Below are 114,116 nucleotides of genomic sequence, written 5' to 3' on the forward strand. Positions count from 1 at the left end.
AGGCTCAAACGGCGGCAACACCAGCGGCTTTTCCGCGCCATGCGCGACGGGCAGCTCCAGATCGGCGGCTTCCAGCAAGCGCAGCGCGTTGCGAGTGGCCGTCTTGGTGGTCACATTGCCAAAGATGGTTGTCAGCCCCAAAAGCTCGATATCCGGAGCGGCGGCGGCGTAGAAGATTGCCATTGCGTCGTCGATGCCGGGGTCTGTGTCGATGATGAGTTTTGTTGTCATTTTTATACCTACGACTGATTAATCGAGCGGGTGTAGCACTTCTGTTAGCGGCAACTCAAGACTGCCAGCCTTTCGAATACACGACAACTGTATCAGAAAAATGCCCGCCTTCTTAGGAAGACGGGCACCAGAGTTTTGATCTGTTTGAGCCAGATCAGGTGTTGAACAAGAAGTGCATCACATCGCCGTCTTTGACGATGTAGCCCTTGCCTTCTGCCCGCATTTTGCCCGCTTCCTTAGCGCCAGCTTCACCGCCACAGGCCACATAATCATCATAGGCGATGGTCTCAGCACGGATGAAACCTTTTTCAAAATCGCCATGGATCACGCCTGCTGCCTGCGGTGCGGCGGTGCCAGAGCGAATGGTCCAGGCACGCGCTTCCTTGGGGCCGACGGTGAAATAGGTCTCAAGATGCAACAGCTCGTAGCCTGCGCGGATCAACCGGTCGAGCCCAGCCTCTGCGAGACCCATCTCATCGAGAAACATCTGCGCCTCTTCCGGCTCCAACTGGCTGATTTCTTCCTCGATTTGCGCCGAAATGATCACATGCGCGTTACCTTGAGCCGCGGCCATCTCGGCCACTTTGGTGGAATGCGCATTGCCTTCAACGCTCTCGCTTTCGCCAACGTTGCAGACGTAAAGCACCGGTTTGGTGGTCAGAAGCTGCAGCATGGTCCATGCCTTCTGATCCTCGGCATCGACCTCGACCAGCCGGGCGGGTTTGCCGTCTTCGAGCATCGCCTGAGCCTCTGCCAGCAGACGGTCCTGCTGCTGGGCTTCTTTGTCATTGCCCTTGAGTTTACGCACGAGGTTGGCGCGGCGTTTTTCGATGCTCTCAAGATCCGCCAGCATCAGCTCAGTTTCGATGGTGTCCGCATCCGCAACCGGGTCCACACGACCGTCCACATGGGTGACGTCACCGTCCTCAAAACACCGCAAAACATGGGCGATTGCGTCCACTTCGCGAATATTGGCGAGGAACTGATTGCCCAGGCCTTCGCCCTTGGATGCGCCTTTAACAAGGCCCGCGATATCCACAAACGTCATGCGCGTGGGGATGATCTGCTTGGACTGTGCAATCTCCGCCAGTTTCTCAAGGCGCGCGTCGGGAACGCCCACCTCGCCCACGTTCGGCTCGATCGTGCAGAACGGAAAGTTGGCCGCCTGCGCCGAGGCGGTTTTGGTCAGCGCGTTGAACAGGGTCGACTTGCCGACATTCGGCAGACCCACGATTCCCATTTTAAAGCCCATACCGGCCTCCTGATGCCATTTGGGAGCCAGCACTTAGGCTCTAATGGCTGTTTTCGCAAGCGCGCAGCACCGATGACAGGCGATGGGCCGACGTTGACCGGCGCCCGACACATTCTATTATTATAATTTAACGCACCCCAAGCGCCGGATGCCCCGGCACAGGTCGCCAACAAACAGTGAGGTTTGCATGCGTAAGACGATCTCTGTTTTGACTTTAGTTTCAGCGCTTTTGCATGGTCCGATGCTATCCGCACAGGAGCTCACTTTTGGCTTGGGATATGCAGATTTCCACGCTGACACTGCCGAGAGTGGTCCCTATTTCTCAGCCGAGTATCTCGGCGTGCGCGATTGGCAATTTCTGGGATTTGATACGGGCTTTGGTCTGGCTGGCCACATCCATGAAACGGGTGACGCCTTTCTGGGCGGCGGATTGCAGGCTCAGCGTCCCTTTGGTCAGGGTTGGTTCATTGAGGCCAGCATCATGCCGGGGCTCTTTTTTGAAAGCTCCTCGCGCAATGATCTGGGCTCCACCTTTGAAATCCGCTCCTTGCTCGGCATCGGGCGTGACTTGCGAGGCGGCAGGCGTCTGTCGTTGGCGCTGACGCATATCTCCAATGCGTCGCTGGGTGACGAAAACCCCGGCCTCAATACCATCTCTTTGCGCCTGCACACGCCCTTGGGCCGAAACCCACCCGGTTAAAGCGGCGCATCTCAGCGGTCATAGCTGTCGTGCGGGATTGATTTTACCGATAAGTTTCGGCACATCAGACGGGCAACAGAGATCTATAAAGGCCTGCCCATGACCCGCCCCACCACACGCATCGATGCCAAGTTTGCTGAACTCTCTGCCGCGGGCAAGAAGGCCTTCGTGACCTATGTGATGGCAGGCGATCCCGATTATGACACCTCGCTCGAAGTGGTCAAAGGCCTGCCCGCAGCGGGCGTTGATGTGATCGAACTGGGCCTGCCCTTCACCGATCCCATGGCGGACGGCCCTACCATTCAGCTTGCCGGGCAGCGCGCCCTGGAAGCCGGCATGACGCTGGAGCGCACACTGCAGCTCGCCCGTGACTTCCGCAAAGAAGACACCACCACCCCCATTGTTTTGATGGGCTACTACAACCCGATCTACTCGCGCGGCGTCGACACATTCCTGAGCGACGCCAAGGAAGCAGGCATCGACGGGCTGATTGTGGTGGACCTGCCACCGGAGGAAGACAGCGAACTCTGCCTGCCTGCACAGGCTGCGGGTCTGAACTTCATTCGTCTTGCGACCCCCACCACCGATGACGCCCGCCTGCCGCGCGTGCTGCAGAACACATCTGGGTTTGTCTATTATGTCTCGATCACCGGCATCACCGGTGCCGCCGAGGCAGAAGCCGCCGATGTTGGCCCCGAGGTTGCCCGCATTAAGGCCGCCACCGATCTGCCGATCATCGTGGGCTTTGGCATCAAGACCCCGGAACGTGCTCAGACCATCGCCTCCATCTCCGATGGCGCTGTTGTCGGCAGCGCGATTGTTGCCGAAATCGGCGCGGGCAAATCCCCGGCAGAGGTGCTGGCGTTTGTGAAATCTCTGGCGGATGGCGCGCACGCCGGTTGACCGCACATCATGTGCCATAGGCGGCGACCATGCGCGCCTATGGCAAAGCTCCCCTAAGGGTAGAGCGTCGGCTTGCGCTTTGGGCCGACTTCCGGTCGGAGTGCCCGCGCCATCACACTCAACAGCTTTTGCTTGCGGATCGGCTTGGCGACATGATCGCTCATCCCACTGGCGAGGTAGCTCTTGATCTGATGCACCAGCGCATTGGCAGAGACTGCAATAATCGGCACCGCCTCGCGGCCGGAGGCCTGTTCCTCTTGGCGGATCAATGCGGTTGCAGAGACCCCGTCCAATAGCGGCATATTGACGTCCATCAGCACCAGATCCGGGCGCTCGCGGCGCCATGCCTTCACCGCTTCTTCGCCATTGTCGACCCAGTGCAGGTCCAAATCGCACTCTCGCAAAATGTGGTGCAGCACCATCCGATTGGTTCGGTTGTCTTCCGCCACCAAGACCTTCCAACGGCGCGCATTCAGGATTTCCAGCGCATTGTCATCCTGCGCATCCGGCAATTTCTGCGCAGGTTCCGCCCTTGCGACCTGAAACGTCGCGCAAAACTCACTGCCATCCCCTTCGGCGCTCCGGCAGGTCAGTGTCCCCCCCATGCGCTCACAAATCTGGCGCGCAATCGCAAGCCCGAGCCCGGTCCCACCATGGCTGCGGTGAATGCTCGCATCCGCCTGCATATAGGGCTCAAACAGGCGGTCCGCCTGCTGCGCGGACAGGCCAACCCCGGTATCGCGCACCGTGACAGACAGCAGGAAGGCCCCGTTTCGGGCAGGCTCCATGCTGGCTGATAGGGCAATTGCACCGGCATCGGTGAACTTGACCGCGTTCGACAAGAGATTGGTCAGCACCTGTTGAAACCGGGTTGGATCAATGTTGACCCATGCCACGCCTGCGGCCAATTCTCCCCCATAGAGCGTGGTAAAGCTGAGCCCCTTTGCCTCGATACGTGGCTTGAACTGGCGACACACCAGTTCCATCAGGGCCACCACATCCGTCGGCAGGCGCTCAAGTTCAAGTTTGCCCTCCTCGATCTTCGACAGATCGAGAATATCGTCGACAATGTTCAACAGCAGCTGCCCACTTTCGCGCAACACGCCTAGAATCTGGGACTGACCCTCAGCCAATGCGGTATCGGCAAGCGCTGACGCCATGCCCAACACACCATTCAGAGGCGTGCGAATCTCGTGGCTCATTGTGGCCAGGAATTGGGTTTTTGCCGCACTTTCCGCTTCGGCCTCGGCGCGATCACGCGCCAGATCCTCGGTGCGTTCTTTCACCATCCGGTCAACTTGCCGCGCCAATGACACCAAAGACGCATTTGCCCGACGCAGCGATTGCGATTTACGCTGCACCGTCTCCTCGAGTTCTTCACGTAGGGCGCGCTCACGCGCCAGTTCGGCGCGCAACTCCGCATGACTGGCGTCATCGTCTCGACGCTGTGGAGGGTGGGGATCTTCTGTCGTTACTGTCATGAGGCGATCAACCACAAGCGCGCGCCCTGCCGTCCGCGGCAGGGCCTATCATCCGGCAGGATCGCTTTGCGGTCGGAAAAGGCGAAAAAGCGCCCGCTGCACCGACCTACATCTGCACACACAACTCTCACGTTGCCTCTACCTCCAACTGACGCTGCTGCCTCTTGGCTGCGGCCCCGGCAAAAATAACCGTTTGGCAGGCATCAGGTCCAAAAATCAAGAAACGACCCCGGTTGCTCTGCAATCGGGGCGGTGCAAATTCAAAGCTGCGCGGTGGTCAGCTGCAGAAACTCCGGCAATTCTCCAGAAGTTTCACCCTGATCGGTTTGCGCAGTATGACATAGCGATTCCGGCAGGTGTTAACCGATAAACTTGCACAAAACCGTAAACGCAAGATTACGATGGGCTGGCTTGTCAGGGTAGCTTCATATTGGTAAAAAAACATTACCAGTTCTGCGCAGGTCGAGGAGACAACCGATGCCAGTGATCACCAACATAGAAGATCTCAAGCGCATTTATGCGCGGCGTGTGCCGAAGATGTTCTATGATTATGCCGAGAGCGGCTCCTGGACCGAGCAGACCTTTCGCGAAAACACCACGGATTTTGACCAGATCCGCCTGCGTCAGCGCGTCGCCGTTGATATGGCGGGGCGCTCCACTGCGGCGCAGATGATCGGTCAGGATGTGGCAATGCCGGTGGCGCTGGCACCGGTCGGCCTGACTGGCATGCAATGCGCCGACGGCGAGATCAAAGCCGCGCGCGCTGCCGAGGCTTTTGGCGTGCCCTTCACCCTCTCGACCATGTCGATCAACTCCATTGAGGAGGTTGCCGAAGCGACCAGCAAACCCTTCTGGTTCCAGCTTTACACCATGAAGGACGACGACTACGTCCGCCGCCTGATCGAACGGGCAAAGGCCGCAAACTGTTCCGCACTGGTGATCACGCTTGATCTGCAAATTCTCGGTCAGCGCCACAAGGATCTGAAAAACGGCCTCTCCGCCCCGCCAAAACTCACGCCCAAAACCATCGCCAACCTGATGACGAAATGGGCTTGGGGGGTTGAAATGCTGGGCGCGAAGCGGCGCAATTTCGGCAATATCGTCGGTCATGTGGAGGGGATCTCGGATGCCTCCTCGCTTGGGGCATGGACGGCAGAGCAATTCGACCCATCGCTCGATTGGGGCAAGATTGAAAAGCTCAAGGAGATGTGGGGCGGCAAAGTCATCCTTAAAGGTATCCTTGACGAAGAAGACGCCATAATGGCCGCCAAAGTGGGCGCGGATGCCATTACGGTCTCGAACCACGGCGGGCGGCAGCTTGATGGCGCTCTGTCGTCAATCCGCATGTTGCCCCGGATCATGGACGCGGTCGGCGATCAGGTTGAGGTCCATCTCGACAGTGGTATTCGCTCCGGTCAGGACGTGCTAAAGGCACTGGCGCTTGGCGCGACCGGCACCATGATCGGGCGTGCCTTTGTCTATGGTCTCGGCGCGATGGGACAACAGGGCGTCACCCGCGCGCTTGAGGTGATCCACAAGGAACTGGATACCTCCATGGCCCTGTGCGGCGAGAAAAACGTCGCCAATCTGGGGCGTCACAATCTTCTGGTTCCCGAAGACTTCACTGGTCGCTGGGCCTGACGCTCGGCGATCTCCCAACCGGAGCCTTCTTCTCATGGCCCCGGCTGGCAGGCAAACCAATCAGATCAGGCAATCAGCCCTGTTTTGCGGGCAGTGGCGCGCAGTGCGGGAACCAGGAATGCTGTGATGCACAGCAGCATGCCCCCCATGAGCGCCAGTGCCAGATGCAGTCCAAAGGCCTCCGCCACAAAACCAATGACCGGCGGGCCGACAAAAAAGCCGCAATACCCGATCATCACCAAACGTGAAATCGCGGCCGCCCGCAGATGCGATGGGATCGTCTTGCCCACCCACGCCAATGCGGTGGGACCCACGGTGGACACCCCAAGACCGAGAATTGCAAACCCCGCATAGGCCAAGGATTGCACGGGCGCGAACGCCGCAAGGATCAAGCCCGTTGCCGCCAGCGCCGACGCAATCTGCATCAGCTTTCCCTCAGCCACGCGGCGCACCAATTCCTGCCCGGACAGACGACCAATCCCCATCGTAAAGCCAAGGATTGCAGGCCCCAACGCCCCCTCTGCCGCATTGGCGTTAAAGCTGCGCTCCAGATGCAGGGCCGACCAATGCTCCGTGGCTTGCTCTGCGGTGAATGCGATCAGCACGATCAGCCCGGCAAGCGCGATCATCAGCCCCGGCAATGGCACAGGTGCAGCATTGGCGCTTTCATCCGAGCTCTCTGCAGGCACCTCGTCGCGCATGCCCAACGCCAGCAGCGCCGTCACACCCAAGATCCCAATGAAACACCAGATCGGCGGCACACCGGCCTCCCGGACGAGGCCCGCGACCAGCGCCGCCAGCGCATAAGCCAGCGAGAACAGCCCGTGATTGAGGTTCATCAGCGACCTCCCCGAACGGGCCTCCAGACCGCTAAGACGTGCGTTCATCACCACATCCAGCAGCCCGCCCGCACCAGAGGCCAAGAACATCGCCCCCGCAAATGTCACCCAACTGCCCGCAAGCCCCGGCAACAGAAACGCCGCCGCCAGCAGCAAGGAACAGATAGCCATCGCCGAAGCGCCGAGCTTGCGATCTACCTTTGGGGCCAGCCACATTGCACCGACGGCTCCCGCCGCCCCGATCAGCAATGCCAGACCAAACTCCGCATCGCTCAGCCCGGCGTGTCCTTTTAGCTGCGGCACATAGGCTGCAAAGGCCCCGACACAGAACCCCATGACCACGAACGCCCGCCCATGCACCACACTGGTGCGCAAATCTGTCAGCATTTCCATGACCGCGACAATGCACAGTGCGCGCGCTGCCACAATCGCCAAATTGTACCGCTACAGCGCTGGCGCGCGCAGGCATCTCGGGCTATGCCCGATCTATGCTGATCTTCACGCCGCAAGCTCTTGCATTTGTTGCCGTTCCCAAAACGGGAACCACCGCCATTGAAAAGGCGTTGCGGCCACATGCGGATATTCTGTTTCGAAAATCGCAAAAACACACCTCGGCGCAGCGGTTCCATCGGCGTATCCGTCCCTTTGTGCGGGCGACGTTTGATACATCCCTCGAAAGCTTTGCCGTCCTGCGCGAACCCGAAGACCAAATCCGGAGCTGGTATAAATACCGCTGCCGCGACGAGATCCGCGACAAACCGGAATATGCGGGCCAGCTGAGCTTTAACGACTATGTGGAGGCGCTCCTGTCCGATAGCCCGCCCCCATGCGCCCAGATCGGTAGCCAATACCGCATGCTGAGTGGACGCGGCGGACGCATTATCGTGGATCACCTCTTTGCTTATGAGCGCTGGGATCAGCTTGAGGCTTTCCTGACTGACAGGTTCGGGCACCGAATCAACTTTGAGCCGCACAATGTCTCGCCCTACGTCAAAGCCGATCTTTCGCCCGAGTTGCGCAGCAGGTTGCGTGCTGCCCGCCCGGCAGAGTTCGATCTGCACGCCCGCCTGATGGCTGCCGAAGGCAAACTGAGGCCCAGACAGGAAACCAAGGCAGTTTAGGGCTTTCCAAACAGGGGTTTTCGGTCTAACAGAGCGGCTTCACGCGGGGTGACAGCCTTGGAGGCACCCCCGATTATATATGGAGAATAAAAATGGCGAATGAGATTCCTGATCTCGAGTGCCAGGAACGCGCGGGGACGGGCAAGGGCGCCGCTCGCGCTGCACGCCGTGCGCACATGGTTCCTGGTGTTGTATTTGGTGGCGACGCAGACCCGCTGGCAATCCAAATCCCTTACAACGTCCTGCTGAAGCGCCTGAAAGCTGGCCGCTTTAAGTCGACCCTGTTCAACCTCAAGGTTGAAGGCCACGACGATGTACGTGTGATCTGCCGCGACGTTCAGCGTGACGTTGTCAAAGACCTGCCCACTCACTTCGACCTGATGCGCCTGCGCCGCACCTCGAAGATCAACCTCTACATCCCCGTTGAGTTCATCAACGAAGAAGAGTGTGTTGGTCTGAAGCGCGGTGGTGTTCTGACCGTTGTGCGCGCCGAAGTCGAGCTGATCGTGACCGCCGGTGACATCCCGGAGAAACTGACCGTCGATCTGACCGGCAAAGCCATCGGCGATGTGATCCACATCTCTGACGTCACCCTGCCCGAAGGCGCAAAGCCGACCATCGACCGTGATTTCGTGATCGCGAACATCTCTGCACCGTCCGGCCTCAAAGCTGCAGACGACGAAGCAGAAGGTGAAGAAGCCGAGGAAGCAGCAGCGGAATAATCTGCTGCAGCCCCTTTGGGTTTTGAATATCAAACGGGTCCCTCACGGGACCCGTTTTTCGTTGTGACGTTATCGTTGTGACAAGGAGACCAAAGCGCAGCCGCGCCGCATAGAGGTGCATCAAGAACCCTGCCAAGCAGGCCAACGCCCAGTCCAGATTTCACACTGGCGAAATCTCAGAATTGCCAAATCACACGATGGCCCGCGCGCATCATGTGATTTGGCGAAGCAGGAGCAGCCTCGAAAGTTTCTCTGATCGGTTTACGGACCCTGGTAATCGGCCAAGGTTCCGCCAGCGACCAAATGGCTCAGAAGCATCTCACGCGCATAGCGATCACGCTGCTTGATGGCAGCGGCCTCCTGCGCGGTCAGTTCGCGACGTTCAAACCCCTGTTTTCCAAGGCAATCATCCACCGCATTCAGCGCGCCTTGGCTGCGGGTGTGATCCTCACCCGAGGCTGCAATAATGGCGCCTGGAAGAATACCGAGAAAGATCATCGAGGCAATATAGCTCGACGTGACCGCCGCTTTTGCGCCTTTGGGGCCTTGTGGCGCACAAAACTCCAGTGATTGCCGCGCCTCAAATACGGTGCTGCCGGTTTTTGTGGGCACAGAGGGCAACGGTTCCACGGCCGCGCACCCCATCAACAGTGACGCGCTGAGCAGCACAGCCCCCTTCAGCCGCCATTTGCGCGCAGGAACTTCAGTGCTCGACACCGAGCCGTGTTTTGAATTGACTGTTTTATTCATAATGCCCCTCTTCAAATCCCATGCGCATCAAATGCCCAGTTCTATCAATTGTCAGCCCTCGCAATGTGGTAAGGCTGATTTGTGGCAAGATCCGCACCATAGGGTGTTTATCACCCCTGCACTGGATTTCCCGCAGAAAAAAAGGCATCACTGCGCCAAAATACCTAGCAGGAAAGCGGCGCATGAAACTCTTCGTAGGTCTCGGCAACCCTGGCGCAAAATACGTGGGCAACCGTCACAACATTGGCTTCATGGCATTGGATCAGATCGCCTCTGATCACGGGTTTTCACCGTGGAAATCCAAATTTCAGGCACAAATGAGCGAGGGCACTCTGACCGGTGAGAAGGTGATCTTGCTGAAACCACAGACCTTCATGAACAATTCCGGCCAATCCGTGGGGGAGGCGCTGCGGTTTTTCAAACTCACCCCTGCAGATGTGGTGGTCTTTCATGACGAGCTTGATCTTGCGCCCGGCAAGTGCCGGGTCAAACAGGGCGGCGGTCATGCGGGCCACAATGGTCTGCGTTCGATACACGCTCATATTGGTGCAGATTACGCACGCGTACGCCTGGGTGTCGGGCATCCGGGGCATAAGGACGCTGTCGCGGGCTATGTGCTGCGTGATTTCCCAAAGGCAGATCAGGGCTGGCTGGACGATCTGCTGCGCGGTCTGTCCGATGGCGCGCAATCGCTCGCGACCGGGGACAGCGGGCGTTTCATGAATGCTGTCGCCCTGCGGGTCGCCCCGCCGCGCAGTTCCACCGGTGAAGGCACAGGCGCGCGCAAGAAAACACAACAGGAGCGACCGGGGGCCTCGCCTGCTCCAGCCAAAGGCGCATCCGGTGATGCCCCCGCATCGGCGCCAGACGATGCCCGCAGCCCAATGCAAAAACTCATCGACAAGTTCAAATAGCACGATCTGCGCTCCCAAAGGGCGCAGACGATTCTGGTGCAGGCATTCTCCAACCCTTGCCCAGAGCGCGACTAGAGCCTCTTGGATCTTTTAAAATCAAGCATATACCTTGGCCCCAACAAGAGACATGAGGCTCTTGCTTGATCCGCGCCGGTATTTGCGTTTAGTGAAACCTGTCGCCAGCAAGGTACGATGTCCGTACACGCTAGCCCCATATCCGCAGATCTGCGCGCCCGGCCTTCGAACTAAGGTTGGGAAACCGTCGGGCACCGCGCATCATATGCCCCCTTCTCGCGCCCGGCCAAAAGCTGTGATTCAGGTTTTGGCAGAGCGCTTTAGCAAGACTGGACATCACGCATGAGCTACATCGCCATGAACCGCTTCAAAATTCGCCCCGGCCGCGAGGCTGATTTTGAAACTATTTGGAAAGACCGCGAAAGCCGCCTGAACGAAATGCAAGGATTTCGCGAATTTCGCCTGCTGAAAGGCCCGCAGAACGAGGAATACACTCTCTATTCCAGTCACGTGATCTGGGATAGCCGCGCCGATTTCGAGGCATGGACCAAATCCGAACAATTCCGCGCGGCTCATCGCAATGCTGGCAAACGAGAAGGCGAAAGCCCGATCCTTGGCGCGCCGCAATTTGAGGGTTTTGAAACCGTATTGCAGCAAAAATAACCACGATCTCCAACCCTCTGTCTCGGCTATTTGATGAGGCGGGGGGCACGCAATTGCCTGCGCCTAAACGCTGCCAGACCTCTTCTCAGTCTTACCCTCGACCGACGCATGCGGTCGTCGTTGCGCCTCTTGCGCCAACCAATCCGCATCCCGGTCCGCCTCACCCTTTTTTAGGGCAAAGCGCTCTACTGATGTGGTCAACTCATCAGAAAGCAGATTAACCGCATTCGCCTCCTCCGCAAGCAGCACAGATTGCGCCGCGCTTTCTCGCGCATCCTCCTGCAGGTCGCTGGCCGTGGCCGCGTTCCGCGACAGGCGTTCCTCATTCTGAGTGGCATTGCTGCGCACGGTTTCTGCCCGTTGCTGAACGTCTTGGATGGACTGTGTCACCGTCTGCGCACTACTGGATGCGCTTGTCATACGTTCAGACACACGCCCTGCCGCACGACGCTGGCTTTCAACCTCGCTGGTGATGCCCTCAACCGACGCATGGATGGCCTGCATCAATTCGGTAATCCCGGAAATCACTGTCGAGGCGTCATCGGACTGGTTGCGTATATGAGAGATCCGCTGCCGGATTTCCTCCGCCGCTTTGTCCGTTTCGGCAGCCAGACTACGCACCTGCCCCGCAACAATGGCAAACCCTTTGCCTGCATCGCCTGCACGCGCGGCCTCAACCGCGGCGTTGATGGCCAGCATGTTGGTTTGCATAGTGATTTTCTGGATAAGCCCAACCACGGCCTCAATCTCTTCGGAGGCTTTGGAGAGCGCGTGCATCGTCTCGACCGCCTCGCCGGACAGGACATTGGCCTCATTGGTGACCCCACTGGTCGCACTGGCATTGCCTGAAATCTGACTGATAGAATTCATCAGTTCAGCAATCGCCTCTGACACGGCTGTGACCTCATCCGACATGCCTTCTGCACTGCTGGCAATCCGCGTCATCTCCGACAGGATCTGCTCGGCAATCTCGCGATTGTTGCGCGCCTGTCCTGCCACTTCGCCAGAACTTTTGCTGACCGCGCCAGTCAGCGCGCCGGACTTCTCAGCACCATCGCGAAACGCGACGGACAGGGACTCCAGCCCCGATGAGGAGCTTTTCATCCGACGCGCGTTTTCGCGAATATCGCAGACCAGATCGTGCACCTCATCGATGAACGGATTGAATAGTGCTGCAAGTTCCGCCGCTTCATCTCCGGTGCTCTCATCCAGCCGACGGGTCAGATCAACGCCATTCTGCGTCATTGCCTCAAGTTGCTTTTGAAGCGCGCCGGTTCCCAGAGTTGCACCATGTTCTGTGCTGTTGAGCCCGATCATCTCGTCCTCACGTGGCACGCGAATGCCGAATGTCAGATCAATAGCCTTAAAGAACAGCCAGCTGAGACCAAAGGCCCAGACAAAGACCAGCGCAACGCCCTCCAGTTGCACCAGTGCCTGCGCGCCCGCGCTCTCCATCGTGAGTTTTCCGGGCATCGCGAAAAAGGAGAGCGCGACTGTGCCAAACGCACCGCAAACCCCATGAACGGAGACCGCGCCGACCACATCGTCCAGCTTCAGGATATTCTCCATCACCCATTCAGAGGCGACGACCAAGACCCCTGCCCCGGCCCCAATGAGAACCGCGCCTTGCACAGTTACTGCGTCACACCCAGCCGTGATGGCCACCAGCCCTGCGAGACTGCCGTTTATTGGGCGATGCGGAACATTTACTGTGTCTATGAGGCGGCCCGAAAATATCCCCGTGACGCCGCCAAAACAGGCCGCGAGCAGCGTATTCAGGACAATATGCGCAAAATCCGGACTGGCTGCAGTCGTAGAGCCACCGTTAAAGCCAATCCAGCCAACCCAGAGAATAATCGCGCCCCCTGTTGCCAGCACATAGCTATGGCCGTGCAGGGTATTGGCGCTGCCATCGGCGTTGAACTTGCCGATACGTGCGCCCAGTACAACCACGCCAGCGAGCGCAACCCACGCCCCAACCGAATGCACCACGGTCGAGCCGGCAAAATCAATGAACCCCTTGTCCGCCAGATAGGCCGCATTCTCGCCATTCAGCAAATTGCCCCACGCCCAGTGGCCGCTCACAGGGTAGATCAGCAGACCGATGAACAAGGCCGCCGCCACATAGACGCCATACCGCATCCGTTCTGCCACCGCACCGGACATGATGGTGGCCGCTGTACCTGCAAAGACCGCCTGAAACACAAAAAACGTGTATTGCCAGTCATCTGCCTGCCGGAACGCAAAATTATCGGTGCCAAACCAGCCAGCGTAAGACACACCAAACATCAACCCGAACCCCAGCACATAAAAGGCGCTGACCGACACAAGGAAATCGGTGATGTTCTTTTGCGCAACGTTGATGCTGTTCTTGGACCGCGCCATACCCGCTTCGACAAGAAGAAAGCCAAGCTGCATCAATAACACCAAAGCAGCGGCGATGATTGTCCACATATGGTCCGCCGCAAGCTGAAGTTGCTGAACGGCCTGCAAGGTGTCTTGCTGCATGAAAAACCTGAGAATGAGCTACACGAAACACTGCTCAGGATGGCGCGGACAGTCATAACAGCAAGTAAAGCGACCGACCCCGTCGCGGGTGACAAGTCCCGATTTTACGGTTTGCACCGTCAAAACCACAAAAAAAAGACGCAGCCCCGCGGCTGCGCCTCTGAATCTGGTCCGATCTTATGCGGCGATGATCACTCTTCGAGATCACGGCCTTCTTCGGTGTCGGACATGTCAAAGCCAAGGTGACGCGCGACGGTGAAGATGTCCTTGTCGCCACGGCCACACATATTCATTACGATGATGTGGTCCTTGGGCAGGGTCGGCGCGATCTTCGTCACATGTGCAAGCGCGTGGCTCGGCTCCAGCGCCGGGATGATGCCTTCCATCGCACAGGAGAGCTGGAACGCCTCCAGCGCTTCTTTGTCGGTGATCGAGACATATTGCGCGCGGCCCGTCTCATGCAGCCACGCGTGCTCGGGCCCGATGCCCGGATAGTCCAGACCGGCCGAGATCGAGAACCCCTCAAGGATCTGCCCATCATCGTCTTGCAGCAAATAGGTGCGGTTTCCGTGCAGCACGCCCGGACGCCCACCAGTGAGGGAAGCGCAATGCTCCATCTTCTCGTCTACGCCTTTGCCACCCGCCTCGACGCCGATGATATTCACGGACTTATCGTCAAGGAACGGATGGAACAGCCCCATCGCGTTTGAGCCGCCACCGATGGCTGCAACCAAAGTATCAGGCAGACGCCCTTCGCCTTCCTGCTCGGCCAGTTGCCAGCGCACTTCCTTGCCGATCACCGACTGGAAATCACGCACCATCGCCGGATAAGGATGCGGGCCAGCCACCGTGCCGATACAATAGAATGTATCGCGCACATTGGTCACCCAGTCACGCAGCGCATCATTCATCGCATCTTTCAGCGTCCCCCGACCAGAGGTCACGGGGATCACTTCGGCGCCCAGCAGGCGCATGCGGAACACGTTGGGGGCCTGACGCCGCACGTCATGCGCGCCCATGTAGACGACGCATTTCAGACCGAACTTGGCACAGACCGTGGCGGTCGCCACCCCGTGCTGGCCCGCACCGGTTTCCGCGATGATCCGGGTCTTGCCCATGCGGCGCGCCAGCAGGATCTGTCCGAGCACATTGTTGACCTTATGCGCGCCGGTGTGGTTCAACTCGTCGCGCTTCAGATAGACCTTGGCGCCACCCAGATGCTCGGTCAGGCGCTCTGCGAAATAAAGTGGGCTTGGACGGCCCACATAGTTTTTCCACAGATCGTCCATCTCGTCCCAGAATTCCGGGTCCACCTTGGCCTTCTCATATTCTTCTTCGAGGCTCAGGATCAGCGGCATCAGCGTTTCGCTGACAAAGCGACCGCCAAAAATGCCGAAACGACCATTTTCGTCCGGCCCGTTCATGAAACTGTTGATGAGATCTTCGGCCATGGGTGGTGTCTCCGTCTTCCGTATGCGCTGGTTCTAAAGCGCATTTAGAACAAGAGAAACAGATTTCTCGGCAATTTCCGCCTCCGACCCGTGGAAAGCAAGGTTTCAGAGTGGTTTCGCTTCGGGCAGAGCCCGAAGCGACTCGCGCCGCGCGCGCCCGAAGGGCGCGCGCGGCGCCAGGCCCAACGGCACGATGGGCTTCCCAAGGGGAAGCACAAAAGCGGGCGGGAGCATCCGCCTCCAGCGTCAAGCTCCTATGGGGCGCAGGGTGGTATCAGTCAGCACAGCGGCGATCCCCTCTAGCGCAGCCCGCACAGGTGGGTCATGCCGACCGTCGTGATGGCAGACCAGCCATTCCTCATGTGAGAGCTCCGCAATTTCTGGACCAACTTGCTGCAACATTGGAAACATGGCGGCTGCAAACCGAGGCAGGACCACCTGCCCCACTCCGGCACATGCCAGATCAGCCAACATGCGCGGGCTACGCGCCGTAGCCGCGATCTCGCCGCCATGGTGCGCCCATACCCATCTTGCGGATGGCGTTTTTGCTTGGCTCTCAGGCAAAGCGACATAGCCTCGAACTTGATCAGTGATCGCGTAAATCGCATAGGTGATCAACCCAGTACAACGCCCAGCCAGCCACGCCTGTTCAGGACGCTGGTTTCGTATGCCAATATCTGCGCCACGCCGCGCGATATCCAGCCGCGTATCAGCCTCCAGAAAGGCCGGGCGCCACTGTGCATCCTCCTGCCAGAACCGTGGCAACTGCTGCGCCAAAAAAGCCGAGGTCCAACTGCCCGCGGTAATGCGAACCTCTGCCTTCAGAGGCGTCGTAACCATCCGCCGTAGACGTTGCGCTTCCGCCTGAAACGCGCGGGTCTCGCCCAGAAATGCCCGCCCCTGCGCAGTCAGGCGATAGCCATGAGAGCCACGCTCAAACAAATGCACCCCGATCTGAAGCTCCAGCGCACGCATGCGACGGCTGAGGGTTGGCACACTCACTCCGCTTTGCCGTGCAACCACTGCCAAACCGCCCGCCTGAGCAATGCGTGCAAAAAGGTCGAGATCATCAAGCGATGGACTCTTTTTCATTTTTGAAACTCTGATTTCAAAGACGCCCACTCAAATATCAAGAAAACATCAGCGATCCTGCCAATGTCTTATCACAAACGAAAGCCATGCGGGATGTTTTTGATCTATACGCAACCGCGATCGCCGCGCTCGACCGAACACAGCACTTGGCAAATCGAACGGCACAGGGTGCGGCGCCGCCTTGCCAGCTATCGCAAACGTAAAAGACGCCTGTTGCGCCTCAGAGCACTCAGATGGGTCAAGAAAGGACTGAAATTGAAACGGTAAGCCCCGTCAGACGGCCTGCGCGGCCTCGACAAATGCGCGCATAAGATCCGCATCTTTCTGCGCCGGCGCAGTTTCGACACCTGACGCCACATCGACCTGACGCGCGCCCGTCTTGCGGATGGCCTCAGCGACATTCTCAGGCGTCAGACCACCGGCCAACATCCAAGGCGCTTGCCAGTATTTCTTGCCTGCCAGCAGCTGCCAATCGAAGGCCACTCCATTGCCACCGGGGAGCTTTGCACCCTTTGGCGCTTTGGCGTCGATCATGATCTGGTCTGCCACCTGCGCATAAAGATCGATGGGCGCCAGATCCGCCGCCTCCGCCACACCGATGACCTTCATCACCGGCAACCCATAGCGGGACTTGATCTCTGCCACGCGCTCCACGCTCTCCTGACCGTGCAACTGTATCATATCAAGCGGAACCGAACCGGTGATCGCGTCCAGATCGGCATCGGTTGGGTTCACTACCAGCCCGACCTTGGCAAGCCCCACCGGCGCTTCCGACGCCAAGGCAGCCGCCTGCGCGATCGAGACCGAGCGCGCTGATTTTGCAAAGAAATTCAGGCCGACATAGGCAGCACCCGCAGAGGCCGCAGCCTCCATATCGGCGCGGGTTTTCATGCCGCAAATCTTGACCCTGATCTCAGCCATATCAGGAAGCGTCATCCAGAAGCGCGAGGACCTCGTCCTTGCCTTCGTGCTTTTGCCGTTTCAGACGCTTCACTTCACGCGAGAGCTTTTTGACTTCGCCATGTTTGACGCGCGCATCACGGCGGTGTTTGTGCTCGCGCAGGTACTCAAGCACGTAACCAAGCGCGACACCAAGGGCCAGCCCGCCCAAGACGACAACAAACAGAGGCAGCGTAATGGAAGGGTTGAACCCCACCAATTCCGCCAGCGCCTCTGGCATAAGTTTCAGACTCACGAGGCCGCGGTTGGCGAGGCTGACGGAGACAAGCACCACCGCCAGAACGCCCCATACGGCATAGCGAATGTAACGCATTTACTCTTCTTTTCCGTTCAATCGATCCCGGAGCAGCTTGCCAGTCTTGAAGAAAGGCACGTGCTTCTCCTCCACATGAACCGTCTCACCGGTGCGCGGGTTGCGCCCGACACGGGCATCGCGCTTCTTCACGGAGAACGCGCCAAAGCCGCGCAATTCAACCCGGTCACCGCGCGACATCGCGTTGGTGACCTCCTCAAAGACCGTGTTGACGATCCGCTCTACATCCCGCTGATACAGGTGTGGGTTTTCGTCTGCAATCTTCTGAATCAGTTCCGAACGGATCATGCGTATGGACCTCCCAAAGCCGCCTATCTGTGCCGCTGTGACATCAAGGATGCCCTCACTATAGGAAGAAAACCCTTCTACGCAAACAGGTTAGAAAGGGGCTCGGCAGGAAAATGATCCAGAGCCCGTGAAAACACACGGCTTACCCCTTTATTATAGCGCCCAGGCGGGACCGGAGCCGCCCCAAAACACGATCATCCGCCGATGCAATCTCATCTGCCGTTGAACGATTCGCACCCGTATCCGCCGAACCGGCGCGATTTGCGGAAACCAGCTACGCGATGGCGCAGATCACAAGACACCCTTGCGGCCCCATCAGACTGCCAATAAGTGTTACGTTATTACATAACGAATCAAAGGACCTCACACAATGACACGTCTTTCACGCGGTGCTTTTGCACTTATGGCCTCTGTGGCGATCAGCATTTCCAGCCCCGTCATTGCCGGGTCGAAGCATGATCATTCTCATGATCACGCGCATTCTCATGACGAGCAGATCTACAAAGGGCACTTTGAAGACAGCCAGATTCAGCCGCGGACGCTGGCAGACTGGGAAGGTAACTGGCAATCGATTTACCCGCTTCTCGTGGATGGTACGCTCGACCCGGTGCTCGAACATAAGGCCGAGCACGGCGAAAAATCGGCCGAAGAATATCGCACCTATTACGAGACCGGTTACGGCACAGATGTGGACGCCATCAAGATTGACGGCCAGACCGTCACCTTCACCGCAAACGGCGAGAGCTATGGCGGCGAATATATCTCCGATGGCTATGAAGTGCTGACCTACAAAAAAGGCAACCGGGGTGTGCGCTTCATCTTTAAGAAAGAGAGCGGCGACGACAAGGCGCCCGCCTTCATTCAGTTCAGCGACCACAACATCGCACCAAAAAACGTCAGCCACTACCACCTCTACTGGGGTGATGATCGCGCTAAGGTGCTGGAAGAACTGACAAACTGGCCGACTTACTACCCGGCGAGCTACAGCGGTGACGATATCGTCCATGAGATGATCGCACACTAATTTGCGCTTTAGGGCACCCCTGTCTGAGGGTGCCCTTCCCAAACTTACCTCACACAACAAAAAGCCCCGCAGGATCGCTCCTGCGGGGCTTTCTAGATCTTTATAAGAACGAATTAGTCGTTCTTCAGCGCTGCGCCAAGGATATCGCCGAGGGACGCGCCGGAGTCGGAAGAACCGTACTGTTCCACGGCTTCTTTCTCTTCTGCGATCTCGCGTGCCTTGATCGACAGACCCAGACGACGGGTCTTGGAGTCGATGTTGGTGACGCGCACGTCGATCTTGTCGCTGACGGAGAAGCGCTCAGGGCGCTGGTCCGCACGATCACGGCTGAGGTCGGAGCGGCGGATGAAGGACTTCATGCCTTCGTATTCCACCTCAATACCACCGTCTTCGATCGCGGTCACTTCCACGGTCACGATGGAGCCACGCTTCACGCCGCCAACGGCGTCTGCGAACTTGTCACCGCCCAGGGCTTTGATCGAGAGGGAGATACGCTCTTTTTCAACGTCCACTTCGGAGACAACGGCCGAAACCATGTCGCCTTTGCGGTAGTTCTGGATCGCATCTTCGCCACGCTCGTCCCAGCTGAGGTCGGAGAGGTGAACCATGCCGTCGATGTCGCCGTCGAGGCCGATGAACAGACCGAATTCGGTGATGTTCTTGACTTCGCCTTCGACCTGAGTGCCCTCGGGGTGTGTTTCTGCAAACACTTCCCATGGGTTGCGCATGGTCTGCTTGAGGCCCAGGGACACGCGACGCTTGGCGCCGTCGATTTCCAGAACCATGACGTCCACTTCCTGCGAGGTGGAAACGATCTTGCCGGGGTGCACGTTTTTCTTGGTCCAGGACATCTCGGAGACGTGGACCAGACCTTCGACACCAGGCTCCAGCTCAACAAATGCACCGTAATCGGTGATGTTGGTGACGCGACCCTTGTGGACGGATTCCAGCGGGTACTTGGCGCCAACCAGATCCCACGGATCTTCCTGCAGCTGCTTCATGCCGAGGGAGATACGGTGAGTCTCTTTGTTGATCTTGATGACCTGAACCTTGACGGTCTCGCCAATGGACAGGATCTCGGAGGGGTGGTTCACACGGCGCCATGCCATGTCGGTGACGTGCAGCAAGCCGTCAACACCGCCGAGGTCAACAAACGCACCGTATTCGGTGATGTTCTTGACCACACCGTCCACGGCCTGACCCTCGGAGAGGTTGCCGATAACTTCGGCACGCTGCTCGGCGCGGGATTCTTCGAGGATGGCACGACGGGACACAACGATGTTGCCACGACGACGGTCCATTTTCAGGATCTGGAACGGCTGCTTCAGACCCATCAAGGGGCCTGCGTCGCGCACGGGGCGCACGTCAACTTGCGAGCCGGGCAGGAAGGCCACGGCGCCGCCGAGATCGACGGTGAAGCCACCTTTGACGCGACCGAAGATTGCACCTTCGACGCGCTGGTCGTCTGCGTATGCTTTTTCCAGGCGGTCCCATGCTTCTTCGCGGCGCGCCATCTCGCGGGAGATAACTGCTTCGCCACGGGCGTTTTCAGCGGCGCGCAGATAGACTTCTACCTCGTCACCAACGGAAACTTCAGGAGCTTCGCCGGGGTTTGCGAATTCTTTGAGTTCGACGCGACCTTCCATCTTGTAGCCGACGTCGATGATGGCCTGACCGGCCTCAATGGCAATAATCTTGCCTTTGACAACGGAACCCTCTTCGGGGGTGTCCATTTCGAAGCTTTCTTGCAGGAGGGCTTCGAATTCCTCCATCGATGTTGTTTGAGCCATGTGGTCTCAGGTTTCCTTTACAGAGTTTTGCTGGCCGAGTGGTTGTCTCCACCGGTCTGAACAGGGTTGGTCGGTTCAAAGCGCGAATCGCGGGCGGGGGCGGAACCACAAACAAACACAAAGGGCCGAGGTATGCCCCGACCCTGCTCCGTCCGTCCTGGTGCGTTTTCGCATCTCTATTGACAAGGCGGCTTATAGGCGGTTTGGGCCTTGCTGGCAAGGGGCATCACATGACGCATCTCGAAAGACCAGCGCCTGACCTTGGCGAGGCGCGCCCTTCTGGGAGAAGGTCAGGTGCTGGCCGGTCTCACCTCCCGCTCGGGCTGAACCTAGAAACGCGTTTGTGGGATCATAACCATCCCACACTTAGTCTCGGCCCGGTGTCCTCGGGATCAACGAGATGCGGCACATGCAGTACTCTCTTGTGATCCGGCAGGTAGTTTGAACTTAGGACTTCCAACTTGCCAAAATGCGCTTCCGAGTAGCGATCATCGAGCTTCTTATAGGCTGCGATATCTTCAACGCCAAAGAACGGAAAACAGGATCTATCTATGAATTTTGCGCTTGGAGTCTTATCCCTGTACGTCGCTGCGCGAAGCTCTTTTTTGTGTTTTTCACACAAATCCAACCCTCGGTTCGGTGTCAGCTCAGAACGCGGTAGCAGCTCTGACATTGCGTCCCGTTTCTGACTTTTCCCTTTGTCATCCTCATCGTCAAAGAACGTCGTCTCCAAAAACGCCAGCAACACTAATAGTGCATAATCCAGCGGTTGCTCAGGGTAGCATCGAAGCGCCAACTCGATCCGCCGATACACCCGATTAATCTGCCGCATGGACAATTCACTCAGCGGAGCCAGCTCCCCCGCCAGCCGGGCGGCGCGTTCAATCGTGAACTCACCGCCCTCGCCAAACGGCAGCGCATGACCGGCTTCGCTCAGCCCTTTGAACAGCTCCGCCGCCGCCCCTGCGATCACTTCCTTGGTGTCCGGCAGCTTCAGGCGAATGTCGATGAATTTGTCCAGATACCGCTCCCCGGCCTTCATTTCACCAAACCGATGCGCAGCGAGCCCTTCGAGATATTCATTGTCCACAAACAGGCAGAACACAAAACCATCGTGCGCAAAGACCAGTTTCATCGCCTCAAGGAACGCAATTGCGTAATCCGGGTGGCAGCGGTCCAACTCATCCACCATGACGATCACGCGACTTTCTTCACTCTCCCCGGTCAGCGCATCCCGTAAGGCGCTCATCTGGGCGGGAAACGCCTCGGTCCGCATCCGCTCCGCTGCAATCTGCGACACAACTAAGTCACCTGCCGCCTCTGACAGCCCGTCGCCAAACTCTTTGGTCGCATCTTTCAAAGCCTTGTTGCTTTCACCGAGCGCATCCACCGCCCTGCCCGTCATCGCGTCGAAGATCTCTTCAGCCCCTTGCCGCAGCCCGACACGCAAAACAGTCCGAAGCGCCAACCCGCCGTATTTCCGCCCCTTCTCAACGAGTTTCTTCCCCGTCGAGGTTTCGCCCTCCGGCAACGCATCCACCAATGCCCCGATAAAGGTCAGCACGGGATCTCCCGAATGATCCGACAGATGCGCGTCGATCTGGATCACGACCTCGTCATAGCTCAGATGCTTTGCCCAGTGCTTGCGAAAGAAAGTCTTGCCCCGCCCGTAGCCAGCCTCGATCGAGATGACCTTGGTATCGTCTTTCACCGATTTGACCAGCGTGGTGAAGGTTTCACCGACCTCCTTATATCCGAGGGTATCCCCCTCCCAAGCCACTTCGGGCTCTTCGTTCGCATTCAATGCCATACCCAATCCGTCTTTTTTCAAATCTCCGTACAGACTATCTCCGCGCGCGACGGTGAACAATCTCCGCCGCCCACCCACTCTCTTCTGCGTGGACGTGCTGAGGTGAATGCGCTAACAGCGTTTGCGACCGACTGATGAGAGGAGCCCACATGTCCGGCCACGGCACGCCCATCCCGATGACCTCCCGCCGCGCAAGCCCCCTCAAAGGCGAGGCGCATGTCCCCGGCGACAAGTCGATTTCGCATCGCTCATTGATCCTTGGCGCAATGGCCGTGGGTGAGACCAAAATCTCCGGCCTCCTAGAGGGCGAAGACGTGCTGGACACCGCAAAGGCGATGCAGGCTTTTGGGGCCGAGGTCGTCAATCACGGCGGTGGTGAATGGTCCGTCTTTGGCGTGGGTGTTGGCGGTTTTGCCGAGCCGGGAAACGTGATCGACTGCGGCAATTCCGGCACCGGTGTGCGGCTCATCATGGGCGCGATGGCGACCTCGCCGATCACCGCGACCTTTACCGGCGATGCATCGCTCAACAAACGCCCGATGGCGCGTGTGACCGATCCGCTTGCGCTCTTTGGCGCGCAATCCGTGGGTCGCGAGGGCGGCCGTCTGCCGATGACCATCATCGGCGCGGCCGAGCCCGTGCCGGTGCGCTATGAGGTGCCGGTGCCCTCAGCGCAGGTGAAATCTGCCGTTCTGCTTGCAGGCCTCAATGCGCCCGGCAAAACCGTGGTGATTGAGCGCGAAGCCACCCGCGACCACTCCGAGCGGATGCTTGCGGGCTTTGGGGCTAAAATCACGGTTGAGGACACCGAGGAGGGCCGCGTGATTACCCTCACCGGTCAGCCTGAGCTGAAACCACAAGTGATTGCGGTACCGCGTGACCCCTCCTCTGCCGCCTTCCCGGTTTGCGCCGCGCTGATCACGCCCGGTTCTGACGTGCTGGTGCCGGGGATCGGCCTGAACCCGACCCGCGCGGGATTGTTCTACACTCTGCAAGACATGGGCGCGGATCTGACGTTTGAGAACCCTCGGACCGAGGGTGGCGAGCCGGTGGCAGACCTTCGCGCCAAATACTCGCCCGAGATGAGAGGGATCGAGGTGCCGCCAGAGCGCGCGGCATCCATGATCGACGAATATCCCGTCCTGTCTGTTGTGGCGTCCTTTGCGTCCGGCACCACCATGATGGCGGGCGTCAAGGAATTGAGGGTCAAGGAAAGCGACCGCATTGACGCAATGGCAAAGGGCCTGCGCGCCAATGGCGTCACCGTCGAGGAAGGCGAAGACTGGTGGAGCGTCGAGGGCTGTGGCCCCGAGGGCGTCAAAGGGGGCGGCACGGCCGAGAGCTTCCTCGATCACCGGATTGCCATGTCCTTTATGGTGATGGGCATGGGGGCGCAGAACCCGGTCTCTGTCGATGATGGCAGCCCGATCGCCACTTCTTTTCCGATTTTTGAGCGGCTCATGGGCGATCTTGGTGCGCATATCACCCGGTCGAATGGCTAAGGCGGACGTCACCCGCCTGTCGCTGCCGCGTGACTTTCGCATCGTGACAGGCACCGCCCTCGACCCGTTAGAGCTGGCGGAGCTGCGCGCCAAGGCCATGCGGCCCAGTCTGGAGGCGGCGGGACGGTTTGATCCTGACCGCGTGCGCCGCCGGTTTCTGGATCACTTTGATGCGGAGGCGACGGCGGCCTTTTATGCTGGGCAGGACCTTGCCGGTTTTATTGTGGTGCGGCAAATGCCGGATCATCTCTACCTCGATCACCTCTATATTGCGCCTGAACAACAGGGCGCGGGGTTGGGCGCGCAGATTATCCGCAGTGTGCAGGAGCAGATGGCAGAGCCAACAGGTCAGGAAATTCGCCTGATTGCTTTGACCGGCAGCCCGGCAGGGCGGTTTTACCAGCGTGCGGGGTTTGAGCGGACCGGCAGCGATGGGATCGACGACTCCTACAGTTGGTACCCTATGTCGCGTGACAGTCGCGGCAACCTTGGGTAGACAAGACCTTTACTGTTTCCGACCCATGAGGACTCACATGGCCTTCACTATCGCAATCGATGGCCCCGCCGCCGCAGGTAAGGGCACCATTTCCAAGGCGGTCGCCGCGCATTTTGGCTTTGGACACCTCGACACCGGCCTGCTCTATCGTGCGGTCGGAGCAAAGATGCTCGATGGTGACGAGCCAGTTACAGCCGCCGAAGCACTGGATGTAAGCGACCTTGACCGTGAGGACCTGCGCACCCCCGAGGTTGCGCAAGCAGCCTCAAAAGTTGCAGTGATTGCCGCAGTGCGCGCCGCGCTGGTGGATTTTCAGCGTGCTTTTGCCCGCAGGTCGGGCGGCGCGGTGATGGACGGGCGCGACATCGGCACCGTGATCTGCCCCGAAGCTGAGGCCAAGCTGTTTGTCACCGCCAGCGCCGAGGTGCGGGCCCGCCGTCGTTTTCTGGAACTCACTGGCAAAGGCAGCGTCATCACACTTGACGAGGTTCTGGCCGACGTCAAAGCCCGTGACGAGCGCGACATGAACCGCGCTGAAGCCCCGTTGCGGCCAGCAGATGACGCGGTGATTGTTGATACCAGCACCCTCACAATTGACGAGGCAGTGGCGCAGGCCATTGCCGCAATTGAAGCCCGTCAGGCGCGTTAATCGACCTGAGCGAGTTCTACCACGCGGCCCAAGTTGGTGCCGCGCGGCGGTTTTATCGGAAAACTCTGCGTCTGGGGCTTGTCCTTTGATATCTCGACGTCTAAATAAATCTCGACGTCGAGATAATAACTTGAACTGATCGGTTTAGTTGCTATGTCTGCGACAACACGCATACAAAAGGACGTTTCCTATGTTTCTGGACAAGCTAAACTGGCGCTACGCCGCCAAGAAAATGGACCCCTCAAAACCGGTTCCCGAGGAAAAGGTCGCACAGATCGTCGAGGCGATCCGCATGGCCCCATCGTCAAGCGGCGTGCAGCCCTTTGAACTTCTGGTGATCCGCAACAAGGACCTGCGCGAGAAAATCCGCCCGGTGTCGTGGGATCAGGCGCAGATCACCGATGGTTCGCACCTCTTGGTTTTTGCCGCATGGGACAATTACACCGCCGAGCGCATTGATGCTGTGGTGGCCCAGATGGTTGAGGAACGTGGTGACTCTGATTTGCTGCAGAGCTATTATGCAAACCTCAAGGACATGCTTTTGCCCCGCCCGGCCGAGATCAACCACGCCCATGCCGCGCATCAAGCCTATATCGCGCTTGGGTTTGCGCTGGCGGCAGCGGCAGAGCTTGGGGTGGACAGCACCCCGATGGAAGGGTTTGACCCTGATCAAGTAGATGAGATCCTTGATCTTCGGTCAAAAGGTTTGCGCGCCAAAGTGTTGTTGCCACTTGGCACCCGTGCAGAGGACGGCGACTGGCTGCTTCCCATGCCGAAGGTGCGAAAATCCAAGGCGGCACTGGTCACAGAAATCGACTGATCGCGCCCGAGCCGCATGCGGTTCGGACCCACCTCCTGCGCGATCGGACCTCCCAATACCCCTGCCCCGAGGGCGGGGGTATTGTTCTTTATCCGCTTGGGCAGATGATCACCCTTGGCGTTGGAACGTCAGGTAATGCGGCGTGCGCCCTTCCCGCAGGGCTTTTTGCTCATAACGGGTGGAAATCCAATCCCCCCACGGCTGGCGCCAATCCTGCGGCCCCTCCGCAAGCCATGTGAAGCCAGCCTTTGGAACTTCTTCCAGCGTCTGGCGCACATAGTCGGGAATATCGGTCGCCACGCGAAAGATCGCACCCGGTTTCAGCGCCCGCGCCAAAGGTTCCAGATGCTCTTGCGTCACAAAACGACGCCGGTGGTGACGCGCCTTCGGCCACGGGTCAGGATAGAGCAGAAACGCCCGCGACAAGCTCTGTGCAGGCAGAACATCCATCAGATCGCGGGCATCACCGGCATGGACACGCACGTTCTCGGCTGGTGATTTGCGCAACTTACCAAGCAGCATCGCAACGCCGTTCACATAAGGCTCAGCGCCAATGATGCCCACATCCGGGTTCGAAGCCGCCTGATGCGCAAGATGTTCGCCGCCGCCAAACCCGACCTCCAGCCAGACGTCACGACCGCCAAACAGCGCCTCAAGATCGAGCGGCGCACGATCGGGATTTTCGTCCCACCCAACAGCGCCGGGGCTGAGTTCGGGCAGCATCTCGTCAAGGTCGCGCACCTGATTGGGCTTCAGGGTTTTACCTTTGAAGCGGCCATAAAAGTTCCGCCATGGCGCACCTGACGCGTGCTTTCCTGCAGCGTCAAGACCATCAGCGGCGATGGCAGAAGGGGTGCTTGCGTCATTGTCGGACATCTGGTGCGGGCTTTCTCTGGTGAACTCATATCGGGCAGACCCACCCGAGAAGGCAGGCAAAATCGCGCCCCCACTTGCAGCACAAGGCCCCAAAGGTCAAGCGGTGAGGCTTGCCCCTAGGCGCATCGCGATACTCAGGGCACGTCATCCCGCAGCACACCCGCCGACATCAGGCGCAGTCGAGAGGGATACCACTCGTCACCAGAGTCGACCTGCAGGGTCTCGATCGCAAATGCCGCGTCCACACCCCGGTCGACCATGTAGCTGAGGTATTCATACATTTCGCGCTGCGTATCGGTGTAGATCCAGGAGCCAAACACAAACGGCGTGTTCCAGCCCCGGCTGTCCCGCAGATCATTGTAATACCCTTCGACCGCCTCGGGGGACCACGAGCGGCGATGAAAACCGATCTTAGATCCAAGCGTCATGTGCCGCTGCGCACCGGCGAGGAAAATATCAACGCAAGCGCTAACGCATTCGCCATCCACCTGCGTGTTGAGGCCGTAATCAGAGACGATCCACGCAATTTCAGAACTGGCGTAGATACTTCCGCCACTCGAATTGAGCCTCAAAGTGCCAATGCCGGGTTGCTCTTGCAACAAGCTCCGAAACAGGTCGATGTCCGAAATCACGATTTCGCCGGGCTCGTCATCCGGCAATGTCTCGGTATCAAATACAAAGGTTTCGCCGTCCACATAAAGACGCCCTTCGCCGCCGCCTTCACGCGCGGTCACCGCCTCTGCCAAAGCTCCGAGACAACCCAAACTCAAGGCAAACGCCCAATTTCTCGCTGCCATCACCGCTCCCCTTTAGATCTGACAGGTTCTGCCTGCCCCCTTTTTCAATAGCGGGACGCGGGGGCATTGAGCAAACCCGTTCTGCGCGCAAATAGGTCAGCACCTCTGCCACAATGTTTCGCATGCGAAACAATGCGGCACCCGTCCTGCCCTGTCGTTGCACAATTTCCGCGAGGGTGCGCACGGTGCCTGCGCAACGGGCACTCAGCTACGTCAGCAGTGCTGCCATAGTGTGTTACCTGTCGGTAAAGAAAAACGGGCGAGGTTGCCCCCGCCCGCACCGGTCACCCCTGAGGTGCCCGCGTTTTGCGCTTAGACCGCGCCTTTCAGAGCCTCGGTCAGATCCGTACGCTCCCACGAGAACCCACCATCGGCTTCTGGCGCGCGGCCAAAGTGACCATAGGCTGCGGTGCGCTGATAGATCGGCTTGTTCAGCTCCAGATGGGTCCGGATACCACGCGGTGTGAGATCCATGCACTGACGGATCGCAGTCTCAATCCGCTCGTCCGGCACATTGCCAGTGTCGTGGGTGTTCACGTAGATCGAGAGCGGTGCCGCAACACCAATCGCATAAGACAACTGCAGGGTGCATTTGTTTGCAAGACCCGCTGCAACCACGTTCTTGGCCAGATAGCGCGCAGCATAAGCGGCAGAACGATCCACTTTGGTCGGATCTTTGCCGGAGAACGCGCCGCCGCCATGAGGGGCTGCACCACCATAGGTGTCCACGATGATCTTGCGCCCGGTGAGACCCGCATCGCCATCAGGGCCACCGATGACGAATTTACCGGTCGGGTTAACGTGCCAGACGGTGTTCTGCGTCAGCCAACCCTCGGGGAGAGTTTCGCGAATATATGGCTCCACCAAAGCGCGGATGTCGGCTGAGGTCAGGCTTTCATCAAGGTGCTGCGTGGACAGAACCAGCGAGGTCACCTCGACCGGCTGGCCATTCTCGTAGCGGACCGAGATCTGGGATTTCGCATCGGGGCCAAGAACCGGCAATGTGCCATCCTTGCGCACTTCGGCAAGGCGACGCAGAATCGCATGCGAAAACTGGATTGGGGCGGGCATGAGGGCATCGGTTTCATCGGTCGCAAAACCGAACATAATGCCCTGATCACCGGCGCCTTCGTCTTTGTCATCCGCGGCATCGACGCCCTGCGCAATATGCGCGGATTGTTCGTGCAGAAGGTTGGTGATCTCGACAGTTTCATGGTGAAACTTGTCCTGCTCGTAGCCGATATCCTTGATACAGGCGCGGGCGATCTCGTCGATCTTTCCCATATAGTCCTTCAGCTTGGCCTGATCAGACAGGCCAACCTCGCCACCGATGACCACACGGTTGGTGGTGGCAAAGGTTTCGGCGGCAACGCGCGCCTCGGGTTCCTCGGCGATCAGCGCATCGAGAACGGCATCTGAAATCCGGTCACAGACCTTATCAGGATGCCCCTCGGACACGGATTCCGAAGTGAAGGTGTAGTTGGTACGGCTCATAAGAGGTGTGCTCCATTGAATGAATATCCGCCACGCCAGGAAGCCGTTGTGGCAGCATTAAAGAACGCAGTATGCGCCCTCGGGTATCTGGTCAATCTATACCTTTGAGAGATTAAGCAAGTGTTCGCCTGCGTTTCACAACCAAACGTGGCAGGCCAGAGACACCGACCAGCAGCAGCGCCAGCAGGGCTGCGGGCCAATCGCCGGTGCGGCTGTAAAGCGTAGGTGGCAATGGTTCGGGAAGACGCGCGTCAAGATAACCTGCGGTATTCAGCAGCAAACTGTCGCGCAGCTGACCATAGGGATCAATCACCGCAGAGACCCCGGTATTGGCGGCGCGCAGCATTGGCAAACCCTGCTCGGCCGCGCGCAACTGAGCCTGCACCAGATGCTGGTATGGGCCGGAATAACTGCCAAACCACGCATCATTGGTGATCAGGACCAGATAGTCCGGTCGCGCAGGTGCTGCATTCACGTCCTGAGCAAAAACACCCTCATAGCAGATCAACGGAAGCGCCCGGCCTGCGATCGTATCAAGAAGCCTGCGTTGCGTGCCGGGCGCATAGCCGCCCTTAGCGCGGGAGGCGAGGCCGAAGACGCCGAACCTCTCCCAAAGTTTCGGGAGCGGCATATATTCCCCAAAGGGTACAAGGTGCATCTTGTCATAGATGTCGAGCGCCTCACCCTCAGCGCTCATCACCACCGCAGAGTTCATATAGCGCCCGTTTTCCTCGCGCTGAATGCCGTATAACAGCTCCGCACCCCGCGCAGCCTCGATCAAAGCGGGTCTGATTTCATCGATGTAGTTCTGTAGCGTCGGGATCGACGTCTCTGGCCAGATCACCAGATCAGGAAGCCGCCCACCCGCGCGATCCGGCTCTGCTGCCGTATACTCCAGCATCCTTTGCACAAAGAGCCAGCGTTTTTCAGGCAGCCATTTCTCCGCTTGCGGTGCATTTGGCTGCACAAGGCGCACCGTTTGCTCCGTCAGGGGCAAGTTCCCGCCAAACGGGCGCGCCTCCGGCAGCCATGCCATCGCAACGGCCACCAGAACGGCCGGCACCAGCGCCCAAAACGGCCGCTGCCGGATTAAAACGACAGGGAGAATAGCGAGCAAAATCGCAAGCATCACGCCGTGCGAGCCAATCCACGGCACCGCCCGCAGCACCACATCGCCGGGCAGCGCGAGCTGGGCAAAGCCTGCCCATGGAAACCCTGTGAGCACATAGGCGCGGGCCAGTTCCACCAGCCCCCAAAACCCAATGAGCGCGAGCAAGCGCCAGTCGCCTCGACCTAGCCGTGCTGCCGCCCAGAATGCCAGCCCCCAAAAGAGCGATAAGCCCCCGGCCATCAACATCAGCGCAAACGGTGCCATCCAGCCATAGGTGGCGGCATCCACCTGAAATGGCTCCATGATCCAACTCAGGCCAAACCCGAAGTATCCGCAGCCAAAGAGCCAGCCAAGTGCTGCAGCACGGCGCGGTGTGGGCATCGACTGAAACAACGCCGCAATCACCAAGAGCGCCAGCGGCATCACCCAGATTGCGGACACAGGCGCAAGGCCTTGCGCCATCAGCGCGCCTGCACCCACGGCCAGCCCAAACGGGCCGACTTTCCTGAGCACAGGCGGCAAGTTCATTCTGCCGCGAGGCCGGGCAGGCGCACGCGAAGCCGTTTGATCCGGCGGGGATCAGCGTCGACGACCTCAAACTCCGGGCCTTCGGGATGCTGGATCACTTCTCCTCGCGCAGGAACGCGCCCGGACAGCATGAACACAAGCCCCCCCAGCGTGTCGATTTCTTCGCCATCCACATCGTCGTGCTGGGTGAGCGGAATACCAATCTCGCTCTCAAACTCGCCCAGTGGAGTACGGGCCTGCGCGACATAGCAGCCGGGCTTTTCCTGAACCCAGGTCTGATCTTCGCCGCTGTCGTGTTCGTCTTCGATCTCACCAACAACCTGCTCAATCAGGTCCTCGATCGTCAAAAGCCCGTCAACACCACCGTATTCATCAATCACCAGCGCCATATGCCGACGCTCCGCCTGCATCTTGGTCAGCAGAACGCCAATCGGCATCGATGGTGGCACAAACAGCAGGGGCCGCAACATATGCGCGAGATCAAAATCATCGCTCTTGCAATCAAAACCATAAGTGAGGGCCAGATCCTTGAGGTGGACAAAGCCCAAGGGCGTATCAAGCGTGCCCTCATAGACCGGAATGCGGGTAAACCCTGTGTCACGAAAGACCTGCACCAGCTCATCACGGGAAATGGTCACCGGCACCGCGTCAATCTCTGCGGTGGGGATCGCAACATCCTCCACCCGCAAACGGCGCAGGTTCATCATGCCCGGTGGCGGGTCCGCCAAAACTTCTTCATTGCCGTTATCTGGCACATCGTCCTCAGCGGTCTGGGAGAAACTCCCGAAAATCTTGCTCAGGAACCCGGGCGTTTCGACCCCGTTCAACTTCGGTTCCATCGCTTCAATATCCTGCAGCGCGCCATGCGCTGCGTTAGAACTGCCTTCTATATCGCCCATCGATCCATTCCAAAAAGGCCACTTACGACCCGTCCTCTATAATATATGGGTCAGGGATACCCAGTTTGCCAAGTATCCCAACCTCCAAAGTTTCCATAACCGTGGCGTCGCCGTCACGAATGTGATCATACCCCAAAAGATGCAATGTTCCGTGAACAAGTAGATGGCGGATATGATCCTCGGGCGGTTTTTGCGCTATTTCTGCTTCTTTCATGCAGGTTTCATAGGAAATCGCGATGTCGCCCAAGGCCGCGTCGCCCATAAAATCCACCTCAGGCGGCGCAGGTTGCCCCCCCTCCTGCGCAGCGGCGAGTTCTTGCGCAGGCCAGCTCAGCACATTCGTCGGCTTTGGTTTTTCGCGAAACTCAGCATTGAGATCCGCAATCCGCGCATCATCACAGCCCAGCACGGTGACTTCCCAGTCCTCATCCAGAAGCTCCAGATAAGCAAGCGTGGCCGCCACAGCGACTTCTGCCTGTTTATTAAGCGCAGCCGCATCCCAGCGGGCATCTTCGATCACAACATCCAATATCATAGTGCCGCCATAGCTTGACCCGACATGGAAAAAAAGAACCTTTCACAGTGTGCACATTCTCAACAAGGACCAGACCGAATGACCGCAGCACTCGACATTCGCCCTGCCGATCCCTCCAGCCCTGACATCCGCCCCCTCCTGGCGGCGCATCTGGCGCATTCCTCGGCCGCCAGCGCCCCCGAGGCCCGCCACGCGCTTGATCTGCGAGGGTTGCAGGCGGCGAATATCCGCTTTTTCGCAACCTATGAGGGTGAGGTTGCTCTGGCATGCGGCGCGCTCAAAGATCTCGGAGACGGGCAAATGGAAGTCAAATCCGTTCATGTTGCATCTCGCGCCCGCGGGCGCGGCATCGCCCGGACCCTCATGCTGACCTTGCATGAGATTGCGGCGCAATCAGGTGCCCGTACCTTGCTGCTGGAAACCGGATCTGACCAATTGCCGCCTTTTGACGCGGCCCGCGCGCTCTATGAAAACCTCGGCTACCAGTACTGCGCGCCCTATGGCGACTACAAAGCCCACCCCGAGAGCGCCTTCATGCGATACGATCTTGCAGACTGAGCCTTTCAACTTCTCATAAATATCCTCGCCGAAGGCATCTGCCCTGCTCGCCGCCACCATTGGCCGCGGCAGGGGCGCAGGGCACAGGCACCCTCAGCCGGAGATTTCGTCCTTGTCGTAGGCCTCGATGATCGCCGCCACCAGCGGGTGACGCACCACATCCTTGGCGGTGAAATAATTGAACGAGATCTTGGGGATGGGCGTCAGCAGGCGTTCGGCATCCTTCAAGCCCGATTGCACCCCGCGCGGCAGATCGACCTGAGAGCGGTCACCGGTGATCACCATGCGTGATCCTTCACCCAGACGGGTCAGGAACATCTTCATCTGCATGGTGGTGGCGTTTTGCGCCTCATCCAGCACCACAAAGGCATTGGAGAGCGTACGCCCGCGCATGAAGGCCAAAGGCGCGATCTCGATGGTTTTTTCTTCCTTGAGCTTGGCCAGCTGCTTGCCCGGCAGGAAGTCATTCAGCGCATCATAAAGCGGCTGCATGTAGGGGTCGACTTTCTCCTCCTGCGTGCCGGGCAAAAATCCCAGACGTTCGCCCGCCTCAACGGCGGGGCGACAGAGGATAATCTTGTCCACATGCCCCTGAATGAACATCGAAACCCCAACCGCCACGGCGAGATAGGTCTTGCCCGTCCCCGCCGGCCCGATGCCAAAGGCCATCTCATGCTCAAAGAGGTTCTTGACATAGGCCTTCTGCGCGTCGGTGCGCGGCTCCACCAGTTTTTTGCGGGTCTTGATCTCGACCTTACCGCCCGAGAACATCTCAAGTTGGCTGTCAGGGCCTGCGTCGCTGTCTTCGTCCGAGCGATCCAGACGGATTTCCCGGTCTATATCTTCACGCTCCACCGGGCGGCCGCTTTCAAGACGCTCATATAGGACCTGCAACAGCTCACCGGCCTGCTGACGCAGTTCCGCATCGCCATGCACAAGCAACTGATTGCCACGTCGCACAATCTGTACGCCAAGGCGCTGCTCGATTTCAGCGAGGTTGCGATCAAATTCGCCGCAAAGCTCTATCAGTAGTCGATTGTCAGGAAATTCCAGCAACACTTCGGGTGGCTGGGCGTGCTCGGAGGACGGGGGCAGAACACTAGTGGCCAAACGGCTCTCCTGTTTTGGTATTGCCCTTTCAGTCTGCCTCTCCGCGCGCGCTCGCGCAAGGGCCAGCCCTCAAACACCGGCAGGATTTCACGGAACTGAAACATTCCGTCGGCGTGCATTCGCCAATAGCCATGTGGGCGCCTCCGCACTGGAGACGCCCACATATCACTACCATCAAAGATAACACCTGAAAATCAGGCCACCCGCGAGATCAGGCAGACAGGATCAAATGGGATCTTCAAAGTTGGACCCGCTCTTGAAGGGCCCGGAGGCGGTGTTGCGCGGCAATTCGCTGTTGCACACAGGCCTGCCGTCGGGCGTGCGGCGCGGGTCCAGATACCCCTCGACGCCATCGTCGACGATCCAATGCTCACAGCCCTGCGGATCCACCCAGATACCTGCGGTCAGCCCGGCAAGATCGCCGTCTCCACCATCAAAGAAGTTGCGGTCACGAGTCTTGTCACCGGTGGTTTCACAGGCCGCGAGCGCGAGGCCAAGCGTCAGAACGGCGATTGCCTTGGTAAATGTCATGATCGGACCCCTCAGCGGCGGATACAGTAGATTTCGACACGGCGGTTTTGCGCCAGATTGGCAGCGCCGCGATTTGGCACACGCGGGCTGCGCTCGCCATAGGCGCGCACGTCCTTGATCCGCGCCCCGACCGAACGGCCAATCTGCGCGACCGCATCCGCGCGACGTTGCGACAACGCCATATTGTATTCGTCAGAGGCCCGGCTATCGGTATGCCCCGCGACCACAAAAGAGCGTGTGCCCGGCATTGCGTTGCGGAACCATTCCTGCAAGCGCTTGCGTCCGGCGGCATTCACCGTGCTGCCGTCAGTTGCAAAGAACTGATCGGTGGGCATCATGCCACAAAGCTGTCCACGGCGGCACACAGGCTTGCCATCCGGGGTCATGTGGGTGGTCATATAACCCTCGGCACCGTCGTCCATGACCCAGTGCTCACACCCGTCAGGGTCGACCCAGATCGTGGGGATGTAACGCTCTGCCCGGATTGGGTTTGCATCCTGAGCAGCGACAGGCGAGACGCCCGAGAGCGAGACAGCGAGCGCCGCGCAAGCGAGGGCCGCGCTGGCTTTGCCTAACATTCGATTAAACACAACAGGCTTCCTTCAGTTGGCCCACATCAGAGAGCACCTTCTGGCCTCTCCGGTCCTAATTACTTCATCAGTTTATACTAATTTTCCCTGAATATCGGGGGGTTAAAGGGGGAAAAACCCAGCCCTAGAGGCGAATTTGAGAAACAGTCACGGGGCCGGCAAAACATTGCCCACGCAGAGCGGTCAATCGATCAGAAATTCGAAAAAATGAATGAAAATCCCCATCAGAACTGAGTCGCGCACCTCCGCCACCTTCACCTGACTGCATCATTTTGAAACCAAAAGGGCGCCGCCAATGACTGGCCGCGCCCTTTAAAATTGCCCTCAGATCGAGTGGGGTGTCGTTAGGCGATCAACTCACCCGCGAGCGAGTTGGCACCCGAAGAGACGATCCGCACCCGGCGCAGATCGCCGATCTCTGCATCGCAGTCGGCCACATGCACCGCGTGGAGGTAATCGGACTTGCCGACCATCTGCCCCGGAAAGCGGCCCTTCTTTTCAAACAGTACACCAAGCTCACGCCCGACCATGCTATCCTGCACTTCGCGTTGCTGACGGGTCAGCAGAGCCTGGAGCCGTTGCAATCGGTCGTCGGCTTCCTTGGGGTCCACCTGCGCGCGTTCTGCCGCTGGTGTGCCGGGACGGGTGGAGTATTTGAAGGAATAGGCGGTGCCGTATTTCACTTCTTCCACCAGATCGAGCGTCGCCTGAAAATCCTCTTCGGTCTCTTCGGGGAAGCCCACGATGAAATCGCCGGAAATCAGGATGTCGGGGCGCGCCGCGCGGATACGCTCGATCAGGCGGATATAGCTCTCGGCGGTGTGGCTGCGGTTCATCCGTTTCAGGATCTTGTCCGATCCCGCCTGCACCGGCAGATGCAGATAGGGCATCAGCTTGGCGCAAGTGCCATGGGCCTCAATGAGGTCATCCATCATGTCATTGGGGTGCGAGGTAGTAAACCGGATGCGCTCCAGCCCCTCCACCTTGTCGAGTTCCCAGATCAACTGCGCCAGCGTCATATCCCCGTTGGGGCCCGCGCCGTGATAAGCGTTGACGTTCTGGCCCAGCAGGGTGATTTCGCGCACGCCGCGCTCCACCAGATCCTCGGCTTCGCGCAGGATACGGTCCGCAGGGCGAGACACTTCGGCCCCGCGTGTATAGGGCACAACACAGAAGGCACAGAATTTATCGCAGCCCTCCTGCACGGTCAAAAACGCGGTGGGGCCGCGTTTGGCCTTGGGGCGACGCTTCAGCTTTTCAAATTTGTCTTCCTCGGGGAAATCCGTGTCGAGCACCTTTTCACCGGCACCCGCCTTGGCTTCCATCTCGGGCAGACGATGATAGCTCTGTGGGCCGACCACCAGATCCACCAACGGCTGACGACGCATGATTTCCTCGCCCTCGGCCTGCGCCACACAACCCGCCACGCCGATCTTCAGATCGGGCTTCTCCGCCTTCAGACCTTTGAACCGCCCCAGTTCGGAATAGACCTTCTCTGCGGCCTTTTCGCGAATGTGGCAGGTGTTCAAAAGGATCATATCCGCATCATCAGGGGTTTTGGTCTCCACATAGCCCTGACCGCCCAGCGTTTCCGCCATGCGTTCACTGTCATAAACGTTCATCTGACAGCCATAGGTCTTGATGTAGAGTTTCTTGGGCGCGGACATGACGTGAGCTACCTTTTTCGGGGTGGGCCAAGGCGGATTGAACAGCGGCTGCGCATAGCGCGAATTGAGGCCGCTTGCAATGGCAGGGCAATTACCCGATTTTATCTGCAAAGACCAGAAGGCGCTCGGTGAAAGACCCAGAGCAGAGCATGAGGACAGCCCCGATGATATACGGCGCGCTGGAGGATTTCCTTCAGACCGGCAAGCCCATTCTGGCCAAAGGGCCGGTGGCACTGATTTTTGCAGAGGATGAGGTGGAGATCGGCACCACCCTGCGCCACCATCTGAATTGCGGCTTCACATCGGTTGTCGCCTTGATGCCCGACGCGTTTGATGTGCCTTCGGATGTGGAGGACCTGATCCACCGCGTGCCCTACGACTGCACCAGCGCGGACGCGGTCATCACAGCCGTGAACCGCATTATTGCCGCAGCCACTCCGGGGTGCTGGCTCTATTATTGCTATAATGGCGAGTATCTTTTCTATCCGTTTTGCGAGACCCGCACCGTGCGCGAGATGCTGGCCTTTCACACCGAAGAACGGCGTGATGCGATGCTGACTTATGTAATTGATATCTATGCAGGAGATCTGGACGCGCACCCAAGTGCGGTTTCGATCGAGGATGCCTGTCTGGACAAATCCGGCTATTACGCTCAAGGGCGCAGTGATCCCGAGACAGGCCATCCAAGGGACCGCCAGTTGGATTTCTTTGGCGGTATCCGCTGGCGGCATGAGGAGCACATCCCCGAAGCCAGCCGCAAAATCGACCGGATTGCGCTGTTTCGTGTCAAAAAGGGGCTGCAGCTCCAGGAGGATCACACGTTCAACGATCAGGAATATAACACCTATGCCTGCCCATGGCATCACAACCTGACCGCTGCGATCTGCTCATTTCGCGCCGCCAAAGCGCTGAAACGAAATCCGGGATCGACCTTTGATATCAAGAGCTTCAAGTGGCACAACTCGGCACCATTCGAATGGCATTCGCGCCAACTTCTGGATCTGGGCCTGATGGAACCGGGGCAATGGTTCTGACACGACGCTAAAGCCTGTTTTCAGCTTTTCAGAAATATCTCGGGGGTGAGGCGCGCGAGCGCCGAGGGGGCAGCGCCCCCAATTCACGCACCGTCCAAATTTCAGCTAAGCTCTGCTTTCTTGCGCAGGCGGATCACCACATCGACCGACGCAATCTCCATCCCTTCGGGGGGTTGCGGCAGGGATTGGATGACCAGCTCCTCGGACGGGGCATCCGAAACCCGGCCCTCGCCCTCCCAATAGTAGTGGGGGTGGTCATGCACATTGGTGTCGAAATAGCTTTTGGAGCCATCGACCGTGATTTCCTGCAAAACACCCGCATCACAAAACGCCCTGAGCGTATTATAGACCGTGGCCAGCGACACGGCGGCCCCGTCATCCTTGGCGGCGTCAAACAGGCTCTCTGCGGTTACGTGGCGGTGCTGTCCATCGCCAACGAGGAGAGCAGCCAGCGTCACACGCTGGCGGGTCGGGCGAAGGCCCGCTTCCATCAGCCACTTGTTGGCATTCTCTTCATGGGTCGGTGTCATGTCACCTTCCTAGCGTTCATTGCGACCTCAGGCTTATATCGCATCATATTGCCCTTTTTCAAACGGATTTGCAAAAATCGCTTTCGTATATTGGGCCGCGTTGCACAGAACCCGCCCTTGGGCCGCCTTTGCACCTGCGGCGACGTGCTCCCCTTGCAGGATATGTAAACGCGGTGCTAATGGGAGCGGTGAACCTATATCAGACCTCACAGGCAGGAGTTGCCCCGCATATGACCCAGTATCCCAGCAGCTTTGACAAGGAAGACCTGCTTAAATGTGCAAGAGGCGAGCTGTTCGGACCCGGCAATGCGCAGCTGCCCGCGCCGCCCATGCTGATGATGGACCGCATCACCGAAGTGAGCGCCGATGGCGGTGAGCATGGCAAGGGCCATATCCTCGCAGAATTCGACATCACCCCGGACCTGTGGTTCTTTGACTGCCACTTCCCCGGCAACCCGATCATGCCCGGCTGCCTTGGTCTTGATGGCTTGTGGCAGCTCACCGGCTTCAACCTCGGCTGGCGTGGCTGGCAAGGGCGCGGCTATGCGCTTGGCGTTGGTGAGGTCAAACTGACCGGCATGGTGCGCCCGGATCGCAAAATGCTGACCTATCGCGTCAATTTCACCAAAGCTGTACAGACCCGCCGCTTGACCATGGGCGTCGCAGACGGGATCGTGGAAGCGGATGGAGAAGTGATTTATCAGGTTAAGGATATGAAGGTGGCCCTCTCCGAGAACTGATCCACGCTCGGGATCAGCTTGGGGCTTCGGGCCCATGATGCGGGGTGCGCCCCCTTCACACCAGTTACAGGAGTACGCAACATGCGTCGCGTCGTCGTCACCGGCTTGGGGATCGTCTCCTCGATCGGGAACAATGCCGAGGAGGTCATCGCCTCCTTGAAGGCCGGGAAATCCGGCATTGTCGCCAGCGAAGAGATGGCCGAACATGGCTTTCGCAGCCAGATCGCGGGCACGCTGAAAATTGATCCGGCCGAGCATGTGGACAAGCGAACCCTGCGGTTCATGGGTCCGGGTGCCGCCTATGCCCATATCGCCATGAGCCAGGCGATTGCGGATGCGGGCCTCTCGGACGATCAGGTCGTCAACGAGCGCACTGGCCTGGTGGCCGGCTCGGGCGGGCCATCGACCTCGTCGATGCTGACCGCACATCAGACCGTGCTGAAAACCGGCGCAACCAAGCGCATCGGCCCCTTTGCGGTGCCGAAATGCATGTCCTCGACGATCTCGGCAAACCTTGCGACCGCGTTCAAGATCAAGGGCATCAACTACTCGATCACCTCCGCCTGCTCCACTTCGCTGCATTGCATCGGCAACGCGGCTGAGCAGATCATGATGGGCAAGCAGGACGTGATGTTTGCCGGTGGTGGCGAGGAGCTGGACTGGACCCTGTCCTGTCTGTTTGACGCCATGGGCGCGATGTCCTCGAAGTTTAACGACACGCCGGAAAAAGCCTCCCGTGCGTTCGATCAGGACCGCGATGGGTTTGTGATCTCCGGTGGTGGCGGCATCGTGGTGCTTGAGGATCTGGAGCATGCGCTGGCGCGTGGGGCCAAGATCTACGCCGAAGTGACCGGCTTTGCCGCGACCTCCGACGGTCACGACATGGTGGCCCCCTCTGGCGAGGGCGGCGAGCGCGCGATGCGTCTGGCGCTGCAAACCCTGCCCGAAGGCCGCAAGGTTTCCTATATCAACGCGCATGGCACCTCGACGCCGGTGGGCGATGTGGGCGAGGTTGAGGCCGCACGCCGTGTATTCGGTGCAGGCAATGTGCCGCCGATCTCCTCGACCAAATCCATGACCGGTCACGCACAGGGTGCCGCCGGCGCGCTGGAGGCGATCTTCTGCCTCTTGATGCTGGACAATGATTTCATCACGCCGTCCATCAACGTCGAGACCCTCGCAGAGGGCATCGAGGAGGGCGAAGTGGCCACGCAATATGTAGAAAACGCAGGGCTCGACAGTGTCATGACCAACAGCTTCGGCTTTGGTGGCACCAACGGGTCCATGGTTCTGAGCAAGTACAAGGATTGACGACCGTGACAGGAGTATTGGCCGGCAAACGGGGCCTGATCATGGGGGTGGCAAACGACCGCTCCATCGCCTGGGGGATCGCCAAGGCGATGCATGAGGCAGGGGCCGAGCTGGCCTTTACCTATCAGGGTGAAGCCTTTGGCAAACGTCTGGAGCCGCTCGCGGCCTCTGTAGGCAGCGATTTCATGGTGGATGTGGATGTCACCGATGATGCCTCGCTCGACACCGCGTTCGAACAGCTGAGCGCGCGCTGGCCGACGATTGATTTCCTCGTTCACGCGATTGCCTATTCGGACAAGACCGAACTCACCGGCCGGTTCATCAACACCAGCCGCGCGAACTTCAAGAACTCCATGGATATCTCCGCCTATTCCTTCATCGAGGTGGCGCGGCGCGCCTATCCGTTGATGCAGGAAAACGGCGGCGGCACCATGATGACGCTGACCTATGGTGGCTCCAACCGGGTGACGCCGAACTACAATGTGATGGGTGTGGCCAAGGCCGCGCTGGAAAGCGCCACGCGCTATCTGGCCAATGACCTCGGCCCCGATGGCATCCGCGTCAATGCGATCTCTCCCGGCCCGATGAAAACGCTCGCCGGGGCTGCGATCGGTGGTGCGCGCAAGACCTACAAGCACACCGAGCAGAACGCCCCCTTGCGGTCCAATGCGACCCTTGAAGCGGTGGGCGGCACAGCGGTCTATCTGGCCTCGGACGCAGGAGCCTACACCACGGGTGAGATCATCCGCGTCGATGGCGGCTTTCACATCCTTGGTATGCCGCAACAAGAACACCTCTGATTTCAATTATAATTCAGACTGTTAAGGCACCCTTCGGGGTGCCTTTTCTTTTTGTCGCAGGTCGTTTTGGATATCGGCTCTTTTATTTTATACCGAATCGCATAATAAAAAGCGAACCTTTCAAGACAGGATACTTTCGATGCTTCTCACTGACCTCGTCACCCCGCCCGACACGGCCCTTTGCACCGCCGCCGAAGAGATGGTGCGCATGGCAAGCGATCCCTTCCTTTATAACCATGTCAGCCGCTCATATGTGTTTGGCGCGCTGGCGGCGCGCGCGACGGGCACGCAATATGACCCGGAGCTGTTTTACATCGCCGCCATGCTGCATGATCTCGGCCTCACAGAAACCTATATGGCGGAGGATCGGTTTGAGGTGGACGCCGCCGATGCCGCCGCCACGTTCCTTGCGGCACAAAACGTCGAGCAATCGCGCATTGACCGGGTCTGGGACGCGATTGCTCTGCACACGACGTTTTCGATCCCGCAGAAGAAATCGCCCGAGGCCGCGCTGGTGCAGATCGGTGCGGGGCTGGACGTGGGCGTTATCCCACATGACCACATCACGCCGGAGGTGATGGAACAGGTGCTTGACGCCTACCCCCGTCTGGGGTTCAAAAAGGCCATGGAACAAGCGCTCACCCGGATCTACAAAGCCAAGCCCATGACAGCGATGCATAATTTTGGCGCCGATGTGGCCCATCGCCATGTGCCGGGCTTTCACCAGCCGCATTTCTGCGATGTGCTGCACGGGGCGGATTTCCCCGAATGAGCAAGGCGGGGCAGACACGCGGTCGGGGCCGTCCGCGCAAGTTCGATGAACGCGCGGTACGGCAGACCATCATGGAGGTCTTCTGGCAGAAGGGCTATGCGGCCACCTCGCTGGATGACCTCTCCAAGGCCACCGGCCTTGTCCGCCCCAGCCTTTATGCCGCCTTTGGCAACAAGGAAGAAATGTTCCTGCGCGCGATGGATGATTTTGTCATCCGCGTGCAGGGCGATCTGAACCGTCAGGTGCCTCGCGATGCCTCGCCCGAGGACGCCCTGCGGATCATCTATACCACCATGCTGGAAATCTACAGCCGGGCACAGGCGCGAGGCTGTCTGGTATTCTCCACTGCCGTGGCAGAAGCCCCCACCCACCCGGAGATTCGCAGCCGCCTGGCCCAGCGCCTCGTGCAAACCGATGCTCAGTTTCGTCGCCTGTTTGACCACACCGCGCCGGACGCACCAGAGGGCGCGAGACAAGCCGCCGCAGAAATGGCCGCCGCTGTACTGCACTCCCTTGGACTGCGGGTGCGGGCGGACGCAGAGGCAGATGACGTGCATGGATTTATCGCAAACGCGGCCCGTTCCATCGCTGCCGGGCTGACACCCTAAGACGCACAAGACATTCCTGCGCGGGCGGTGTATGGGTGTTGACCCTGCCCCCTTCTTTGCCTTGAATATGAGCCATGGTTCAATCCTCCCTGCCCTTCCCCCTCGTTGAAGGTCGCGCCCATGAGGTCTGCGGCGCGGGGGCTTATAGCTTTGCTTTTGCACTGGCCGCCGCGCGCGGTGGGCAGGTGCTCTGGGTGCGCGAAACATGGGAGGTGGCGCGAATCAATCCGGATGGGTTCGCCGCTTTTATGGACCCGGCCGACCTGCTGCTGTGCAACGCCCAGAGCCAGATCGAAGCCCTTGCCGTGACAGAGGAGGCTCTGCGCTCCGGTGCGGTGGCGCTGGTCATCGTGAGCCTCACAAAACCGCTGGGCCTCACCGAAGGGCGGCGGTTGCAACTGGCTGCGAAAGAAGGCAAATCCATCGCTCTCGCCCTGATCCCAGAGGGTATGGGCAGCAATGCCGCCGAAACCCGCTGGCGCTGCATCCCGCATTTTGACGCCGATGATCGCGCCGGGGACTCGACTCTGCAGCGGTGGGAGCTTATAAAGAACAAATCGGGAACATTGGGTGTCTGGTATGTTCGATGGGATAGAGCGTCGCGTCGTCTCGCTATGGTTTCCCCGGCTGGCAAGTGACCGGGCGTTACGACTGAATCCGATTGATGGTCCCTTTGCCCTGACCCTCAAAGAGAACAACGCCAACCGGATTTATTGCCTCAATGCCGCGGCCGAGGCGCAGGGGCTTCATAAGGGTATGACCTATTCTGACGCGCGCGCCTTTTGCCCGGACCTGCGCAGCCACGTGGCGCGCCCGCCAGAGGATCAGCGGTTTCTGCAGGGGCTGCGCCGCTGGGCCACACGCTATTGCCCGTGGGTTGGGCTGGAGGGGGAGGACGGGCTGGTGCTGGACATCACCGGGTCAACCCATCTCTTTGGGGGTGAGGACGCCATGCTGGCACAAATGCGCAATCGACTGGCCCGCGCGGGAATGACGGTGCGGATCGGCTTGGGCGACACCCGCGGGGCCGCATGGGCGCTGGCCCGTCACGGCGAGGGGATCGCCCCCGCAGGTGCGATGTTAGACGCCATCGGTTCCCTGCCGGTTGCTGCGCTGCGCTTGGGTGCGGACACCTCGGTTGCGTTGCAGCGTCTGGGGATACGCAAGATCAGCGAACTGGCCGCAACGCCGCGCGCGCCTCTGACCCGCCGTTTTGGCCCCGCCGCGCTGATGCGGCTGGATCAGGCCCTTGGGGACCAGCCAGAGGAGATCAGCCCACAAGCGGAACCACCTCATTACGGCGTGCGCCTGACCTTGCCCGAACCCATCGGCCTGATCGGGGATGTCATGGCGGGTATCCAGCGACTGCTGGGGCAGCTTTGCCCCAAATTGCAGGCGCAAGAGGTCGGTGCGCGCAGGCTCTGCGTGACGCTGGGGCGCGTGGACCGTGACAGTCAGCAGGTTGAGTTGCGCCTTGCGCGCCCCTTGCATGACCCGCACCGCATCCTGCCCCTGTTCGAGCGCGGGCTGAAGGATCTGGACGCGGGGTTTGGCATCGAGCGTCTGCGCCTTGAGGCAACCGTGGTGGAACCGCTGCCCGCCCGGCAGATCAACCATGTGTCCGCCGGGCGCAAGGATAAGCTGGATGACTTGATCTCTCGTCTTGGCACGCGGGTTGGGCTGGAAAACATCCAGCGGTTCCTGCCCGCTGACAGCCACATCCCAGAGCGCAGTTTCATCATCTCACCCGCTGCCTATTCAGAACCTGCGCGTCATTGGTGCCCGGCCCGCCCGCGCCCGGTTGTACTCTTTGCGCCGGAACCCATTGCAGGGCGTACGCCGCATCCGCCCCAACGATTTCGCTGGCGGCGTATGGCGCTGACCACCGGACGCGCCATAGGCCCCGAACGCATCTGCCCCGAGTGGTGGCTGGAGGATGAGGCGTGGCGCAGCGGGCTGCGCGATTATTGGCGGGTGGAGACCCAAGAAGGGCGCAGGCTGTGGCTGTTTTTTACGCCGCAAGCCCCGGGCTGGTTTGTGCAGGGGGAGTTCGCCTGATGGAACCCAACCGAACCCACCGCCCGGTCGAAGCCTTTAGCCCGGAGAGGTTGCGCACTCAGCAGACCGGCCCCGGCTATGCCGAGCTGTGCGTGACCAGCAACTTTACCTTTCTGACCGGGGCCTCCCACCCCGAAGAGTTAATGACACGCGCAGCCGAGCTGGGACTGGCGGCCATTGCGATCACCGATCGCAACTCACTGGCCGGGGTAGTGCGCGCATGGAGTGCCCTGAAAGAACTGCGGCGTGAGGCGGAGGCGGGTGTTCAGATCCGCTCGCACCAACGCATTGATTCTTCCTCACGACAAGACATTGGCAACGCCGCCACGCTCGAAAAACCAGCCACCCCGATACTGCCCAAGCTGATCGTCGGCTGTCGTCTGGTGCTGCGCGACAGCCAGACCGACTGGATCGCCCTGCCCCGCGACCGCACCGCCTATAGCCGCCTGACCCGGCTTTTGACCCTTGGAAAAAGGCGCGCGCCCAAAGGTGAATGCCATCTGGACACCAAGGATCTGATGGCGTCCTGTCGTGGCATGACCTTGATTGCCCTGCCGCAAGCGGAGCTGAAGACGGCCACTCCTGACATTCGCAGGATGCAACAGGCCTTTCCGCATCATGTGTTTCTGGGGGCAGCCCCGCGTTATGATGGCAGCGATCAGGCCTATCTGGCTGCCTGCGCGCATACTGCACAGGTCACAAGCGCGCCCATGGTTGCGGTGGGGGATGTGCTGATGCACCGCGCCAGCCGCAGGCCGCTGGCGGATGTGCTGACCTGTATGCGCGAACATATCACCATTGATGAAATCGGCAGCCGCGCCTTGCTGAATTCCGAGCGCCGCCTCAAGGCAGGCGCGGATATGGCCCGGCTGTTTCGCGCCCACCCCGCTGCCCTGCGCCGCACATTGGAGATCGCAGACACATGCAGCTTTGATCTCGGCGAGCTGTCCTATGATTACCCCCATGAAATTGTTGACGGGGAAACCCCGCAGGTGCGGCTCGAACGGCTAGCCGCTGAGGGGCTGAAGCGGCGCTATCCTGACGGGCCGTCAGAGAAGGCCATTACTCTTATGAAAAAGGAGCTGAACCTCGTCGCAGATCTGGGCTTTGCCGCCTATTTTCTGACCGTGCATGACATCGTGCAATACGCCAGATCGCAAAACATCCTGTGTCAGGGGCGCGGATCAGCAGCGAATTCGATCCTGTGCTATCTGCTCGGCATCACCGACGTCAGCCCCGATATGATCACCATGGTGTTTGAGCGGTTTGTCTCGCGATACCGGGGCGAGCCGCCAGATATCGACGTGGATTTCGAACATGAACGCCGCGAAGAGGTGATCCAGTGGATCTACCAAAAATATGGCCGCGAGCGTGCGGGGCTTTGCGCCACCGTGATCCATTTCCGTTCTCGGGCCGCCATCCGCGAGGTCGGCAAGGTCATGGGCCTGTCACAGGATGTCACGGCGGGTCTCTCGGGGCAAATCTGGGGCATGAGCAACGGCGGCGTTGACCTGAAACGCATCGAAGAACTGGGCCTCAACATTCAGGATCGCCGCCTGATGCAGACCATCCGGCTGATCGGCGACATCATCGGTTTTCCCCGGCATCTGTCCCAACATGTCGGCGGCTTTGTCATCACCAGAGGACGGCTGGACGAGCTGGCCCCGATTGAGAACGCCGCGATGGAAGATCGCACCGTGATCGAATGGGACAAGGACGACATCGACGCGCTTGGTATCCTGAAGGTCGACGTGCTGTCGCTCGGCATGCTGACCTGTCTGCAAAAGGCATTTGCCCTGTTGCAAACGCATGAGGGAGAGACATGGTCCATTGCCTCGGTCCCACAAGGGGATAAGCCCACCTATGACATGCTGTGCCGCGCAGATGCGGTGGGGGTCTTTCAGGTGGAAAGCCGGGCGCAGATGAATTTTCTGCCCCGGATGCGGCCGCAGGAATTTTACGATCTGGTGATCGAGGTGGCAATTGTACGCCCCGGCCCCATTCAGGGCGATATGGTTCAGCCCTATATCCGCCGCCGCCATGGCCTGGAGGAACCCGAGCCCTTTGGCCCGGAGCTGGAACAGGTCACCAAACGCACCTTGGGCGTTCCGCTGTTTCAGGAACAGGCCATGCAAATCGCCGTGGTCGGTGCGGGCTTCACCCCAGAAGAAGCCGACCACCTGCGCCGCTCGCTCGCCTCCTTTCGGCGGATGGGCACCATTGGCACGTTTCGGGACAAATTCATCAATGGCATGCTGGATAAAGACTACGCGCCAGAGGTCGCCGCGCGCTGTTTTTCTCAGATCGAAGGGTTTGCCGACTATGGCTTTCCCGAAAGCCACGCCGCCGCCTTTGCCATGCTGGCCTATGTCTCGGCCTGGCTCAAATGCCATTATCCAGCGGTCTTTGCCTGCGCGCTTTTGAATTCACAGCCAATGGGGTTTTACGCCCCGGCCCAGATCGTGCGCGATGCCCGCGAACATGGGGTCGAGATCCGGCCCATCTGCGTCAATGCATCAAATTGGGACAACCAACTGGAGCGCCGCCCCGATGGCGCGCTGGCCCTGCGGCTGGGATTTCGCCAGATCAAAGGGTTTCGCGAAGAGGATGCAGGCTGGATCACCGCGGCACGCGGCAATGGCTATCCTGATCCGGACACGCTGTGGCTCCGGGCTGGGGTGCGTCCCGACGTGTTGACACGGCTGGCCGAGGCGGATGCGTTTGCAGACATGGGGCTCACGCGCCGCGATGCTCTGTGGCAGGTCAAGGCCATTCGCAGCCCACAGCCACTGCCCCTGTTTAACGATCCGATTGATGGTGAGAGTATCTCTGAGCCATCGGTTGATTTGCCCGTGATGCATCTGGGCGAAGAAGTGGTAGAGGATTACGTGGCCACGCGGCTGACCTTGCGCGCGCATCCGATGGAATTGCTGCGCCCCTCCTTGCCGGGTCTTACCCCGCATGCGGCGCTGCAGACGGTGCCGCTGGGGCGTCACACGGTCTGCGGTCTGGTGATCACCCGTCAGCGGCCGGGCACCGCATCCGGCGTTATCTTCCTGACGTTGGAGGATGAAACCGGAGTCAGCAATATTGTCGTCTGGCCCAAGGTCTATGAGCAATACCGCCGCATCGTGATGGGCGGGCGGTTGTTGCAAGTGCGCGGATATCTGCAACGCGAAGGGATTATCGTGCATCTGATCGCGCAGGAAATTACCGACATGTCGTACCGTCTCTCGGATCTTGGCCATCCGCTGGATGAGGCTATTGGCATCACCCAACCTCAGGCCGATGATGCCCCACGCTCCAGACAGGTCACGTCAAGCGCACGCCACCCGCGTGAACAGGCCAAACGGTTGTTTCCAAGCCGGGACTTTCATTAAGCGCCCAAAGGGCTGCCCCGGAATTTCCCCAAGGCCGCCACAGAGACCGCGCAGCAGATTTCTGATCAGGCAGCACTTTCGGCGACATCATCGCCTTCACATGCAATCCGACGCATATCGTCGCGCGACATCGGTTGGCCGAAGTAATAGCCCTGCACCGAAGCGCAACTCTCACCGCGCAAGAAACTCAACTCGTCCTCCACCTCGACCCCTTCGGCCAAGACCGGGATGTCCAGCGCGGCTCCCAACAGCAGCGTAGAGCGTACAATCGCCGCACGTTGGGCATCCTTGTGAACATCCTGCACAAAGCTGCGGTCTATTTTGATCTTATCAAACGGGAAGGCCTGCAAGGTGGCCAGCGATGAGTAGCCGGTGCCAAAATCATCCATCGCAATGCGAATGCCGATGGCTTTCAGCTTATGCATCACTTTCAGCGTATGGGCCTGATCGTCGATAATGCTGGCCTCCGTAATCTCCAGCTCAAGACGCGCAGGATCAATTCCGGTCTCCATCAGGATATCCATCACATCCTCAATGAAAGAAGGCTGTACCAATTGCTGTGGGGCGACATTGACGGCCACACTATAGGGGCGGCTCCACTGCGCCGCCTCTCGGCATGCCTCACGCAGCACCCAACGCCCGATGTCACGGATCAGGCCGGTTTCTTCTGCAATGGGAATGAACTCCGCCGGAGAAACACGGCCTCGAAGCGGGTGGTTCCAACGCAGCAACACCTCAAAACCGACTGGCGCCAATGTATCGAGCGCGTTTTGCAACTGGTAAACCAATTCGAATTCGTCGTGCTGCAATGCCTGGCGCAAATCATGCACCATTTGGGTCTTTTCGCGGTTACGACGGTCCATTTCCGCATTGAACTGGCAAATCGGCGTATCGGGTTCGGACTTTGCGCGATACATGGCAACGTCAGACTTATGCAACAAATCAGCGGGATCGCGGCCGTCTTCCAGCGTTGTGGCAATCCCGATCGACGCCCCAACCCGCAGCGACACCTCATCCAGATCAATGGGTTCAACAATTGCTGCATGCAGACGTTCGGCAAAGCTCTGCACTTCTTCGATACGGCGGAAACCTTCTTTGATCGCGACAAACTCATCCCCGCCCACGCGGGTAATGCGCTCTCCCTCGCCTTCCTGTTCGATCAGGCGCAAGGCGACCTGACGCAGAACCGCATCCCCTGCGGCATGGCCATAGACATCGTTCACCTCTTTAAACAGGTTGAGATCCACGGTCATGATTGCGGCGCGCGCCGTTTCATTTTCATCGAGACGGATTTTAAGTGCATCCAGCTTGCGGGTAAGCCACATACGATTGGGCATGCCCGTCAGCGGGTCATGGGTGGCCGCATGGTTCAGCTGATGGCGGGTTTCCCCCTCCATGTTCACCTCAATGCTGGCAGAAGCCATGGCGATCAGCAGGATGATGGCTGTCACAGCAAAGACCAACAGCGCCATTGCGTTATCCGAGATGGTTTTGGGCGGCACCTCAATGGAGGAATCAAGGCGGATTTCAATCGCGCTCATGCCGGTGAAATGCATCAGGCAAATGGCCAGAACCATCGCCAGTGCAGGCCAGGCGCGCCCAGGAATCCCCCGCATGCGCCGCGTGATCAAACCATAACTCAACGCGCCAAGCCCAGCCCCCAAGATCACAGACACAATCACGGTTCCGATATTCCACTGGATCGTACCGGGCAGCAGATAGGCGCGCATGCCCGTGTAATGCATGGCCGACACCGTCATCCCAAAAATCGCGCCGGCCATGACTGGTGCTGCCGCTCCGCGTGCAAAAGCAAGCCCAGCATTGGCAGCAAAAGAGCCCAGCACGCCAACCACCAGCGATGCGCCCGTCAAAATGGGTTCATACCCATGCTCATAGCCCGGCTCATAAGCCGTCATGGCAATGAAATGCGTCGACCAGATAGTGGCCCCGGTGATCAAACCCGCCAGCGGCAACTGAACCAAGCGTCGCTTCCCGGTCCATTCGGTGAGGCGACCGGACATATGAACAGAAATCACCGATCCAATCACACATATCAAGGCAGCCACAGCAACAAGTCCAAAATGGTGTTCCTGTGTAATACAGTCCAGCAAGCGGTACATTCGTTATTCCTCGGGTCGTGCCGTTCTTGTTACGACGGTGCCACAAGGCGATTAACAACTTTCAAAATTCCAAATGCTGCCAGCGTAAAAAGTACTTTCAAATGAACCTTTTTTGCAGTCGCAGCACGATCGCAAGTCGCACCCCGCTCACAGGGTAAATTCTTTTAAAAACAAAGGAGTAACCAAAAAACGGCTGTCGCCGCTCGATGTAATATTTCACGAAAACTTGATGATCAGGCGATTTGAGTTTGGCGTTCTTCAATCAGCAGCGCAAATTCGGCAACACGTTTGCGGAATTTACGGTTTAGCTTGTTGCGTGCCAATTTCAGCGATTGCACCAGCAGGCGCGCCGCCAGTGTTTTGGGCCGCAGGTCCAAACGCACCGTCATCCGTGTGCGTTGCGACGACAATGCCATCAGATCGACGCGCAGCTCACCCATCATGCCACTGCCGGTTGCGGAAAAGACCACCACATTGGGGGCATCGTATTCCAGAATTTCCAGCCGCATCTTCCGCTCTGATCCGCGAAACATAAAGACGACATCCCACGTCAGATCTTCTGGCGCGGTGGAGCTGTCCCCATTGCGATGCACCTCAACACCTCGCCGGATGGCCGACCGCTCAAAGCTTTCAAAGTCCGTGACGGCCGCAAACGCCTCTGCGATGGGGCTATCGGTATCTTCTTTGGTTTCGAAGTGCATATCAGGACCTGTCGTTGGAACGGCAAAACATCATTTCACCGCGGGCTATGGCATGTTGATAAACTATGTTGGTTACTCAAGTGTATCTGCAACCCAGTTTTCCAAAAGAAACCCCGCTATTGCCCCTTTGCGCGGGGCGCGCACCTTTGGGTGATTGCCTGCAATGGCGTCCATCACCTCTTGGCGTGTCACCCAGAATGCCTCTTCGATCTCTTGCGGATCAAGGGTGATTTCCTCGCTGACTGCAACACCATAACAGCCAAACATCAACGACATAGGGAAGGCCCACGGCTGGCTGGCCAAATAGTCGACCTCGCCCACCTTCACTCCGGTTTCCTCATAAACTTCGCGGCGCACCGCTGCTTCGAGGGTTTCTCCCGGCTCCACAAAACCCGCGAGCAGCGAGTACATACCCTCCGGCCACCCCGGTGACCGCCCCAACAACACGCGATCGCCACGGGTGATCAGCATGATCACAACTGGGTCGGTCCGTGGAAAATGCGGGGCATTGCAGCTTGGGCAGCGACGCTGCCATCCGGCCTGCTCAACATTGCTGGCATGACCGCAACAGGCGCAAAATCCATGGCTTGCGTGCCAGCCCAGCATCGCCTTTGCGGTCGCCGCAAGTTCTGCCTCACGCGCCGAAAGATGCGTCATCACCCGGCGCAACTCCATAAATGCATAGACCTCGGGCAAATCCGGGTGACGCTGCTCGCTTGGATCAAGAAAGCTGTTAAGGCTGGAAGCATCCAGATCTTCAGGCTCCCAGTCGTCGAGGCTCACGGCAAAGTAACCTGCCCCTTGCGCATTTCGTCCCAGAAAAAGCGCATCATGACGTCGCCCCGCCACAAGGGCATGATCGCTTTGCAGATAGGCCAGCCCATCGGCGTCAGAGTGACCGGGCTTGCAAACGCATAAGGGCTTGCCGCGCCACAAAAGCACGATTTGCACTTCTGCCGAACACCAGAGCTGATCTAATGTCGCGGTCTCTGTGCGCAAATACGCCGCGCGATCCAATCCGCTGCCGCCAAAGGTTACTTGCTCCGCTCGCTTCATGACTGTCTCGCTTTTTGAAATGCGTTGCTGCCAGCCACCGTCCGCAAAAGGGGATGACGTTTCATCATTGCAGACAGGCGATGCCGCATTCCCATGTGTGACACAAGCAAAAATGCCACGCTTTTCAAAAACTCGAAAAAAGCCTCTCGTTAGGGTTCCGCACGCCCCCCTGTCTCTGTTCTTCTACTTGTTAACGAATGAGAGAAGCACCGGACGCAAGACAATCACGGAGCGGTGCCCACGAGCGACGATGAATGGCATAGAATGACCGAAGACGACCAAGGCGCCACGGGGACAGATGAGGGTGCTAGCGACCGATCAGAAGTATCGGGGCGATTGCGCGTGCTGGCCACCTCGGATGTCCATAGCCATTTGCTCAGCTACAACTATTACACCGATCAAGAGCATCCCGGAATTGGCCTGAGCCGCACTGCAAGCCTGATTGGCGCGGCCCGCAAAGAGGCCACAGAGTCCGGTGCGATTACGCTGCTGGTCGACAATGGCGACTGGTTGCAGGGCTCACCGCTTGCCGAAACTGACGCCGCTGATCCAGACGCCACCCCTGCATCGATCCGTGCCTTTGACGTCTTGGGCTATGATGCCGTCGGTCTTGGCAACCATGAGTTCAATTTCGGCCTTCCTGTCCTTGCCCGGGCGCTCTCTGCGCTGCCCTGCCCGGCGGTTTGCAGCAATATTACACCCCTTGCCGACGCCCATGCGCTGCCTGTTCACAAAACCCTGATACTGCGCAGGCGTATGCCTTGTGCACCCGCAGATGCGCCGGATGTAAAGATCGGGCTGTTGTCGGTGTTGCCGCCGCAAACCATGCTCTGGGATGCCGATCATCTGGAGGGGCGTCTGCGTGTCGACGATATCCTCAGCAGCGCACGCGCCGCGATTGCGGATCTGCGCAATGCGGGGGCCGATGTGGTGATCGCATTGGCACATACCGGGCTGGGCCCGACTGACCAAGTCGCGGGGATGGAAAACGCGCTCAGACCTTTGTCGCACTTGCCCGGTCTTGATGCAGCTGTGAGCGGACATACCCATTTGTTGCTGCCGGCGCCCGATGGTGAGGATGCCGGGCTGGGTGTTCCGGTGGTGATGCCTGGCTCCAGTGGCTCACATCTCGGGGTGATCGACCTCGACCTGGTCCGCACCCCGCAAGGCTGGCGTGTCACGCAGGGAGATTGCGCCCTGCGCCCGGTTGCACATCAGACCCGCGATGGTCTCGTGCCAGTGGTCCCGGAGGCACCAGAACTGGTTAACGCCCTGAGCGACATTCATCAGCGCACCCGCGCCGATATGGCCACAAATGTTGGCACGCTCGCACAGCCACACCACTCCTATTTTACCTATTTTGGCGAGGATCGCGCACTCGCTCTCACCGCCGCGGCGCAGGCCGCTGCTGTTCGCCCGACCCTTGCAAAATCAGAATTCGCCGACCTGCCGCTTTTGTCGGCAGTCGCACCGGCTAAATTTGGTGGGCGCGCGGGGCCGCTCAATTACACCGATGTGCCCGCAGGAGAGATTTCGCGCCGCCATGTGGCCGACATCTACATTTATCCAAACGAATTGCGCTGCATTATCGTTGACGCACAGCAACTGCGGGACTGGTTGGACATGTCGGCAGGGCTGTTTAATCAGTTGGAGCCCAATGCTCCTGACCGCCTGCTGGCAAATCCTGCGCGGGCCGGACACAACTTCGATGTGATCTTCGGCCTGGAGTATGAAATCGACCCGACAGCAACGGCACGTTTTGATGCCGATGGACGCCTCTTAAACGACGCGGCAAGCCGTATCAGAAATCTGCGCTGGCACGGGCACCCTTTGCAACCTGCCCAGAGGTTCGCAGTTGCCTTCAACAGCTACCGCAGCAGCGGAGGCGGCAACTTTCGTATGCTTGATCAGGCGCAGGCTCTCTCGCTGCCACCTCAGATGATCCGCGACACTGTCGGGGCCTATGTGACGTCGACCCTAGCGGCAGATCCATTGGCAGCGGCACCCTATCCGTGGCGCATCCGTCCGAACCTCGGCGTGGAGGCGATTGCCGTCACAGGCCCCGGCGTGCACCGCCACCTGCATGAATTGCCTGATGACGTCGCCCAAAGCGCGACCGAACTGGATACAGGCTTTGTGGCGTTGAAGCTGCAGCTCTGAGTGGCACCATTTAGAGCTGCGCATCATCAAAGGGCGTCGTGATAAGCGCCGAGTACCTCAGCCATTGCGATGTCGAGGATGCCAAGGCAACCTTTTGGATTGCACCCACCGCCTCAACTACACCTTCACGGTAGACCTCTGCCTTCCTTCACACGCGCATAGGGTCAGGAAATCGCCCAGGCTGCGGGTTGTCATTGTATCGTCACTTCCCTATATCGGGATTCGAGGGGTTGGCGCGGGCAAGCGCCTCGCCAACCTGGTCAGGTCCGGAAGGAAGCAGCCACAACGAGCCCCGCTTGGGTCGATGTCCAACCTCTCACTTTATAAAAAGCCCCGCCTCTGGCGGGTTTTTTTGTCTCTAGGCGTTTACCCACACCTCCAAAACACAATCGAACCGCAGGGGTGATTTTGCACGTGCAGCAAGATCTTTGTTGACGAGTCGGCAGCGCGCTCGCTACCTCTTCTTGAGATGGTTTTCGTTTCTCTATCCGAGGACGGAATGAAGAGGGAATACGGTGAGGTTCGGGCATATGCCCCGCCAAGTCCGTGACTGCCCCCGCAACTGTAGGCGGCGAGTACCCCGGCAAGACCACTGATCCGTCACGGCCACATTGGCCGATGGGATCGGGAAGGGCCGGTACGCGATGACCCGCAAGTCAGGAGACCTGCCATCAATGATACGAACCTGAAACCGGGCGGGGTGTCCTGGAGGAGGTCTGACGGCTGATCTCTCTTGCCCACCATTGAGGGGCAATGTCTCGCCCGAAGTCTCTCATCTTGCCCCCGTCACAACTATCTTGGTGCGGAGGGCACGCAGAGAATGGACCAACAGCGATCACATGAATTTGTGTCGACCACATGTATGCATCTGGGGCGCCCCTGCCCGGCCGCACAACGGATGCTGAAAGCCTTGGCACAGGCGCTCGATAGCGCGCGCCCACTGACACAGGAAGATTTTGAAATCAGTGGAGAAAGCCGCCTAGATGGATGCGAGAAAGCCTGCCCTGCGCGTTTTGCCGCCAACCACAGCCGCATTCGAGTGTTCTGTGACGTAACCTCATCGACCAAGACCGAAACGCTGGATCGGTTCGCCGATGCGATGTTGTCCAGTGATGCCAACACGATGAGCAGCACATGTGTATCAGAGATTCCGCGCGCCTTTGGCGAGGCGCGACCTGTGCGCAGCTATCGGGATCAGCGCGCTGAGGTCTGACGCTCAGCGCAGCCTTCAGTTCAGGTCGGGGACCTTCTGCCAAAGGCCCACGCCATTTGTGCGTCTGTCTCGACGGCGCAGGGCCGCAGAGTTCTGAGGCGGCTGAGCGCTGCCTCGGCAGACTCGCCGCTTTCGATCATCAACCGCAGCACCGCCATGCCGGATCGACCGCAGCCTCCCCGGCAGTGGACCAGAACCCGGCCACCACCGGACATGGCCTGACGGGCCATCGTGCTGATGTGTTGCCAGTGTTCGTCCATCTCTGCGGTGGGGATTTGATAATCCTCGACCGGCATATGGAACCAGCGGCTGCCGAGGCCCTGTATATCCGTGCCCAGGTTCTCAACACCGAGAATCACATGCTCCACCCGCGTGGTCATCGAAATCACCATCGACGGGCGCCATTCACGAATCAAACGCAAATCACCCGCGTAATCCCCCCCAGCGCCGGGCGCGCGGCTCAGCGCCAATATACCGTCCCCAAACGACAGCGCGTGAAGCGATAGGGTCTGCACAGCCGACTGCGGCTGCATATTCGTAGCACTCACCATTTACTCTCCCCCCCCCGGGAGGCGCGGCGTAATTTCCGCGATACCTTCACGCTATCTTAACCCCGCCAAGTCTCAGACAGGTAGCCTTTTCTGTCACCTCCCCCATTCTGCCGGGTTCCCGTGCAACAGCGGTGGACGAAGCGGACAGCGGCGCTTAGTTTGCACAGGATCATTGGCGTGGCTCGCGAATCCAGCGGCGCGCCCTCAAAGACCATCCGAAAGGCCCTCATGAGCGAGCACAGCCCCGAGACCTCCAGCGCACCGCAAAGCGGACAATATCAGGTTCTGGCACGCAAGTATCGGCCCGAGACCTTTGCCGATCTGGTCGGTCAGGACGCGATGGTGCGCACGCTGAAGAACGCCTTTGCCGCAGATCGCATCGCGCAGGCCTTCATTATGACAGGTATTCGCGGCACCGGTAAAACCACCACCGCGCGGATCATCGCCAAGGGCATGAACTGCATCGGGGAGGACGGTCAGGGCGGCCCGACCACGGAGCCCTGCGGCAAATGCGAACATTGCGTGGCGATCATGGAAGGTCGCCATGTGGATGTGATGGAGATGGATGCCGCTTCGCGCACCGGTGTGGGTGACATCCGCGAGATCATCGACAGTGTGGCCTATCGCGCGGCTTCGGCCCGCTACAAGATCTACATCATTGATGAGGTCCACATGCTGTCAACCTCTGCTTTCAACGCGCTGTTGAAGACGCTTGAAGAGCCACCGGCGCATGTGAAATTCATCTTTGCCACCACCGAAATCCGCAAGGTGCCGGTGACGGTGCTGTCGCGCTGTCAGCGGTTTGACTTGCGCCGGATCGAGCCGGAGGTGATGATCGATCTGCTGCGCCGGATCGCCACCAATGAGAAAGCCGAGATCGCCGAAGATGCGCTGGCGCTGATTACCCGCGCGGCAGAAGGTTCCGCACGGGATGCGACCTCACTGCTGGATCAGGCAATCAGCCATGGTGCGGGGGAGACCACAGCGGATCAGGTGCGCGCGATGCTCGGTCTTGCGGACCGGGGCCGGGTGCTGGATCTGATGGATATGATCCTGCGCGGCGATGCGGCGGCGGCCCTGACGGAGCTGTCCGGTCAATATGCCGAGGGCGCGGACCCGATGGCGGTGCTGCGCGATCTGGCCGAGATCACCCATTGGGTGTCGGTGGTAAAGATCACCCCCGATGCGGCAGAAGATCCGACCATCAGCCCGGATGAGCGGGCCCGTGGACAGGATATGGCCAGCCGCCTGCCGATGCGGGTGCTGACGCGCATGTGGCAGATGCTGCTCAAGGCGCTCGAGGAAGTCGCCGCCGCACCCAATGCGATGATGGCGGCAGAGATGGCTGTGATCCGCCTGACCCATGTGGCCGATCTGCCCTCGCCCGAGGAACTGGTTCGCAAACTGCAGGACACCCCCCCACCGCCACATCCAGGTGGTCCGGGTGGGGGACACCCCATGCAAGGCATGGGGTCGCCTGCGGCGGGCGGGGGGGGCGGGGCTCCGGCTTACGCCCCCGCCCCGCCGCAGGGCGCCCCCGGCGGTGGCCCCAATGGGGGGCACACTATGTCGGCAAGTGGCGGGCAAATGGCAGCGCTTGCGCCGCGTGTGGACAGCGCCTTGGCGCGCTATCCGAGTTTTGAACATGTGATCGAACTGATCCGCAAACACCGCGATGTGAAGCTGCTGGTCGAGGTCGAGGGCGGCGTGCGGCTGGTGTCGTATCAACCGGGCCGCATCACGTTCACCCCCGCCGCAAATGCACCGCAGGACCTCGCTGCCCGCATCGGCACTGCCTTGCAAAACTGGACCGGAAGCCGCTGGGTGGTCTCCATTGCCCCAGATGGTGATGCGCCAACGATTGCGGAACTGCGTGACGCTGCCGAAAACGCCCTGCGTGCAGAAGCCTCTGCGCACCCTCTGGTGCAGGCGGTGCTCCAGAATTTCCCCAAGGCGAAGATCACCAAGATCCGCACGCAGGAAGAACTGGCCGCTGAAGTTCAGGCCGAGGCCCTGCCTGAAGTCGAGGATGAGTGGGATCCGTTTGAGGAATAAACCCTGTCATGGCTAGGCTTCTGTGAGCCCGTCCATGCCCGGCTCCTGCCCTGAGATCAGCGCAGCACCTCCGCCGCTTTGACCACCTTGGCGTAACCCATCGCCAATGGGGCCATAAATGCAGCGTGGACCTGTTCAGCGGACACAGACACACCGCCGAATTCAACGGCGCGGGCGGCGCAGGCATCCTCGGCAATGGTCACGGCAAAGCCAAAATCTGCTGCGGCCCGCGCGGTGGCGTCCACGCACATCTGGCTCATCGCCCCGCATAGGATCACCTCTTCGACTTCGGCGTCTTGCAGCAGCTCCTGCAAGCGGGTGCCGTGAAAGCTGTTGGGCCTATGTTTGGTCAACACCGCCTCCCCGTCTCGCGGCAGAACCGAGGCATGTATTTCCGCCCCCTTTGAGCCAGTGCGAAAGAACGGCGCATCGGGATTTGGATTTTCGTGCCGGATATGCACAACCAGATCGCCTTGCGCCCGTACCGCCCGCAAGAGCTCTGCGGCCTGCGCGCTGGCGGCGGTCATCTCGTGCAATTCCCAGTCACCACCGGGAAAATAGTCGTTCTGAATATCAATCAGTATCAGGGCGATTTTTGGCATCTGTCTTCTCCTTTGCACGTGTCGCATGGGTCAGACTGGCACAACTTGACCACCGCCACACTTGGCGCATATGCCTGTCTATATGCAGAGTACGCCAAACAACCCTGTTGTTCTGATCGACGCTCCGGGTGCGCAGCGCGCCGCGCTCTGGGGATTGGCCGATCTATTTGCCCTGATCCCGCGGCTCAGCCCCAGCAGCCGAGCGCTGGATCTGCAAATCTGCTCTTGGGATGCCCTGCCTTCAAAACCGGTTGCGGCCTTCGTGTTTGTACCCTCGATTGAGGACACCCGCCCTGCCCCCGATCATCCACTGGTGGATTGGGCGGCGCAACAACATGCCCAAGGCGCGCTGGCCTGCTCTGTCTGCGCCGGCGCGTTCTGGCTTGGGCAGGCCGGGCTACTGGATCACCGACCTGCCACCACCCATTGGGCACTGGAGGCGGAGTTTCGACAGGCATTTCCAGATGTGCGCCTCGCACCGGAGCATATCCTTGTGGACGACCATGATGTGATCACCGCCGGAGGGCTGATGGCGTGGACCGATCTCGGCCTGCATCTGACGGGGCGCTGGTATGGGGCGGAAATGGTCACGCGCCTGGCCCGCCACCTGCTGATCGACCCAAGTGGGCGGGAGCAACGTGCCTATTCCAGCTTTGCGCCCCCGCGACACCATGGCAACATGCCGGTCCTGGCCGCGCAGCGTCACATGGATCGTCACTATGGCATGCCTCTGACCGTACCGACCTTGGCAGCGGTCGCAAACCTATCTGAGCGATCCTTTGTGCGCCACTTCACTGCCGCCACCGGACTGCCTCCCGCCACCTACCTGCAAGCACTGCGGGTAGAGAAGGCACGCGGCGCGCTGGAGCGCGGGCAGGACAGCATCGCGCAGATCGCATGGGACGTAGGCTATCGCGATGTGCCCGCCTTTGCTCGCGCCTTCAAATCCGTGACCGGCCTCACCCCCGGTGCCTATCGGGAGCGGTTTCGCGCGCATCAGGGATGAAGCGCAGCTGAACATATAAGAATGCGACGGGCCTTTACCGGCTTTACCCTTGCCTGCGCGGGGTCGCGCACGTATCTAACAAGGCAAACCTGACATCAGGAGTGATAGGATATGTTCAAAGGCCTCGGAGGCCTCGGCGATATGGCCGGGATGATGAAAAAAGCCCAGGAAATGCAATCCAAGATGGGTGAAATGCAGGAAAAGCTGCACAACATCATGGTTGTGGGCGAAGCGGGCGCAGGTCTGGTCAAGGCCACAGCCAGCGCCAAGGGTGATCTGAAGTCGCTCGACATCGACCCGTCGATCTTTAACGGCGACGACAAGGAAGTGGTTGAGGACCTGATCCTTGCCGCCGTGAAAGACGCGCAAACCAAAGCGGCAGAGCGCGCGCAGGAAGAGATGACCAAGCTGACCGACGGCCTCGGCCTGCCCAAGGACATGAAACTGCCATTCTAAGGCAGGTGACATGCGGAGATCAGGCGGCCTAAGGGTCGCCTTTTTTCATGTCGTCGCGGTGGCAGCGCGCAGAATGAGCAGGCAGGGCTTGCACTTCCGGGTGCGATACGGCCTAGTTGAACAGAAGCAGAACGGGACGGCACCATGGCGGCGCAGGACAACAGTGATATCGAGGCATTGATCGCATTGATGGCCAAGCTGCCGGGGCTTGGTCCGCGTTCCGCGCGCCGGGCTGTACTGCACCTGATCCGCAAGCGTGCGCTGGTTCTGACCCCCTTGGCCGACGCCATAGGCCGCGTGGCAGAGACCGCGCGCGAATGCCTGAACTGCGGCAATGTCGGCACCAGCGACATCTGTGCGCTCTGCGCGGATGAGACACGCGCCAATGGCGAGCTCTGTGTGGTCGAAGATGTGGCTGATCTCTGGGCGATGGAACGCGCGGGCGTGTTCAAGGGCCGCTATCACGTTTTGGGCGGCACACTGTCCGCACTGGATGCCGTGGGGCCAGAAGATCTGCGCATTCCGCGACTTGTGGATCGTGTGGCGACGGAAGGCGTGAACGAGGTGATCCTCGCGCTCAATGCCACCATCGACGGGCAGACCACCGCGCATTACATCGCCGATCAGCTTGAGGGTCGCGTTAAGCTAACATCGCTGGCGCAGGGCGTGCCGATCGGGGGCGAGTTGGACTATCTCGACGATGGCACGATCTCTGCAGCCCTTCGGGCGCGCAAAGAGATTTAACCCTCTCAAACGTACGTTTGAGGAGCCGCGCGCGCCTGTTGGGCGCGGAACGCACGACATTCCAAAAACCTTGAATAAACGCCCGTTCTCCGGCGGCGCGGTTTTCTACATGTGCTATCCAGTTGGCTGATCCAGTGGCTGCAGCCTCCCACATGAGAATGCCCCACGCAGCAGAACAAAAGACAAAAGGAAACCGCCATGTCGCAAACTGAGAAAGCCATCCGTTTCGCGGAGTTGCACAGGAAGGGCGATCCGCTTGTGCTCTACAACATCTGGGATGCAGCCGGTGCCAAGGCGCTGGTCGAAGAAGGCGTGCCAGCGGTTGCAACCGGCAGTTGGGCGATGGCCGCAGCACATGGATATGAAGATGGCGAATCCATCCCGCTGGATTTCGTGCTGCGAATTGTCGAGCGTATCTGCGCCACTGTTTCAGTTCCTGTCTCTGTGGATTTCGAAGGCGGCTATGCCACCACCCCTGCTGCGCTTGCCGAAAACACCCGCAAAATCATCCGCGCCGGTGCTGTGGGGATCAATTTTGAGGACCGGGTGGTCAATGGCGCGGGGCTGCATGCGATATCCACTCAAGCGGAGCGGATCAGGACCATCAGAGCGGTCGCTGACGAGGAGGGCGTTCCGCTCTTTATCAACGCTCGCACCGATCTCTTTTTGGGCACCGCCCCCGCGACACACCCGATCAAGATCCCGGACGCCCTCCAACGCCAGGCCGCTTACGCAGAGGCCGGGGCCAACTGCTTTTTTGTACCGGGGCTGACGGCGCCCGATCTGATCGCGCAAATCGTCGAAAGCACCACAGATCCTGTGAACCTGATGATGATCGGAGATCTGCGCACGCTCGATGCAGCCACCGCACTTGGCGCATCAAGGCTGAGTTACGGTGCTGGACCGTTTCTTCAGGCGCTCGCGGATCTCAAAAAAGCCCACGCAAGCCTACGGCCCTGAGACCCCGCTGGCGGCGGCAGCGCGTCGCTCAGCGTCAAGCGTGACCCGCCGCGCCTGTGGCGCGGCGCTAGGCCCAACGCCGAGCAGAGCAGCTCTTGCTGCTTGGATCGGGGGCGGGAGCGCCCCCGCCTCGTACTAAACCTTAGCCATAATAGGATTTGAGCGCGGCAAGGGTTGCATCAAACCCCTCGCTGGTGACGTCCTTGTGCAGCACCATGCGGATGGCCCCGGTGCCTCCGGCAGAGAGGACCACACCCGCTTTGGCCAGTGCGACACCCAGCGCCGCGTTGTCACCATCGGCGGGGGTGAAGAAGACCATGTTGGTATTGTGATCGACGGCACCCGCCCCCAATGCGCGCAGGGTTTCAGCAAGCGCGGCTGCCCTTGCATGATCCTCAGCAAGCCGGGTCACATTGTGATCCAGCGCATAAAGCCCCGCTGCTGCCAGTACACCGGCCTGACGCATGCCACCGCCCACCATTTTGCGCAAACGGCGCGCCCGCGTGATCAGATCCTTTGGCCCCACCAGAACAGAACCCACAGGTGCCCCGAGCCCTTTGGACAGGCAGATGGAGACACTGTCAAAGCGTTTGGCAATCTCAGCCAGACCACATCTCAATTCTGTCACCGCGTTAAACACCCGCGCCCCATCCAGATGCACCGACAATCCCGCCTCGCGTGCGGGCGCGATACAGGCATCAACGCGTGCGAGCGACACGGCCTTGCCGTTATGGGTGTTTTCCAATGACAACAGCCGCGAAACCGGATGGTGCGAGTCATCTTCTTTAACCGCAGCGGCAATATCAGCAGGTTCCAACCCGCCATCCGCAGAGACTTTCAGCGGGTCAAGAATAATCCCACCCAGCGCCGAGGCACCGCCAGCCTCATATTTGTACACGTGATAATCGCGCCCGGTGATCACTTCTTCACCGCGTCCGCAATGGGCCAGCATGGCGACGAGGTTGCTTTGGGTGCCCGTCGGCAAGAACAGGGCCGCCTCCTTGCCCGCACGCTCTGCGATTGAAGCTTCAAGACGATTGAGGCTTGGATCTTCACCGTAGACATCGTCACCGACTTCGGCCTCTGCCATGGCCGCGCGCATGCCTGCATCGGGGCGGGTCACCGTATCGCTGCGCAAATCACAAAGCACCTGATTGTGCTGTTCGCCGGGCGTTTGTGTGTACTGGCTCATGATCCCTGTCCTTTAGTTCCGCCGGAGCGCGTGATGTCCATACGTGTCGCAGGCATATTGAAACCATCCAAAAGCGCAGTGCAATGGGCGGCGGCGTTGCCGATACAATCGCGCCGCCCCTTCCGACCGGACGACCATTCGGTCAGATCGCGCCGAGGCCCTGTTCTATTGCGATGGTCAGCTTGTCACAAATCTCACCGATCTGGTCATCGTTCAAGATAAACGGCGGGGCCAGCAGGATGTGATCGCCATAGCGACCATCGCGGGTGCCGGACATCGGATAACAGATCAACCCGGCCTCCAGTGCGGCCCGTTTGATACGTGCCGCCAAGCCATGTGCGGGGTCGAAAGGTGTCTTGGTCTCGCGATCCTCAACCAGCTCCACCCCACAAAAGAGGCCCCGTCCCCGAATGTCGCCCACATGCGGATGCTGACCGAAGCGCTCTATCAGAGCAGTGTGCAGCTGCGCGCCCATTTCAGCCGCACGTTCGACCAGATTGCGCGTCAGCATTTGGTGCACCACCGCAAGCCCCGCCGCTGTCGCCACCGGATGCCCGAGGTATGTATGCCCATGCTGGAAGAACCCGGTCCCTTGTGCAATCGCCTCATAAATCTCGCTTGAGCAGAGCATCGCGCCGATAGGTTGATACCCGGCACCGAGCCCCTTTGCGATGCAGAGGATATCAGGTGCCACACCATCCGCATCGCAGGCGAACAGATGCCCGGTGCGCCCCATGCCGCACATCACCTCATCAAGGATCAAAAGCACGCCATAGGTGTCACAAATCTCGCGGATCCGTTTGAAATAGCCCTCAACCGCTGGCACGGCACCCAAGGTCGCCCCAACCACCGGTTCCGCCATAAATGCCATCACCGTGTCAGGACCAAGACGCAGGATTTCTGCCTCCAGCTCATTGGCGACACGCTGCCCGTATTCAAAGCTGCTCTCGCCCTCTGCCCGGTCGACATATTCATAGCAAGGCGCGATATGAGACACACCAATCAGGAGCGGGTCAAACTGCTGCCGCCGCCACGCATTGCCGCCCGCCGCAAGCGCACCAAGCGTGTTGCCATGATAGCTCTGCTTTCGTGCGATCAGATGGCGGCGCTGCGGCTCTCCTCGTTCCAGATGATACTGCCGCGCGAGTTTAATTGCCGCCTCAGTCGCTTCGGAGCCGCCAGAAACAAAATACACCCGGTCCAATGAACCCGGCGCGTGCGAGATGAGCAGATCCGCCAAAGCCTCAGCCGGCTCTGAGGTCATAAACCCGGTATGCGCAAAGGCGAGCTTTTCAACCTGCTCCTGAACAGCTTTGATCACCGCGGCATCTGAGTGGCCAAGGCAGGATACCGCGGCCCCACCGGAGCCGTCGAAATAGCGTTTACCTTTGGCATCAATCAGATAGCAACCATCTCCTGCCACTGCGGTGGGCAGATCGGATTTAGTATGACGGGGGAAGATGTGGCTCATGTCGGCTCTCGCAGGTTGGCGCCCGGCACATCCGTTTGCGGCGCAAGGATATGACCACGCGCGGTGGCCTGTTGCAGGAAGGCCGCGACAGACGCGGCGTTGTCAGCCCATGGCGCGCCATCTTCAGGGCCAAGGCTGTTTTCAAACCCAATCCGGACCTGTCCCCCGGCTTTGATCGCCGCGAGCAGACAGGCATGTTCCTGCGGCCCAAAGGCACAAAGCGACCACCGGAGAGCAAGTGGTGCAATCAGCGCCAAAAACTCAGGTAGCATTGCAGGCGCTGCGGGCTGGCCGGTGGCATATTGCCCCAACACAAGGATCACATCGCGCATCTCTTGCGGCACTGTCCCATCTGCGTACCACGACTGTAGCTGCGCCACACAACCGGGCGTATAAAGGATATGTTGCACCTGTGTGCCCGCTTCAGCGCAAACCGCATAGGCCCGTGCCGCCAGCGCCGCATCCCGTGCCATCTCTCGCACCGAGACGGATGCCGCTGCCGGGCGCAGCGCCTCAAGACAAGCCAGCTGCGCCGGGACATCAAAAAGACCTGCACTCTCTGTGGTGATCTGAATGTGCATGGCAGGCGCGCATTCCGTCACCGCTGCAATCGCATCCCGGTAGCGTCCCGCATCAAGCGAATGCACCCCCTCATCGTCCCGGACATGCATGTGCAGAGCTTGCGCGCCCAACTGGTGGCATGCCTTGGCGGTCGCGGCCAGTTCTTCCGCAGTCAGCGGCAGCGCGAGGTGATCGCCTTTACCCCGCCGCGCGCCGTTTGGCGCAACCATTAGTGTGAATTCCGTCACCGTTTTGGATCCTCATCTGTCACATAAGCTTTGGCGGAGCTGCTGATCGCGTCGACATTCTGCACCAGAGCCTCATGACCTTCCAAGTCGCACAAACCCTGCCCGCAGATACATATGTCCTCAATAGAAACACTTACGCACAAATGTTCTTTTTGAAATCACTCTGGCCTTAAGCATTGAGTCCACCTGGACCTATCCCCCGACTTCGAATTGCCCTTTGCTGATTTTTGACACAGTGCGCCGCCTCGGCGTTCTTCCTCATTCTTCGAATAAGCCATGAAAGGAACATGTCATGCACGGCACGTTCACCGACAACGATCTCAGCCACGTTATCGAGGCCGACAAAGCGCACGTCTGGCACCATCTGGTCCAGCACAAGCCGTTTGAATCCTCTGATCCCCGCATCATCGTCGAAGGCAAGGGCATGCGCGTTTGGGACCAGAACGGCAAAGAATGGCTCGACGCGGTGTCCGGTGCGGTCTGGACCGTAAACGTCGGCTATGGGCGCGAAAGCATCTGCAAGGCGGTCTACGACCAGATGATGAAGATGTGCTATTTCGCGCAGGCCGCAGGCTCGGTGCCGGGCGCACTTTATGCCGAAAAGCTGATCGAGAAGATGCCCGGCATGTCGCGTGTCTACTACTGCAACTCCGGCTCTGAGGCCAACGAGAAGGCGTTCAAGATGGTGCGCCAGATCGCGCACAAGAAATACGGCGGTAAGAAAACCAAAATCCTCTATCGCGACCGCGATTACCACGGTTCCACCCTGGCGGCGATGTCCGCAGGCGGTCAGGACGAGCGCAACGCGCAATACGGCCCCTTCGCACCTGATTTTGTGCGGGTGCCGCATTGCATGGAATACCGCAAGCACGAGCTGGGTCTGGATCATCTCTCGGGCGAGGATTTCGGCATTGCCGCAGCCAATCTGATCGAAGAGGTCATCCTGCGCGAAGGCCCCGAGACGGTTGGCGCGCTCTGCCTCGAACCCGTCACCGCAGGCGGCGGCGTCATTGAGGCCCCCGAAGGCTACTGGCCGCGCGTGCAGGAGATCTGCAAGCAATACGACGTGCTCCTGCACATCGACGAGGTGGTCTGCGGCATCGGGCGCACCGGCACCCATTGGTTCGGTTATCAGCACTACGGCATCAAACCCGACTTCGTGACCATGGCCAAGGGCGTCGCCTCCGGTTATGCCGCCATCGCCTGCATGGTCACAACAGAAGAGGTCTTTGATCTGTTCAAGGACGATGCCTCAGACAAAATGAACTACTTCCGCGACATCTCTACCTTTGGCGGCTGCACTGCAGGCCCCGCCGCAGCACTGGAAAACATGCGCATCATCGAGGACGAAAACCTCCTTGAGAACTGCACCAAGATGGGCGAGCGGATGATGTCCAACCTGCGGGCCTTGCAGGAAAAGCACACCGTTATCGGCGATGTGCGCGGCAAGGGCCTGTTCCTTGGCGCTGAACTCGTCACCGACCGTGACACCAAAGAACCGGTGGACGAGGCGCTGGCACAAAAAGTCGTGGCGGAATGCGGAACGCACGGCGTGATCATCGGCGTCACCAACCGCTCGGTGCCCGGTCGCAATAACACGCTGTGCTTCTCGCCCGCTCTGATTGCCACAGCCGATGACATCGACAAGATCACCGATGCGGTGGACAAGGCTCTGACGACTGTCTTCGGCTGACGCTGAAAATTGGCCTGATGCAATTTTCAAAAGGTGGCTCTTCTCACGGGGCCACCTTTCTTTCATTCCACGAGGCAGACCACCCAAGACAGAAAGCCTCTTCTCATGTGGATGACCCCGATTTCCCTCTCAACTGAGGGCGCGCGCCTCGTGCCGCTCACGTATGACCACACGCCGGAGCTGGTGGATGCCGCCGCAGATGGTGCTCTTCATCACCTATGGTACACTACCGTGCCTGCCCCGGAGGGCGTTGAACAGGAAATCAGCCGTCGCCTCGCGCTGCAGGACGCGGGCAGCATGGTTCCCTTTGCCATCCTTGATGCGACAGGACGCGCGGTAGGCATGACCACCTATATGAATGTCGATCACACCAATCGGCGCGTCGAGATAGGCTCCACTTGGTATCGCAAATCGGTGCAGCGCACCGGTCTCAACACCAAGATCAAACAACTCATGCTCACCCACGCCTTTAAGGCAAAAGACGCCATCGCGGTCGAGTTTCGCACTCATGTGCTGAACCGCCAAAGCCGTGCTGCGATCGAGCGCCTTGGCGCCAAACTCGATGGTATCCTGCGGGCGCATAGCATCCTGCCCAATGGGACAATTCGCGACACGGCCGTCTATTCCATCACCGCGGCAGAATGGCCCATGGTGCGTGCAAATCTCGCCCATATGTCGGCGCGCTGATTGCGGGTCAAGGAGGCCGCAAGGCCCCGCCCCTAGGGCGGCCTGTCCTTGACGCGCGCCTCTATACACAATCGAAATAGGCTCTGACGGGCACACTTGCCCCTCAGAGCCTTCTCTGCAGAACCGCGCCGAAGGCGCGCGGCCCAACGACTCATGTCGCATGCGTCAGCATGGGGCGTGAGTCGGCGGGAGCACCCCCCGCCGCGCTCGTTTTCAGATCATCTGGAACACGACGCCCGACAGGATCGCTCCGGAAATACCCAGCGCGAGATAGGTGGCAAAGACCCGTGGTTTGACCAGCGACCAGACCGCTGCCATCGCCGGGATCGAGCTCACCGCACCTGCCACCATAAAGGCCAGCGCCGCACCAGCGCTCATCCCCTGACTCATCAATCCGGCCAGCAGCGGAGGCGCTACATAAGAATTCAGGTACGCAGGCATTCCGACCAAAGCGGCGGTTGCGATTGGCACTACCCCCTCGCCCCCCACCAGCGAAGCAATCCACTCGGGGCGCACATATGTCACCAGGAGCGCTTCCAGCACATAGGCAAAGGCGAGCCACTTCAGCAGAAACAGAGCGTTTTCCACAAACTGTTTGCGGAAAGTATCGCGCCGCTCGGCCTCTTGCCAGAACCGCCAGTTGGGTTGCTGGTCAGCCTTCGGCGTGCCGCACCCACAGCAGCTTTTGACCGGCTCATTCTTCAGGGGCTGTGCAAACAGTCCGCTTCCGCGCAGCGCTTTCACAACGAACCCACCAAAGAGGCCCAGCGCGACCGCGCTGACCGCTTTGGCAATGGCGAAGGGCCAACCAAGAGCCGCTGCCGTGATCAACAGGGTCGGCGGATCAATCAGCGGAGAAGAGAGCCAAAACGCCATCACCGCTGCCAATGGCGCACCAAGCGCCAGAAGCCCGGCAATAAAGGGGATCACCTCACAGGAACAGAACGGAGCCAACCCGCCCAGAAGGGCCGCGAAGAAGATCATCCGGGTCTCGCGCCCCACAAAGGCCCGCGCGACCAGTGCTTCCGCGCCTGTGGCCTTCAGATAGGCCAGAAGCGTCACCGCAAAAAGAATATACTTGGATGTCGACAACAGCGCCGCAGCCGCAAATGTCAGCACCGGCCAGAAATTTGCACCATCCAGAAGCGCCACCACAAGAAGGATCAGCGCTCCGAGCGTCCATGGACTTTGCACCCAACCCCAAGCGGCGCGCATCGGGCGAGGAGAAAGAGATGTATCAGCCATCGTTCGCAACCTTTCCAAACCGCCCGAGACCTTCATCCTGACAGCATTCGCTGAGGATAAAGCCCGCTAGGCGCTCAAGATGTTTGAAATCAGCGCGACAGATAGTGCTGCGCCCGAGCTTTTCCTGCGTCACCACATCGGCGGCGGTCAGGAATTTCAGATGATGCGCCAGCGTAGAGGCAGCAATCCCGGTGCGGTCGCGAATTTCGCCCACACTCAGGCCAGCCTCCCCCGCGCGCACCAAGACCCGCAGCACCTCAAGGCGTGCTTCAGATCCCATCGCAGCAAAGCCCTGCGCGGCAACAGAAGGATCCATGCCAGATCTCCCAATTGATTCTATATAACTAGTTTTATGGTTTTATTGTATGACTGGCAAGTTGGAACTTGCCCCTCCCCTAACGTCCTGCCGCTAAAGCAAGAAACGAGATTGGAAAAATACCTGACCGTATGCACAGTCCAGATTGCCTCACGGATAAGTCCAGAATAGGCTCTTGCGATGGCTATTTCTGTCGAAACCTTCTTTCTCAACGCGGACGCGCAGGGCACGCTTCAGGCGCAGATCCAAGAGATGATCGCCGCTGGCATCCTGTCGGGGCGCTTCCGTAGAGGTGAAAAGCTGCCGTCCTCGCGCAAACTCGCTGACCATCTTGGCGTTAGCCGGATCACAGTGACGCTTGCCTATACCGAACTGGTGGCCAATGATTATCTGACCGCGCGCGGCCGATCTGGGTATTTCGTGTCGGAAACGGCCCCTGTGCCGCCGTCGTTCTCGCCTACTGAAAAGAGCTACGATACTGTCAATTGGTCTCGCGCCATCACGCAGGTTTTCACGGGCGGCGACAGTCCGCGCAAACCCCGAGACTGGCGCAGCTACCGCTACCCGTTTATCTACGGACAAGCGGATGCAACCTTGTTTGATCACGCCAATTGGCGGCTTTGCGCGCTCAGGGCGCTGGGTCAAAAGGACTTTGCCGCGATGACTGGCGATTACTACGATCAAGACGACCCGCTTTTGATCGAATATATCGCCCGCAACACCCTGCCGCGTCGGGGGGTTATTGCGCGACCGGAGGAAATCCTGATCACGCTGGGTGCGCAAAACGCGCTCTGGACGGTGGTACAGCTATTGTTGCAACCGGGGCGCAAGGCAGCCATCGAAAACCCAAGCTATTACACGCTGCGCGACCAACTCAGCCATACGGGCTGCGCGCTTGATGTGATCGAAGTGGACAAAGACGGGCTGCCGCCCGAACAGATTGCGCCGGATACGGATGTGGTCTTCACCACCCCCAGCCATCAAAGCCCGACAACCGTAACAATGCCGATGGCCCGGCGCAAAGCACTGCTCGACCGCGCCCGCGACATCGACGCCGTTGTTGTCGAGGATGACTATGAATTCGAAATGTCCTTTCGCGCGCAGCCTTCACCCGCGCTCAAATCCATTGATCGCGACGGGCGCGTGATCTACCTCGGCAGCTTCTCCAAATCGTTGTTTCCGGGGCTGCGGCTCGGCTATCTGGTGGGCTCGGAACCCTTCATCCGGCAGGCGCGCGCGCTGCGCGCCAATGTGCTGCGCCACCCGCCCGGCCACATCCAGCGCACAGTCGCCTATTTTCTGTCACTCGGTCATTACGACGCCCAGATCCGGCGGACTGCCAAGGTTTTACAAGAACGTCGCGCCGTGCTGGAGAAAGCCGTGGAGGCTGAAGAGTTGACCCCCACCAATCGCAGCCTTTTCGGCGGCTCGTCGTTTTGGATGCAAGCCCCGGATCACTTCGACATGGGGCAAATCGGTATGGGTTTGCGCGACAAGGGCGTGCTGATTGAGCCCGGTGCGCCCTTTTTTGCGCAGGACACACGGCGCCATAACTTCTACCGTCTCGGCTATTCCTCGATTGCATCTGAACGCATTCCTCAGGGTATCGCCCATGTGGCCAATGCGATCCGCGCGTATCGCGCCTGACACAGGCACCACTATGGCCCTCCTGCAGATCACGGGCGGCTCCCGCCCCTTCGCAGGACGCATCAAAGATGCTTCGCTCAGGGTTGGGCCGGGCACCGCACCTTTGGTGCGGTGCCCGGCCCAACGGGACGATGTGTTTCGCAGAAACATTGAGGACGGGCGGGAGGGCGCGCCTCATCTAGGACCTTACGCCGCATTCAGGCGCGAACTGGATCTACTGCACCGCAAAACTGGCCCTAACGCCCCCAGCACACCGCGCCTACACCAGAACAAAGTCCAGTCTCTGGGAGATCGCATCATGCGCATGACCACTGAAGAAGCCTTTGTCAAAACCCTGCAAATACATGGCATCGAACATGCTTTTGGGATCATCGGGTCCGCCATGATGCCCATCTCAGATCTCTTTCCCAAGGCAGGCATCGCCTTCTGGGACTGCGCACACGAAGGGTCTGCCGGTATGATGGCCGATGGCTACATACGCGCCACCGGCAAGATGTCGATGATGATTGCGCAAAACGGCCCCGGCATCACCAATTTTGTGACCGCAGTCAAAACCGCTTACTGGAACCACACCCCGCTGCTGCTCGTCACGCCACAAGCCGCCAACAAGACCATCGGCCAAGGCGGATTTCAGGAAGTTGAGCAGATGAAGCTGTTCGAGGACATGGTGGCCTATCAGGAAGAGGTACGCGACCCCTCCCGCGTCGCGGAGGTGCTGAACCGGGTGATCAGCCAAGCCAAGCGCGCCTCTGCGCCTGCGCAACCCAATATTCCTCGTGATATGTGGACCGAGGTGATCGACATCACCCTGCCCGCCACCCTTGAATTTGAACGTCCTGCCGGTGGCGAAACGGCGATAACACACGCGGCTGACCTGCTGTCACACGCCAAGAACCCGGTGATCCTGAATGGTGCAGGTGTGGTCCTGTCCAAGGGCGGTATTGCGGCCTCGATTGAACTGGCTGAACGGCTCGATGCGCCCGTCTGTGTGGGTTACCAGCACAATGACGCCTTTCCCGGTTCGCATCCGCTCTTTGCGGGCCCCTTGGGGTATAATGGCTCCAGGGCAGCAATGGAGTTGATCAGGGAGGCCGATGTGGTGCTGTGTCTTGGCACTCGGCTGAACCCATTCTCTACCTTGCCCGGCTACGGCATGGAATACTGGCCAACGCAGGCCAAGATTGTGCAGGTCGACATCAATCCTGATCGTATTGGGCTCACAAAGCCCATAAACATCGGCATCATTGGTGACGCAGCCAAGGTCGCCAAAGGTCTCCTCAGCCAGCTCTCTGACAAAGCCGGGGATGCGGGTCGTGCTGCCCGCAAGGCCAAGATTGCGCAAATCAAGTCTCGCTGGGCGCAGCAGCTTGCATCCATGGACCATGAGGACGACGATCCCGGCACCACATGGAACCAACGCGCCCGCGCGGACAAACCCGACTGGATGAGCCCCCGCATGGCATGGCGCGCCATCCAATCCGCACTGCCCAAAGAGGCGATCATCTCCTCGGACATTGGCAACAACTGTGCCATCGGCAATGCTTATCCATCGTTTGAGTCAGGCCGCAAATACCTCGCACCGGGATTGTTTGGCCCCTGCGGCTATGGGTTGCCCGCCATCATGGGAGCAAAGATCGGCTGCCCTGAAACACCTGTGGTTGGATTTGCCGGCGACGGCGCCTTTGGGATCGCTGTGAACGAACTCACCGCCATCGGCCGCGCGGAATGGCCCGCGATCACGCAGGTGGTCTTTCGCAACTACCAATGGGGCGCGGAAAAGCGCAACTCGACGCTTTGGTTCGACGACAACTTTGTGGGCACCGAATTGGACACTCAGGTCTCTTACGCCGGGATCGCGCAGGCTTGCGGCCTGAAAGGGGTCGTGGCACGCACAATGGAAAAGCTAACTTCGGCCCTACATCAGGCGATTGAGGACCAGAAGAACGGCATCACCACCCTTATTGAAGCGATGATCAATCAGGAACTGGGTGAACCCTTCCGCCGCGATGCAATGACAAAACCGATCAAAGTTGCCGGTATCTCAGCGCAGGACATGCGCCCACAGGAGCAAGCGTAGTGACGCTGGCAATGATACCAGATCTGCCATTTGCGCTGACCACAGCGCAGGGTCTGTTTCTGGCCGGAGCCCTGTTTTTTGCAGCCGTGATTCGGGGGTATTCGGGCTTTGGGTTTTCGGCAATTTTCATTGTGATCGCCTCGCTGGTAACAAACCCACTGCCGTTGATCCCGGTGGTATTCACCTGCGAGATCGTCATGACCGCGTTTCAGGCCCGAGGCATCCGCGCCCATGTGGACTGGCGCAGAGTTGTCGCGTTGCTTCTTGGGGCGGCCATTGCGGTCGTCCCTGCGGTGGCAATCATGGCCCGGCTTGACCCGGTTCAGGCGCGGCTTGCGGTGTCCGGCTTGATTTTGGTGCTCAGTTTGGTTTTGCTCAGCGGATGGCAGCTGAAACGCCCGATTGGTGCCTTGGGTCACACAGGCGTTGGCGTGATTTCCGGCACGGCCAATGCAGCCGGGGTCGGCGGGCTGCCGACCGCAGCCTTTCTATCGGCGCAAGCCATGAAACCAGCGACATTTCGTGCGACGATGATTGTGTTTCTCACTGGGATCGACCTGATGGCATTGCCTGCGATGTCGTCACACGGGTTGGTTACGGTTGAAACAGCATTTGCCGCGGCCCTCGCCTTTCCAATCCTCGGTGCAGGCGTGTGGTGCGGCAGCCAAGGTTTCGCCCGCACAAAACCCGAAGGGTTTCGCCAAAAGGTGGTCGTGTTGCTGGCGGTGCTTGCAGGGATCAACATCATTCGGGTCATGGTGTGAACGCATTCCCCAAGTCCCACCCAGAGCCTACCAGCCAGAAACAAATGTTCCGCCCTTTCCAATTCAGCGGAACACGCGTACCAATTCGACCAGAACATTTGGCAAACCGTTTTTGCCGACGCGCATGAGCCAGCACCGCGCCTCACCTTTGCGTCAGCTTTACACGTGCCCAAGTCCGAGAGTTTTTCGTGCCTGACACATCTCCTTCCTCCCGCTTCCCCCTGCTCGTCCAAGCCATGCAAACGCATTTCAAGGTGCTGTTTCCGGGCATCGCGGTCTCTGTCATCGTCGCAGCCACTGCGCAGTTCCTCGCAGAACACTACGCCACACCGGCAATGCTCTTGGCTCTATTGCTCGGTATAGCGGTCAGTTTCCTCGGCGAGGAAGGGCGCACGGTGCCGGGGGTGGCGTTCTCGGCGCGGGCCTTCCTGCGACTGGGCGTCGCTTTGTTGGGGGTCAGAGTCTCAATGATGGTGCTGGCAGGGCTTGGCCTGCCTTTGATCTTGCTGACAGCGGGCGGAGTGGTCGCAACCATTCTCTTTGGCCTTTGGGTGGCCCGGTTTTTCAAGCAGGAATGGCGTTTTGCTTTGCTGACGGCGGGTTCGGTGGCAATCTGCGGAGCATCCGCCGCCATGGCCATTGCCGCGATCCTGCCGCGTGACGAAAACTCGGAGCAGCGGCTGATCTTCACGGTGATGGGCGTCACCGTGCTGTCAACAATCGCGATGATCACCTATCCGTTGCTGGCGAGCCTGATGGAGTTTGACCATATTCAGGCGGGCGTGTTCCTTGGCGGCACCATTCATGACGTCGCGCAGGTGGTGGGTGCCGGGTTCTCGATCTCTGATGAGACCGGCGACACCGCAACATTGGTCAAGCTGATCCGCGTGTCGATACTAGCGCCGGTGGTTCTTGTGGCGTCTTTAATGATCCGCGCTCGTCTGGAGACCGCAACCGAAGGAAAACAACCACCACTGCTTCCCGGTTTTGTCATCGGCTTTATTGCGCTTGCGGTACTCAATTCGCTGTCGCTGATCCCGCCTGCGGTGAGTGACTTCCTCAGCGCCTGCTCACGCTGGCTGTTGCTGATCGCCATCGCCGCCGTCGGTATGAAAAGCAACCTCAAACAGGTGCTATCCGTGGGTGGGGCGGCGATTGGTCTCTTGGTGACAGAAACGATTTTCATCGCCGGTTTGATTTTGCTGGGCATCGCGGTTCTGACCTGATCCGGATTTTTTTCAAAAAATTCGCCGCCCGTGTCACAGATCCTGAAGGCCGCTCGTCCTGTTGTCAGTCCCCTCTGACAAATAAAGGAACAGGACCCATGACCCAACGTCTCGACCAGTTTGCCGCTGCCGGTGATCTCTTTAAGCCGATGATGGAACAAGAAGAGCTGCTAAAGGCCTCTGGCCTGGAGTTCAGCATCATCGAGTTGGTCAAACTACGCGCCTCGCAAATCAATGGCTGCGCATTTTGCATCCACATGCACACCCATGACGCGCGCAAAGCGGGCGAAAGCGAGGACCGCATGCATCTGTTGCCTGCATGGCGCGAGAGCACGCTTTATACCCCGCGTGAACAGGCGGCGCTTGCGTGGACCGAAGCGCTGACGCTGGTGGCTGATACGGCCGCACCGGATGCGGATTACGCGCTGGTGGCAAAGCAGTTCTCTCCCCGTGAACAGGTGGCGCTGACGCTGTTGATCGGTGCGATCAACGCATGGAACCGCATTGCTATCGGTTTTCGCACGCCGCATCCTGTAAGCAAGGAGGCATCTGCCGCGTGAGCCATCAGGCACAAGATACCGGAACCGATACGTTCCTATTGGTGCGACCGCGTCTTTTCGCGGTCGCCTATCGCATGTTGGGCAGTGTCGCGGATGCCGAAGATATCCTGCAAGAGGCTTATTTACGCTGGCAATCGGTGTCTCAGGACGACGTCAGGGATGTAACCGGCTATCTGGTGCGTGTCGTGACGCGGCTCTGTCTGGATCAGTTGAAATCGGCGCGTGTCAAACGCGAAACCTACACGGGCGCGTGGCTGCCGGAGCCTTTGCTGACCGAAGACCCGACGGAACGGATCGACCACGATGTCTCTGTTGCCCTGTTGCTGGCGCTGGAGCGGCTTACCCCACTCGAACGCGCGGCCTTCCTACTGCATGACGTTTTTGGCGACAGCCATGAAGAGGTCGCAAATGCCTTGGACCGCAGCCCGTCCGCCTGTCGCCAACTGGTGTCACGGGCGCGTCGTCATGTGCAAACTGAACGCCCCCGAAGCCATGTTGCGCCAGAAGAGAGCCGCGCCCTGACAGAAGCCTTCTTTCGCGCCTCAAAGACCGGCGACATGGCGGCCCTGACGCAGCTTCTGGCACAGGATGTGGAACTAGTGAGCGATGGTGGCGGCAAGGCCACAGCGGCGCTCAACCCGATTTATGGCCGCGACAAGGTGATGCGGCTGGCCGAGGGGCTGGCGCGCAAATCTGGCGCCCATCTGCCGCCACGCTGGCGGTTTGCGATGCTGAACGGGCTGCCCGCGATCCTCAGTCTGGAGCCCGAAGGTCTGGTTCAGGCCACGGCGCTGGAAATCCGCAACGGGCAGATCGCCAAGGTCTATGTGATCCGCAATCCCGAAAAGACCGCGCATCTGGCCAAGGTTCTGTAGAAACAGCGCCCCACCACAAGACAATTCGCCAAAACAAAACAGCCCCGGCAAAACCGAGGCTGTTGCATTCAGTGATATCTGAAATCGATCAGAGCAGGCCGGCGTGCACCATGGCCGCGTCGATTTTGGCCTTAGTGCTGTCCTCAAGCCCTGTGAGCGGCGAGCGCACTTCCTCAGAGCATAGGCCCAGCTTCGACATGCCGTATTTTGCCCCCACCAGTCCGGGCTCGATAAAGATCGCCTCATGCAGTGGCATCAGGCGGTCCTGATATTCCAGCGCGGTCTTGTAATCGCCTGCCAATGTCGCCGCCTGAAATTCTGCGCAGAGTTTTGGCGCGACGTTTGCGGTGACGGAAATACAGCCCACACCGCCATGTGCGTTAAAGCCCAGCGCGGTTGCGTCCTCGCCCGAGAGCTGAATGAACTCCGGACCGCAAGAGGCACGCTGCTGGCTGACGCGCTCCAGCTTGCCGGTGGCATCCTTGACACCGACGATGCGCGGCAGTTTTGCCAGCTCGCCCATGGTGGCAGGAGTCATATCCACAACCGAGCGCGGCGGGATGTTGTAGATGATGATCGGAATGTCGGCGCAATCATGCAACGCGCTGAAATGTGCGATCATGCCGCGTTGGGTCGGCTTGTTGTAGTAGGGTGTCACAACCAGCGCCGCGTCGGCACCAACCCGGTGGGCGTATTCCACAAAGCGAATCGCCTCGACGGTGTTGTTGGACCCGGCTCCAGCGATCACCGGCACACGGCCAGCAGCGGTTTCCACCACCACTTTGATGACCAACTCGTGTTCTTCGTGGGTCAGGGTCGGGCTTTCACCGGTGGTGCCAACGGGAACGAGGCCGGTCGAGCCTTCGGCAATATGCCATTCAACCAAGTGTTTGAGCGTGTCCAGATCCAACTCACCATTGCGAAACGGGGTGACGAGGGCTGGCATAGAGCCTTTGAACATGGGAACGCTCCAGTTAAAGATTTTGATGCGGGCAATTCCTTGCCCGGACGGGCGCACTGGCGGGAAATTGAGTTGCACCCCGCGACACACGCACTATCGTCACAGCCTCTATCCCCGGATTGCTGGAAAATGCAAGAGATGACACGCAGACTCGCCTGCTCATTGCTGATTTGCGCGACCCTTTTTGGCGCGCCCGCGCATGCGCGCGGACTTGATACCGCCCTCCCCCTGATGCGCGATGGCCAGTGGCAAGAGGCCCTGATCGACGCAGGCGAAGAGGGATCACTTGCCCGTGACGTGATCGAATGGCACCGCCTGCGTGCAGGCAAAGGCACTGCCCGCGATGTCATGTCCTTTATCGACCGCCGCCCCGATTGGCCGGGAATGGACTACCTGCGCCGCCAGAGCGAAGAAGTCATCGCCACCGCAGGACAGGCAACGATACTTGCGTTTTACCGCGATACATCTGAGGCACAGACTGCCGAAGGGGCGCTCAGCCTTGGCGAAGCGCTGATTGGTGCGGGCCGTAAAGGCGAAGGCGAGGCAGAGATCGTGCGCGCGTGGCGCAGCATGGCAATGTCAGAAGAGATACAAAACGCCTATCTTGCACGCCATAAGACCCTGCTCGCCAAACATCACGAAGCGCGCCTGAACCGGCTGTTGTGGGAGGGCCACAAAGTGTCCTCGCGCCGGATGCTGGATCTTGTCAGCGATGGCGCGCGCAAACTGGCCGAAGCCCGAATTGCCTTGCAGCAACAGTCCAATGGCGTTGATGCGGCAATCAGCGCGGTGCCTGCCAACCTGCAAAACGACGCAGGGCTGGCCTATGACAGGTTTGCGTGGCGCGATGCCAAACGGCGGCAGGACGATGCAATTGCCATGATGTTTGAGCGCTCCACCTCTGCCGAAGCACTGGGAGAGCCGGACAAATGGCTGCGTCGGCGCGCAGATTTCGCGCGCCAACTGATGCGCGACAATGACAACACCCGCGCCTATAAACTCGCCGCCTATCACTTTGCCTCACCCGAGGCAGGCTATGGCTACGCCGACAACGAGTGGATCGCAGGCTATGTCGCCCTGCGCAAACTGGGCGATGCCGAGCTTGCAGTCTATCATTTCACCCGCTTCCTCGCCGCCGTGGAAAGCCCGATTTCGGTTGGGCGCGCAGGATATTGGCTGGGGCGGGCCTATGCCCAGATGGGCGAGATCGACAAGGCCCACGCGGCCTACAGGCTTGGTGCAAAATTCCAGAGTTCCTATTACGGGCTGCTCTCCGCACAGGCGCTGGGACGCGGGTTTGATCCGCGCCTGACCACACCTGAAGCACCCGACTGGAAGGGCGCGCCGTTCCTGCAATCATCGGTCTACAAGGCTGGCATCGCTTTGATCGAGGCAGGCGACCTGTCGCTGGGCGAGCGGTTCCTGACCCATCTGGTCGAAAGCCTCCCCCCGGATCAGGCGCTGCAACTGGGCCAGATGGCGGTGGATATGAAACAGCCCCACTTGGCGGTGATGATCTCCAAACGTGCTGCCCAAGACGGGCTAGAACTGGCAGGCGCTTATTATCCTTTGCACCCTGTCACCCAGATGAGCCTGCCGATGGCGTCCGAGATGGTCTTGGCAATCGCGCGGCGCGAAAGCGAATTTGACCCGGTGGTCATCAGCCATGTGGGCGCGCGCGGATTGATGCAGGTGATGCCCGGAACGGCAGAACTGGTGGCCAAGGACCTTGGAATCCTCGACGATCACAAGGTCTCGCGCCTGACCGAAGACTGGCAATATAACGCCAAGCTCGGCGCCGCATATCTGGCGCGGCTCGCAGGAGAGTTCGACGGCAATGTGGTCCTAATGGCGGCAGGTTATAACGCAGGCCCCCATCGCCCCATTGCATGGATGGAGCGCTACGGTGATCCGCGCAACCCGGAGGTGGATGTGGTCGACTGGATCGAGCACATCCCGTTTAACGAGACGCGCAACTACGTGATGCGCGTCACCGAGAGCCTGCCAGTTTATCGCGCGCGACTGGGGCAGACACCGCTGCCCCAGCCGTTCACGCGCGAACTATCTGGCCGCACGCTTCAAGTTTTCGCGCCAAAAGGTGAATAGCCCCGCCGCCACAACGATGGCCGCACCAATAATCACATTGGTGCGCATATCCTCGCCAAACACCAGCAGACCAATCATCGCGGCCCACGGCAGCTGCATATACGCAAACGGCTGCACGGCGCTCGCCTCTGCCATCTCGTAGCATTTGATCAGAAGCCAGTGCCCAAGTGCGCCCGTGACACAGAGGGTCGCCATCCAGCCCCAATCCGATGCGGTCATCGGCTCCCACCACCAAAGCCCCAACGGTGTCACAAAAATCATGCCGTAGACGCCGGTGTAGAAAAAGCTGGTCGCGGTGGTGTCGCGGCGCGCCACATAGCGCGTAAGCAGGCCATAGAGTGCGAACATCAGCGCCGCCAGCAGCGGGATCAGTGCTGCCACCTGAAACACGCCTGATCCCGGTTGCAGGATGATCAGTACACCTATGAAGCCCACGCCAATCGCCGCCCAGCGCCGCCAGCCCACTTGTTCACCAAGGATCGGCCCCGAGAGCGCGGCAATGAGCAAAGGATAACAGACAAAGACCGCGTGGCTTTCGACAAGGCCAAGCACGGTAAAGGCCATCACCATCACGCAAATCTCCGCCACAAGCACAAAGGCGCGAAAGATCTGCACCCACGGCTGACTGGTCTGTGCGGCAGCCCTTACGCTGCCACTTTGTTTCAATGCCAGCGTGATCACAAAGGCCGCAAAGAACCAGTAGCGAATGGTGATCACCATAAAGACGTTATATTCGCTCGCCAAATGCCGCGAAATACCGTCTTGCAGGGCGAAAACGATCGTTGCGCCGATCATCAGCAAGATGCCCAGTCTGGTGTCGTTCTTGGCCATGACCTGATCCATGGTTCAGCCTTTCAATTCATCTGTCAAAATTGCCCGCGTCATATGCCGCTTGCGCCCAAAACCGGGGGTGCGCTCTACTTTGAAACCTGCCGCCTCAAGCCCGCGACGGACAAATCCGGCCGCTGTGTAAGTCGCTGCGGTACCGTTTGATGCAGTATGGTCCGCGACGGCCTGCATCAGATCCTCTTGCCACAGTTCCGGGTTCTTGGCGGGTGAAAACCCGTCCAGAAACCAAGCGTTCGCCTGTCCTGTCCACTCTGGCAGCGACCTGCGCGCGTCGCCGATGACGACCTCCAACTGCAAGCTGCCCAGATCACAGCACCCACCGCCCGTCCAGTGCGCCAGGAACCGCTCCGCCCATGGCGTGATCGCGGGAAAGGCCTCCAGCGCGCGTGCCATATCGGTTGGGGCCAGTGGGAAGGCCTCGAAACTGGTGAACCGCAGCGGCGTGCCTTGTCCGCTCTCTTCCCACGCGCGCCACGCGGCCAGCATGTTAAGACCGGTGCCAAACCCCAATTCTGCGATGTGAAAACCGGGCTGAAACCGGGCCGGCAGACCATTACCGGCCAGAAAGACATGCTCGGTCTCCAAAAGGCCGTTTTGTAGCGAAAAATAAGGGTCGTCGAACTGATCCGAGACGGGCAAATCGCCCTCTCGCCAGCTCAGCCGTGCCTGCTGGTCTGCCATCGCGAATTCCTTTAGGTGAGACGTGACACGAGGGCGAACCTGACGAAAGGTCATGGAAATGGCAACTGCTGAAATCACCGTGCGCGGCGCTGGCATCTTTGGGCTGTCGATCGCATGGGCCTGCCACAAACGCGGGGCCAAGGTGCAGGTGATTGACCCCGCCGGGCCGGGCGCTGGATCAAGCGGCGGGCTGGTCGGCGCGCTCGCCCCGCATGTGCCGGAAAACTGGAACCCAAAGAAAGCGTTTCAGCTTGAGAGCCTTTTGATGGCCGAAGGGTTCTGGGTCGAGGTTGAAGATACCGGGGGTGTTTCGCCGGGCTATGGACGCCTTGGCCGCCTGCAACCCATCGCGGATGAGCGCACGCTGCAACTGGCCCGATCGCGCCGCGAGACCGCAGCCGAGCTATGGCAGGATCATGCGATCTGGGACGTGCGCCCGGCCTCCGATTTCGGCGTCTGGTGCCCGCCCAGCCCAACCGGAATGGTGATCCACGACACGCTCTCGGCGCGCATGCATCCGCGCCGGGCCTGTGCTGCGTTGGTCGCCGCCCTGCGCGCTGGCGGTGTCGAGGTCGCTGGTGACGGGCGTGACGAAGGGCAAGTGGTTCATGCCACCGGTTTTCAGGGGTTGTTGGATCTGAACGCCCTGTCGCCGCGTCTGGTTGGCACGGGCGTCAAGGGACAGGCCGCATTGCTGGCCTACGATGCCGGTGCGGTGCCGCAGCTTTATGCAGATGGGCTGCACATCATCCCACATGCGGATGGCACCTTGGCCATCGGCTCCACCAGCGAGCGTGAATTCATCCGCCCGGACGAACCTGATGCGCAGCTTGATCAGGTGATTGCACGTGCCAACGCCGCAATGCCACAGCTTGCCGGTGCAGAGGTTCTGGAGCGTTGGGCTGGTGTACGCCCCCGCGCCCGCACCCGCGCGCCGATGCTGGGGGAATACCCCGACCGCCCCGGTCATTTCATCGCCAACGGCGGCTTCAAGATCGGCTTTGGCATGGCCCCCAAGGTCGCCGAAGTGATGGCGGGGCTGCTGCTGGACGGACGCGACCGCATCCCCGAGGGCTTTCGCGTATCGGACAATTTCTGAACGCTCAGGAGCGGTTGCAATTTGCCGTCCAAGCGGCTCTTTAGGGTCAAACCTACGGCGCAGGAGAGAACACAGATGGAATGGACGCAACTTCTGGACCCGAGACGCCTGTGCCGCCCGGACTATGCCGACAAACCCAATCGTCCGGCATATCTGCAGGATTACGACCGCATCCTGTTTTCCGAACCCTTCCGGCGTCTGGCACAGAAAACGCAAGTGCACCCGCTTTATGATCACGACCACGTCCATCACCGGATGATCCACTCGATGGAGACCTCCTCGGTGGGGCGTTCCCTTGGCATTCAGGTGGGCGAAGCGCTGGTCGCAGACGGGCGGCTGAAGGACGGGCTGCAACATGTAATGGCTGGCACGGTACAAGCCGCTTGCCTCGTGCATGACATAGGCAACCCACCCTTTGGCCATTCCGGCGAGGCCAGCATCGGCGCATGGTTTGCACAGCAGTTTGCAGCCAACACCGGCATTGCCGCAGGCATCGCGCCTGAACATCGCGCTGAGTTTGAGGCTTTTGAGGGGAACGCACAGGGTTTTCGCATTGTCTCCCGGCTGGAGATGGCGCGGCGAGAGGGCGGTATGCGGCTCTCTTATGCAACCCTCGGGGCCTTCGCCAAATACCCCTGTACTGCAAGCGCCGCCGCAAATGCAGATGAGTCCTATGTAGGCCTGAAGAAATTTGGCTGTTTCGCAAGCGATGAGACGCTTTTTGCTGAGGCCGCAACCGCACTTGGCCTGCCCGAAGAGCGCACCAGCTCTGGTCATCGTTGGTGGCGCCGTCACCCGCTGGCCTTCTTGGTCGAGGCTGCAGATGATATTTGCTATCGCATTCTGGACCTTGAGGACGCGGCCACCGTGGGAGATCTGGGCGGCGATGACGCCTCCGACATTCTCGAAGAGATCACGGGAAAACCGAACCGCCCCCCGGAGCCAGAGATGACCCTGCGCGAACGCACTGGCATGCTGCGTGCCATGGCAATCGGGGCAGCCATTGACAGCGCGGTTGAAGCCTTTCTTGAACACTACGATGCAATCATGGCGGGGACGTTCAACGGTGGCCTGATGGAGGTCTCCAGCAAGGCCGAGGCATTCAACCGACTGAAACAAATCTCCAACGCCCGCATCTTTACCGCACAGCGCAAGACAGAGCTTGAGGTGGTTGGCCGCAAGGTGCTCTTCACCATTCTGGATGAGTTCCACGCGCTGTTCGTCGCGCTAAGAGCCTGCAACTGGGACACCGAGACATTGCTCAAGGAACACGGCTACTGGACACAGCTGGTGCGCGCGGTGGATCTGGATTTGCGCGGCGTCACGGATGAATACACCGCCGCGCATGCGCTCACGGATTTTGTCTCTGGCATGACTGATCGCTATGCGATCCGGGTGCGCGATATGATCACCGGACAAGTGCCCAGCTAAGCGCACCGTTTCAGGCGGGGGCTACCCCCCCCGCCGTTTCACATTGCCGCCACGTTGACCTGCTTTGCCCGCAGTCGACCTGCCACGCCGACGTGTTGCGTCCTCTGCGGCCGCCTCCACTGCGGATTGTCGCGCCAGCGGGTCGTCCGAGATTGCCAGGTCGACGGCTTCCAGCCGTTTGACCTCATCCCGCAAACGGGCAGCTTCTTCGAACTCAAGGTTCTCGGCTGCCTTCCGCATCTGCTCACGCAACCCGTCCAGATGGGCCTCAAAATTGGCACCATGCAGTGGCTTGTCGATCGTGGCTGTGACGCGGGACATATCGGTGTCCCCCTGATATAGCCCTGCCAGCACGTCATCGACGTTCTTTTTCACCGTCTCTGGCGTGATGCCATGTTCCTCATTATAGGCAATCTGCTTTTCGCGGCGGCGGTCGGTCTCAGCAATCGCACGCTCCATCGAACCGGTGATACGGTCGGCATACATGATGACCTTGCCATCCGCATTTCGCGCCGCCCGACCAATGGTCTGGATGAGCGAAGTTTCAGAGCGCAAGAAACCTTCCTTGTCCGCATCGAGAATGGCCACCAAACCGCACTCCGGAATATCCAGCCCCTCACGCAAAAGGTTGATCCCGACCAGAACGTCAAACGCCCCAAGCCGCAAATCACGCAGGATTTCGATCCGCTCGAGCGTGTCGATATCAGAGTGCATATAGCGCACCTTGATGCCCTGCTCGTGCAGGTATTCGGTCAGATCCTCCGCCATGCGTTTGGTCAATACCGTGGCCAGCGTCCGAAATCCGCGTGCGGTGACCGCGCGGATCTCATCCAGCAGATCATCCACCTGCATGCCGACAGGGCGGATTTCCACCTCCGGATCAAGCAACCCAGTGGGGCGGATAACCTGCTCTGCGAACACGCCGCCTGCCTGCTCCATCTCCCATGCCGCTGGCGTTGCGGAAACAAAGACCGACTGTGGGCGCATCGCGTCCCATTCCTCGAATTTCAGCGGGCGGTTGTCCATGCAGGACGGCAGGCGGAAGCCATGTTCGGCCAGCGTCATCTTGCGCCGATGGTCACCTTTATACATGCCGCCAATCTGGGGCACCGAGACGTGGCTCTCGTCGGCAAAGACAATGGCGTTGTCGGGAATGAACTCAAACAAGGTCGGCGGTGGTTCCCCCGGCGCGCGACCAGTCAGGTAACGCGAATAGTTCTCGATCCCATTGCAGTGGCCCGTGGCTTCCAGCATTTCGATATCAAAATTGGTGCGCTGCTCCAGCCGCTGCGCCTCCAAGAGCTTGCCTTCGCTTACCAGACTATCAAGCCGCTGGCGCAACTCACTCTTGATCGAGATTACCGCCTGATTGAGTGTCGGCTTTGGCGTCACATAGTGCGAATTCGCGTAGACGCGGATTTTCTCAAAGCTGCCAGTACGCTCGCCTGTAAGCGGGTCGAACTCGGTGATCGCTTCCAGTTCTTCACCAAAAAACGACAGTTTCCACGCCCGGTCCTCAAGGTGTGCCGGAAAGATCTCCAGCGTGTCGCCACGCACCCGAAAAGAGCCGCGCTGAAACGCCTGATCGTTGCGTTTGTATTGCTGGGCCACCAGATCAGCCATGATCTGGCGCTGATCATAATCCTGCCCCACGTTCAGATCCTGCGTCATCGCCGAATACGTCTCGACCGAGCCGATCCCATAGATGCAGGATACCGATGCAATGATAATGACGTCATCACGCTCCAACAGCGCCCGCGTGGCCGAGTGGCGCATCCGGTCGATCTGCTCGTTAATCTGGCTTTCTTTCTCGATATAGGTATCAGAACGCGGCACATAGGCCTCTGGCTGATAATAGTCATAAAACGAGACGAAGTATTCGACCGCGTTGTCCGGGAAGAAGCCTTTGAACTCGCCATATAGCTGCGCCGCCAGCGTTTTATTGGGCGCAAGAATGATCGCCGGACGCTGCGTTTCCTCAATCACCTTAGCCATGGTGAAGGTCTTACCGGTCCCGGTCGCCCCAAGCAGCACCTGATCGCGCTCACCGTCAAAAACGCCCTGGCTCAGTTCTGCAATGGCCGTGGGCTGATCACCAGCCGGGGAAAAGGCCGTCTGCATAACGAAGTTTTTCCCCCCTTCCAGCTTCTCGCGCCGCTCTGGTGCGCGGTCAGCCATCATCGGCAGGGTCTTATCGGAATGAGCGTAAGGCATCGGCGACTCCTTGTCGGGCACGCAGACAGAGTTTGGTCCGTTTTTGTTCCACTTCAAGGGGCGAGTCAAACATCCCTTGTGCTCGGGCCCAAAGGTGGCTTGCGCACAACGTCTGTTCAATACGCGGCATTTGCAATCTTGCCGCGCCGCCACATCCATCGCATATAGATGCAAAGGAATCTTCTTGAGGAGACAGCCATGCGCGCGCGGATCTACCGGCCAGCTCGAAACGCCATGACCTCTGGTATGGCCAAGACGCGGAAATGGGTGCTGGAATATGCTCCTGCCAGCGCGCGTGAAGTGGACCCTTTGATGGGCTGGACCTCATCCTCCGACACCCAAAGCCAAGTGCGCCTGAAGTTCGATAGCAAGGAGGAAGCGCTGGAATATGCCGAGGATCACGGCATTGAGGTCGATGTACAAGACCCCAAAACGCGCAAACCCAATCTGCGCGCTGGCGGCTACGGCGAAAACTTCGCCACCAATCGCCGTGGTCCGTGGACACATTAGGGTTGTAAATCGGGGCAAAGTTGTCTCGAAATTGGGGCAAGGATCCCGCGAAGACATGCTTCGATCAATATATAGGGCGCCCACTGGGCGCCCATACTATTTCTGGGAACGCCGCTTTGGTGGAGTGCTTCTGCGGCTGCAAAGCCGCTTCGACCTCAACTCGCTTGCCGGATCCCAGATGCCTGTCAGCGTTAGCAACGACATGACGTCGAGCTTGTTTTCATCCATCTCGACCCGCTCCATGGGTCGCACGACATCGGGACCGTTGCTGCTCATGGCGAATTTCCTGGCGGCCGCAGTCGCACCATATCGTTTTGCGCAGACGTAGAATGGGTCGGCCGAGTCCAATCGGCGTTTAACGCTGGAGGCAGAGGGGATCGTGAGCAGAGTTGCTCCCGCGCTGGTTCTGCGCGCGTTCTCTTCTATGAACAGCGCCCGAGTCTCCTGAATAGACTGGACTTTGGGTGGTCGCTGCGTGTCGGCGTAAATCTCGATGACTTGGTTCATCAAGGCTTCCGCCTTTGGACACCAGCGCCGGCTCCGATTGCCGGATAGGTGAGTGGCCGGAATGAGCGAAAGTGCAGAGTAGCCTGCAGCCTGATAGGAGCGGACCCACTGCAAGACTGTCCGGCTTCCCGGCAGCTTGCGGATTTTTATTTCCTTACCCGGTCGTATCTTGGCAAAGGCCGCTGCGCCTTCACCAACGAGCCTGGCCGTCACTGATGCGAGCTGCGCTTTGGCCTGCTCATAGGCCCGCTGCGTGCGTTTGACGAGGCCCGCAGCTTCGAGAGCCAGGAAGGCGTCACAGACGGCCTTCCGCCAGATCACCAGCCGTGCGGTCTTTTCCGACAGTTCGCTGATGACCTGCACAGGTTTATCGCGATGGGCCTCTTGGGTGGCTCGATCAAAATACCCGGCAAAGTAGGTCGTGTCCGGCCGACGCATCATCTCGGCGAGCTCTTGGTGGGAAAACGCCTCAGTAATTCCCGGCTGGCCGACGCGCTCGAAGGTGCCGCCTTTGTCGTCGATTTCTAGCGGGCGCATGGCGACGCCTGCCGTGGTGATCATGTCGGAGTTCGAGAAGCGAAAACGCAGGGTCATGCCGCCACCTCCGTCAAAGAGGGGCGCGACCAGGCGAGTATCCGGGCCGCTTCAGCAGCGGCGGTCCGGTCGATATGCAGATCCGTGACCAGCAGCACGCGGTCTGCAAAGGATTTGGAAACTGCGGCTGCAACAGCTTCGAGCTCGGATGCAAAGTTCAGCTTCAGCACACGCTGCATAGGTTTGACGGCCACAGCAATGCGCTCCCCGTCCGTTTTCGTGATCAAGAAATCGAAGACATGCCGCGCGGGGCAACCGTCAGTGCCGACATAGGATATCGCCGGGGGTTGTTCGCGGATGTTGTGCACGTCGGGGCGTACCAACATCAGGCAGAGGAAGGCGTATTCGAGCGCACTCTCGAAGTGAATGATGCGCGGGCGCTCGAAGCCGGGCAACGATGCGACCATCGAGCCACGAAGGCTCCCTTTTGAACGGCGCGCAGGCACCCGGGTCGCGTGGCTCGGCTCCGGCCCGCGGTGGAACAAGGTGTTGTACATGATGATTGGAGCGCACCTCACCTGGGCGCCGACCCATGTGGATCGGAGCAGGCGCGGGGCGACATCCCCCTATGTTTGAGATGAGTTTGACTGCCCTGCCGAGAGACGCCTCGGCAGGTTGACTTTTCGTGAGACTCAGGGGATGAATAAGGGGTCGGATCGAAACGACACTTATTCAAAAGGCCTTCCTGTTAGCGCAGGAGGGTCTTTTTATTTCCCGATGTCAGGTTGTGTTCGCCGTGCTGTCCTCCTCTGCTGGGTACCGATCGGGAAAGAGCTCGGCCGGGGTCGTTTCGACAGCATCGGCAAGGGCTTTTTCGATTTTCAAAGACCTGCGCAGTCCTTGGCTGACTAGCGTGACCGTCGAACGCAAAACTTCGAGTTCACGGGCGACTGAGGCTATGGATTTGCCACGTAGCCGTAGCTCCATTTTCAGGCGTTCATGAGCTGGGTTCACTGTGTGTGACATCGACGCTGTAACCATGATTGCTGGGGCTTCGTGATCAGGAGGGAATCAGCTATCAATGAATCAGTCAAGGATAAGTATTTAAAATCAGGTGGTTAAAAAGTACGGCGAAATTCCACGATCTATGTCGCTAGGATTTTACCGGAGTTTTTGGACAGAGGAGGAGTATATGGCCGAAGCAAAACATCATCTGAGGGTTTTTGGTGACTTCGTTGTCGCCTTTACGGATGGCGAAGGTCATGGTGTCCATCACTCTGAATTAGTTGACTTGATGACGCACAGCCGGTCGCTGGCTGAGGTTCGGAAGCGCTTCGCCGGCAGTCGATCCAATTTGATCGAGACGTTGGAGCGCTTCGGCTATGATTTCGACACGCTGCTCGAAGAGCAGTTTCGGGAGGGGTATCGAGATACGGCCTTAGCGAAACTACATCGCGTTGATGCGAAATGGATAGCTCGCAAGCGGGAGGAACTGGGCTTTCCGAACGCGCCGGGGCGGTCACGTTTGGAGTTCTCAGCTGAACAAGTGAGGACAGCATATGATGCCGCTGGCAGCTTTGCCGGTGCCGCAAGGTTGATGGGCATCAATAGGCAGACATTCAAGAAGCTATATGCCCGAGCAGTAGAGCAAATGGAGCCGGGGAATGATCGCAAACTAGATCAGTTTCCGGAGAATGGTCCTCTCGCAAATGCGCGACCACCGCATTCTGTAGACTTGTCGCGCGCTTTCCTTCAGGCAAAGAGAACATCCCGAACATCAACTCTGCGACCGTCACAGAAGTCAGATACAGATTTTCGGGTTCTTGATCGTTCAACCAGTCCACCAGCTTAGGATTGGGCGACGGTTTCTGAAGCTCGTAGATGACATTCGTATCGAGAATGATCATTCGAAGCTCGCGGGCTGTGCTGAGGTTCGGTCACGTTCAATATTCAGCTCGTCGCCTTCCACACCCTTGAAGCGCTTTGTGAGGGCTACCAAAGCCCCCTGAATTTGACTGTCGGGCTGTCTCGATGATCATCGCCCGCACCTCGGCCTCAGCGCTCCTGCCGTTGCTCTTCGCGCGGGCCTTCAAAGCCTCGTGGGCTTCATCTGGAATATTGCGGATAGACATGTTTCCCATCACTTCCTCCAATTGCTATCAAGTTACAAGAATGATAGCAAAATCCCTTGATGCTAGCAGGCTCTATTCAGTGGCCTTCGATCTGCCGCCCTGGTAGCTTCTACCCAAACCCTCAGATACGAGAAAGTTTGCAATGTCGTCACTTCGGATGAACATGCGCACAAACCCTCTCCCGTATTTGTCACGCCCCGGCAGCACCACGATTTCCACTCTACCTGCCATTCTTACCAGTTCTCTTGCGCGTCTGCGCCATCGTCACACCCCAGCAGCCTCATGCCTTCTGCATTCAACCCCAGCGGCACCGGCCAGGGTAATTTTTCGAGGTGCCCTGGAATCATAGCGACATTGCTCAGTTGAGCTGACGACCTTAAGATCCTGCCAATCCAGCCTTTGTCTGATCTCGGAAGCCTCGCTTGGTCAAAAGCCTACCCGCCACTCCCGGAACGAACTTTCCGCAGTTGCCGCTGACGGTGTCGCATGCCGCGAGCGAACCGGCATCCTCCTTGCTGTCGCGACTTGCAGCCAAGAACGGCGCAATTTCAATGCAGAGGTTTTGCGGCGATATTGCCTTTCCGATTGATCCACTTTTTCGTGGTGAGAAGGTGGCCATAGAGCAATTGGCGCAGCTTTCAGGATGTGACGTGGGCGCATTGGAGCGAGTGTCTATCCGCCACCTCGGTAAGGGCCATTTTCGCCTGAGAGAAGAATTTGCCTCCCTTCAGAGCTTTCAGCGCACGCGCATCCGTGTCTGTCCAGAGTGCATACGCTCCGAGATGCCGTCAACAGCGGATTCGTGGCGCGTGGCGCGTCGCCTCCAGTGGAAATTCTCGTCGATCAGGAGCTGCCCGGAACATGGGTGCATGCTCGTATGCCTTCCGGCCGAAAAATTTTACAAGGATGCCCGAGACTTCGCGGCGCAGCTGCGAAAACACCACGTTTGGATTTTGGATCAACCGGTGATCCAGACAAACCCCAGCCCTTTCGAGGCGTATATTACGAACCGCATCCTGAGCGGGCGAGGCGACCGATGGATCGACCGCCTCGAACTCAACGTGGCGTCTCGCGCATGCGAGGTGCTGGGCCTGCGTATCGCGAAGGGGCCAGACGCTGTGCTGGCGGGGCACAGTGAGTCAGGCTGGATGACCTTTGGTGCCTTGGGCTACGACATACTGAAAGATGGTCCTGTAGCTCTTACCGACTGTCTTGCCGCCATGGCTCATGAGGACGGCGCGGACGGCAGGTTCTTCGGTCGACTCTTTGGTCCTTGGATGGCGTGGCTGAAGAGCCGGAGTCTCGGCGATGAGTTCGAGCCCCTTCGTGACGTTGTACGGCGGCACGTCTTCGACAATTTTTCCGTCAGAAAAGGGGTGCTGGTGTTTGGCGTATCTTCTGAGGGAGTTGCTTCGTCGAACCCACAGAAGTCGGTTTCGCTGAAGGGATTCGCCAAGCGCAATGCGGAGGATCTGATTTACCGAGGTCTCGCAAAGCGTGACGCTGGTGGCGGTATCGCACCGATGAATTTTGCAACCCAGCAAATGCTCGACGCCTACGAACGCGAGAAGAAGTACTTTCGAAACGCAAAGCGTTCATCTGAAGGTAGAAAACCCAGAACATTTGCTGTGGGCGACACCGATCCCTCACGGGAAGGCTGCCTCTCCATCGGTGACGCCGCCGGACAGTTAAGGGTGACGGTCAAAACAGTAGCGTATTTGATCCGACATGGAATGTTGCGCGGCGTGGAGACCTCCGAGCAATATCGTCGAGGGGCGACTGTTGTCACAATTGACAGTTTGGCGCACTTCCAAGAGAGCTTCATTTCATTAGGCCAGCTTGCAGAGCTCGTGCAGCGACCACAAGGTGCACTTTCCATGAAGCTTAGAAATGCCAAGTTAGCCATGTTGGCGATGCCCCATGATCTGAGTCGGATTTACTGGCGCGAGGATGTAGATGCCTATCCAACAACCGAAAAATAACCCTTTCGGCCCAAAGCCGTCACTGAGGCTGCGCGCGACATATGTCCGCTCCCAGATGCACAGCTGCTTCTATAACCCATGGCGACGCCGCTCTACCTCCACATGGAACCGCTTGAGCGAGTTTCGACTTGTGCGAATGAGCGGAACTCGGCAGGTTGCATATAATCATCGCAAGGGGGCATATAGATTTGGCCAAAAGAGATCCGAACAAAACTGCGCGCAATAGAAGGGGCAAGGAAATAACTTCCGAGCTGGCTAAACTATGGCCCCAGGTTTCTATAGATAGCGGATATGACAATCAATTGTCATTCAATGCATTAATTGGCGGGAAGGCCGCGACCTTCATCGACCTTAAGGAAAAGGTCATAAAGTCAGCTGATGAATATATTTCAGAATATTTGAGCGGTTTCAAAAAAGCTCGAGAACGTGATGGCTGGACCGCCGGGGGCACACCCTTCAGTGCGACAACTTTGAAATCTAATTTTGATACTCTAACGAAAACCAAAGCGACGAAGCAGTACTTTCTTCTTTTTCTCCAGAGGTCGTTCCTCCGCCATTACGATGAGCTGGTCCGAAATCGTCCTTCCGTAGCGGACTCGGAGATTTGGATTGGGCAAAACAATAGTGATTATGGAATTCTCATAACTCCAAGGTTCAATGCGACCGGAGAGTGGGAGAACGACAAGAGTGAAATCAGGCACTTTCCAAAGTTATACTGGACTATAGGTCACTTGCTTACTACCGGTTTGGTAGTCCAAGGCGACCCAGATCCAATTACTTTCGCGAGCATAGACGACTACCTTAGCTTCTTCACCAAAGTGCTGGTGCGGCCTTCTGGATCAAAATACGAGAGAGAAATCGCAGCACTTTATTGTAGCTATGTAAAGTCGCAAGAAAAGCCGGAAGACGTGCCTCTATTGATCCCTGAGCTCCGCTATCGAGGCAAAGAGAAAAAACACAAGTATAGGCTCGACTTTTGTGTGATTGACCCTGTAACTCTCGAGAAGGTAGGCTTCGAGCTATCGCCATGGTCCACACATGGGCACATTGCGAGCACTGCCAAAAAATCCCAAAAGGAAATTAATGCAGAAGCATTGAGGAACTTCGAGAAAGAAGCTGGAAAGTTGCGTGACTACTTCCGGAAGTATAGAATTACAACGCTTATATTTACAGATGAGCAGCTTGCTGATACGGGTAAAATCTTTGATGAGATATCCACATACCTTGAGGGGTCTACTGAGGCAACCCAATTGGAATTCAGTCTAATTGAGGAGTTTCTATAGAATCTTCAAGCAGGTGGGGGCTTAGCTCACTTGAGGGCAAAGCAAGAAATTTGGCCGACGACGCGCAATCACTGGGCGGTTTGAGGCCGTGCTCAGGTCCTACGCTTTGCTGACATTCGCTACTTGCGCGGCGAATGACCGCTCTCCGCCCATCCTGCCCACGGTAGACTCCGTGCTGTCGCTGGAAGGGTCGGCTGTAAAGGGTTGGCAGGGGTCGTCGGCCATCAACGTTTCGGCCCCTGCCGCGCCAGCGTGCGATAGACGGTTGGTCGCGAGACAGAGAAGAGCTCGGCCAAGTCCGACACCGAATACTCCCCAGTTGCGTGCATTCGTGTCAGCTCCGCCGCCTGCCGGTCGGAAAGCTTTGGTTTCTTGCCCCTCAGCTTCCCTTTGGCGCGGGCCACCGCCATGCCCTCGCGAGTTCGAAGCCGGATTAGGTCGGCTTCGAACTCAGCGAAGGTCGCCAGCACATTGAAGAACATCCGTCCCATCGGATCAGTCGGGTCGTAGATCGTGCTTCCTAGTGCGAGGCGTACCCCGCGCTCAGCTAGCCCGTCGGCGATGTCGCGCGCGTCCGGCACTGAGCGGGCCAGCCGGTCGAGCTTGGGAACAACCAGCGTGTCGCCTGCGCGCACGGCAGCCAACGCCTGAGCTAGTCCAGGCCGGTCGCGGTTGCGCCCGGTGAGTCCGTGGTCGGTGTAAATGCGATCGGGGGCAACGCCGAGGGATTCTAGCTCCGCACGCTGCGCGGCGAGATCCTGAGCGTCGGTAGAACAGCGGGCATAGCCGATGCGAAAGTCTGTCATAGGAGAAATGTAACGCAAGAGGTCCGCTCAGCGATAAACAAATCGTACCAATCTATCGAGACGATGTTTCCCCAGCAGCAGCGGAGGCCAGATGCGAGTTCAAAACCGTCCGGTAAAGGATCCCCTTGCGGACGCGAGTAAGCCGATTACCGGGACAGCTCGATCCATGCCGCGACTGCGAGAAGTCTAGCAGAAACGGGCGGAGCGCTGTCGCTCACTGCGCTGGCCACGGAGGTCGAAGAGGGCGGAAAGCCGTCGTTCGCTGCACTTGCAGGCTCAAATGGCCTGCGCATAGCAAGCGGACGTTCAAGGCAGCCACGGTTCCTCGTTTCAATGCTGTGATTCCCGGTTTACGTGCATCTGTTGTGCATCTAAGCTCTAACTCAATCACCCAATCATTTCGTTAAGGCAGACACTTATGAATATATTTCCACAAACCAAGGTTCAGGACTTCTCTAAGTGCATCGCCGGTGAGTTCATAAAAGTGGTCAACCAAAGCAAGACCTATGCGGGGTTATGCGTTGACGACGGCGAAGGCAAACTAAACCTTCTCATTCTGGAAACTAATCAGGATGGGTATCAATACATGGTTACGGCACGACCTCCGCACGATGAGGTGCTGTCTTACGGAACAGACTGGATCATTGAGATTATTGGTGATCCTCAACCGGGTAGCAAGTTCGTCGAACATGCCGGCGTTCTGCTTCATAGAGAGACAGACACCTTGATTGTCGGAAGAGATGTTGGTGCCCATGGAGAGTATTTACATTGCGAACTGAAGGGGCATGGTATTTTTGGCTCTTCGGCGAAACCGGCCACTGGATACGCGTTTGAAAAATGGGAGATCGTTTGTATCGACCCAGTCACATCGCAAAAGCAAACATTAGCAAAGTCCAATTTCTAAGCCGCTTCGGAAATTTCCTCATTGACGAACGGCATGAGTGGGCCGAACCAAAAGGCTTGAAATAAAGCTACGTGGAGTTGCTTCACATATTCTCAAGGGGAAGAAACAGGGGTTAAGATGAGTTATCTGTTAGCCCGCGTTGAGAGCTTCGGCCGGTTTGACGGGGAAGCCCTGTCCGCTGAACCGGTCATGGGTTATGGGAAAAGCGGTGAAGTCCCGCATGAAATGCATAATTTTTCAGTTGCTTCTGATGGATTCATCTACGGCTACCTTCCCAAGGAGGGTGGCGGTGACCTGAGTCGATTGGGGGGCTCTAAGGGCGATGAAGAAATCTCAAATGTGACTGTAATTTTTATCAGCAGCGGATTTGTGTGCGGTTACTATAGAAACGCGACTGTTTTCTCCACACCAATTAGGCATCCAGATAAACTCAAAGCCGGAAACTCGGACATCTATTGCAGGGTCAGGGTCAATCCGAAAGACGCATTTTTGGTTCCCTTTGAGAAAAGGGTTGATGAGATACAACCCAGACCTAAAGGTCAATTTCCCGTGTTATACGGCGATGAGAGTAGCAACTGGGTGTCTTGGTTCGAAAGATGGCTTCAAGATTTCGAAGATGTAATCGAAAGCGAGAAGAAGCGCCGCAAGTGGACTACGGCGGTCGAGCGGAGCTCAAAGGCTCGAAAGCTCGCCCTCGATCAATACGGTGCCAAGTGCGAGTGTTGCCAGATATCGCATCAAGATAGCGTCCGATCAGCGGTTTTTGAAGTTCACCATAAAGTGCCATACGCAGAGAATTTCGAGGTGCGTCACTTAATTGTATCTGATCTGGCGGTCTTGTGCGCCAATTGCCACCGAATGTTGCACAAGATGCCAGATCTCGCAGATATCCGAGCACTTCAGCGCTATTTGGATGTGCCTGTAGTGAAAGGCTGATGACCTTAAATTGTAGGGCTCTTACTTAGTTGACGCGCGGACGCGATTGAGCGTTAGACCACGGGCGGACCAGAAAACGTGCCGGTGCAGCGAATAGTAGCAACGGGCGCGACAAACGCAGCATCCTACCCCAACGCTCAAGGTCTGCTTAGGGCCGGTCTCGAACGGGAAACAATTCGAAATACGGTTCGGTGGTGCAATCGATGCTGATGGTTTCTTTTGCGCAAGAATGCTAGTAAGCGTTTGGATCTGTTGTAAACGTCTATTCCGCAGAGAGCCGAATGTTCATTTTTCCATTTTACAAACGCCTCTTTCTTAAGTTTGGCACCTGCAACGGGACCACCAACGAGTTGGGCAGCATCGGGCCTGCAGATTTTCTCGGTAGTCGGGATGACACGAATAAGGAAAGCGTCAGGCTTTACCGAGCCCTTGCACGAACGCTTAGCGCGGATGGTTTGAAAGGAATGCAGACAGAAACACGTCTTAGCCGTGAAATCCAACGGCATCACGAAAACAAGTCTTCAGATCCTGAAGGCTACAAGGAAATAAAGGCGCTTCAAATGTCGTCATTGTCGGATTCTTCCATTACCAACGATGTCTCGATTTTGCTTTCGCCGCCTGTGCTACAACCTAATTCGAAGAAGCGCGATTTCATCTTGGAAACGATTGAGCGGGCGGAGAAGCTCGCAGTGAGTTCACGAAGCGGAAAGGCTACAAGGAAGGATTTCTTGTATTATCCGTGGGTGGCAGCTGGTAAACCTCTCATTCCCGTGCCCAACGAAACGGAAATTGAGCGTGTTGAGCGTTTGGTCACCAGTGATGTCGTACTCTTTCTGTGGGTGGTGGCTCTCATTTCAAGCGTCGGTATTTGGTCAAGAATCGACATTGAAAACCTTGTCCCCGCACGAGCTGACCAGCTTGGAAGCGCATGGGTGTCTTGGCTACAAGTCTTCACTCCGCAACCAAAAACGGCACCTAAAAGACGGCCAAAACCCGTTTATCAAAACGTTGCGACGTTTCTGGTCAGTGGAGCCCCAGATGGTGGGCCGATGCAAACAGTTGCGAACGAGTTAAGTGCCTTGGATCGCAGTAAAAAAAGGCTCACCGCGCGCGTATTGGATCGGCATTGCGCTCTCTTGCAAGCCGCATTTGCCGCGAAATTTGATGTAGAGGAAGAGCATCTCAATCGCGCGGAAGAAGTGGCGGAGTTCGCAACGTGCGTTGGATTAGTTCTGGGATTCCTGCAGTTTTCCAAGGAGGTAGGTTTGTCAGAGCTGCGTGATAGGTATCCTTCGGCGGATGTGGATAGGGCCTTTGATGATGGGTTGGCGTTTTGGTCTCATTTGGTGCGTCGAGCGCGCGCATAAAACGCCCCCCACAGGTTTGCGTGAGGGGCGCAGTGTTCGTCTACTTCCCCTTACCTCCCCCGTTAGAACGCCCGCCGCCACTCGGGTTGCCAGTTGTGGACGGCCAGCCTCCGCCGTTTCCTTGTCCTTTGCCCATTTCAATGTCCTTTCCATATCTGATTGGTCTAGGTGCCTCCAACCTAAAGTAAACGCGCCGGAAATATTCAGATGGGTCGGGACAAAGCGACTTTGAGGATCAAGGTCACTTGAGCAGCGTTTCCGCTTGGCTCAAGACAGTATTGATGGCCACAGGGTGTCCGTTGTCAGAGTTTTGGAACCAATGGTGGCCTGAGCCAAGGGAGCCTTTGGCTAATCTTGTAAATTTGATTGTGCAGCGAATGTCCGCTTCGACCAGCCGCATTGCATCGCCACAGAGTTATACACAACGGCTGCTTAGGGCCGTGAGTGTCGGGCAGCGGGAGGCCGGAGGGACCATGCGGTTTGTCTGCTTCAGCAGTTTCGCCACGGCATCTAGAGATGACGGTCAATTTGCCAGTTGCTTACAGACAAAGTCGGCGCGCGACAGCTCCGTGATTTTGCATCCGAGGGCGGTGTAGGCCTCGCGCATGACGGCACAGGTCGCTTCGGCTTCGGCCTGAGTCTGCTTGCGTTCGGTGTCCTGCGTGAAGATTTCATCCCAGCACGGCGCCAGGAAGACGCGACGGTTGTAGCGGGCTGCCTTGGCTGCTGCGGCGACGTGGGGCGGCACGGGGAGGCCGCAGAGCTTAAGGTAGCCAAGAGTGTCGGGAATGCCGCGGTCGAAGATTATGGGGCCTGAGAGCGCCCGTGCGGCGCTGTAGGTGCGCAGGTCCCGCTCCAGCAGCCGTTCGGCATAGGCCGTGCGATCCGCCCAGGGGAGGGCGTCTCCGTCGTTCTGCATCTCCTCTCGGATGATCGTGCGGCCGGATTCGGGCACAGTGTGGAAGCCGCGGCAGGCGAGTTCGGTGATCAGGCTGGTCTTGCCCGCACCGAGACCGCCTGTCACGACGAAGAAATGGTCGCTCATGGGCCATCCTCGGGTTTGACAGGGGAAAGCGCTGCGAAGCGATCGACACGCCAGGAGCGGCGATCAAGGCAGCATGGATTTTCGTAGGAAAAACAGCACCCGTCTGCGCGGCAAAGGCAAATTCTCTGACGAAAAAGGCATAACTATCTGGTGCTTTTCACAGGGTGGGAAGCGTCACAAAGTTCTGCCTCTGCGCGCCAAAATTTCCTTTTGAATTCAAAGCCCCGAAATCTCGATGCAGAGCTGAACCTGCCTTTTTCGTCAGATAGGTTTGCCTCTGACCGCACATGAAAAAGCCGGCGCAGTGGCCGGCTTCCTGTGAATGATGGTTCAGAGAACGTCGCTTCGCCTGAAAATCATGTTGGCGCGAGGATCCAATGATAGTGGCTGTTTACCACGGTCGAGCTGAATCACTGCCTCAACGCTAGGCAATCGTCCACTTGCTCCAGCCAATTCGACCACCGAAACATAAGTTTTCGAAAAATGCTCTATCGACTTGGCGCAGACGTACCGCCGCATGCGCCCACTCTTCAGCTCTTCTATGTCACAAGACTTCAGAACGCCCGTGTTCATCAGACTGCGGATCGTCCGGATATTGATGCCGAGGATCTTCGCAGCCCGGGTCGGTCGAACGGTTCCATGGTGATCGGTAGCGATGACCTCACGCAGTACGTCGAGCGACACGCGGAAATCCGGGAAACGCGCGGTGACCGGGTCGACTGCATGCAGCGGAAGGCGGTTTCTCAGAATGATTTCGACCACGCGCTCCGTCGGGATCCGGACACGATGCGATGCCGTTGCAATATCGAGTAGGTTCTCCGCCTCGGAGCGCTCGACTCGTGCCTTCAGCTTTCCGATAAAACCATCGAGATCGCGCGGGTGATACATCGGTGATGCGTTCTTCTCATCGAAGTACTTCTCAACTAATCCCGGTTGCGTCAGCTTAGCCATCATGAAGCGCTCAATGCCGAGATACTTACCGGCATCGGTTGCGTTCAAAAGGGCGCCGAAATCGGTTGTGATGTCGTTGATTATCTCGGTGGGTACATAGTCTTTCAGAATAAAGCCTTTCCCGGATACCTTCCTTTCAGCGAGCCCCATTGAGGCCAAGCGACGCGCCAGCTTCCAGCCAGACATCCCATAGCGCGAGCGCGCCGTCGAAAGCGAATGAACGTATTGTTCCGGGCAAGGCTGGCCCAGAACGATGGAGCCTTCGGAGATTGGGAAGTTGCGGAAGATGAACTCTCGCACCAGATCACGGATCACATCGAACTGCGGGTCGTCGTCACGGTGGCGCAGCCACTCGAAGAAAACGCGATAGCGGGTCCGGTAGAGGGTGTTGTCGATCGGATGCGCCTGCTGGATATCCTTCAACTTCTGCCGGAACGCATCCGGTCCACGGCGCAGGACACTGAAACCGACAGTCCCTGCAGCCGCCCATTGCGCTGGCGTCACCACCTCCCTGCGCGCCTTTGGGCCAAGGGTCAGTAGCAGCCCGAAGCCCTCGCAGGTCTGCGCCGCAACATGGAAGGGCAACCGGTCGAGCCACGTTTTCCCAGGCCCTTTCTCGATCCTGTTTCTCAGGTAATGCTCGAACAAAAGGTCCTGATCGTTCGCGATTTGAGGTTCTGGTGGTGAAAAGCCATAGGTAAGTCTGGTGACGTCGAACCGCTCTCGCGTTCCAGGCGACGTGGGCAACGGAGTGAGGTAACAGCTGTGCAAGCAGCAGGTGCGGATTGAGGTCAACTGCCATAGGCCGAAATGCGCAGCACCGGTTTTGTGTGAAGCATCCTGAAGGCATTGCGGACAGCCCTTGAGAGCTGTCCGGGTGAAAGCCGTGAACTTGATCTCTTCCTGCCCCAACCGGAACCAACCTGGAGAGACGAGCGCGGGCGTGTTGCGATGCAGTTCCGCCTGATCGACCCCGGCAAGTGCGGCCAGTCGCGCGCAATCCTCCTGGTTGCCATTGGTCAGGTTCAAATAGTCTATCCCGAAGTCCGACAGAAACATCGCCATGCCTGACACGCCGTTGCGCTGTGCTAAGCGGGAGGCGAGAGAGGTTGCGGATTCTCCGGAATGGTATTTCACATTCAAGGGTAGCGGCTTAACTGTCGAAAACATCATGTGCGGATCTCCCGGGAAAACACCTGGCGGGCGTCGATGCGCATGAAATCCGGCACGACAAACGGATTGAATTCGGCATCGCAGGAGGTCCGCCGATGGTATCCCAACCGCTGTTCATCAGAGCGGAGCGGATAGTGCAGTGCCGCATCTGCACGGGCGACTTCCACGTCGGTCACATGGAAAGGTGTCAAGGCGCGCAGCGCGAATGCGCGGCGGTTTGCGTCCGATATGCTACGCCATTCCTGCGGTTTCGCCTTGGCGAACAAGGGGCATGATTTGCGAGTCATTCAGGACTACCTCGGACACCGTGACCCCCGGCACACAGCGCACTACACGCGGATGGCTGCGCACCGGTTCAACGATCTGTGGTAGCCGGAAACTGCAGCGGCTGAGAAGAGGAAGAATGGGCGGGGAGCAGACCTTGGCGGCGTCTGCGAAGGTTCCGTGCCAGACAGGCAAAAGCGGCCATTCAAGCCCTGGCCGAGCGACACCCAAATGCTGCGCCTCACACGAATGTCAGCGAAGCGCAGATAGCGACCTTTGCAAAGTCGGTCGCAACGGTCCGCCTTCGGGACAAGCACGGCCCTTTCTTGACCTTCGCGCTAGATGCACAGGACGACCGGTCTCAGCCCAAAGCTCAAGCACTCGAAGGCAAAACGATTGCCCAGACCTACGCACTGCTAGCGTTCAGACTAGGGGCAGATGGGATTCTGCCCCCAATTTAGAGATGTGTTCAACGCCTGCATTAGCTCCACGCGAGAGATAAACTGAGAAATCCATCATGGGCCGCCAAGATTATTCGCCAGAAGCCCTTCTGAACTCATCTACCTTTCTCGCTATAATGTCGGGGTCAATGTCAGGAAATGCCTCAATAACAGAGTCTGTTAAAACCTCCCAGCCGGTTTCATTTACACCCCCAAGAAGCTTCATAATCGCCTTAATGTAGCCACCCGCAGACTTGGCGATTAATTCTCTTGCAAGAGCCTCTACAGCAGAAATACTATCTAGCTTGCAAATGCGTATTAAGGCGTCACCCTTGATCGATCCGTTGAGTGGGGTGTAAATTAGACCTTTATGAAGTGAGATATGTTCGGAATACTGGTCTGTGTAAGGGTGAACCCAAGAGTAGTAATTTGAATTTAAGGTGTAGCCAGGATCTGCAGCAATAGAACGGTTCGATCTGGAATCATATGAACCTTTTTTGTTGTTGCACCTCTTGCAGGTCAGAATTAAGTTTCTCTTCTCAAATGAAAATTGGGGATACCCTTGCGTGCAAAAGCGATCAGCTTCAGCATTGGAGGTGCTTTTTGCGATATCACCTTTTGCGGACTTTGGAAGAATATGATCGATCTCGACGTGTCCAAGCTCATCCTTTATCCTTCTCCTGCAGTAGGCACACTGCGCCTTTTGGGCTACCAGCAAAGTCTTCCTAAGAGAAACTTTCGCATGCTGGCTGGCCGAGCTTCCCCACTCCCGATTTTGGTCCAAGCATTCTTGAAGTAATTCGGAAAGCTCGTCGGGGTGTTCGAAGTTGACAAGGCCTTCCCACAGTATGCCGACTCCATTTTTTTCGGCGTCATCGCCTACATCTTCATTCATCCCTGGTATCGACCTTGAACTCAATAATCGCGTCTAGGGTTAGGTTGAGTGGATCATCAACCGGAAGGCTTGATCTTAAATGGGCTATTCGGCGCTTCGCATTTTTTAGATCAGAGGACCGCCCGTCATTTCTTCGAATTGCGGAGAGCGCTATGTTAATTGCCTTTGTGAGTTCAGGAGGGCGTTGTGTGTCAAGGTCGAATCTGTCCCTAAGTGCGTCTCCAGGTAGCCAACCATATGCTGAACCCTCGATCTCCGCATCGACCTGAGAACTGTCCTGTTCCTTCGTTAAGCTCAACAGCGCTCCATCATGTGGCAAAAGCGAAGTCACGAGCATTGGTGAGTGCGTTGCGATCAGCACATGGCACCCTTTCGTATGAGAAATAATCTCCCTAACTAGGCTGATATAATTTTTCTGCCACTGAGGGTGTAAACTATTTTCCGGCTCATCGATCAGGATTAAAGAATTATCCCGAACTGAAGCAGCTAAATTGAACAGGCAGTTTATAAGCTGCCATTGACCGGAACTCATTTCATCAAGATTGACACTATCGTGTTCGTTGTCGAACTTAATAAACTCGACATCTGCTTTGAGAAGCCCGATGGAGATGAGCCCAAGAGTTAGTTTCGGCCAATCCTCCTGGTGTTCTATCAGAAGAGATTCGAAAAGGTAACCTTGATCTCTCTCCATAATAATATCGCCGCTTCTGCTCTCGAACCGCAAGCGCATAGGCCAGTTCTCAGGAATCCGGAAAACATCTTTCTCATCGACCTGTTGCAGAATAGAAAGGGCGAATTTTGCTGAATCTATTCGCTCCTTCTGATCACCTTCAAATTTCTCAGTAATACCAGTTAGGCGACGCATCATTTCTTCGATGTATCCATCGACGTTCTTTCTCACTCTGGGGTGCGGCTGTAATTTTACAACAACAGATCCGGTCAATCCCAAATAATTAAGGAGATGATGCGCGCCTTTGCTCCAGCCCCCACCTGAAATCATAAAGGAAACTATTGACTGGGAAATGCTGCTTGCTGCTCGCGCGCTTGATGCTATGCCGCCGGCATGCCGTGGGCCAAAGTAGTAGAAATTGGATACGTCGAATTTGTTTACGCTTAGTCGAAGGTCTGCCCCTGAATTGTTGGGAAATCTGTCGTTTATTGTGCCGGAGAGGGCCAAAATGCGTGTCGGCTGCCCGCCAGAAAACCTAGCGGAAGCCTTAGAAGTGCGGTTGTTAGAAAATGACTGGCTGGCTGGTGTCAGAGCGGCATCAACAAGAGCTCGCAATAATACGCTTTTTCCAACGCCATTCTCTCCGCTTATTAGGGTGAAAAAGTTTCCCGCTCTTCTCTCTTCATCACTTATTAGTCTGAATTTCTGATGCGTTCCCTTGAACTCAAAACTCACTTCCTCTGCAATCAAATCAGTGCTCCACCGTTATCGGCTTAAGGTACATATAGGTAGCATTTATAGGGTACTGGTGCGCCAAAACAAATGTTTCTGACGTCGATTTCGTGCGCAGCGCGTTGGAGCATACAGAATGTGCCGAGCGACACTGATCTGTCTCTAGCACCTCCTCCACCTGGGTTCGTTTCCTGCGCACCGCCGCCGCTCGACCACGACGCAGCGAACGGCGGCTGTCCGCCGGCCAGCAGGCTAGGTCATCTGATGCAGGCGCAGAACGAATGTCGTGATTGGGCTGGCTGCGGCCAACAGCAGACGCTCGCGCCAGCCGCAGGGAATGAGGTCGCGCGGTCAGAGGCAATGCTCCTGACGAAAAAGGCAGAACTATCTGGTGCTTTTCAGAGATATTTGGTGGAGCCTAGCGGGATCGAACCGCTGACCTCCTGCATGCCATGCAGGCGCTCTCCCAGCTGAGCTAAGGCCCCATCTTGCAGCGGCACCGGGTGGTGATCACTGCTTGGACTGCGATTTACGGGAGGTGGCGGGGGGCTGCAAGCGCAAAATGCGCCTCTTGGCAACTTTTTTGCATGTCGCGTGTAGCAGGGTTTACTCCCCTATTCGCACGGACCTGTCACCAGAGATACTGCAGACCAAAGTTCGCACGACCGAGACTGAGAGAGCCCGTGCGCCATAGATCTGGTACCCCCTGTGCCTTCGTCGCACGCTAAAGCCAGGATCAAGAAAACCAGCAGACATGCGGGTGGTTAAATCCTGCATGTCTGAAACGCCCCCCCGGGTGACAAAGTGCTATGTCACGGGCTCAATGATAACTTTTCTGCCAGAGATCGAGTTTCATCCATCCCGCAAGGCAGAGAGGACCTCTTCTGTGTGCTCTCCCAACTCAGGCGCCGGCAGCCGCACTTCGCAGGGGGTACGCGAGAGCTTGACCGGAAAGCCCAGCATGCGCACGTCACCGCGATCCCCATGCGGGACGTCAATAGACATCTCCTGCGCCTTGATCTGCGGATCCTCAAACACGTCCTTCAATGTCTGGATTTTGCCGGTTGGCACCCCTGCCCGATTCAATCGAATGATCCAGTTTTCCTGCGTATCACTGGCAAGTGCAGCATCAAGAATTCCGTGCAGCTCATCGCGTCGTTCAAATCGTTTGGCATTGCTGTCAAATCGCGGATCTTCGAGAAGCTCGGCAAGGCCGATTTCGGTCAGCAGACGTTGCAGCACTTGATCGTTTGACGGGGCGATGGCGATTTGGCCGTCCGCAGTATCATAAAGCCCATATGGCGCGACAAGCGGGTGATCATTGCCGGTGCGTTGCGGGTTCTCTCCAGTCACAAAATGCTCAGAGGCGAGATAGGCCATCATGCTAAGCACGCCGTTGACCATAGAAGTTTCAACCGCTTGGCCCCGCCCATCCCGGTTTCGACCATGCAGCGCCGAGACGACCCCAAAGGCAGTGTAAAGCCCGGCAACCAGATCGGTGACGGGCTGCGCCGCTCGCAAAGGGGCCTCTCCTTCGGGGCCGTTCACGCTCATGAAACCGCTCATGGCTTGCGCAATAAAATCAAAGGCGGGGCGATCCGTATAAGGCCCCTTGGAGCCAAAGCCGTTGACGCTTGCAACCACGAGGCGCGGGTTCAGCTCATCCAGCCGCTCTTGGGAGAACCCCATCTTTGCCAGCACGCCGGGACGGAAGTTTTCGACCAGCACATCGGCCGTCATAATCAGGCGGGCAAGATCGGCGCGGCCTTCATCGGAATAGAGATCCAGAACCACGGATTTCTTATTGCGATTGAAGCCTGCGAAATACCATGAGAAGCCGTTTTTATGATGGCCCTGCCCCCGCACGGGATCACCTGAGGGGCTTTCGATCTTGATGACCTCTGCGCCCATGTCACCAAGAAGCATCGAACAAAATGGCCCCGACAAAACGCGGGTCAAATCAACGACACGAATACCATGAAGTGGGGGCTGCATATCGACAGGAGTGGTCATGCGCGGCTCCCGCTCGAAGAGCGCACTTCATCGCGTCCGTATTTGCGCAGACGCGGCCCTGCCTTCATCACCTGACCGGGCAACTTTTGCCCAAGTGCCGCTTCGGTACGCTGTGCGACAGCGATCAGGGCATCAAGGTCGATACCGGTATGAATGCCACTTTCTTCAAGCATGTAAACCAGATCCTCGCTACAGATGTTGCCCGTGGCACCCGGTGCGAACGGACAGCCCCCGATGCCCGCAACGCTGGCCTCAAATCGGGTGATCCCTTCCTGTAGACCCGCGTAAGCACAGGCCAAACCGACGCCGCGCGTATTATGGAAATGAAGCGCCACATCAGCATCGGGCACGTCGCTGGCAAGGCGTCGGCAACGCTCTTGCACCAGTCGTGGAGTGGCCATGCCAGTGGTGTCGCCCAAGGTGATCTTGGTAATACCGCTGTCTGCATAAGACTTTGCCACCAGTACGATGTCCTCAACCGGAACGTCGCCCTCAAATGGGCAACCAAAGGCGGTTGCGATGGCTCCGTAAACGGGAACACCGGCGTCCTGCCCCATCTTGGCAATCTCGGTCGCCGCCGCGAGCGAGACCTCGCGCGGGCAGTTTACGTTAGCCTGATTGTGGCTTTGCGAGGCGGAGAGGAAGACCACCATTGCGTCCACACCGGATTGAATAGCGCGCGCAGCTCCGCGCGCGTTGGGCACCAATGCCGTCAGCTCAGCCCCTCTGCTGCGGTCGATTGCGGCCATGACCTCGGCTGCATCCGCCATGTTGGGAACCGCGCGCGGCGCAACAAAGGAGGTCACTTCCAACTGGGGGACACCGGCTGCGATCAGACCGTTGATCATCTCGATCTTCACATCCGTCGGCACCGGCTCTGGCCAGGCTTGCAAACCGTCCCTTGGGCCCACGTCAACAATCCGCACCCGGTCGGGAAATCCCTCTAGTGGAACCTGTGTCATGCGCCCTCCTCCAAAAGCTATTGATGTGGTCGACCACTGCGGTATACCATTAGCGCGAGGAGGGTCAATGCAGACCATGGACAAGGGCAAGGGCAAGACGGGCGAAAATTCGGAAATGCCGCGCGCCGAGCGTGCTCTACAGGAGATCCGCAAGGACATCCTGTCGATGGCCTTTGCCCCCGGAGAACCCGTGTCGGAGCGTGCTCTTGAGGAGCGTTACGGGATGTCGCGCACCCCCATTCGCGCGGCCCTTGCGGCCCTGACCGCAGAGGGGCTGATCGTGCGCGATCCTCGACGTGGCTACATGATCGCGCCGATTGATCTGCAAGAAATCCACGACCTTTTTGAATTTCGCGAAGAGTTGGAAGACACCGCCATTCGACTGGCGTGCCGTCGCGCAAAACCCGAAGATCTGGCAGCACTGCGCCGCACGGTTGAACGTGGGCGCACCGATTTCAAAGTTGAGGATTGGATGGCGTCCGGCCTCGATGTGCATGTCGAATTGGCAGCGCTTTCGGGCAATCCGTTTCTGCGCGACGCGGTGCATTCAGCCGTTGGTCGGGCATTGCGTCTGCGCTGGCTCTTGGCCAGCGACGAGGCCCAGCGCGAAGCCGCCTATCAGGAACATAGTGAACTGCTCGACCTAATTGCCAAAGGCGATGAGGACGAGGCAGCGCGCAAGGTCAGGCTGCACACCCGCGCGGTGCGTGACCAAATCCTTGCCGCTGTGGAGGGCGCGCGCCGCTTTCTCGGCGCGCGCGGCGTTGTCGATCAAAACTCCGGGCAATAGTCGCCCGGCATTGGCACGCCAAACGACCCCGCAAGCGGTATGAAGCACGCCTTCACACCTTGCGGGCCACAGGACGATAAGGGAGGAACCATGTCCTATACTCGCAATTTGATCGCCGGTGCGCTGCTTGCGTCCGGTCTGACCGCAGTTACGCCGCTCACCGCGAGCGCGGCGGAATGTATCGCCCCGGCGGACCCCGGTGGCGGATGGGATTTCACCTGCCGCACGGTGGGCCGCCTGTTGACCGAGCTGAAGCTTCAGGACGGCTCTGTGCAAGTGACCAATATGCCCGGCGGCGTCGGCGCGGTGGCCTTTGCCAATGTGGCAGGCAAACGCGCAGATGACGGGGATGTGCTGGTCGCGACCTCGACCGTGGGCGTCACCCAGATCGCACAGGGCAAATACCCCGGTGGCGTCGATGTCATGCGTTGGGTTGGCATGCTGGGCACCGATGTAGGCGTGATCGTCGTGCCTGCCGATTCCGAGTATGAAAACATCGGCGATTTGCTCGACACCCTCAAAGCCGATCCGACCGCTGTTCCGGTGGCAGGCTCGTCGGGCGCGGGTGGATGGGATCACATCCGTCTTTTGATGCTTGCAGACGCCGCAGGCATGGACGGCGACGCCTATAAAGCCATCCGCTGGGTGCAGTTTGACGGCGGCAGCCCCGCTGTAACGCAAATGCTGGGCGGTCAAGTGGGTGCGGTCTCCACCGACCTTGGCGAAATCGCAGGCTTTGTCGAATCCGGTGACATCAAGATCCTCGCAACACTCTCGGATGAACCCATCCCGGCGTTCCCCGATGCACCAACCGCCAAATCGCAAGGCTTTGACGTGACCGGCTATAACTGGCGCGGTTTCTACACTGGCGGCGATGTCTCTGATGACGCCTACCAAGGCTGGGTGGATGAGCTGAAAACTCTGTTTGACACGGCAGAGTGGAAAGAAGCCGCAGAGGCCAACGGCCTGATCACCGTCTGGCGCGGGGGCGACGAATTCGAAGCCTATGTCGCCGATCAGGCAAAACAGATGGAAGACATCTCGCGTAGCATCGGGGTCATCAAATGATCGACCGCATCGCCGGGGCCGTGATCTTTATGATCTCGGCTGCGGCCTTCTGGGTTGCGCGTGATTATGAAGCCAGTTTCGGGGATCCCCTCGGACCGGCAGTTTTCCCGCAGATGGTCGCCGCAGCGGCGGCCATCCTCAGTATTGGCCTGATCCTGCGCCCCGACCCCAACCCGAAAGCCCAACCTTTGCACGCATTCATGCAGCAGGCGATGACGCTTGGCGTGCTGATTGGTTACGTGCTGCTGCTTGAACCGCTTGGCTTCCCACTGTCGACCATGATCGGCACCACCTGTCTGGCCCTATTGTTTGGGGCAGAACGGATGAAGGCGGGTCTGACCGGAATCGCCGTCGGCATTTCGCTTTACCTAATCTTTGACACCGTGCTCGGGCTTCCTCTCCCCCTTGCGCCAGCGCGCTTCGGCTGACACACTCCATGGATATTCTGACTTCTCTCCTCAGCGGCTTTGCCGTAGCGGTCACACCGCTTAATCTTGCACTGGCGGTATTTGGCTGTTTTGCGGGTACATTGATTGGTGCCCTGCCCGGCCTCGGCCCGGTAAATGGCGTTGCCATCCTGATCCCCGTCGCCTTTGCCATGAACCTTGAGCCAAGCTCTGCACTCATCATGCTGTCCTGCATCTACTATGGCTGCATGTACGGCGGGCGCATCAGTTCCATCATGCTCAACATCCCCGGCGACGAGCCCGCGATTATGACCACATTGGATGGCTACCCCATGGCTCGTCAGGGACAGGCCGCCAAAGCGCTTGGTATCTCTGCAGTGGCCTCATTTGTGGGGGCGACCTTTGCCACATTGGGTCTGACGTTTTTCGCGCCCTTGCTGGCCAAGGCCGCGATCCACTTTGGCCCGGCTGACTATTTCGCGCTCTATGTGATGGCCTTTGCCACCATTGGAGGCGTCACCGGGGTGAACCCGTTCAAGACCTTGCTGGCAGCCATGATCGGCCTGCTCTTGGCCAGTGTGGGACTGGATCCCGGCACCGGCACAGCACGTTTCACATTTGGGTCGTTCCATCTCTATGACGGGTTTGATCCCATCGTTGCCATCGTCGGCCTGTTCGCGGTCAGTGAAATCATCATGTATTTCGAGAGCCACGCAGTCGCAGGCACCGGACCGGCAAAACTGGGCCGCGTGCTACCCAAGCTCCGAGAAGTGTTCGAAGGCTTTACCGCGTCTATCCGTGGGGCAGTGATCGGCTTTATCTGCGGGGTGTTGCCGGGTGCCGGAGCATCGCTTGGTGCTTTTGTTTCTTACAGCACAGAAAAGCAGATCAGTGACAAGCATGGCACTTTTGGCACCGGTGACCCACGCGGGATCGCAGCCCCCGAAGCGGGCAATAACGCAGCCTCGGGCGGCGCATTGATCCCAATGCTGACGCTTGGGGTGCCCGGCAGTGGCACCACAGCGGTGATGCTGGCACTTCTGGTATCGCTCAATATTCAGCCCGGACCGCTCTTGTTTGAACGGCAACCCGATCTGGTCTGGGGTCTAATTGCTGCGCTCTATCTGGCAAATGTCGTGCTCTTGCTGCTGAACATTCCCATGGTGGGCCTGTTCACGCGGCTTCTGTCCCTGCCACAATGGCTCTTGATGCCGATTGTGGTCATGGTGAGCTTTATCGGGATCTACTCGATCAGCCACTCCACCTTCGATCTCTTTGTGATGATCGGGTTTGGCTTGTTGGGCTATGCACTCAGAAAATTTGACATCTCACTGGTGCCAGTTGTGCTGGGTCTGTTGCTGGGTGCCGATATGGAAAACAATCTGCGTCGGGCGCTGTCGATCTCAGGCGGGGACTTTAGCATTTTGCTGCAAAGCCCGATCGCGCTGGTGATCTATGGCTTTACGGCCCTGATGCTCGCATTTTCCTTTGGTATCGCGATGCGGCGGCGTCCTGCCGTGCTTGACAAATAGGAGAGAGGCCCCGCCCGGGGCCCTCTTCACGCCTTGGATTGTGCCCAGCAGGTCTTACGCCTCTTTCACCAATTGCTGTGCCACCGTGAGCACGAGTGACAGGCTCGGCATCAATGCTGCCGCTTGTTCTTCGGTGAGCGAGGCGCAGGCTTTCTGCAAACTCCCACGCCATTCATCGCGGATCTCGTTGACCGCGCGCCGCCCCGCCTCAGTGAGATGCAGTTCGGTGGCGCGTGCATCCGTGCTGGACCGTCTTCTCTCCAACAAGGACAAGCGCACGAGACTGCCGAGGCTACGGCTGACCACGGACTGAAACATCCCCGTACGCTCGGTGATCCGTTTCACGCCGCATCCCGGCTCATCATAAATCGCCGCAAGAATGATCGCCTGCTGACTGGACACACCAAAGGTCCGCACAGCCTCCGGACGGTATTGCGAAAACATGATTGCCAACCGCTCTACGGCCAGTGCGATCTCTATCGTGGTCGCCGTATCTGAACCGGACATCGGGTTCCTCGTCTTATGGTCGGCCTGCAAAGACGGCAAAGGCCTGATTTCATTTGGTTTAGACAGGTTCACAGCCAAACGTCAAAAAGAAACAAAGGTCCGCGCATGACCGGCGCGCGGACCTCGCCCAACCTAAAGAGATGAGCGTCTTCAGTCTGGTCGCGTGATTACCACTTCATCGTCAGATCGGCAGTAATCGTACGACCCGCGCCATAATAGCAGGCGTTAATGCCAGCACAGGATGCCACATAGGTTTTGTCAAAGAGGTTTGAGATATTGAGGCTGAACTCCATCTTGCCGGTCTCATACCCCAGACCCAAATCCGCGACCGTATAAGCAGGAACCGCGTATGCATTGCCCTTGTCCGCATGCGAGGTCCCCGTGTACCGCACGCCACCGCCGATACGCAGACCTTCAAGGCGGCCGCCAAATTCACGGGTCAGCCAGAGCGACGCCATGGTTTCCGGCACGCCCACGGGTACATTGCCAAGCTCAGACGGCTCAGAGGTCTGGGTGACTTCGAGCTTCATCGCGGTGAGTGCCGCGACAGCCTGCCAACCGTTCCCAAGATCGCCCTGCGCCTGCAGTTCCAATCCGCGAGACCGGGTCTCGCCGGTTTGCTCGCGACCCCGTGTGGGATGGTTGGTCACCACATTCTGACGAGCGAGATCAAACACCGCACCACTGAGGCGCAAGCCGCCATCTGCTGTCTCGTATTTCAAACCGATCTCATATTGCTCTGCCGTTTCGGGGTCAAAATTCGGCACCGGATCAAACGAGGTGGCGTAGCTGGCATATAGACGCATGCCGTCACGCAGTTCATGGCTCACACCGATCCGCCCGGTCCATTCGCTGTAGTCCGCATCCGTTCGACCACCGGTCAAATGGTTGGTGGTTTTTGCGGACACCCAATCATAGCGCAGCCCGGCCCAGACATCGGTGTGGCCACCTACAGTCATTTGATCCTGCAGATAGATCCCTGCCCGGCGTGTTTTGGTTGTGCTGTTGGTTGTGTAGGCGGGCGCGGTGACCGCTAGCCCATAATGCGGGTCGGTGATGTCGATGACAAAATAGTTCCCGGAAGGATCGCCCCCATAGACTGCGCGATTGAGGAAATCCTCATACCGGTAGTCCAACCCGACCAGCAGACTATGATCCACCTGTCCGGTTGAAAATTCCGTCTCTAGCCGGTTGTCGAATTGAAAGGACGAGACCTGATCACCAGTTGCCATCAACTGGCGCACAAGGAGTTGATCCGGCATCGAAGGAAAGTACGAAGACGCCAGCCCGGCCCCGTAGAGCGTCCTGTAGTCGACCTCGACTTTCGAAAACCGCGCATCTTGCGAGAACTTCAGCCCGTTATCGAAGGCGTGTGAAAAGCTATAGCCCACCATCATCTGACGGCGCTCGTAGCTGTCAAAGTTGGTATCACCGGTAAAGAAATCCCGAGACACCCGGCCAAAAGAGGCCGCGTTTACCGTTGCCTCATATGGCAGAAAACTGGTGACCGTGCCGGTCTCGTCACTCTGGTACTGCGCCAGAAGCGTCAGCTCGGTGCCTTCTTGAGGTGCCCAAGTCAGCGAGGGCGCCACGTAAATACGGTCATCCTCCACATGGTTCACTTGCGTCTTGGTCATCCGCCCCAGCATCACAATGCGGCCGAACACTGTACCTGCCTCATTCAATTGCCGGTTGGCGTCGAGCCGTAGCTCCAGCCCTTCGGGATCGGAAACCCCAACACCAAAGCGGGTGAACTGATCTTTTTGCGCGCGTTTGGAGACCAAGTTGACAAGCCCGCCCGGACTGCCTGCGCCATAGAGCGCAGAACTTGGCCCCATCAGCACTTCTTGGCGTTCAAGCCCGAAATTCTCGACCTTGTAGTTGGCAAACGCCTGCGACCGCAGTTGTAATCCATCGAGATAAAGCCCCTGCGCATTGGCGGAGAACCCGCGAATGAAAAACCAATCATACCGCGTATCCGCACCATAAGCCTCAGCCCGGATACCGGGCGAATAGCGCAGTGCTGCGCCAACCGATTTTGCGCCCTGCTGATCCATTTGTTCACGTGTCGCCACGGAAACGGATTGCGGCAGTCGGAGCACATCGGTCGCGGTTTTACTGCCGCTCAACGAACCGGAGGCAACCAACCCAGCGTCCGGTCCTAAGACCTCTGTTTTTTCATCGCCAGCTTCTACAAGGATTGGCTCTAGAATGATGGCATCCGTATCCACCGATTGCGCTGCCAAAGGCAGAGCGCAAAGAGCGGTCCACACGCCACCTACCGTCAACAGCGCTACTGTTTTCTTAGTCATCTCGAATCTTTCGGCGATTTCAATATCACCGGTATGTATCTATGATCGACAAATTTAGTCAACAATGATCTCAAAAACAAAGCCACCCCCTCACGAAACTTCGCGCACGGGGAAATTTACTCTTTCATGGCAATTCCTTGCGCTGCGTTTTCGGATATAGAACAAGGTAACATGCGGCGCGGAGCGCCCGCGTATTCATCAAAGCTTTGGGAGGAGCATATGGACCATTGGGCATCTGCCTTGGAGCAGCATTGGGGCATTCGTGCCAAGCTGAAACGCCTTGATGGCGAGTATGATCTGAACTTTCTTGCTGAAACACCGGAAGGGTCAGGCTATGTAGTCAAAGCCATGCGTCCGGGCTGCGAAGATTGGCTGGTGGACCTGCAAATCCAAACTTTGGATCATATCGCAAAAGCCAATCGCGCTTTGCCCTGTCCAGCAGTTGTTGCAGCGCTTTCGGGAGAAAAGATGCTGCATCTTCAGAATGATGCGGGCGAAACCCGCTTGGTATGGGTGATTGAGCGCCTGCCTGGCCAATGCTACGCTGATGCCGCACCAAAAACCGAGCAATTGATCGCAGAAGTTGGGGGAATTCTGGGTGCAACCACGGCAACGCTCAGGGATTTTGAACACCCGAAACTGTCACGCGATTTCAAATGGGACCTGATGCGCGCCGATTGGGTTGCGAAGGACCTAGTGTGCATTGAGGATGGCGCACGTAAAACCCTGATCCGCAAAATCTGCGATCAATATCAGGCGCTCAAACCAGAACTTGACCGCTTGCCCCAACAGGCGATCCACAATGATGCCAATGACTACAATATTCTGGTGAGTGGTGGCGCAGGGACGGGTGCGACACCGCATGTAAGCGGGCTCATTGATTTTGGCGACATGTGCGCAGCGCCCCGAATTTGTGACCTCGCCATTGCGGCGGCCTATCTGGTGCTGGATCACCCTAAACCTGATGCGGCACTCGCCGCGCTTGTTTCGGGGTATCACGCGGTTAACCCATTGAGCGCACATGAGATCGATCTGCTGTGGCCACTTTTGCGAATGCGTTTGGCGGTGAGTGTTGTGAACTCCACACTTATGGCCGCAGAAAACCCGGATGACCCTTACATCACCATTTCGCAGGGGCCGGCGTGGCGTTTACTTGAGGGTCATGATCTGAACGCGGGTTTGATGGCCGCAAGGCTGCGTGCCGCCTGTGATCTTCCGGTCGTGGATGGCGCAGACCGTGTGATGGCGTGGCTGAATGAGGCGCGCGGCAGTTTTGCCCCCCTGATGGGGCAGGATCTTTCAGATGCGCCAATGGGATCGCTTTCGGTTGAAAACAGCCTCTGGCCACAAAACCCATTTGAGATGCCACTGGCGGAAGCCGCCCGCGTTGGGGAAGAATTCAACCAAGAGGGTCAAATTTGGCTCGGATATTATCATGAGCCACGGCTGATCTACACAGCAGCTGCGTTTCGAAATGGGCCATGGAAAGCCAGCGACCGCCGTACAGTGCATCTTGCGGTGGATGGTTTCGCGCCTGCGGGGACTGCACTACATGCGCCTTTGGATGGCGAGGTCTGGATCGCAGAAAATCGCAAAGCTCGTCTGGATTATGGTGGCGTTATTATTCTACGCCACGAGACACCGGAAGGTGATCCATTCTACACGCTTTATGGGCATCTCGACCCCGAAGTGATTACACGTCTGAACCCCGGCGACCGCGTCGCCAAAGGCGAGATTTTCTGCCACCTTGGTACGCCTGCGAAAAACGGCGGCTGGGCGCCGCATGTGCATTTTCAACTTGCCCTCAGTTGCGATGGGATCGAGGCAGATTGGCCCGGTGTCGGTGACCCGGACGAGATGTATCTGTGGCGTGCGCTATGTCCAAACCCGGCAGCGTTGCTTAATCTTCCTGATGACAAGGTTTGTTATCAACCCACTGACAAATCGGAAGTATTGGACAAACGGCGCGCACATTTTGGCGGCAACCTCAGCCTCACCTACTC

At 58.6% G+C, this 114,116-nt stretch carries 104 protein-coding genes, 1 tRNA gene, 1 other RNA gene, 1 pseudogene and 2 riboswitches (2 of these 109 cut by a window edge); of the genes and pseudogenes, 53 read left to right on the top strand and 54 right to left on the bottom strand.

Annotated elements, in window-relative coordinates:
- On the bottom strand, positions 1–231 hold the 5' end (the start) of the coding sequence (locus K529_RS18020; protein ID WP_005620478.1) for a nucleoside hydrolase. Its footprint begins 693 nt before the window's first position; only the first 231 of its 924 coding nucleotides appear in the window; the start codon lies at positions 229–231; its stop codon lies off the left edge, out of view.
- Between the two features lie 154 nt (positions 232–385).
- The gene (gene ychF / locus K529_RS18025) at positions 386–1,483 is read right to left on the bottom strand and encodes a redox-regulated ATPase YchF (protein WP_005620482.1); all 1,098 of its coding nucleotides are present in this window, start codon (positions 1,481–1,483) and stop codon (positions 386–388) included.
- A gap of 187 nt (positions 1,484–1,670) precedes the next feature.
- Here ychF and K529_RS18030 point away from each other — a divergent pair, with 187 nt between their 5' ends.
- Entirely contained in the window at positions 1,671–2,183 is a 513-nt protein-coding gene (locus tag K529_RS18030) for an acyloxyacyl hydrolase (protein ID WP_005620483.1), read from the top strand.
- A 99-nt stretch (positions 2,184–2,282) separates the two neighbouring features.
- On the top strand, positions 2,283–3,086 hold the full coding sequence (trpA, locus tag K529_RS18035; RefSeq protein WP_005620485.1) for a tryptophan synthase subunit alpha: 804 nt from the start codon (positions 2,283–2,285) through the stop codon (positions 3,084–3,086).
- Positions 3,087–3,139: 53 nt separating this feature from the next.
- Here the strand turns inward: trpA and K529_RS18040 are convergent, their stop codons facing one another.
- Entirely contained in the window at positions 3,140–4,567 is a 1,428-nt protein-coding gene (locus tag K529_RS18040) for an ATP-binding protein (RefSeq protein WP_227512292.1), read from the bottom strand.
- A gap of 477 nt (positions 4,568–5,044) precedes the next feature.
- On the opposite strand from K529_RS18040, the gene K529_RS18045 reads away from it, so the two are divergent.
- On the top strand, positions 5,045–6,208 hold the full coding sequence (locus tag K529_RS18045; RefSeq protein WP_005620491.1) for an alpha-hydroxy acid oxidase: 1,164 nt from the start codon (positions 5,045–5,047) through the stop codon (positions 6,206–6,208).
- A gap of 65 nt (positions 6,209–6,273) precedes the next feature.
- On the opposite strand, the gene K529_RS18050 is transcribed toward K529_RS18045, so the two are convergent.
- Complete coding sequence (locus tag K529_RS18050; protein WP_227512291.1) at positions 6,274–7,434, bottom strand: MFS transporter; 1,161 nt, start codon at positions 7,432–7,434, stop codon at positions 6,274–6,276.
- Between the two features lie 101 nt (positions 7,435–7,535).
- On the opposite strand from K529_RS18050, the gene K529_RS18055 reads away from it, so the two are divergent.
- Positions 7,536–8,168, top strand: a complete 633-nt coding sequence (locus tag K529_RS18055; protein ID WP_005620495.1) for a hypothetical protein — start codon at positions 7,536–7,538, stop codon at positions 8,166–8,168.
- Between the two features lie 92 nt (positions 8,169–8,260).
- Positions 8,261–8,890: a 50S ribosomal protein L25/general stress protein Ctc gene (locus tag K529_RS18060; protein ID WP_005620497.1), complete on the top strand. Its 630-nt coding sequence runs from the start codon at positions 8,261–8,263 to the stop codon at positions 8,888–8,890.
- Between the two features lie 261 nt (positions 8,891–9,151).
- Here K529_RS18060 and K529_RS18065 read toward each other — a convergent pair whose 3' ends face one another.
- Positions 9,152–9,640 (bottom strand): hypothetical protein, encoded by a 489-nt coding sequence (locus tag K529_RS18065; RefSeq protein ID WP_005620499.1) that lies wholly within the window; start codon positions 9,638–9,640, stop codon positions 9,152–9,154.
- A gap of 182 nt (positions 9,641–9,822) precedes the next feature.
- On the opposite strand from K529_RS18065, the gene pth reads away from it, so the two are divergent.
- The gene (gene pth, locus K529_RS18070; RefSeq protein WP_005620501.1) at positions 9,823–10,554 is read left to right on the top strand and encodes an aminoacyl-tRNA hydrolase; all 732 of its coding nucleotides are present in this window, start codon (positions 9,823–9,825) and stop codon (positions 10,552–10,554) included.
- Between the two features lie 357 nt (positions 10,555–10,911).
- A complete protein-coding gene (locus K529_RS18075) occupies positions 10,912–11,232 on the top strand; it encodes an antibiotic biosynthesis monooxygenase family protein (RefSeq protein ID WP_005620503.1) in 321 nt (106 codons plus the stop codon).
- A 63-nt stretch (positions 11,233–11,295) separates the two neighbouring features.
- Here the strand turns inward: K529_RS18075 and amt are convergent, their stop codons facing one another.
- From amt to ihfB, 6 genes are all read right to left on the bottom strand, one after another.
- Complete coding sequence (gene amt / locus K529_RS18080) at positions 11,296–13,740, bottom strand: ammonium transporter (RefSeq protein WP_005620506.1); 2,445 nt, start codon at positions 13,738–13,740, stop codon at positions 11,296–11,298.
- 191 nt (positions 13,741–13,931) lie between these two features.
- Positions 13,932–15,191, bottom strand: coding sequence for a tryptophan synthase subunit beta (trpB, locus tag K529_RS18085; protein ID WP_046002571.1), 1,260 nt, complete (start codon positions 15,189–15,191; stop codon positions 13,932–13,934).
- Positions 15,192–15,437: 246 nt separating this feature from the next.
- Positions 15,438–16,283 carry a LysR family transcriptional regulator gene (locus K529_RS18090; protein WP_005609991.1) on the bottom strand — a complete coding sequence of 282 codons (846 nt, stop codon included), beginning with the start codon at positions 16,281–16,283 and terminating at the stop codon, positions 15,438–15,440.
- 273 nt (positions 16,284–16,556) lie between these two features.
- Positions 16,557–17,204: a phosphoribosylanthranilate isomerase gene (locus K529_RS18095; RefSeq protein WP_040641322.1), complete on the bottom strand. Its 648-nt coding sequence runs from the start codon at positions 17,202–17,204 to the stop codon at positions 16,557–16,559.
- 1 nt (position 17,205) lies between these two features.
- Positions 17,206–17,556 carry a LapA family protein gene (locus K529_RS18100; RefSeq protein ID WP_005609997.1) on the bottom strand — a complete coding sequence of 117 codons (351 nt, stop codon included), beginning with the start codon at positions 17,554–17,556 and terminating at the stop codon, positions 17,206–17,208.
- Positions 17,557–17,844: an integration host factor subunit beta gene (gene ihfB, locus K529_RS18105; protein WP_005610003.1), complete on the bottom strand. Its 288-nt coding sequence runs from the start codon at positions 17,842–17,844 to the stop codon at positions 17,557–17,559. It lies immediately after the preceding gene.
- 370 nt (positions 17,845–18,214) lie between these two features.
- Here ihfB and K529_RS18110 point away from each other — a divergent pair, with 370 nt between their 5' ends.
- Complete coding sequence (locus tag K529_RS18110) at positions 18,215–18,868, top strand: metal-binding protein ZinT (RefSeq protein WP_005610006.1); 654 nt, start codon at positions 18,215–18,217, stop codon at positions 18,866–18,868.
- 113 nt (positions 18,869–18,981) lie between these two features.
- On the opposite strand, the gene rpsA is transcribed toward K529_RS18110, so the two are convergent.
- Together rpsA and K529_RS18120 are read right to left on the bottom strand one after the other, a co-directional pair.
- Positions 18,982–20,658, bottom strand: coding sequence for a 30S ribosomal protein S1 (gene rpsA, locus K529_RS18115; RefSeq protein WP_005610009.1), 1,677 nt, complete (start codon positions 20,656–20,658; stop codon positions 18,982–18,984).
- Positions 20,659–21,007: 349 nt separating this feature from the next.
- Entirely contained in the window at positions 21,008–22,468 is a 1,461-nt protein-coding gene (locus tag K529_RS18120) for a KAP family P-loop NTPase fold protein (RefSeq protein ID WP_005610011.1), read from the bottom strand.
- A gap of 149 nt (positions 22,469–22,617) precedes the next feature.
- Here K529_RS18120 and aroA point away from each other — a divergent pair, with 149 nt between their 5' ends.
- The 4 genes from aroA to K529_RS18140 all read left to right on the top strand — a co-directional run bounded on the left by aroA (position 22,618) and on the right by K529_RS18140 (position 25,935).
- Positions 22,618–23,970: a 3-phosphoshikimate 1-carboxyvinyltransferase gene (gene aroA, locus K529_RS18125; RefSeq protein ID WP_046002570.1), complete on the top strand. Its 1,353-nt coding sequence runs from the start codon at positions 22,618–22,620 to the stop codon at positions 23,968–23,970.
- Complete coding sequence (locus K529_RS18130) at positions 23,963–24,466, top strand: GNAT family N-acetyltransferase (protein ID WP_005628949.1); 504 nt, start codon at positions 23,963–23,965, stop codon at positions 24,464–24,466. Before aroA ends, K529_RS18130 begins: the two co-directional genes overlap by 8 nt.
- Positions 24,467–24,503: 37 nt before the next feature.
- Positions 24,504–25,115 (top strand): (d)CMP kinase, encoded by a 612-nt coding sequence (cmk, locus tag K529_RS18135; protein ID WP_005628951.1) that lies wholly within the window; start codon positions 24,504–24,506, stop codon positions 25,113–25,115.
- A gap of 190 nt (positions 25,116–25,305) precedes the next feature.
- Positions 25,306–25,935 (top strand): NAD(P)H-dependent oxidoreductase, encoded by a 630-nt coding sequence (locus K529_RS18140; protein WP_005628955.1) that lies wholly within the window; start codon positions 25,306–25,308, stop codon positions 25,933–25,935.
- Positions 25,936–26,043: 108 nt separating this feature from the next.
- On the opposite strand, the gene trmB is transcribed toward K529_RS18140, so the two are convergent.
- The 6 genes from trmB to ybeY form a co-directional block, all read right to left on the bottom strand.
- A complete protein-coding gene (gene trmB, locus K529_RS18145) occupies positions 26,044–26,811 on the bottom strand; it encodes a tRNA (guanine(46)-N(7))-methyltransferase TrmB (protein WP_005628958.1) in 768 nt (255 codons plus the stop codon).
- Positions 26,812–26,945: 134 nt separating this feature from the next.
- The gene (locus K529_RS18150) at positions 26,946–27,608 is read right to left on the bottom strand and encodes a COG3904 family protein (protein ID WP_005628961.1); all 663 of its coding nucleotides are present in this window, start codon (positions 27,606–27,608) and stop codon (positions 26,946–26,948) included.
- Between the two features lie 312 nt (positions 27,609–27,920).
- Positions 27,921–29,102, bottom strand: coding sequence for a methionine adenosyltransferase (gene metK, locus K529_RS18155; protein ID WP_005628962.1), 1,182 nt, complete (start codon positions 29,100–29,102; stop codon positions 27,921–27,923).
- 8 nt (positions 29,103–29,110) lie between these two features.
- A riboswitch (SAM-SAH riboswitch) is annotated at positions 29,111–29,160 on the bottom strand.
- Positions 29,161–29,214: 54 nt separating this feature from the next.
- Positions 29,215–30,741 (bottom strand): apolipoprotein N-acyltransferase, encoded by a 1,527-nt coding sequence (lnt, locus tag K529_RS18160; protein ID WP_046002569.1) that lies wholly within the window; start codon positions 30,739–30,741, stop codon positions 29,215–29,217.
- Positions 30,738–31,640, bottom strand: a complete 903-nt coding sequence (locus K529_RS18165) for a hemolysin family protein (protein ID WP_005618486.1) — start codon at positions 31,638–31,640, stop codon at positions 30,738–30,740. Before K529_RS18165 ends, lnt begins: the two co-directional genes overlap by 4 nt.
- A gap of 22 nt (positions 31,641–31,662) precedes the next feature.
- A complete protein-coding gene (ybeY, locus tag K529_RS18170; protein WP_005618484.1) occupies positions 31,663–32,175 on the bottom strand; it encodes an rRNA maturation RNase YbeY in 513 nt (170 codons plus the stop codon).
- Between the two features lie 78 nt (positions 32,176–32,253).
- Here ybeY and K529_RS18175 point away from each other — a divergent pair, with 78 nt between their 5' ends.
- The gene (locus K529_RS18175; protein ID WP_005618481.1) at positions 32,254–32,733 is read left to right on the top strand and encodes a GNAT family N-acetyltransferase; all 480 of its coding nucleotides are present in this window, start codon (positions 32,254–32,256) and stop codon (positions 32,731–32,733) included.
- Positions 32,734–32,826: 93 nt separating this feature from the next.
- Here K529_RS18175 and K529_RS18180 read toward each other — a convergent pair whose 3' ends face one another.
- From K529_RS18180 to miaB, 4 genes are all read right to left on the bottom strand, one after another.
- Positions 32,827–33,843: a PhoH family protein gene (locus K529_RS18180; protein WP_046002568.1), complete on the bottom strand. Its 1,017-nt coding sequence runs from the start codon at positions 33,841–33,843 to the stop codon at positions 32,827–32,829.
- Between the two features lie 225 nt (positions 33,844–34,068).
- Complete coding sequence (locus K529_RS18185) at positions 34,069–34,374, bottom strand: hypothetical protein (protein WP_005618475.1); 306 nt, start codon at positions 34,372–34,374, stop codon at positions 34,069–34,071.
- 11 nt (positions 34,375–34,385) lie between these two features.
- On the bottom strand, positions 34,386–34,952 hold the full coding sequence (locus K529_RS18190) for an OmpA family protein (RefSeq protein WP_005618472.1): 567 nt from the start codon (positions 34,950–34,952) through the stop codon (positions 34,386–34,388).
- Positions 34,953–35,308: 356 nt separating this feature from the next.
- Positions 35,309–36,631: a tRNA (N6-isopentenyl adenosine(37)-C2)-methylthiotransferase MiaB gene (gene miaB, locus K529_RS18195; RefSeq protein WP_005618470.1), complete on the bottom strand. Its 1,323-nt coding sequence runs from the start codon at positions 36,629–36,631 to the stop codon at positions 35,309–35,311.
- Between the two features lie 164 nt (positions 36,632–36,795).
- Between miaB and K529_RS18200 the strand changes: the two genes are divergently transcribed.
- Positions 36,796–37,665 carry a glycosyltransferase family protein gene (locus tag K529_RS18200; RefSeq protein ID WP_005618467.1) on the top strand — a complete coding sequence of 290 codons (870 nt, stop codon included), beginning with the start codon at positions 36,796–36,798 and terminating at the stop codon, positions 37,663–37,665.
- A gap of 101 nt (positions 37,666–37,766) precedes the next feature.
- Here K529_RS18200 and irrA read toward each other — a convergent pair whose 3' ends face one another.
- A complete protein-coding gene (gene irrA, locus K529_RS18205; protein WP_005618464.1) occupies positions 37,767–38,195 on the bottom strand; it encodes an iron response transcriptional regulator IrrA in 429 nt (142 codons plus the stop codon).
- Positions 38,196–38,425: 230 nt separating this feature from the next.
- Between irrA and fabA the strand changes: the two genes are divergently transcribed.
- The 8 genes from fabA (at position 38,426) to K529_RS18245 (ending at position 47,864) form a co-directional block, all read left to right on the top strand.
- A complete protein-coding gene (fabA, locus tag K529_RS18210; protein ID WP_005618461.1) occupies positions 38,426–38,935 on the top strand; it encodes a bifunctional 3-hydroxydecanoyl-ACP dehydratase/trans-2-decenoyl-ACP isomerase in 510 nt (169 codons plus the stop codon).
- Positions 38,936–39,016: 81 nt separating this feature from the next.
- Positions 39,017–40,246 carry a beta-ketoacyl-ACP synthase I gene (gene fabB, locus K529_RS18215; RefSeq protein ID WP_046002567.1) on the top strand — a complete coding sequence of 410 codons (1,230 nt, stop codon included), beginning with the start codon at positions 39,017–39,019 and terminating at the stop codon, positions 40,244–40,246.
- A 5-nt stretch (positions 40,247–40,251) separates the two neighbouring features.
- Positions 40,252–41,046, top strand: coding sequence for an enoyl-ACP reductase FabI (locus K529_RS18220; RefSeq protein WP_005676343.1), 795 nt, complete (start codon positions 40,252–40,254; stop codon positions 41,044–41,046).
- A 139-nt stretch (positions 41,047–41,185) separates the two neighbouring features.
- Positions 41,186–41,818, top strand: coding sequence for an HD domain-containing protein (locus K529_RS18225; RefSeq protein ID WP_005676341.1), 633 nt, complete (start codon positions 41,186–41,188; stop codon positions 41,816–41,818).
- The gene (locus tag K529_RS18230; protein WP_005676338.1) at positions 41,815–42,426 is read left to right on the top strand and encodes a TetR/AcrR family transcriptional regulator; all 612 of its coding nucleotides are present in this window, start codon (positions 41,815–41,817) and stop codon (positions 42,424–42,426) included. Before K529_RS18225 ends, K529_RS18230 begins: the two co-directional genes overlap by 4 nt.
- Positions 42,427–42,500: 74 nt before the next feature.
- Positions 42,501–43,064, top strand: coding sequence for an ImuA family protein (locus K529_RS18235; protein WP_005676335.1), 564 nt, complete (start codon positions 42,501–42,503; stop codon positions 43,062–43,064).
- Positions 43,006–44,484: a Y-family DNA polymerase gene (locus K529_RS18240; RefSeq protein ID WP_198528111.1), complete on the top strand. Its 1,479-nt coding sequence runs from the start codon at positions 43,006–43,008 to the stop codon at positions 44,482–44,484. The genes K529_RS18235 and K529_RS18240 overlap by 59 nt, the downstream gene beginning before the upstream one ends.
- Positions 44,484–47,864, top strand: coding sequence for an error-prone DNA polymerase (locus K529_RS18245; protein ID WP_046002566.1), 3,381 nt, complete (start codon positions 44,484–44,486; stop codon positions 47,862–47,864). Before K529_RS18240 ends, K529_RS18245 begins: the two co-directional genes overlap by 1 nt.
- 65 nt (positions 47,865–47,929) lie before the next feature.
- On the opposite strand, the gene K529_RS18250 is transcribed toward K529_RS18245, so the two are convergent.
- The 3 genes from K529_RS18250 to nudC form a co-directional block, all read right to left on the bottom strand.
- A complete protein-coding gene (locus K529_RS18250) occupies positions 47,930–49,984 on the bottom strand; it encodes a putative bifunctional diguanylate cyclase/phosphodiesterase (RefSeq protein WP_005615803.1) in 2,055 nt (684 codons plus the stop codon).
- 233 nt (positions 49,985–50,217) lie between these two features.
- The gene (locus K529_RS18255; RefSeq protein ID WP_005615805.1) at positions 50,218–50,685 is read right to left on the bottom strand and encodes an SRPBCC family protein; all 468 of its coding nucleotides are present in this window, start codon (positions 50,683–50,685) and stop codon (positions 50,218–50,220) included.
- 72 nt (positions 50,686–50,757) lie between these two features.
- A complete protein-coding gene (gene nudC, locus K529_RS18260) occupies positions 50,758–51,741 on the bottom strand; it encodes an NAD(+) diphosphatase (RefSeq protein ID WP_005615806.1) in 984 nt (327 codons plus the stop codon).
- Positions 51,742–52,005: 264 nt separating this feature from the next.
- On the opposite strand from nudC, the gene K529_RS18265 reads away from it, so the two are divergent.
- The 3 genes from K529_RS18265 (at position 52,006) to K529_RS18275 (ending at position 55,114) form a co-directional block, all read left to right on the top strand.
- On the top strand, positions 52,006–53,901 hold the full coding sequence (locus K529_RS18265) for a 5'-nucleotidase C-terminal domain-containing protein (protein WP_005615808.1): 1,896 nt from the start codon (positions 52,006–52,008) through the stop codon (positions 53,899–53,901).
- A gap of 223 nt (positions 53,902–54,124) precedes the next feature.
- An RNA gene (ffs, locus tag K529_RS18270) (signal recognition particle sRNA small type) lies at positions 54,125–54,223 on the top strand.
- A gap of 131 nt (positions 54,224–54,354) precedes the next feature.
- Positions 54,355–54,588, top strand: a riboswitch (cobalamin riboswitch).
- Between the two features lie 133 nt (positions 54,589–54,721).
- Entirely contained in the window at positions 54,722–55,114 is a 393-nt protein-coding gene (locus K529_RS18275) for a hypothetical protein (protein ID WP_005615810.1), read from the top strand.
- Positions 55,115–55,134: 20 nt separating this feature from the next.
- Here K529_RS18275 and K529_RS18280 read toward each other — a convergent pair whose 3' ends face one another.
- Complete coding sequence (locus K529_RS18280; RefSeq protein ID WP_046002565.1) at positions 55,135–55,665, bottom strand: protein-tyrosine phosphatase family protein; 531 nt, start codon at positions 55,663–55,665, stop codon at positions 55,135–55,137.
- Positions 55,666–55,893: 228 nt separating this feature from the next.
- Here K529_RS18280 and K529_RS18285 point away from each other — a divergent pair, with 228 nt between their 5' ends.
- Positions 55,894–57,720: a DNA polymerase III subunit gamma/tau gene (locus K529_RS18285; protein WP_065317498.1), complete on the top strand. Its 1,827-nt coding sequence runs from the start codon at positions 55,894–55,896 to the stop codon at positions 57,718–57,720.
- Positions 57,721–57,776: 56 nt separating this feature from the next.
- Here the strand turns inward: K529_RS18285 and K529_RS18290 are convergent, their stop codons facing one another.
- Positions 57,777–58,322 (bottom strand): cysteine hydrolase family protein, encoded by a 546-nt coding sequence (locus K529_RS18290; protein WP_005658230.1) that lies wholly within the window; start codon positions 58,320–58,322, stop codon positions 57,777–57,779.
- An 82-nt stretch (positions 58,323–58,404) separates the two neighbouring features.
- On the opposite strand from K529_RS18290, the gene K529_RS18295 reads away from it, so the two are divergent.
- From K529_RS18295 to K529_RS18310, 4 genes are all read left to right on the top strand, one after another.
- On the top strand, positions 58,405–59,328 hold the full coding sequence (locus tag K529_RS18295) for a GlxA family transcriptional regulator (RefSeq protein WP_040643413.1): 924 nt from the start codon (positions 58,405–58,407) through the stop codon (positions 59,326–59,328).
- A gap of 111 nt (positions 59,329–59,439) precedes the next feature.
- Entirely contained in the window at positions 59,440–59,784 is a 345-nt protein-coding gene (locus K529_RS18300) for a YbaB/EbfC family nucleoid-associated protein (protein ID WP_005658236.1), read from the top strand.
- Positions 59,785–59,928: 144 nt separating this feature from the next.
- A complete protein-coding gene (gene recR / locus K529_RS18305) occupies positions 59,929–60,528 on the top strand; it encodes a recombination mediator RecR (RefSeq protein WP_005658238.1) in 600 nt (199 codons plus the stop codon).
- Between the two features lie 198 nt (positions 60,529–60,726).
- A complete protein-coding gene (locus K529_RS18310) occupies positions 60,727–61,488 on the top strand; it encodes an isocitrate lyase/PEP mutase family protein (protein WP_005658241.1) in 762 nt (253 codons plus the stop codon).
- 142 nt (positions 61,489–61,630) lie between these two features.
- On the opposite strand, the gene ltaE is transcribed toward K529_RS18310, so the two are convergent.
- The 3 genes from ltaE to K529_RS18325 all read right to left on the bottom strand — a co-directional run bounded on the left by ltaE (position 61,631) and on the right by K529_RS18325 (position 64,960).
- Entirely contained in the window at positions 61,631–62,680 is a 1,050-nt protein-coding gene (gene ltaE, locus K529_RS18315; RefSeq protein ID WP_046002563.1) for a low-specificity L-threonine aldolase, read from the bottom strand.
- A 142-nt stretch (positions 62,681–62,822) separates the two neighbouring features.
- Positions 62,823–64,151, bottom strand: a complete 1,329-nt coding sequence (locus K529_RS18320; RefSeq protein WP_005611943.1) for an aspartate aminotransferase family protein — start codon at positions 64,149–64,151, stop codon at positions 62,823–62,825.
- A complete protein-coding gene (locus K529_RS18325; protein WP_040641421.1) occupies positions 64,148–64,960 on the bottom strand; it encodes a BKACE family enzyme in 813 nt (270 codons plus the stop codon). The genes K529_RS18320 and K529_RS18325 overlap by 4 nt, the downstream gene beginning before the upstream one ends.
- A 292-nt stretch (positions 64,961–65,252) precedes the next feature.
- Here K529_RS18325 and K529_RS18330 point away from each other — a divergent pair, with 292 nt between their 5' ends.
- Both K529_RS18330 and K529_RS18335 read left to right on the top strand, forming a co-directional pair.
- Positions 65,253–66,653, top strand: a complete 1,401-nt coding sequence (locus tag K529_RS18330; RefSeq protein ID WP_005611949.1) for an aminotransferase family protein — start codon at positions 65,253–65,255, stop codon at positions 66,651–66,653.
- A gap of 105 nt (positions 66,654–66,758) precedes the next feature.
- Positions 66,759–67,340, top strand: coding sequence for a GNAT family N-acetyltransferase (locus K529_RS18335; RefSeq protein WP_005611952.1), 582 nt, complete (start codon positions 66,759–66,761; stop codon positions 67,338–67,340).
- A 213-nt stretch (positions 67,341–67,553) separates the two neighbouring features.
- Here the strand turns inward: K529_RS18335 and K529_RS18340 are convergent, their stop codons facing one another.
- Together K529_RS18340 and K529_RS18345 are read right to left on the bottom strand one after the other, a co-directional pair.
- Positions 67,554–68,585 carry a permease gene (locus K529_RS18340; RefSeq protein ID WP_005611955.1) on the bottom strand — a complete coding sequence of 344 codons (1,032 nt, stop codon included), beginning with the start codon at positions 68,583–68,585 and terminating at the stop codon, positions 67,554–67,556.
- On the bottom strand, positions 68,578–68,901 hold the full coding sequence (locus tag K529_RS18345; RefSeq protein WP_005611958.1) for an ArsR/SmtB family transcription factor: 324 nt from the start codon (positions 68,899–68,901) through the stop codon (positions 68,578–68,580). The genes K529_RS18340 and K529_RS18345 overlap by 8 nt, the downstream gene beginning before the upstream one ends.
- A 180-nt stretch (positions 68,902–69,081) precedes the next feature.
- On the opposite strand from K529_RS18345, the gene pdxR reads away from it, so the two are divergent.
- From pdxR to K529_RS18375, 6 genes are all read left to right on the top strand, one after another.
- Positions 69,082–70,548, top strand: coding sequence for a MocR-like pyridoxine biosynthesis transcription factor PdxR (gene pdxR, locus K529_RS18350; protein WP_005611961.1), 1,467 nt, complete (start codon positions 69,082–69,084; stop codon positions 70,546–70,548).
- Positions 70,549–70,846: 298 nt separating this feature from the next.
- Entirely contained in the window at positions 70,847–72,625 is a 1,779-nt protein-coding gene (gene xsc / locus K529_RS18355; RefSeq protein ID WP_005611965.1) for a sulfoacetaldehyde acetyltransferase, read from the top strand.
- On the top strand, positions 72,625–73,389 hold the full coding sequence (locus tag K529_RS18360; protein ID WP_005611967.1) for a TSUP family transporter: 765 nt from the start codon (positions 72,625–72,627) through the stop codon (positions 73,387–73,389). Before xsc ends, K529_RS18360 begins: the two co-directional genes overlap by 1 nt.
- A 236-nt stretch (positions 73,390–73,625) precedes the next feature.
- Positions 73,626–74,615, top strand: coding sequence for a YeiH family protein (locus K529_RS18365; protein WP_005611970.1), 990 nt, complete (start codon positions 73,626–73,628; stop codon positions 74,613–74,615).
- Positions 74,616–74,713: 98 nt separating this feature from the next.
- Positions 74,714–75,175 carry a carboxymuconolactone decarboxylase family protein gene (locus K529_RS18370; RefSeq protein WP_005611974.1) on the top strand — a complete coding sequence of 154 codons (462 nt, stop codon included), beginning with the start codon at positions 74,714–74,716 and terminating at the stop codon, positions 75,173–75,175.
- Positions 75,172–76,050 (top strand): sigma-70 family RNA polymerase sigma factor, encoded by an 879-nt coding sequence (locus K529_RS18375; protein WP_005611977.1) that lies wholly within the window; start codon positions 75,172–75,174, stop codon positions 76,048–76,050. The genes K529_RS18370 and K529_RS18375 overlap by 4 nt, the downstream gene beginning before the upstream one ends.
- Before the next feature lie 88 nt (positions 76,051–76,138).
- Here K529_RS18375 and dapA read toward each other — a convergent pair whose 3' ends face one another.
- Entirely contained in the window at positions 76,139–77,011 is an 873-nt protein-coding gene (dapA, locus tag K529_RS18380) for a 4-hydroxy-tetrahydrodipicolinate synthase (RefSeq protein WP_005611979.1), read from the bottom strand.
- A 138-nt stretch (positions 77,012–77,149) separates the two neighbouring features.
- Here dapA and K529_RS18385 point away from each other — a divergent pair, with 138 nt between their 5' ends.
- On the top strand, positions 77,150–79,117 hold the full coding sequence (locus tag K529_RS18385) for a lytic transglycosylase domain-containing protein (protein WP_040641423.1): 1,968 nt from the start codon (positions 77,150–77,152) through the stop codon (positions 79,115–79,117).
- Here the strand turns inward: K529_RS18385 and K529_RS18390 are convergent.
- Positions 79,073–79,948: a DMT family transporter gene (locus K529_RS18390; protein ID WP_005611985.1), complete on the bottom strand. Its 876-nt coding sequence runs from the start codon at positions 79,946–79,948 to the stop codon at positions 79,073–79,075. The genes K529_RS18385 and K529_RS18390 overlap by 45 nt on opposite strands.
- 15 nt (positions 79,949–79,963) lie before the next feature.
- Positions 79,964–80,647, bottom strand: a complete 684-nt coding sequence (mnmD, locus tag K529_RS18395; protein ID WP_046002562.1) for a tRNA (5-methylaminomethyl-2-thiouridine)(34)-methyltransferase MnmD — start codon at positions 80,645–80,647, stop codon at positions 79,964–79,966.
- A 58-nt stretch (positions 80,648–80,705) separates the two neighbouring features.
- Between mnmD and K529_RS18400 the strand changes: the two genes are divergently transcribed.
- A complete protein-coding gene (locus tag K529_RS18400) occupies positions 80,706–81,746 on the top strand; it encodes an NAD(P)/FAD-dependent oxidoreductase (RefSeq protein WP_046002585.1) in 1,041 nt (346 codons plus the stop codon).
- A gap of 75 nt (positions 81,747–81,821) precedes the next feature.
- A complete protein-coding gene (gene dgt / locus K529_RS18405) occupies positions 81,822–83,177 on the top strand; it encodes a dGTP triphosphohydrolase (protein WP_005679863.1) in 1,356 nt (451 codons plus the stop codon).
- 21 nt (positions 83,178–83,198) lie between these two features.
- Here the strand turns inward: dgt and uvrB are convergent, their stop codons facing one another.
- On the bottom strand, positions 83,199–85,391 hold the full coding sequence (gene uvrB / locus K529_RS18410; protein WP_065317499.1) for an excinuclease ABC subunit UvrB: 2,193 nt from the start codon (positions 85,389–85,391) through the stop codon (positions 83,199–83,201).
- A gap of 198 nt (positions 85,392–85,589) precedes the next feature.
- On the opposite strand from uvrB, the gene K529_RS18415 reads away from it, so the two are divergent.
- Positions 85,590–85,901, top strand: a complete 312-nt coding sequence (locus K529_RS18415) for an ETC complex I subunit (RefSeq protein WP_005624946.1) — start codon at positions 85,590–85,592, stop codon at positions 85,899–85,901.
- Positions 85,902–85,997: 96 nt separating this feature from the next.
- Here the strand turns inward: K529_RS18415 and K529_RS18420 are convergent, their stop codons facing one another.
- From K529_RS18420 to K529_RS24100, 5 genes are all read right to left on the bottom strand, one after another.
- Entirely contained in the window at positions 85,998–87,002 is a 1,005-nt protein-coding gene (locus tag K529_RS18420; RefSeq protein ID WP_005624949.1) for a hypothetical protein, read from the bottom strand.
- Positions 86,999–87,499: a PDDEXK family nuclease gene (locus K529_RS18425; RefSeq protein ID WP_046002560.1), complete on the bottom strand. Its 501-nt coding sequence runs from the start codon at positions 87,497–87,499 to the stop codon at positions 86,999–87,001. The genes K529_RS18420 and K529_RS18425 overlap by 4 nt, the downstream gene beginning before the upstream one ends.
- 223 nt (positions 87,500–87,722) lie before the next feature.
- On the bottom strand, positions 87,723–87,983 hold the full coding sequence (locus tag K529_RS18430) for a helix-turn-helix domain-containing protein (protein ID WP_005624953.1): 261 nt from the start codon (positions 87,981–87,983) through the stop codon (positions 87,723–87,725).
- Between the two features lie 578 nt (positions 87,984–88,561).
- Positions 88,562–88,849: a PIN domain-containing protein gene (locus K529_RS24095; RefSeq protein WP_080929609.1), complete on the bottom strand. Its 288-nt coding sequence runs from the start codon at positions 88,847–88,849 to the stop codon at positions 88,562–88,564.
- A 36-nt stretch (positions 88,850–88,885) separates the two neighbouring features.
- Entirely contained in the window at positions 88,886–89,083 is a 198-nt protein-coding gene (locus K529_RS24100) for a FitA-like ribbon-helix-helix domain-containing protein (RefSeq protein ID WP_005624958.1), read from the bottom strand.
- A 413-nt stretch (positions 89,084–89,496) separates the two neighbouring features.
- Here K529_RS24100 and K529_RS18445 point away from each other — a divergent pair, with 413 nt between their 5' ends.
- Together K529_RS18445 and K529_RS18450 are read left to right on the top strand one after the other, a co-directional pair.
- Positions 89,497–91,056 (top strand): TniQ family protein, encoded by a 1,560-nt coding sequence (locus tag K529_RS18445; RefSeq protein ID WP_227512290.1) that lies wholly within the window; start codon positions 89,497–89,499, stop codon positions 91,054–91,056.
- 155 nt (positions 91,057–91,211) lie between these two features.
- Entirely contained in the window at positions 91,212–92,339 is a 1,128-nt protein-coding gene (locus K529_RS18450) for a hypothetical protein (RefSeq protein WP_005624961.1), read from the top strand.
- A 224-nt stretch (positions 92,340–92,563) separates the two neighbouring features.
- Here K529_RS18450 and K529_RS18455 read toward each other — a convergent pair whose 3' ends face one another.
- The gene (locus K529_RS18455) at positions 92,564–93,145 is read right to left on the bottom strand and encodes a recombinase family protein (protein WP_046002559.1); all 582 of its coding nucleotides are present in this window, start codon (positions 93,143–93,145) and stop codon (positions 92,564–92,566) included.
- Positions 93,146–93,563: 418 nt separating this feature from the next.
- On the opposite strand from K529_RS18455, the gene K529_RS18460 reads away from it, so the two are divergent.
- The 3 genes from K529_RS18460 to K529_RS18470 all read left to right on the top strand — a co-directional run bounded on the left by K529_RS18460 (position 93,564) and on the right by K529_RS18470 (position 96,352).
- Positions 93,564–94,049: a hypothetical protein gene (locus tag K529_RS18460; protein WP_005624849.1), complete on the top strand. Its 486-nt coding sequence runs from the start codon at positions 93,564–93,566 to the stop codon at positions 94,047–94,049.
- A 117-nt stretch (positions 94,050–94,166) separates the two neighbouring features.
- Positions 94,167–94,985, top strand: a complete 819-nt coding sequence (locus tag K529_RS18465; RefSeq protein ID WP_005624846.1) for an HNH endonuclease — start codon at positions 94,167–94,169, stop codon at positions 94,983–94,985.
- 281 nt (positions 94,986–95,266) lie between these two features.
- Positions 95,267–96,352, top strand: a complete 1,086-nt coding sequence (locus tag K529_RS18470; protein WP_005624844.1) for a hypothetical protein — start codon at positions 95,267–95,269, stop codon at positions 96,350–96,352.
- Positions 96,353–96,875: 523 nt separating this feature from the next.
- Here the strand turns inward: K529_RS18470 and K529_RS18475 are convergent.
- The 3 genes from K529_RS18475 to K529_RS23635 all read right to left on the bottom strand — a co-directional run bounded on the left by K529_RS18475 (position 96,876) and on the right by K529_RS23635 (position 99,808).
- Entirely contained in the window at positions 96,876–97,397 is a 522-nt protein-coding gene (locus K529_RS18475) for an AAA family ATPase (protein ID WP_005624841.1), read from the bottom strand.
- 330 nt (positions 97,398–97,727) lie between these two features.
- The gene (locus tag K529_RS18480) at positions 97,728–99,521 is read right to left on the bottom strand and encodes a TniQ family protein (protein WP_040642594.1); all 1,794 of its coding nucleotides are present in this window, start codon (positions 99,519–99,521) and stop codon (positions 97,728–97,730) included.
- Positions 99,518–99,808: a hypothetical protein gene (locus K529_RS23635; RefSeq protein ID WP_005624836.1), complete on the bottom strand. Its 291-nt coding sequence runs from the start codon at positions 99,806–99,808 to the stop codon at positions 99,518–99,520. Before K529_RS23635 ends, K529_RS18480 begins: the two co-directional genes overlap by 4 nt.
- On the opposite strand from K529_RS23635, the pseudogene K529_RS23275 reads away from it, so the two are divergent.
- Positions 99,750–99,893, top strand: a pseudogene (locus K529_RS23275) (tyrosine-type recombinase/integrase); the annotation flags it as partial. The gene K529_RS23635 and the pseudogene K529_RS23275 sit on opposite strands and share 59 nt — an antisense overlap.
- A 423-nt stretch (positions 99,894–100,316) precedes the next feature.
- Here the strand turns inward: K529_RS23275 and K529_RS18490 are convergent.
- From K529_RS18490 to K529_RS18510, 5 genes are all read right to left on the bottom strand, one after another.
- Positions 100,317–101,120: an HNH endonuclease gene (locus tag K529_RS18490; protein WP_005624830.1), complete on the bottom strand. Its 804-nt coding sequence runs from the start codon at positions 101,118–101,120 to the stop codon at positions 100,317–100,319.
- Positions 101,113–102,540, bottom strand: coding sequence for an AAA family ATPase (locus tag K529_RS18495; RefSeq protein WP_081284873.1), 1,428 nt, complete (start codon positions 102,538–102,540; stop codon positions 101,113–101,115). Before K529_RS18495 ends, K529_RS18490 begins: the two co-directional genes overlap by 8 nt.
- Positions 102,541–102,931: 391 nt before the next feature.
- Positions 102,932–103,007 (bottom strand) — tRNA-Ala (locus K529_RS18500).
- A 367-nt stretch (positions 103,008–103,374) separates the two neighbouring features.
- On the bottom strand, positions 103,375–104,535 hold the full coding sequence (locus tag K529_RS18505; protein ID WP_005624822.1) for a CaiB/BaiF CoA transferase family protein: 1,161 nt from the start codon (positions 104,533–104,535) through the stop codon (positions 103,375–103,377).
- Entirely contained in the window at positions 104,532–105,497 is a 966-nt protein-coding gene (locus K529_RS18510; RefSeq protein ID WP_005624819.1) for a hydroxymethylglutaryl-CoA lyase, read from the bottom strand. Before K529_RS18510 ends, K529_RS18505 begins: the two co-directional genes overlap by 4 nt.
- Positions 105,498–105,564: 67 nt before the next feature.
- Here K529_RS18510 and K529_RS18515 point away from each other — a divergent pair, with 67 nt between their 5' ends.
- From K529_RS18515 to K529_RS18530, 4 genes are all read left to right on the top strand, one after another.
- Positions 105,565–106,287 (top strand): GntR family transcriptional regulator, encoded by a 723-nt coding sequence (locus K529_RS18515; RefSeq protein WP_052699547.1) that lies wholly within the window; start codon positions 105,565–105,567, stop codon positions 106,285–106,287.
- Positions 106,288–106,377: 90 nt separating this feature from the next.
- A complete protein-coding gene (locus K529_RS18520; protein ID WP_046002558.1) occupies positions 106,378–107,355 on the top strand; it encodes a Bug family tripartite tricarboxylate transporter substrate binding protein in 978 nt (325 codons plus the stop codon).
- Positions 107,352–107,783, top strand: coding sequence for a tripartite tricarboxylate transporter TctB family protein (locus K529_RS18525; RefSeq protein WP_005610272.1), 432 nt, complete (start codon positions 107,352–107,354; stop codon positions 107,781–107,783). Before K529_RS18520 ends, K529_RS18525 begins: the two co-directional genes overlap by 4 nt.
- Positions 107,784–107,791: 8 nt before the next feature.
- Positions 107,792–109,294, top strand: a complete 1,503-nt coding sequence (locus tag K529_RS18530; protein WP_005610274.1) for a tripartite tricarboxylate transporter permease — start codon at positions 107,792–107,794, stop codon at positions 109,292–109,294.
- A gap of 54 nt (positions 109,295–109,348) precedes the next feature.
- Here the strand turns inward: K529_RS18530 and K529_RS18535 are convergent, their stop codons facing one another.
- Both K529_RS18535 and K529_RS18540 read right to left on the bottom strand, forming a co-directional pair.
- Entirely contained in the window at positions 109,349–109,801 is a 453-nt protein-coding gene (locus K529_RS18535; protein ID WP_005610278.1) for a MarR family winged helix-turn-helix transcriptional regulator, read from the bottom strand.
- Between the two features lie 167 nt (positions 109,802–109,968).
- Positions 109,969–112,113 carry a TonB-dependent siderophore receptor gene (locus K529_RS18540; RefSeq protein ID WP_005610280.1) on the bottom strand — a complete coding sequence of 715 codons (2,145 nt, stop codon included), beginning with the start codon at positions 112,111–112,113 and terminating at the stop codon, positions 109,969–109,971.
- Between the two features lie 219 nt (positions 112,114–112,332).
- On the opposite strand from K529_RS18540, the gene K529_RS18545 reads away from it, so the two are divergent.
- Positions 112,333–114,116: the 5' portion of an aminotransferase class III-fold pyridoxal phosphate-dependent enzyme gene (locus tag K529_RS18545; RefSeq protein ID WP_005610283.1), read on the top strand. 1,225 nt of this gene lie beyond the right edge of the window; the window shows 1,784 of its 3,009 coding nt (coding positions 1–1,784); it begins with the start codon at positions 112,333–112,335; the stop codon falls past the right edge of the window.

Source organism: Tritonibacter mobilis F1926 (assembly GCF_000376545.2).
GTDB lineage: Bacteria > Pseudomonadota > Alphaproteobacteria > Rhodobacterales > Rhodobacteraceae > Epibacterium > Epibacterium mobile.

What these genes read in the sequence shown, in the direction of transcription:
- K529_RS18040 (WP_227512292.1), bottom strand. Translation starts at nt 4,567, where the DNA reads ATGACAGTAACGACAGAAGATCCCCACCCTCCACAGCGTCGAGACGAT.
- K529_RS18465 (WP_005624846.1), top strand. Translation starts at nt 94,167, where the DNA reads ATGAGTTATCTGTTAGCCCGCGTTGAGAGCTTCGGCCGGTTTGACGGG.
- miaB (WP_005618470.1), bottom strand. Translation starts at nt 36,631, where the DNA reads ATGTCCGCGCCCAAGAAACTCTACATCAAGACCTATGGCTGTCAGATG.
- K529_RS18470 (WP_005624844.1), top strand. Translation starts at nt 95,267, where the DNA reads ATGTTCATTTTTCCATTTTACAAACGCCTCTTTCTTAAGTTTGGCACC.
- K529_RS18285 (WP_065317498.1), top strand. Translation starts at nt 55,894, where the DNA reads ATGAGCGAGCACAGCCCCGAGACCTCCAGCGCACCGCAAAGCGGACAA.
- xsc (WP_005611965.1), top strand. Translation starts at nt 70,847, where the DNA reads ATGCGCATGACCACTGAAGAAGCCTTTGTCAAAACCCTGCAAATACAT.
- K529_RS18480 (WP_040642594.1), bottom strand. Translation starts at nt 99,521, where the DNA reads ATGATGTTTTCGACAGTTAAGCCGCTACCCTTGAATGTGAAATACCAT.
- K529_RS18290 (WP_005658230.1), bottom strand. Translation starts at nt 58,322, where the DNA reads ATGCCAAAAATCGCCCTGATACTGATTGATATTCAGAACGACTATTTT.
- trmB (WP_005628958.1), bottom strand. Translation starts at nt 26,811, where the DNA reads ATGTCCGACAATGACGCAAGCACCCCTTCTGCCATCGCCGCTGATGGT.
- K529_RS18225 (WP_005676341.1), top strand. Translation starts at nt 41,186, where the DNA reads ATGCTTCTCACTGACCTCGTCACCCCGCCCGACACGGCCCTTTGCACC.
- K529_RS18455 (WP_046002559.1), bottom strand. Translation starts at nt 93,145, where the DNA reads ATGACAGACTTTCGCATCGGCTATGCCCGCTGTTCTACCGACGCTCAG.
- K529_RS18060 (WP_005620497.1), top strand. Translation starts at nt 8,261, where the DNA reads ATGGCGAATGAGATTCCTGATCTCGAGTGCCAGGAACGCGCGGGGACG.
- K529_RS18150 (WP_005628961.1), bottom strand. Translation starts at nt 27,608, where the DNA reads ATGGCAGCGAGAAATTGGGCGTTTGCCTTGAGTTTGGGTTGTCTCGGA.
- K529_RS18280 (WP_046002565.1), bottom strand. Translation starts at nt 55,665, where the DNA reads ATGGTGAGTGCTACGAATATGCAGCCGCAGTCGGCTGTGCAGACCCTA.
- K529_RS18320 (WP_005611943.1), bottom strand. Translation starts at nt 64,151, where the DNA reads ATGAGCCACATCTTCCCCCGTCATACTAAATCCGATCTGCCCACCGCA.
- K529_RS23635 (WP_005624836.1), bottom strand. Translation starts at nt 99,808, where the DNA reads ATGACTCGCAAATCATGCCCCTTGTTCGCCAAGGCGAAACCGCAGGAA.
- ihfB (WP_005610003.1), bottom strand. Translation starts at nt 17,844, where the DNA reads ATGATCCGTTCGGAACTGATTCAGAAGATTGCAGACGAAAACCCACAC.
- K529_RS24100 (WP_005624958.1), bottom strand. Translation starts at nt 89,083, where the DNA reads ATGGGAAACATGTCTATCCGCAATATTCCAGATGAAGCCCACGAGGCT.
- aroA (WP_046002570.1), top strand. Translation starts at nt 22,618, where the DNA reads ATGTCCGGCCACGGCACGCCCATCCCGATGACCTCCCGCCGCGCAAGC.
- K529_RS18525 (WP_005610272.1), top strand. Translation starts at nt 107,352, where the DNA reads ATGATCGACCGCATCGCCGGGGCCGTGATCTTTATGATCTCGGCTGCG.
- K529_RS18490 (WP_005624830.1), bottom strand. Translation starts at nt 101,120, where the DNA reads ATGAATGAAGATGTAGGCGATGACGCCGAAAAAAATGGAGTCGGCATA.
- K529_RS18345 (WP_005611958.1), bottom strand. Translation starts at nt 68,901, where the DNA reads ATGGATCCTTCTGTTGCCGCGCAGGGCTTTGCTGCGATGGGATCTGAA.
- K529_RS18250 (WP_005615803.1), bottom strand. Translation starts at nt 49,984, where the DNA reads ATGTACCGCTTGCTGGACTGTATTACACAGGAACACCATTTTGGACTT.
- K529_RS18090 (WP_005609991.1), bottom strand. Translation starts at nt 16,283, where the DNA reads ATGAAAAAGAGTCCATCGCTTGATGATCTCGACCTTTTTGCACGCATT.
- K529_RS18425 (WP_046002560.1), bottom strand. Translation starts at nt 87,499, where the DNA reads ATGTACAACACCTTGTTCCACCGCGGGCCGGAGCCGAGCCACGCGACC.
- K529_RS18295 (WP_040643413.1), top strand. Translation starts at nt 58,405, where the DNA reads ATGCAGAGTACGCCAAACAACCCTGTTGTTCTGATCGACGCTCCGGGT.
- K529_RS18460 (WP_005624849.1), top strand. Translation starts at nt 93,564, where the DNA reads ATGAATATATTTCCACAAACCAAGGTTCAGGACTTCTCTAAGTGCATC.
- K529_RS18200 (WP_005618467.1), top strand. Translation starts at nt 36,796, where the DNA reads ATGATATACGGCGCGCTGGAGGATTTCCTTCAGACCGGCAAGCCCATT.
- K529_RS18230 (WP_005676338.1), top strand. Translation starts at nt 41,815, where the DNA reads ATGAGCAAGGCGGGGCAGACACGCGGTCGGGGCCGTCCGCGCAAGTTC.
- nudC (WP_005615806.1), bottom strand. Translation starts at nt 51,741, where the DNA reads ATGAAGCGAGCGGAGCAAGTAACCTTTGGCGGCAGCGGATTGGATCGC.
- lnt (WP_046002569.1), bottom strand. Translation starts at nt 30,741, where the DNA reads ATGAACTTGCCGCCTGTGCTCAGGAAAGTCGGCCCGTTTGGGCTGGCC.
- irrA (WP_005618464.1), bottom strand. Translation starts at nt 38,195, where the DNA reads ATGACACCGACCCATGAAGAGAATGCCAACAAGTGGCTGATGGAAGCG.
- K529_RS18240 (WP_198528111.1), top strand. Translation starts at nt 43,006, where the DNA reads ATGTTCGATGGGATAGAGCGTCGCGTCGTCTCGCTATGGTTTCCCCGG.
- trpB (WP_046002571.1), bottom strand. Translation starts at nt 15,191, where the DNA reads ATGGCCGAAGATCTCATCAACAGTTTCATGAACGGGCCGGACGAAAAT.
- fabB (WP_046002567.1), top strand. Translation starts at nt 39,017, where the DNA reads ATGCGTCGCGTCGTCGTCACCGGCTTGGGGATCGTCTCCTCGATCGGG.
- pth (WP_005620501.1), top strand. Translation starts at nt 9,823, where the DNA reads ATGAAACTCTTCGTAGGTCTCGGCAACCCTGGCGCAAAATACGTGGGC.
- K529_RS18510 (WP_005624819.1), bottom strand. Translation starts at nt 105,497, where the DNA reads ATGACACAGGTTCCACTAGAGGGATTTCCCGACCGGGTGCGGATTGTT.
- cmk (WP_005628951.1), top strand. Translation starts at nt 24,504, where the DNA reads ATGGCCTTCACTATCGCAATCGATGGCCCCGCCGCCGCAGGTAAGGGC.
- K529_RS18540 (WP_005610280.1), bottom strand. Translation starts at nt 112,113, where the DNA reads ATGACTAAGAAAACAGTAGCGCTGTTGACGGTAGGTGGCGTGTGGACC.
- K529_RS18045 (WP_005620491.1), top strand. Translation starts at nt 5,045, where the DNA reads ATGCCAGTGATCACCAACATAGAAGATCTCAAGCGCATTTATGCGCGG.
- uvrB (WP_065317499.1), bottom strand. Translation starts at nt 85,391, where the DNA reads ATGCCTTACGCTCATTCCGATAAGACCCTGCCGATGATGGCTGACCGC.
- K529_RS18095 (WP_040641322.1), bottom strand. Translation starts at nt 17,204, where the DNA reads ATGGCTGAGATCAGGGTCAAGATTTGCGGCATGAAAACCCGCGCCGAT.
- K529_RS18030 (WP_005620483.1), top strand. Translation starts at nt 1,671, where the DNA reads ATGCGTAAGACGATCTCTGTTTTGACTTTAGTTTCAGCGCTTTTGCAT.
- K529_RS18515 (WP_052699547.1), top strand. Translation starts at nt 105,565, where the DNA reads ATGCAGACCATGGACAAGGGCAAGGGCAAGACGGGCGAAAATTCGGAA.
- K529_RS18505 (WP_005624822.1), bottom strand. Translation starts at nt 104,535, where the DNA reads ATGACCACTCCTGTCGATATGCAGCCCCCACTTCATGGTATTCGTGTC.
- ltaE (WP_046002563.1), bottom strand. Translation starts at nt 62,680, where the DNA reads ATGAGCCAGTACACACAAACGCCCGGCGAACAGCACAATCAGGTGCTT.
- recR (WP_005658238.1), top strand. Translation starts at nt 59,929, where the DNA reads ATGGCGGCGCAGGACAACAGTGATATCGAGGCATTGATCGCATTGATG.
- K529_RS18535 (WP_005610278.1), bottom strand. Translation starts at nt 109,801, where the DNA reads ATGTCCGGTTCAGATACGGCGACCACGATAGAGATCGCACTGGCCGTA.
- K529_RS18520 (WP_046002558.1), top strand. Translation starts at nt 106,378, where the DNA reads ATGTCCTATACTCGCAATTTGATCGCCGGTGCGCTGCTTGCGTCCGGT.
- trpA (WP_005620485.1), top strand. Translation starts at nt 2,283, where the DNA reads ATGACCCGCCCCACCACACGCATCGATGCCAAGTTTGCTGAACTCTCT.
- K529_RS18110 (WP_005610006.1), top strand. Translation starts at nt 18,215, where the DNA reads ATGACACGTCTTTCACGCGGTGCTTTTGCACTTATGGCCTCTGTGGCG.
- K529_RS18365 (WP_005611970.1), top strand. Translation starts at nt 73,626, where the DNA reads ATGCAAACGCATTTCAAGGTGCTGTTTCCGGGCATCGCGGTCTCTGTC.
- dgt (WP_005679863.1), top strand. Translation starts at nt 81,822, where the DNA reads ATGGAATGGACGCAACTTCTGGACCCGAGACGCCTGTGCCGCCCGGAC.
- K529_RS18175 (WP_005618481.1), top strand. Translation starts at nt 32,254, where the DNA reads ATGACCGCAGCACTCGACATTCGCCCTGCCGATCCCTCCAGCCCTGAC.
- K529_RS18275 (WP_005615810.1), top strand. Translation starts at nt 54,722, where the DNA reads ATGGACCAACAGCGATCACATGAATTTGTGTCGACCACATGTATGCAT.
- ychF (WP_005620482.1), bottom strand. Translation starts at nt 1,483, where the DNA reads ATGGGCTTTAAAATGGGAATCGTGGGTCTGCCGAATGTCGGCAAGTCG.
- K529_RS18475 (WP_005624841.1), bottom strand. Translation starts at nt 97,397, where the DNA reads ATGAGCGACCATTTCTTCGTCGTGACAGGCGGTCTCGGTGCGGGCAAG.
- metK (WP_005628962.1), bottom strand. Translation starts at nt 29,102, where the DNA reads ATGAGCCGTACCAACTACACCTTCACTTCGGAATCCGTGTCCGAGGGG.
- K529_RS18255 (WP_005615805.1), bottom strand. Translation starts at nt 50,685, where the DNA reads ATGCACTTCGAAACCAAAGAAGATACCGATAGCCCCATCGCAGAGGCG.
- K529_RS18340 (WP_005611955.1), bottom strand. Translation starts at nt 68,585, where the DNA reads ATGGCTGATACATCTCTTTCTCCTCGCCCGATGCGCGCCGCTTGGGGT.
- K529_RS18530 (WP_005610274.1), top strand. Translation starts at nt 107,792, where the DNA reads ATGGATATTCTGACTTCTCTCCTCAGCGGCTTTGCCGTAGCGGTCACA.
- K529_RS18335 (WP_005611952.1), top strand. Translation starts at nt 66,759, where the DNA reads ATGTGGATGACCCCGATTTCCCTCTCAACTGAGGGCGCGCGCCTCGTG.
- K529_RS18310 (WP_005658241.1), top strand. Translation starts at nt 60,727, where the DNA reads ATGTCGCAAACTGAGAAAGCCATCCGTTTCGCGGAGTTGCACAGGAAG.
- ybeY (WP_005618484.1), bottom strand. Translation starts at nt 32,175, where the DNA reads ATGATATTGGATGTTGTGATCGAAGATGCCCGCTGGGATGCGGCTGCG.
- K529_RS18185 (WP_005618475.1), bottom strand. Translation starts at nt 34,374, where the DNA reads ATGACATTTACCAAGGCAATCGCCGTTCTGACGCTTGGCCTCGCGCTC.
- K529_RS18235 (WP_005676335.1), top strand. Translation starts at nt 42,501, where the DNA reads ATGGTTCAATCCTCCCTGCCCTTCCCCCTCGTTGAAGGTCGCGCCCAT.
- K529_RS18190 (WP_005618472.1), bottom strand. Translation starts at nt 34,952, where the DNA reads ATGTTAGGCAAAGCCAGCGCGGCCCTCGCTTGCGCGGCGCTCGCTGTC.
- K529_RS18165 (WP_005618486.1), bottom strand. Translation starts at nt 31,640, where the DNA reads ATGGGCGATATAGAAGGCAGTTCTAACGCAGCGCATGGCGCGCTGCAG.
- K529_RS18050 (WP_227512291.1), bottom strand. Translation starts at nt 7,434, where the DNA reads ATGCTGACAGATTTGCGCACCAGTGTGGTGCATGGGCGGGCGTTCGTG.
- K529_RS18330 (WP_005611949.1), top strand. Translation starts at nt 65,253, where the DNA reads ATGCACGGCACGTTCACCGACAACGATCTCAGCCACGTTATCGAGGCC.
- rpsA (WP_005610009.1), bottom strand. Translation starts at nt 20,658, where the DNA reads ATGGCTCAAACAACATCGATGGAGGAATTCGAAGCCCTCCTGCAAGAA.
- K529_RS18065 (WP_005620499.1), bottom strand. Translation starts at nt 9,640, where the DNA reads ATGAATAAAACAGTCAATTCAAAACACGGCTCGGTGTCGAGCACTGAA.
- K529_RS18385 (WP_040641423.1), top strand. Translation starts at nt 77,150, where the DNA reads ATGACACGCAGACTCGCCTGCTCATTGCTGATTTGCGCGACCCTTTTT.
- pdxR (WP_005611961.1), top strand. Translation starts at nt 69,082, where the DNA reads ATGGCTATTTCTGTCGAAACCTTCTTTCTCAACGCGGACGCGCAGGGC.
- K529_RS18245 (WP_046002566.1), top strand. Translation starts at nt 44,484, where the DNA reads ATGGAACCCAACCGAACCCACCGCCCGGTCGAAGCCTTTAGCCCGGAG.
- amt (WP_005620506.1), bottom strand. Translation starts at nt 13,740, where the DNA reads ATGCAGCAAGACACCTTGCAGGCCGTTCAGCAACTTCAGCTTGCGGCG.
- K529_RS18300 (WP_005658236.1), top strand. Translation starts at nt 59,440, where the DNA reads ATGTTCAAAGGCCTCGGAGGCCTCGGCGATATGGCCGGGATGATGAAA.
- K529_RS18140 (WP_005628955.1), top strand. Translation starts at nt 25,306, where the DNA reads ATGTTTCTGGACAAGCTAAACTGGCGCTACGCCGCCAAGAAAATGGAC.
- mnmD (WP_046002562.1), bottom strand. Translation starts at nt 80,647, where the DNA reads ATGGCAGACCAGCAGGCACGGCTGAGCTGGCGAGAGGGCGATTTGCCC.
- K529_RS18430 (WP_005624953.1), bottom strand. Translation starts at nt 87,983, where the DNA reads ATGGTTACAGCGTCGATGTCACACACAGTGAACCCAGCTCATGAACGC.
- K529_RS18055 (WP_005620495.1), top strand. Translation starts at nt 7,536, where the DNA reads ATGCTGATCTTCACGCCGCAAGCTCTTGCATTTGTTGCCGTTCCCAAA.
- K529_RS18370 (WP_005611974.1), top strand. Translation starts at nt 74,714, where the DNA reads ATGACCCAACGTCTCGACCAGTTTGCCGCTGCCGGTGATCTCTTTAAG.
- K529_RS18130 (WP_005628949.1), top strand. Translation starts at nt 23,963, where the DNA reads ATGGCTAAGGCGGACGTCACCCGCCTGTCGCTGCCGCGTGACTTTCGC.
- K529_RS18100 (WP_005609997.1), bottom strand. Translation starts at nt 17,556, where the DNA reads ATGCGTTACATTCGCTATGCCGTATGGGGCGTTCTGGCGGTGGTGCTT.
- fabA (WP_005618461.1), top strand. Translation starts at nt 38,426, where the DNA reads ATGACCCAGTATCCCAGCAGCTTTGACAAGGAAGACCTGCTTAAATGT.
- K529_RS18390 (WP_005611985.1), bottom strand. Translation starts at nt 79,948, where the DNA reads ATGGCCAAGAACGACACCAGACTGGGCATCTTGCTGATGATCGGCGCA.
- K529_RS24095 (WP_080929609.1), bottom strand. Translation starts at nt 88,849, where the DNA reads ATGATCATTCTCGATACGAATGTCATCTACGAGCTTCAGAAACCGTCG.
- K529_RS18265 (WP_005615808.1), top strand. Translation starts at nt 52,006, where the DNA reads ATGACCGAAGACGACCAAGGCGCCACGGGGACAGATGAGGGTGCTAGC.
- K529_RS18415 (WP_005624946.1), top strand. Translation starts at nt 85,590, where the DNA reads ATGCGCGCGCGGATCTACCGGCCAGCTCGAAACGCCATGACCTCTGGT.
- K529_RS18075 (WP_005620503.1), top strand. Translation starts at nt 10,912, where the DNA reads ATGAGCTACATCGCCATGAACCGCTTCAAAATTCGCCCCGGCCGCGAG.
- K529_RS18420 (WP_005624949.1), bottom strand. Translation starts at nt 87,002, where the DNA reads ATGACCCTGCGTTTTCGCTTCTCGAACTCCGACATGATCACCACGGCA.
- K529_RS18120 (WP_005610011.1), bottom strand. Translation starts at nt 22,468, where the DNA reads ATGGCATTGAATGCGAACGAAGAGCCCGAAGTGGCTTGGGAGGGGGAT.
- K529_RS18400 (WP_046002585.1), top strand. Translation starts at nt 80,706, where the DNA reads ATGGCAACTGCTGAAATCACCGTGCGCGGCGCTGGCATCTTTGGGCTG.
- dapA (WP_005611979.1), bottom strand. Translation starts at nt 77,011, where the DNA reads ATGTTCAAAGGCTCTATGCCAGCCCTCGTCACCCCGTTTCGCAATGGT.